We start from the raw sequence: 115,343 nt of genomic DNA on the forward strand, positions 1-115,343 counted from the left end.
TGTTCTCGCAACAAGACGGCAACCGTCAGACAGACTCCCGCCAGAAGGGCAAAAACTCCCGCATACCAGCGACGGCTGAAGCGAATATCGAGCACCGGCCCGAGCAGGAAGGTCCAAAAGCCGGGAGAAAGGGCCGCTGCGCTGATCGCCGCGATGTGCAACTCGGAAACGCCCTGCGCGGAGAGCATCAGCGGCAAGGGCAGAACGATGAAGCCGTTGACCAGTCCGAAGGTTGCGTTGGAAATCCCCATCAGCCAGACGGGAGCACACTGATGTTTTGCGAAACGCGGCATAAACATCAGTGTACGGTAAGTCCGTATTGCTGCTCGAGACGGGAAGGGCTGCCTTCTATTCCCCTCCCTGACTCCGCACCGCAACACGTTTTTCTGTGCGCCCTTCCGGATCAGCCGCGCCGGAGCCAGCTCAGGATCTCGTTTACCTGCTCATAGAGGGCCGAGCGCACGAGGATGCCGAGTTTGCCATTGTACTGGATGCGCTCGACGATCTCGGGCAAATCCATCTGTGCGGCACGCGTCCAGGCAGCGCGGCCAGCCTCGTCTTCCGGCCATAGAACAACGCCGGCAAAGCCCTCGTTCCATTCGCTGGGCACATAGCTTTCCCCGCGCAGGTGGGCGACTTCCAGCCGGGCCCACTCCCGCCACAGATTCATTCCGGAAGCAGTCTCCGTGAGTTGATCCACGAGTCCAGCGCCAACGGTTGCGGCTACACCGTCAAAAACAAACTTTCCATCTGCGGGACGGCGCAGAAAGCGGGCATGAGCGAGGCCACGCACCATGCCAAGCGAGGGTGCAAGACCTGCATTCAGGACCTTCAACTGCTCCCATTCACAGCTACCGCGATCTACCGTGGCCACACACAGGGGTGAGCCGGGACCGCCGGGCTGGCTGTGGCGATGCACCACAGAAAAGACTACGCTGCATTCGTTGATGATCGACTCAACAGTGAAGAGTTCGCCTTCCACAAGTTCTTCCAGCAGATAGTGGCTTTGCCGATCACCGAGCGCCTCCAGTTCCCGCCAGAGCTGGTCCGCATCTTCCACCTGAAGGGTGGCCAAACCGGGCTCATTGCCACGTGGTCGCAGAATCCAGGGCGCAGGAACCCGCTCCATGAAGGCGCGCAGCTCTTCGTAGTTGAGCACGCGCACAAACTGGCCCACCGTAAAGCCGGACTCGCTGGCGCTGATGCACATGGCCAGGCGGTCACGATAGTAGCCGGCCGTGGTCAGCCCCATGCCGGGAATACGCAGATGCTCACGCAGGGCGGCGGCGCAAACGAGACTAGCTTCATCGAGCGCCACAATACGGCTGTAGTGGCGGCTGCGGGCCATCCAGGCAACTGTATTTGTGATCTGGTCCTGGGTCAGCCCGTCGGGCATGGTGGCCAGATTCTCCAGTGCTTCGTGCGGCCAATCGGCCTTCCGCAATTCATCCAGCGTCAGCAGGGTGACGCCAATCTGCGACGCTGCGCATTGACGTAAAAAATCCTTCCCTGCCACAGTTCTGGCCAGGCATAGAAACCGTTCTTCGCCGTTCAACTTTCAACCTCCCACCGGGTGTTCGGGTCCCAGACAACCGCCCCGGTACGCCGCATGCACGGTTGGATTTCACCCCCTGCAGGGGAAACCAATTTGAAGCATGCAAGAAGATAGTTCTACCATAGACCTTTGCGCCGGTCGACGCGATCCCCTGAAGGATTGACGAAAACCTGCCCAGGATCCGCATACGATGCTTTCAGTCACTGCCCTTGTTGCATTGCACGACCAACTGACCGAAGCCGCCCACCAGAGCGACCGCTCCGCCCTGAGCCTGCCCGAAGAGTGGCTGGGACGGGTGGCACGCCAGCACATGGCCAACTTTGATCTGTGGCACATCGAAGACGAGGCGCGCAACCCCTTGGCCAGCGACGCCGATCTGGCCCAGGTGAAGCGGCGCATCGACCGCACCAACCAGTTGCGGAATGATCTGGCTGAACAACTGGACCTAACCCTGCTCGGCTGGCTGGAGCCGCAATCGTTGCCGCGGGCAGGGGTTCCGCTGCACAGCGAGTCGCCGGGACTGATCATCGACCGGCTCTCGATTCTGGCGCTCAAGATTTATCACACCCGCGAAGAGACCCTGCGCCGGGATGCGCCCACGGGACACCAGGAACGCAACCAGGGTCGTCTGGCGATGCTCACCGAACAACGCAGCGACCTGGCCGCCTGCCTGGACGAGCTGTGGAGCCAGACTTTGGCCGGAAATCGTCGATTCAAGCTTTACCGACAGTTTAAGATGTACAATGACCCCACGTTGAATCCGGTTTTATATGCCCAATCTGGTTCGGGAAACCGATCCTGATGTATCCCCCATTGACGTGAGGCCCGTAAATGCGTATATAAATTGCCTGAGAAGCTATCTTTCCAGGCAGTTGTTCCGTATCCGGCAACGGTACGGAAGGAAGGGCCCAAAACCTAGTTCCTCCGGTTAAACACATGAAGCAAGATGCGCGCACGACGGCCGCAGGCCGCAAAAAATCGCCCGCAACGGCCGCTGAAACTCCGGCGGTCAATGCCAATGCAGCAGTCTTCCACGCCTACATGGCGGCAGTTCAGCTGCTGCAGCAGGGCAAATACGACAAGGCCCTGGCGGCCTTTGAAAAGATTTTGTCGCAGGCGCCGCCAGAGATTCTGGAACGCTGCCGCATGTACATGACCACCTGCCAACGCCAAATGGAGCGCCCGCAGCTGGCCTTCACCACGCCGGAAGAGCACTATGACTATGCCGTCTCCCTGCTGAATACCGGCTATTACGAGGAGGCGCGCGAACACTTCGAGACGATCCTTGGCACCTATCCCCAAGCCGACTACGCTTATTACGGGATGGCGATTCTGGATGCATTCACTGGCCAGAACAAGGAATGCATTACGCATCTGAGCCGGGCAATTGAGCTGAATCCGCGCAATCGCCTGCAGGCGCGCGTCGACAACGACTTCCAGAACATCGTGGACGACCCCAGCTTTACCGAGCTGCTTTATCCGGAAGTTCCGCTGGGGCTGAATTGAACAACGCCGAAGCATCCATGACGAGCACCTCCAACGAGCCCGCCGGACAAGCGGGCTCTTGGCTGCGCGTTGTAGCCATGGGTGGCGGCACGGGGCTCTCCACGCTTCTGCGCGGGCTGCGCAGCCATGTGGCAGTCTCCGGCCAGCCAGCCAGCGCAGCAGCCATGATCGCAGATCTCTCCGCCGTGGTCACCGTGACCGACGATGGAGGCTCTTCCGGCCGCCTGCGTGAAGACTTCAATATGCTGCCGCCGGGCGACCTGCGCAACTGCATGGTGGCCCTCAGCGAAGAAGAAGACCTGCTGTCGCGCCTGTTTAGCCACCGCTTCCGGCAAGGGGGCGAGCTGCGCGGGCACACGCTCGGCAATCTCTTTGTGGCCGCGCTTACTGAAATCACCGGCGACTTTGCCCTGGCCATTCAGCTTTCCTCCAAGATTCTGGCCACCCGTGGCCGCATCTATCCCGCCACCACGGCTAGCACCTCGCTGGTGGCACAGATGGACGACGGCTCTCTGGTGCGCGGCGAAACTGACATCAGCGCGAGCAAGCGGCACATCGTAGAACTGATGCTCGATCCGCCCCACCCTGCCCCACTGCCCGAAACGCTTGATGCCATCGAACGCGCCCACCTGATCAGCATCGGTCCCGGCTCACTCTACACCTCGCTGATTACCAACCTGCTGGTGGACGGCATTGCCGAAGCGCTCATCAAGGCCAATGGCCTGCGGGTTTACGTCTGCAACCTGATGACCCAAGCCAACGAAAGCCTGGGCCTGAGCGCAGCCGACCACATTGATCGCATCTATCAGCACACCGGAGCACCGATCTTCGATTGCGCCCTGATCAACACGGCCCCCTTCCGGCCCCAGACGCTGGCTAGCTATGCCGCCGAGGGCGCTGCGCCGATAGAAGCCGACATTGATCGGATTGAGGCTATGGGCGTACGCGTCATCACTGGGAACTTCGCCAGCGAAGAGTCTGTCGTCCGCCACAACTCGGTGTGCGTTACGGAAACACTGCTGGAGCTGGCCAAGATGGAGTTGAGCGTAGGAGCCAGAGTCTAGAAGACTGGGACCAAAACCGGGGAAAACTGGGCAGGGAAAGGCAAAAGCAATCGTTCCCTCAAAAATTCCCTTCTGGAAAGATGTTATTTTTCAGTCACTTGTCCTTGATGTTGCACAACGCTGCAACTCTTCGTACAATGGATGAGGAAGATTGCAGGAAAGGTCTGTCTTTAAGCGATGCCCAAGGAAAAGATCCACCCCACTTACGAAGCCGTTCGCGTTCTGTGCGCCTGCGGTACCAATTTTGAGACCCGTTCGACCAACAAGGGCGACATCCGCGTGGAAATCTGCTCCCGCTGCCACCCGTTCTTCACCGGCAAACAGCGTCTGGTGGATACGGCTGGACGCATCGAGCGCTTCCGCCGCAAGTACGCAAAGAGCGAAGCCGCCAGCTAAGCGCGTCGAAGCACGGATCAAGCGAGTGGGCCTCCGCCTTGGCGGAGGCCTATCTACATCTGGAGGACGTCTTCTTCCCCGTAACTTGAAGATTCTTCTCCCCTTCCCCTCACCGTTCACCTTCGGCTATTCACTTTCATGGGAATCAGAGGCATTACCGTAAAAAAGCACTGGGATAACCCCATTGAGCACGCCATGCCGGCGGAAGCTCGGGTTCCCGCCACGCTCACGATCGGCACAGTCACCGTCTCTCCAGCCACTGTACTGGCCCCCATGGTGGGCGTCACGGACACTGTCTTCCGGCGCTTTATCCGCCACGCCAGCCTGTTTTCAGAGCACAGAGAACAGAGCACAGAGAACAAAGAACAGGACGCTGAGTGCAGTGAGCTGGAGCCTGGGGTCGAAGAGACGATCACCAACGCCGACTCCGGCTGCGGACTGCTGATGACCGAGTTCGCCTCAGCCGATGGCCTGAGCCGCATGCGCGAAACCAAGCGTCGCCGCTACCTGAGCTTCTACGAGGACGAGCACCCGATTGGCGCACAGATCTTTGGCGCAAATCCCGAGACGCTGGCCGAAGCTGCCCGCATCGTCGAGGAGTCAGGCTTTGATCTGGTCGATCTGAATCTGGGCTGCCCAGCCAAGCGAGTCGTCGGCTCCAATGGCGGCTCGGGGCTGCTGCGCGATATGCCGCGCATTCTGGAGATCTTCCGCGCCGTCCGCAAGTCAGTCACGATTCCCTTCACCGTCAAGTTCCGCATGGGCTGGAGCGAGAAGCAGATCGTCTGCATCGACTTGGCCCGCATGGCCGAGGACGAGGGTCTGAACGCCGTGGCGCTGCATGCCCGCACCCGCGAACAGGGCTACTCGGGGCAGGCACAGTGGGAGTGGATTGGCCGCGTCAAACAGGCGGTTAAGATTCCAGTGATCGGCAATGGCGACATCCGCACCCCGGAAGACGCCGCAGCCATGGTGCATGAGACCGGCTGCGACGCCGTCATGATTGGCCGCGCCGCGCCCACCAATCCGTGGATCTTCCGCCAGATTGCCCAGTACACAGCCACTGGCCGCTACGACGAGCCCACCCGGGAAGACCGCTTCCGCATGATCCACGCCTACTTCCGGATGCTGCTCGCCGAGACCGAAGCTACCAAGGATCTGCCGCGCGATGCCCGCCTGGGCGATCCGGTGGGCAAAATGAAGCAGTTTGCCACCTGGTTCACGCACGGTGTTCCGGGCGGATCCAAACTGCGGTCTGCCATCTACCGGGAAAAGAACGGCACGGCAGTTCTGGACGAAGTGGAACGCTTCTTCAGCGCCCCTCCACCCACGGCCACCAGCGAAGAACCGCCTGCCGGCGAGCTCTTTCCGGACGAACCGTGCGGCTGCGACGATCAGGCCTGATCTGGCTGCAAAAAAGCATGTGCCCTACAAAAGCTCGCGGTGTCTGTTGACGTTCACGGCTACGACCGTTTTTCACCCCGGGAGGGGTGAAGCAAAAATAGCCCCGGATGAAACCCGGGGCTTGCTGCCACAGGGAGACGGAGCGCCCCTGAGGGGCGCTGTGAAATCCTGCAAAAAGCAGCTTTGAGCCACAGCATCCCACCGCCCCTCAGGGGTGGATTCCAATACTTGAAATCTGCCTACGTTTTACGGTACTTTTGATTCGACTCAAATCTGCCTCAGTTCTACCCCCTCCCCAGCAAAAATTTTCTCGCCTTCAGGAACGGACGTCCGCAAACTCAGCAGATTCAAGGCTTCGCACTGGGCACAAATAGCGCCATGCCCCATGGCGTTTTTTGTCTGGGAAAACGTGCCTCTCCGAGCGGTTAATTCTCTTCCCTGCAAGCAGGATTTTTACTGCAAGGTGCTCATTTTTCGCACATAATGAATTATCTCCAGGTAATTGCGAAGGGTTGACTTGCACGGCGGGCAGATGAAGCTGAAGGTCATTTTGCAAACGCTGATCCTCAGCGTAGCGCTAGCCTGTCTTTCCACTGCCCTATCCCCGGCGCAGCACTACAGCTTTTCCGATTCCTCCAGCGGCCTGGACAACCTGAACATTAACTGTGCCGCCCGGGACAACGATGGCTTCCTCTGGATCGGGACCGACAACGGCCTCTACCGCTTTGACGGCACTCAATACACACGCCTTGGGGCAGCGCAGGGCATGACAGGCCGCTCGATTCAGGACATCCTCATCGAACCGGACGGAAGCATGCTGGTGGGCACCACCGGGGAGATCTTTTTTCGGAACCAGAACGGGCATTTTGAAGAGGTTGGATTGCCCGCATCTGGCAGCCACTTCATTCTGAGCGTCGGCTCCGTCTTCACCGAGTCGCCAGCCGGGCAGATTCTGGTGGCAGACCGCAACAACGTCTATCAGTTACGGCGAGATTCCGCCAGCGCCTTCCGCGCCGTCCCTTTGCAACTGCAAGGCACGCACATCTGGAGCGTGCTCTACGACAACACTGGCGCGCTCTGGTACGGCTGCGACGAGGACCTCTGCAGGCTCTCCGGTGGGCAGATGCAGCGGGTAGGCTCCCTGCTGCATCTGCCGCACGAACACTGGCTTCATATGCTCTTGGACAGCCATGGGCATCTTTGGCTGCGAGGCAACTCGCATATAGAAGAGATAGATCCGGCACAGAACAAAGCATTTGATCGCAATTTGCCCGGTGGCACGGAATCCTCTCTGAGGGTTTCCTTCACCATGGACCGTCAGGGGCGGATCCTGGCCAGCCGTGGGGCGGATTTCGGTCTTTGGGAGAGCGACCACTGGCGGATGATTACGCCCCACAATGGTCTGCCCGGCATTCAGATCTCCACCCTGATCACTGACCGCGACGGCTCCCTGTGGATCGGTCTGGCCGGCCACGGACTCATGCACTGGGTGGGACAGGGAAACTGGGAGGCCTACACCCGCAGCGAAGGGCTCAACGACGACATCGTCTGGCGCACGCTGCGCGATCATGCTGGAAGGCTGTGGATTGCCACCGTAGGCGGTCTGGACTGGCTCGCTCCCGGTTCTGTGCAGGCCCAAACTTGGTTAAGTCCAGGCCTGAACACGAATCATCCACTGGCTTTGGCGGAGGATCGGCAGGGAAACACCTGGACGGGCACCTCCGAAGGACTGCTGGTAAGGATCAATCCGCAGGGCAAGGCCAGCGGCAACTGGAAGCTCCCTGCCAAGATCTACTCGATTCTGGTTGATCCGCAAGACCGGCTCTGGATCGGTACACTGCAGGGGCTTTATCTGGTTTCACCGGATGCGGACGCTCCCGTTCTAGTGAAAGCTGCCGCCTTCCCCCGCCCCACCATGCGCTTCCGCAGCCTTTGCCTGGGAAACCAGGGAGAGATCTGGGCCGTCTCTGAGGAGGCAATCTACCGCTTGAACGCCCACGGCTGGAGCCGCATCGATCCGGGCCTGGGTGGCGTTGTCCCCCTGCACATTGCCGCCGACCATCATGGCAACCTCTGGGCACTGGGCAGCTTCAACGGCCTTGTGCGCCTGCGCATCAGCGGCAATCGCATCACCGAACTCGAGCACATTCTGCGCCCACAACTGCTTTCCGAGCAGGTTGTCGATCTGTTTGTGGACAGCCGCGACTGGCTCTGGGTGGGGCAGGACGCCGGACTTACCGTCTTCAATGGCCATTCCTGGCGTAGTTTTACCCGCAACGACGGCCTGATCTGGAACGACATTGACAGCTACGGGCTGAACGAAGACTGCGACGGAAGCCTTTGGATTGGCACCTCCGGCGGTCTGGCGCACTTGCTGCATCCGGAGTTCATCAACGCCCCGAGCCCGCACATGCCGTCGATTACCATGGCCAGCTTTGGCGCAACGCTCCTGTACAACGGCGCTACGGTGCGCTGGAGTGATTCCGCGCTCACCCTGCAGCTTGCTACGCTCAACTTTCTTGACGGCAACCACCCGCACATCCGCTATCGCCTGCTTGGCCTGGAAGAAACCTGGGTGGACACGGAAAACGAAAAATTGTATTTCCATCGTCTGCCGCCCGGCCATTACGTCTTCCAGGCTCAAACCATGGATCCTGCCAGAGCAACGGCTTCCTCTACCGTGGAATTCGAATTCTGGATCAAGCCAATATGGTGGCAAAGCTGGCAGCTGAAAGCTGTTCTTCTGCTGGGTGGCATCCTGCTGTCCGTACTGCTCTGGCGCTGGCGCGTCCATGTTCTGGTGTGGCAAAAACACCAGCTGCAAGCCGCAATTCTGAACCGGACCCAGGATCTGGAAGCGGAAAAGACCGAATTGCTGCGTACCCGCGAGCTGCTGCGCCACTATGCCGAGCACGATGACCTGACAGGATTGCTGAATCATCGCGTGATCGAAGACCGCCTGCACGGAGAAATCGAACGCTGCCGCCGCGAACAGACCCCGCTGAGCATCCTGATGCTCGACCTGGACCGCTTCAAGCAGATCAACGACACCTACGGGCATCCGGCCGGGGACGCGGTTCTAAGCGAAATTGGTGCCGTGCTGCTGCGCTCGGTGCGCAGCTACGACTGGGTGGGCCGCTACGGAGGTGAAGAGTTCCTGCTGATTCTTCCCGGTTCAGGTTTTACGGCTGCACGGGCGCGCGCCGAGCAGATCCGGCAGGCAATCCAGTCTGCCGTGGCACAGGACAAGGATCATGTATTGCAGGTAACGGCCAGTATGGGCGTTGCCTCGGGCTTTCCCTGCGACGCGCAAAGCATGATCCGCGCTGCCGACAGCGCCCTCTACCGCGCCAAAAACAACGGCCGGAACTGCGTTGTGGCCGTCGAGGTTCTGGACCACTAGAGCAAAATCAGAGTAGCTGACCCCAGAGATAATCCCCTCAAGGGTCTTTTTCTCAAGAAAAATGCTCCAGCAAAGGCACATTTACTCTGATTTTGTTCAAAAATATCAAAAAAACGGCCCCCGATATACGGGGGCCAAGTTGCCTTGGTTCTCTCGCTGTGCGAGAGCTTGGTGGCGGCCGAACGGCTTGCTGCCGGGCGCGCTGAGTTCCTCGGAGAGAGGGGATAAAGGCCTTGCGGCCGCTCCGCGCTGCACCCGATTACCGCATCCTGGGGAATGCCTGTAACCAGGGCCGCCAAACTTGTCTGTCCTGCTGTAGGCTTACTGGTCTGTCTGCGGCCTTCTTCGAGGCCTGCTTGCAAACCTTCCACAGTGGACCAAAAATCATCTGTCGGCAATGCCGACTGGGGAGCCATACGCTCCAACCAGAATCTTTTGATCTGCGCATTTCTGCGAAGTTACTTTGAATAGAGCAATCGTCGTGCCAATCTTAATTTTTCAGCTCGAAAAACCAACTATTTTCTCTATGTTCTTCAAATAAAATATCTTACGAGAAAAGAGAAAATCTTCGCAGCCTATTTGCTACGCTGCGAAGATCTTCTCACGTGTGTATTTTTTACATGGTCGAGTAATTTTTACCATGGTAAAAATTACATACTGCTTGTCAATCCGTGATTAAATACCAGCAACTACTTGCTTTCACTCTCGATTTTGCTCACCGAAAGTTGCACGCCGCTCACATCTTCATTGACCTGAACCTTGGCCTCGGAGCCCTTGTAGTGCTGTATCTTGGAGGCGTCCAGATAGCCCTGCCCTTTTTCCTTCTCTGCCATGGCGTTGGCCACCCGCAGCAGGTAGAGTCCGTTGGGCACATAGTCAAAGGTGCAGGTGCCGTCGTCGTCCACAAATCCGGAGCGCAACGTCTCCTTGCCCTCACTGTCCATCAGCAGTACCTGTGCTACCCCCACTCCTTTGCCAGTGGCGCTCTCTACTACATGCGCTGTCACCGAGTGCATGCCGTCGACCGGGATGGTCAGATCTTCCGCGACCGTTTGCTCGTTTTCGCCCACGGCGATCGCCTTCAAATCCTTTTTGAAGAAGACATTGCCGCTATAGACGCTCAGCCCGTCGCCCATTGCGGTTGCATTGCCCATGGCCTTGGGGTTGGCAACCCCTAGTGCAATCGCCCCCATCAGGTTCTTGCTCAGATTCTTGAGCATGTTCAACGGCAGCTCGACCCGGACTGCATAGCTCCCCGGTGCCAGCCCGGCAATGCGGTAGTGGCCACTATCGTCGGTCATGTAGCCCATCAGCGTGGAATTGGTTGCCGCAGCGCCCAGCGACATCGCGTTTGGTTCAGCGAACTCGCCACTCTTTGTCTTGTAGAGCAGATGGACTTTGACGGCCACGGCCGGGGAACCATCGTCATAGCTGACGGTGCCCTGCAGGACCGCGCCATGGGTCAGATTCACGTCCACATCGGATTTTTTGCCGGCAACTACGGACACAATAGTCAGATCTTTAGCAAAGCTTTTGATTACATCGGCGCTGACCTCGCTCAAGGAAGCCTTATTCAGCTCATTCAGATCACCCCGGGCCAGCGGTGGCACGGCTCCTTGCTGTACGGCCATCACCACGTAGCTGCCCGCCGGAACCTCATCCATGACAAAACGACCATCCAGCCCGGTCGAGGAAAAACATTTGAGGCCACATCCGCCTTTGCTTAACATGGCTACAAAAGGATTTTTGCTTGTAGGCGTCTTGTCTCCTGCAGAAACGAGCTTGAGCAGCGTAACCTGCGCCAACCGTGCCGGGGTTTTGCTGTCGGTGTAAAAGACCCTTCCGGTCAGCGTTCCCTTGCCTGTCTTGTCTTCATCGGAATCCTGCGCATGAGCAACGGTTGCCGCCAGCATGACCAAAAAGCTCAAAAGAATCGCCCAACGTTTCATTGCAAACCTTTCCTGTATTGATTTCTGAGATATGCAACAGTATGCAGGCTGAAAACAAACTTTCGGTCGAATTCCATGCAAAAAAGTGGGCAGCCACGGATAGAGGCTGCCCATAACAGAGGTTGCGAAGTGCTCAGGCCAGCAGGCGCTGGGCGCGCCAGAGAGCGCCTTCCAGCGAAACTACCGGACTGGTGGCTACCGGCATTGCCGGAGCGGCGGACTTGAGAGCGGCAAAAAAGGGCTCGCGCACCAGAGGCATCGTCTCAATGACGCCGCCGGTCCAGGCCAGCGGAATCTCACCGGCGATGTTGTGCTTGCGTTTGAGCTTATCCCGCACCAGCAGCACGAAGTTGGTCAGATCCTGCGCGGCCTGAGCCAGAACCCCCAGAGCCACGGCATCGCCCGCCTCGGCCAGTTCGTTCACGAGGGGCGCGAGCGCGGCAAAGTCGGGAGACGGTGTGCCGTCGCCAACATTGATGAGCTGATCCATGGTCGGCGTCTGCCACAATGCGCCCACCCGCTCCAAAATGGCGCAGGGCTGCTCACGGTCGTAGGCTTGCAGGGCGCGTCGGACGGCATTGACGCCAATCCAATAGCCAGAGCCCTCATCGCCCAGTCGCGAACTCCATCCACCGGCGCTCTCCCGCTTGCCATCGGCCGTGCGGCCAATGGTGTTGGAACCGGTTCCGGCAATCTGCAGAATTCCCGCGCCTCCCCTGAAGGCCGCATCGAGGGCAATTACCTCATCGCCCACTACCTCGGAGCATTCCACACCAAAATCGTTCAATACGGCCGTAACCCACTCTGTAATGCCGGGCATGGAGACACTGGCCACCCCACAGCAGGCGGCGGAAACACCCTGAATGCCGGCCTGGGCATAGGCTTCCTTCAGAACGGAGCGCAGATTGGCCTCGGCCTCTGCAGCGCCCACGCGCAGCCGCTTGATGGAACCACCCACGGCATGCCCAATGATCTTTTCACCATCCAAGATCGAAGCGCGTGTGCGCGTACCACCCCCGTCAATTCCCAGAATCAGGCTCATCGTGCGCCAACTCCTTCCAGACGTCTTCATTTTCATTGAATCGTGGCGCAGAGTGCTATTTGTCCAGCGATCCAACGGTACGTTAACGTTATCAAAGCCTGGTAATCCTTGTCCTCACTTCATTTCGCCTCCGGGCAGACGTTTAGAGCAAATTCAGAATGAGCGTGCAGTCTGAAAGAGTGTGCAGGATGCCGTTTTCTTGAGGAAAACGACACTTCTCCCCATCAACTCCCTCTACAGCAATTCTGGATTTTCTATACCGTCTACCCGGATCATTCTTGTATTGAATGGGTTGTTTTGCCCAATTCTGCACGCAAACGTGCCTCAGCCCTGAGCCAACAGACTTGCCTCACGCAGCCATACCGCACAGTAAGCCTTGCCTGCCAGCTTTAGAGTGGTTTCACCAGAAAAATGGCCCGGCAGCATGGTGCGTTCAAGCGAATTCGTATCCATCAGCTCGGCCGTATAGCTCTTGTCTTTAGGTAAAACAATCGGCAACTCCGCTGGCTGGTGCTCGTCAAAGTAGTAAAAAAAGACGCTGTCGTTCTTCCGTTTGGCCCAGTAGACCGGGTGGTCTCCGCCATAGTCAAAGCCAATGGGGCCCTTGCCCACGGCAAAAGTCTCTTCCAGCAGTTTGCGCAGAAGCGCAATCCGCTGCGGGCTCTTGCCATGCAGTTTGCCACCATGCGACCACCACAAAATGTCTTCATTGCTGAGGAAGGTTTCGCCATGGCCGCAGTATGTCCCAGAAACGGCCGCCATCCAAAAACGGCGAGTCATGGCATCCGCCGAGATATTGCCCCACTGCGCAGAGATGTTGCCCTCATACTTGCACTCATCAAAGACTACTGGCTTCTGCCAGTCTTCACGCCAGATTGCAGCCAATTCCATGCGCGAATCCTGCACGCTGGCGTGCGTACACCAGGTGCGGGTGTAGTCGTACTGGATGTGGCAATAGTGGATGGAGCGCAGATGATTGAAAGGGTCTTCATGCACCAGAATACGCGCGAAGCGGTCCCAGTCATTGCTGGTTTTATCATGCAGCAGATCAAACTCATTGGCCAGCGACCACCACACATTGCGATAGGCCCCAAAGCGAGCGATCACGTAACGCAGATAGCGATCATCCACCTCCGCCGACATGGATTTGTAGCCCCATTTATCGTAAGGATGAAAGAGGATCAGATCGGCTTCAAGGCTCTGGTTACGCAGGGCGAGAATCAGTTTATCGAGGTGCTGAAAGTACTCGACGTTGAAACGAGAAAAGTCATTCGTCTCACCCGAACGCGGAAACGGATAAACAGGCGGCTCTTTTTTGTTGTGCTGGTACCACTTGGGAAAGATGCACATGCGCAGCTTGTTAAAGGCTGAACTGTGGAGCGTTTCGAGCGTCTGCCACTGTACCTCTTCAGGCTGAAAAGCCCAGGCGTAGCAGGTTGTACCGCATTCCGCATAAGGTGTGCCGTCCGCATAGCCAAAGTGAAACTGGTCGCGCACGCTTACCGGACCATGATTGCCCTGCTCTGCGGCAATGCACTCGAATGTGCCAGATTTTCCGTTCAATTCAGCGGCGCTGCTCTGCGTCTGCCAGTTCCATACGCCTGCTTCCTCCGGCATAAAGCGCACCTTATAGGCGCTTGCGCCATCGTAAAATCCAGCCACACGCACCGTTCGATTTTGCAATCGAAACTCAGCTTCAAGCTGCACCTCAAGGAAGGGATTGCCGCCCTCGGGGCCTTGCAGCGTGAGCTCATACACATCCCAACGGGCAACTTTGTCGGAGGCAGATGCCGTACTACGCACTTCAGCCGCAGAAACAAGCGAAGGCGTGGCAGCAGCAGCAACTGCGCACCCGGAGAGCTTTAACAGGTCGCGACGGTTCACGAAATACCTCTTGCAATGGGAGGATTGAGAAAAACTTTTCAAAGATAGCAGATCCATCTAACTTTCTGCCAGCAGGGCCAAGGAATGTGCGCGGCAACCACGCCGGACGCCTGTGGAAACGCATACAATGATCGTCGGACAGACTCTATTCCTACTACTTATCCCTCCGCCCGGAACCCGACCGGGTGGATTGCCAGGAGTTCTCATGGACCGCCGCGATTTTTTAAAGACGACTGGAACCGCTCTTGCTGCCTCGGCTGTTGTGCCCGCTCTGGCGCAGACGCACAAGGCTCCGCATGCCCGCATTGTGCTGCCCATCAACCGCCGCTGGCGCTATAGCCCCAAGGCCACGCCCGAAGCCCGGGAACGCAGCTTTGACGATAGCCACTTTGCCAGTGTGAACGTGCCGCACACCAACCTGCGACTGCCCTGGCACAGCTTTGACGACCGCGCCTACGAATTCGTCAGCATCTATCGCCGACGCTTTCGCATGCCGCAGCCGGCACGTGGCCGCCGTGTTTTTGTCGATTTTGAAGGTGTAATGCTGGCCTCCACCGTGTACCTGAACGGCGTCAAACTGGGCGAATACCGGGGCGGCTACACGCCCTTCAGCTTTGAGCTGACGCAGCAGATCGATTGGGCAGGCGAGAACGTGCTGGCCGTGGAGGTGGACTCCACCGAGCGGCCCGACATTCCTCCCTTCGGCCATGAGGTGGACTACCTGACCTTCGGCGGCATCTACCGCGAGGTTTCGCTGCGTCTGGTTACGCCTACATACATTGAGAACATCTTTGCCCAGCCGAAGAACGTGCTCAGTGGCCAACCCGGGCTCGACGTGCAGTGCTTTCTGGAGAGCGCCACGAAGACGCTTGAAGCCGACTTTGCGCTGGAGGCTGCGCTTTACGACGGCGAGAAGCAGATCGCCAAAGTTACGCAGAAACTGGCTGCGGGCGCTGTGCCTGAATCCGTCACGCTCAGCTTCGACGCGCTGGACGGGATCACGTTGTGGGAGTTGCAATCGCCCAAGCTCTATCGCGTAGAAGTGGCGCTGACCAAAAACAGTCAGCCCATCGATAATGATGCTCGACGCATCGGTTTTCGCGAAGCCAAGTTCACGCCGCAGGGATTTTCTTTGAACGGCAAGATCGTAAAGCTGCGTGGACTGGATCGCCATCAGACCTTTCCGTGGATGGGGCAGGCGATGCCCGGCCGCGTGCAGCGACAGGACGCCGTGATTCTGCGCAAAAAGCTGAAGTGCAACATCGTGCGCACTTCGCACTATCCGCAGTCGCGCCACTTTCTGGACGCCTGCGACGAACTTGGCCTGTTGGTGCTGGAAGAGATTCCTGGCTGGCAGCACATTGGCGATCTGGCCTGGCAGGACGTGGCCGTGGACAACGTGCGCCGGATGATCCGCCGCGACTGGAATCATCCGTCGATTATTCTGTGGGGCGTGCGCATCAACGAATCGCACGACAATCACGCCTTCTACACGCGCACCAATGCGCTGGCGCACCAGCTTGACCCAACACGACAGACCGGCGGCATTCGCAACAAATACGAAAGCGAGTTGCTGGAAGACGTCTTCACGATGAATGACTTCGGCTTTCCGCTGCGTGCGCCCAATCATCCCTGCTACCTGAACACGGAGTTCATTGGCCACACCTATCCAACCAAGACCTTTGACAACGTGGAGCGGTTGCGCGAACACACACTGCGTCATGCGCGCATTCACAATCAGCTGGCTTCGAATCCGCAATTCGCGGGCGGCATTGGCTGGTGCGCATTCGACTACAACACCCACGCCAACTTCGGCTCGGGCGACCGCATCTGCTATCACGGCGTGATGGACATCTTCCGAGAACCCAAGCTGGCTGCGGGTTTCTATCGCTCGCAGTGCGACCCGGCAGAAGAAGTGGTGATTGCCCCGGCCTTCCACTGGGCACGCGGTGATGAGAATTCCAACATCAGCGATGGCGTTGTCTGCTCGAATTGCGAAACGCTGAAGTACTACATTCATGAAAAGCTGATCGCCGAGGTCGAGCCAGACCACAAGGAGTTTCCTCATCTGAAGTACCCACCCTTCCGCGCCAACCTCGCCAAGGCCATGGAAGACTGGGGCGACTTGAAGATCGAGGGCTACATTGGCGGCAAGCTGTCGGGCACATTCACCGCTTCTGGCAAGGCCATCGACAGCAGATTCGAGCTGGTGGCCGACGACACCGAGTTGATGGGCGATGGCGCTGACACAACCCGCGTAGTGCTGCGCGTCACCGATGAGTACGGCGCGATTCGTCCCTTTGCCAGCGAGGCCATTCAGCTGGATGTAGTCGGGCCTGCGGAGATTCTTGGCGACAACCCCTTCGCGCTGGTGGGCGGACAGGGCGCGGTGTGGATTCGTGCCTTCGAAGTCAGCGGCAAGGTCCGGCTCACGGCCAAACATCCTTACTTGGGCACAAAGTCGATTGATATTGATGTTGCGCTGGCCAAAAATGAGCTGCTATAGACTTCAAGGATTCCATGAAGGATTACGCATGAAAGTTTTGATTGCAAAAAGGTTGAAAGGGACAACCTGGTACGCGGCCCTTTCTGCTTTTTCATTTCTTCTTTTGACCTTGGTTCCTGCGTTTGTGTCGTCGGCAGCCGCGCAGAATGCGGACAGCAGCATTCCTGCGAGCGATGTACGCAATACGCAGATCGTTACAACCAACACGCGGCAGCCGCTGCCCAGTTTTCAGTCGCTGTACGCATGGCAGAAGCGCAGTGCCGCGCTGCGGAACCAGATCCTTGTCTCCACCGGGCTTTCACCGCTTCCGCCCAAGAACGATCTGCATGCGCAGGTCTTCGGCAAGATCGAAGGCCAGGGCTACACGATTGAAAAAGTGCTGCTGGAGACTTTTCCCGGATTCTATCTGGGGGGCAATCTCTACCGGCCCGTAAATGGCCACGCCAAACATCCGGGCATTGTGAGTCCGCACGGGCACTGGAGCTATGGCAGGCTGGAGAATCAGCCGGTCTTCTCCGGGCCATCGCTCGGCATCAGTCTGGCGCGGCAGGGCTACGTAGTTTTTGCCTACGACATGGTGGGCTACACCGACACGCTGCAGATTCCGCATCGCTTTGGCAGCGCAGAGATGCGGCTGTGGGGCCTGGGGCCGCTTGGTTTGCAGTTGTGGAACTCGATCCGCGCCGTAGACTTCGTCACTTCCCTGCCCGATGTGGACGCAAACGACATTGGCGCGACTGGCGCATCGGGCGGCGCTTCGCAAACCTTTCTGCTGGCAGCCGTCGATGAGCGTATTCACTTCAGCGCACCGGTCAACATGATCTCTTCCTTCAAGCAAGGCGGCGATCTGTGCGAGAACCAGGCTGGCTTGCGCATTGGCACCAACAACGTGGAGCTGGCCGCGATCAGCGCTCCGCGTCCTATGCTGATGGTTTCCGACACTAAGGATTGGACGCGCAACACACTGCGCGATGAGTACCCGGCCATCCACTCCATCTATGCGCTCTACGGCAAGCCCGATGCGGTGGAGGCGGTGCAGATCGAAGCTCCGCACAACTTCAACCGTGAGAGCCGCGAGGCGGTTTATCGCTTCTTCGCCAAGCTGCATCCGGGCTTGAGCGACGCGAAAGATCTGGTGGAGCATGACATTTCCATTCCACCGCTGGGCGATTTGATGGCGCTCTACAATCATCCTTTGCCCGCAGATGCAGTGGACCTGAATGGATTCTTCGATACATGGCGGGCGATGAGCACAACACAGAACGCAGCTCTGCACGACGACAAACTTTTACGCGAACGTTTGCGCCAGACGTTGGCGGTGGAGCTTCCCACACATGTGGACGCTGCTCAGGAGGGCAATAACCTCGTGCTCACCCGTGGCAATGGCGACCGGTTGCAGGCGGTCAGGATCAAGGGCAACGGCAAGGGTCCGATCGAGATCGTGCTTGATCCTGAAGGTTCGGCCAGTGCACTCCAGAGCGAGGCCGTAGCAGCCTTGCGCAAGCAGAAGCGCGACGTGCTGGTGCTCGATGTCTTTCAGACTGGTTCGGCCAAGGCTCCACGGGATGGCGAGGATCATCCTGCCGCAACCGAAGATCCTGGAAACGGCGGCGGGCCGATGTTCCTGACCTACAATGTGAGCGATGATCAGGCCCGTGTGCAGGACGTGCTGACGGCCATTGCCTATGCTCAGCAGCTTGGCCGCGCAGTGAAGATTCACTCATCCGGCGATGCGGCTTTGTGGGCACTGTTTGCCGATGCTGCGCTCGATGGCTTTGTAGAGAGGGTTGCTGAAAATGTGCCTGAGCTACGCAACGACGAGGACTACCTAAAGCACTTCAACGTTCCGGAAATCGAGCGGGCGGGTGGCGTGGAAGTGGCACGGCAGCTATCCACAAAAAAACTGCGGGAACAACTTCACGCTCAGCCGCTCCCTTGCGATTGGGGATGTGGAAAGTAGTTCGTGCTTTCCCAGGTCCAAAAATCGGGACCTGGGGCACCCAGAGTCTTGCCTGCGGGATTTCTTTAAAAACTAATCGAACTTGATTTGGTAGACGGCGTTGCCATGCGCTGGCAAGGTCACGGAAATCTCCTTGCCGGGCTTGGTTTCGCTATCGTCCCAGGCATTGAGCGCGGAATGCTTTGCGCCGTCGAGTCCGAGCTGCTTCCAGGTGGTGCGCAGCGTGACAGGCTTGTCATCCAGATTGAAGAAACCGAAATATTCCGTGTAGCCGCGCGCACCGGGCTCGTTGATGCTGGCCCGCCAGACACGGGCATTCTCAAAACCCGCGCCCAGAGTCGTGGAATCGACCGGGCGGCTGTAGGTTGCGTTCTGATCGATGAAGACCAGCGTCTGATTGGTAACGAGCGAACGGGTGAAGTCGTCGAGCTTGGTCAGATTCGCGCCCAGAATCAGCGGCGAGCGGGTGATACACCAGAGGGCAAACTCACTGCGCTGCTCGTCCTGCGTGGTGCGTGCCTGACGGGCCTCGCCCAAGCCGGGATGCGGGCCCAAATAACCGAGCGGTAACATGTCGGCATCAGGCCAGCTATCGGGCCCCACGTAGGTATACCACTTGGCCAGACGGTCGAAGTCCTGCTTGGTGCCAAAGCCAAACTCATCGCCCGGCTTGTCGTGCTTGAGTGAGTTCCACAGATCCCAGTGGTCGTCGGAGATGCGCCACATCTGCGCATATTTCTGCACATCCATGGCCAGCTTGACGTTGGTCGGTCCCGGCGAAAGGCTCAGCACCATGGGGCGGCCACTTTTGCGAATGGCCTCGGCGATCTGACGAATTTCGCTGGGACGATAAGGATGATCGCTGATGCAATCGACCTTCACAAAATCCAGACCCCACTTAGCAAAGAGGCGGAACATGGAGTCGTAATAGGCCTGCCCGGCAGCGTTGTCCGCCACACCCCAGTTGCCCTGATCCCATGGGCAGGGACTGGTCTGGTCAGCGGCATCGACCGCGTGAAAGCTGCTGCCGGCAATGGGCAGATTGGCATCGACCGCCTGGCGGGGAATGCCGCGCACGATATGCACGCCGAACTTCATGCCCTGCCGGTGTACCCAGTCGGCCAGCGGCTTGAAGCCCGCGCTACTTGCGGCGGAAGGAAAGCGCTCCGGGTCAGGAATCAGCAGGCCATTTTTATCCAATACGTAGCGCATCTCGGCAATGCTCTTGCCGGTAGGGTTGGCCATGTACCAGCCCTCGTCAATGACGGCGTACTTGTAGCCAGAGCCCTGCAGACCGTTGAGAACGGCAACATTGGCGCGGAAGTCGGCCTCGTCGATGGTGAGGCCATAGGAATCCCAACTGTTCCATCCCATGGGCGGGGAGGGGGCAAGATTCTGCGCGGAAAGCGTGGAGGCGTAAAGGACCAAGGCGGAAAAAAGGACGAGAAAAATCTTGCAGCGTCGCATGGCTAGACGTATACCACAGCGGAGTTCCCGCCGTGTACCCCCAAAAATCATTTGCCGCTGAAGAACCTCCTCCAGCGGCAAAATGATCTGCATATGAAAATAGGTTTTACGCCGTGAATTTACACCGTGAACTGATCCACGGCTTCCTTGACCCGCTCAACCATGGGCGCAAGAATCTCAATCTTGCTGGTGGTGTGTTGCACCGCAGAAAGGCTCTGCTCGGTCATGGCCGCCACTTGCGAGATGTTCTGCCCAATGTCGTTCATGGCCTCGGTCTGCTGCGAGGATGCCGTGGCAATCTCCGTGACGCGGCGTACGGCATCGCCAATCAGTTCATTAATACCATCGAGCGAGTGCTTTGCCTCAACCACCATGTTCAGGCCATCCTGCACCTGCGTAGAACCATTGCGCATACCATCAATGGCTCGATCGCTATCGCTCTTGATCTTCTGCAGCAGCGAGTCAATGTGCGCCGTGGCCTGGGTGGTACGATCCGCCAACCTGCGAACCTCATTGGCCACCACCGCAAAGCCGCGGCCAGCCTCACCGGCGCGCGCCGCCTCGATGCTGGCGTTGAGCGCAAGCAAGTTGGTCTGGTCGGCAATTTCACGGATTGCGCCAGCAATCGCACCAACCTCCGAAGAGCTTTTACCTAAGGCCTCCACGCTACCGGAAGCCGCCTGAATGGCCGTGGCCAGACGCTGAATCTCTTCAGATGCACGGGCCGAAACCCCGGCCCCTTCCGTGGCCTTCCGGCCGCTGGAGCCCATCAGCGTTTCGGTCTCATGCAGATGCTGGGAAACTTCACGAATGGTCAGGCCAAGCTCGGTAGTGGCAGCCGCGACCGAACTGGTGGAATCATTCTGTGAGTTCGCAGCCTGATTGATCTCCTGGATGGCCTTGAGGATCTCTGCCGTGGAAGAACGCACCTGACCGAGCGCATCATCAATGCAGTGCATGCTGGACTGCATCCAGGCCTGCAGCAAGGCCTGCTTGTGACCGATTTCGCCGATGGCGTCTTCCCGCTGCGCGGTACAAAGCTGCTTAAGGTTACCGCTGCCCAGCACGGTGTCAAGATGCTCACCGAGCTTGCGCAAATAGCCCTTCAGCGCAGGCAGAAAACCAAGCAGCATATAGAGCGCGTGCAACCCGCTCAGGCCTACCAAACCTCCCAGAAGAAAGCGCAGGGCAAGGGGGAAATCTGCGACCCAGGCAAGAACGCCCGCTGCCAGCGTTGCGACGGAAAAAATCCCTGCCAGAGTCATCTGACAATCATAGCGACGCCACAGAACAGAGAGCGGCGAACGCACAGGCAAAGCACGCCCTTGATCGACGCGCAGCGACGAATTACCGCTCTGAATCAGTTTGTAGGCGTTCTCTGCAACTGTAATCTGCACCCGTTCCGGCCGCTGACGATGCGATTGATAGCCAACAATCCGGCCATTTTTACGCAGTGGTGAAACCGTGGCCGCCACCCAGTAGTAGCCACCATCCTTGCGCCGATTCTTAACCAGCCCGCGCCATGGCCGGCCCTCCTTCAACGACTTCCACATGTCAGCAAATGCCTCTTTGGGCATATCAGGATGGCGTACCATATTATGAGGCTTACCCATCAATTCTTCTTCACTATATCCACTGAGCTGAATAAATGAATCATTGACAGAAGTAATGCGCCCTTGCAGGTCGGTCTGTGAATAGATGAGGGTATTTTCTGGAACTACAGTTTCAACGCTTGTTACACGGAGTATGGAAGGCATGGCACACTTTCTCCCGGCCCTATCACGGGTCTCTCTAGGGATCATCGGCGAAGAAATCAAGAAGAACAGCCCCAGTAGCTCTTCTGTAATCCTTCCTTCCGTAACGTCAAGAAATAATTGTCATACACAAAGAAACAGGCGTCATACACCTCAGGTTTGTCCATTTCTGCACCAACCATGTTTGTAACAAAAAAAACATCTACATCCGGTATTCTGTTCTGTCTGGAGCATTTTCGGAATACACGTAGACTTTTTAAGGATGTGCAACGTGCCTTTTCTTAAGGCAATGACGCTTAGTTGCACCTTTCGGTCTACATCTGTCTGAAAAGCCGATAGCCCTCAAGGAGCACATGCACATGATGCACAACAGCCGTTTTGTTTTTCTAGCATCGAGTTTTCTCTGCTGCGTTCTGACGACGGTTCCCGTCCTGGCGCAAAAAGCTGCGACTACCAACAGCGAGACGACAGCTCTGATGGTCAGCGATGTGCATTTTGAGGCATTCCGTGATCCGGCCAAAACAGCCAGCCTTCTGAGCACCCCGGTCACAGGCTGGCAGGCGATTCTGGACTCGCCCGCCTCGCCGGACCGCGATACACGCTGGCAGGAAGTGGAAACCAGCTGTCATACCCGCGGGCAGGATACGGATGAGGCGCTGTTCAACTCCAGCCTGCAGGCGATGGCCAGCCAAGCTGCCCGCAGCGGCTTTGCCACCGTCAGTGGCGATCTACTGGCCCACGCCTTCGATTGCAAGTTCCACGCCGTGCTCCCCAAGGCCAGCGAGACCGACTACCGTACCCTCACTGAAAAGACCATTGAATATGTTCTGCTGCGTCTGCGCCAGAGCTTGCCCGGTGTGCCAACCTACGCCGCGCTCGGCAACAATGACAGCGACTGTGGCGACTATCAACTGGACGAAAAGAGCGCCTTCCTCAAGGATCTGGCACCCACCTTTGTGGCCGATGTTCCGGCGGGAGAACGCACCCAAGCGGTTGCGGATTTTGCCGCGCTCGGTTCCTATCGTGTTTCGCTGCCTGGCAGCGCGAATAGCACACAGATGGCCATCCTTGACGACCTGTTTTTCTCCCGCAAATACGCCGCCTGCAGCGGCAAGCCACATCCCGAGGCGGGCAACCTGATGCTCGCATGGCTCAATCAGCAGATCGACGCTGCACGACAGAACAGTCGTCCGCTGTGGGTGATGGGGCACATTCCCACTGGCATCGATTCCTACTCGACCGTCACCAAGATGCGCAATGTCTGCGCCGGGCAGAAGCCGGAGCTGTTTCTTTCGTCGGACGATCTTGCGGCCAGCATGGCCAATGCCGGCGACGTAATTCGACTGGCCATCTTCTCGCATACGCACATGGACGAGATGCGTCTGCTGGCTCCCTCCAAAGAGAACGTAGCCCGCGGCCCGGTGCCCATGAAACTGGTTCCCTCGATTTCGCCGATCAACGGCAATCACCCTTCGTTTACTCTGGCGCGGATCGATGCGGCCTCGGGCGTACTAAAGGATTATCGTGTGGTGGCCAGCGCAGACGAGAAAGGGAGCTCCTGGGCTGAGAGCTACGACTACGCCAAGACCTATGGCCTAGCGGACTTTTCCGGAATCTCTGCCACTCGCCTGATCAAGACGCTGGAAGAAGATCCGCAGGCGCAGGGTGGGGCCAGCCAAGCCTATTTACAGGCCTACTATCTGCGTGGATCGGCGGATTTGCTCAAACTCTTCTGGCCGCAGTACATCTGCTCACTCGCTCATCCCACGGCCGAAGACTATCGTAGCTGCCTCTGCGCGACAAAGCACTAAATAATGAAGCGTGGAACAGCTGCTCCATTCACAAGCTGATTGACTACGTGCAGTTCTGCGGCATTCAGCCTGCAGCTACCAGCGAAGTGGCAGAGATCAAGAATGGCATTGCGCAGATTTCGGTGCGCGAGCTCAAGCGCCGCATCGACGCAGACGAAGATCCTTACCTCCTTGATGTGCGCGAACCCTTCGAGTACAAGATTGTCAACCTCGGCGGACAGCTGATTCCACAAAACGATGTGCCCAATCGTCTGGCCGAAATTGACCGCAACCGCGAGATCATCGTGCAATGCAAGGTGGGTAGACGCAGCCAGCGCATTGCCGAAATTCTCAAGCAAAGCGGCTACGAACGGGTCATAAATCTGGCCGGAGGCATCATCGTCTGGGCCACGGAAATCGATCCCGCCATGAAGAAATATTAGTTCTCTAACAGTTTGAACGTGTACCAACACTGGCTCTCCCAGGTCCCGATTTTGGGACCTGGGAAAGCACAATCTCAAGATAAGAATTTATATTGCCAGAAAGCTTAAGAAAAGCCCGCATGCTCAAAACTGAAAATTCTCCCTGTGGAAAACTCTTCCTTCTTTTTATTCGATAAACCCGAGATTGCGAAAACTGTTCATAAAGAAGCTAACGCGGAAGCGGGTTGCGCCAATCATCTTTGCCAGCTCCTCTTGGATAAATATTGCAATATATATGTTCCTTGCGTTGATGACGAAGTTCGCTCTCCAAAGAGAGGAATCGAAGGTCCCTCCTCACCCTTTAACACCCTTGATAGCCTTCTTGCCTGAAGCCTTTTTTTTGCTTTAACTGGTGCCAGCATCGGGATCAGTTTTTTTGCAACCGGCGTTCCCAGCCCAGTGCAAGCATCCCAACCGGGCCTTGCCAAGAATGCGCCATTGTTTCCTTGTGTAATGTCATTGAACGCTGCAGCAGCCTTGGCAGCATAGAGCACCGGCTGAATGAATCCGACCTGCGCACCCAGTTGTTGATTGGCAACTGCGATCAGGCCAGCCCACAGCGGAGCAACCGCGCTGGTGCCACCGATCACCGTCGTCTCTCCATCCACCCTGATCGTGTAGCCAGTAGTCGGATCGGCATCACCAGCTACGTCCGGAATACCACGTCCACCATTGCTTGTGCTGGCTGCAGGCACCTTCGCATTTGCCTGCCAACTTGGCAAAGGAAATACATAGCTGATCCCGCCGCCGGTCGCGCCTTCCTTATTGGCGAGTTGATTCCAAACCACCTCAGAAGATATTGTTGCTCCATTTGCTATCAGTTTTGTTCCGCCGCAGGCTAGTACATGTGGGCTTGATGCTGGAAAGTCCACATTCTCTCCTGCACTTCCATCTGTCGATCCGTTGTCCCCTGCAGCTACCGTGATTGTGATTCCCAGCGCTGCCGCAGACTGGCATGCTGCATCCAGCGCAGCCATCGACTGCGCAGTCCAACTCGATTCCGGCCCTCCCCAGCTGATTGAAATTACACTTGGCTTGTTGGTTGTGTCGTGCACTGCTGTGGTAATGGCGTCAATAAAACCCTGATCCGTATTCGGTGTAAAGTAGACAGCGATCTTTGCTCCGGGCGCAACGGCCGCAGCAACCTCAATGTCCAGCATGACCTCTCCATCAGCCCCCGAGGCAGTCGATGGAGTATTCTTCCCATTGTCCACACTTACAGATGTAATGACTGGTGCCGGAATTCCCAACGTATTGAAATAAGCAGTTAGGTCTTTTTGTCTGTATCCGCCCCCCAGTTCGATGATGCCAATCGTTTGGCCTGCACCGCTGGCGTTTGCGGGGAATTGATAGGCTTCGGCCACCTGTACGGGTGTGTAATTGACGGATGCTGCAGCAGACTTTTTCTGCGTCCCGAGAAGCCGGAAGTGCGGCTTGGCCTGCGGTCTGTTGTCCAGCCCGAGCACTGCCACTACTGCGCCTGCAAGCGATTTCGGAAGGTAAATTTCACCCTCGCGCACGCGGTACTCGACCCCATCGATTATCTTCTGCGTAAGCGCCACGCCAAAAGCCTTCTGGATGTCGGACGCCGTGCCCGTTAGTTGCACCGTGCGCCGCACTGACAATGCAGGATCAGGTTCAATCTTCAAATTTAATTCGCGCGCAAATGCCTTTACCAACTTCAGCGAATCAGGATCTGCCGCATGGTGTCGTTTGTACTCCGTACGTGTCACACGAACGGGTCCGTACGCCCGGCCACTGCGCCTGTTAATCTTTAGTTCTTCCTTCCGCTTCAATAGGACGGAGACCGTAACCTTCGACTTCGCCGATGTTGGCTTCACATGGACAGCGCCCCCTGCAGCGTTTTTTTTGCTACCGGGAAGTACGATTCGCTCTTGCTCCGCGAAGCTTTTTTTCCTGTCATGCACAGTGGGTTTGCGGGGGGATTTTGCCATGAAGCACCTCATTTCACGCCCTACTACTCAAATCTTCACCATCTATAAAAGAAAACACCTGATAGGTTTGGATCATAGTATAGTATTCACAAATTGCAAGCAGAAACTCATGAATGGCCAAGGCAACTACGCACGCATCAGAAAAATTATTCCAAGGATGCAACAGTTCAACTATTCACATATTTTCTTTACGCCATGCGTCAACAGTGCGACTAAAATTACCACGATGATGAACCGATAGTGCCAACGATACACTGGCCACAGAAAAGTCTCCCGATTCCGCCATGGAAGACTTTCCCCATCTTCGCTTGCGAGGTGAATTTATGGAGATCGAAATGATTCAACTGACAACGCCCATCGACGACGCTGTATCTTACACGCTCATTACCGAACCTGATCGGAGTCTGACCGCAATCTACAACTTGCTCTCTTCCGCCAAGAAATCCATTGACATAACCATGTATGAACTCTCAGACACCACCGTCACTTCACTGCTTTCAACTGCTGCAGCCAACGACGTGATTGTCCGGATCATCCTCGACCAGAACAACGAAAAAGCCAACAACACAACAGCCTTCAACTACCTTCAGGCGCACGGCATTTCTGTTCATTGGGCTAACCCCGCCTATGCCTGCACGCATCAGAAGACGATTACCATTGATCAGTCCGTTTCAGCTATCATGACCCTCAACCTTACCCCGGAGGACTACGCCACCACCCGCGACTTTGCTGTCATTACCAACAACGCCGCCGACGTTGCAGCTATTGAGGCAACCTTCAATGCCGATTTCACCCACGCCTCCATCACCCCTTCTGTTGGCGACAACCTTGTCTGGAGCCCTACCAATTCACGCACTGCGCTCACCGCGCTCATCAACGAAGCAACAAAATCACTGCTTATCTCTCAAGAAGAATTTTCCGACGTGGGTATTCAGAACGCGATTGAAGCAGCCCTCAAGCGTGGCATATCCGTTACCTTGGTGCAGGAAAATCTTGGGGGCAAGTACTCCTCCGTCCTAAACACACTCAAGAGCCTCGGTGCGCAGATTGCTGTATTCAGTTCTAAAACAGGCTATTACATTCACGCGAAGACAGTGCTTGCCGACTATGGCACGGCGCAGGCTAAGCTCTTCGTGGGTTCGGAAAACTTCTCTACGGATTCGCTCAACAAAAATCGCGAGTTGGGAATCATCTTCTCTGACCAGACCTGCATGTCGGGCGTTCATACTGCGATTACCGCTGACTACAATAACGGGACCAAGTTCTAACTGAGCCCGCATCCTTCCATTTCTGGTGTAAGGAGTGTGCACTTTTGCTCACATATTTCAGACTCACACTCCAAGAACGACCAACAGAATGGATGTATTTTTTTAGAACCAAAGATTGAACCGAATCGGAGCTACAATGATCCTGGAGTGATGAACGCGTCGCCACTTCAGAGGGATTCGCGTCTGTATGCGGACTATTGTTACTACCGACCCTATTGCATTCGTCGCTGCTCGTCCCCCCCTTCCTGATTCAGTTACTGGTGAAAATAGTTTTCTCTCTCATTCTCCAGCGGCTGCTGGCACTCATGAAATCCTTATGGGCCGTGCCGCCACTCGGAACCAGGGCATTAACTGGCTAACGCTTGTGGTCATGATTGCCTTTCATCTGGGTGCGTTAGCAGCCTTCTTCTTCTATACATGGCAGAGGCTTGCAGTCATGTTGGTCCTATATGTGGTTGCGATCAATGTCGGCGTGGGCATGTGCTACCACCGCTTGCTGACACACCGCGGCTACCAGGTTCCCTGGTGGTTGGAATACATCATGACCGTTTGTGCTTCACTGGCGCTTGAAGGCGGCCCGATCTTCTGGGTTTCCACCCATCGTCTGCATCACCAGAAAAGTGATCATGCAGGGGATCCACACACGCCCCGTGAGGGAGGATTTTGGGCCCACACCGGATGGATCTTGTTCGGCAATGCGTTGCATGCACAGACTGCTCTGCTCAACCACTATGCTCCTGATCTGAGCCGTGTCCGTTTTCATGTATGGATCAGTAAATTTCACTGGATTCCACTGACCGCAAGCGGCCTTGTACTCTTTGGCCTGGGATGGCTTACCGGTGGACCACGAAACGCCATTGGAATGCTGCTCTGGGGAGCCTTCCTGCGCGTAACGCTTGGACTTCATGCCACATGGCTAGTCAATTCGGCAACCCATATGTGGGGCCGCAGACGCTTTGATACGCACGACCGTTCGCGCAACAATTGGTGGGTGGCATTGTTCACAGGGGGTGAGGGATGGCACAATAACCATCACGCTAATCCGGTCTCTGCGCGTCACGGATTGGCCTGGTATGAGATCGACGTCAACTACTGGGGCATCTGGTTACTCTCCAAAGTTGGCCTTGCCCGTAAGATCAAAATTGCTAAGATCGCTACCACCCCTTAGACGGGTCAACCCGCTTTAATGCCTCAGTAGATCACGTTGCACCAACTTTTCGTATCCAAATATCGGCGTGTTCATCATGCCTTTCCGGAGTTGCAGCGTAGAAGCCTGGGTCAAGTAATCCACGCCTTGCTTGATAAGTCTCTGCTTGGTTCTTTCCCGCCACATGATACGCTGTACAGCCCATTCCAAGGTGCGTAGTGGAATGGAAAGGTACTACCTATTACGGATTCAACTGCCCCACAGGGACGGCTAAGAAATGTTGTGCTAACTACGACAGAAACTCATAATATAATACATATCAGCCACTTACGCAGTGTTCGTTCTGACACTAAACACGCCGGAATGTTGTAAGGCAAAGCATGGCTTTTGCAAAAAAGCGGGTTCGCACTGATATTATATGCATGCTAGGCATATCCGATTTTCATCTGGGATCGTAACCCCATCGCATCATGCGCATAAACAACACAAGTCGCCGCAAATCTACTCTCACTGCGATGGGAATATTATTTTTGGCCTGCGCCGTATTTGGATGGGGTTTGGAGTACAAGTTGTCTCTGTATTCCCATGCAAACGACCTACTGCGCTCCTGTCCTCAGGCAAAATTGCTTTCCCAAAAGGAGAGGCCGGTTTCCAGTCATGATGAGGCCTGGATCCGCCCAGCGTCTTCGTCACCAGAGTCGTTGGTATTTAGCTCACTTTTGTTGATAACCACTCTGACACTGAGCTTGCGTTTTGCAACAGCGATTTGCATGGGAACCACAAGTTTCCAGGACGACGCGTGCCAACCCCGGCATGCCCAATTAAACTTTTTTTACTTTCGCCCCCCGCCTGCTTCACTCCTCTCCTAAACAGTTCGCACCTTTAAAGGACCTTTTAAAACCCTGTGCTTGAGAGTTTTGTCCTTTATAGAGGGGCGTTGGACTAATTCAGGTTATTTGTACTTCGATAGGGACTCAGATTATGTTTATGCGATCTTCAACGGTCGTCCTTGGAGCAACGTTCCTCGTTGCGCTTTCGTGCCTTGTCTTTACTGGTTGTAAAAAACAGCAGCCCTCCCCCGCAAATCCGGTGACCGCTTCCGTGGCAGAGGTCACACGCGGCGACCTTTCTAACACACTTACAGTCGCCGGCGAATTTCAGCCTTACCAGGAAGTTGAACTCCATGCAAAAGTTTCCGGCTATATTCGTCGCATCCGCGTAGATATTGGCGATCAGGTTAAAAGTGGACAAGTGATCGCCACGTTGGAAGTTCCAGAATTGAACGCACAGGTGGCTGGCACTGAAGCTGAGGTAAGACACAGCAAGTCAGAAATTTCACGAGCACAAAGTGGCGTTGAACTTGCAAAAGCCAGTCATGCGGCACTGCATGCCGCATATACGCGCCTTGCAGAAGCTGCCAGGGTGCGTCCCGGACTGGTTGCCGAACAGGAACTGGATGACTCTCACGCCAAAGACCTGGATGCGGAAGCGAAGGTAAATGCAGCCAGGGCAGCGCTTGAAGCGGCACAAGAGCAACTCGGCGTTTCGAATGCAGACCACCAGCGTGTTGCGGCACTGCAGGGATACTCGGTTGTGACCGCTCCGTTCACCGGCGTCATCACCATGCGTTATGCGGATGTTGGCTCTCTGATACAGGCGGGAACAACCTCAAACACACAATCAATGCCCGTGGTGAAGCTGGCGCAGAGCGATCTTCTGCGTCTGCGTATGCCGGTGCCGGAAGAGGATGTTCCCTACATCACGATCGGCGGCACTGTAGCGATCAAGCTTCAAGCCACCGGAAAAATCATCCCCGGAAAGATCATTCGATTTACTCGTGAACTGACAACGGCCACTCGCACCATGCTCGCCGAAGTCGATGTGCCCAATCCGGATCTTGCACTCAGCACCGGCATGACAGCAGAGACAACGATTGTTCTTCAGCAGCAGAAGAATGTACTTACAGTACCGGCAGGAGCCATCCTCAAAGGCTCCGAGCAGCCGTATGTGTTGATCGTGGATGCGTCCAACAGGGTGCAAAAGGTGCCCGTCACACTCGGAATTCAAGGGCCTGATCGGGTTGAGATTGTTCACGGGCTCAATGAACATCAGACCGTAATCGTATCTGGGCAGGAGAACTATCAGCCCGGTCAAATTGTTCATTCGGTCCTTAGCACTATTTCGATTCCCAAGCAGGAGGATGCGCAATAATGTCCTCCTTCGCAATCAAATATCCGTTTTTTATTTTGATGATGTGTCTGTTTGTGATTGTGGTCGGTGTGACCACGGTCGTGAATATGCCGGTTGATCTTTTTCCAGAGGTCAATATGCCGGTGGTGGTGGTGGCCACGTTTTATGCTGGTATGCCACCTCAGCAGATCGAATCGGACATTACCAACAGCTATGAACGGTTCTTCACACTCGGCAGTGGAATCGACCATATTGAGTCCCGTTCGCTGTCCGGCGTCAGCCTGATCAAGATTTATTTTCAGCCCGGCACTGATGGCAATGCGGCGGTCAGCAATATATCCAATCTGGCGATGGCAAATCTCCGCCGACTACCCCCTGGAACTCTGCCTCCAGTTGTGCTGAAGTTTGATGCGGCCAACCTACCTGTATGCCTGATTACGCTGAAGGGCGAAGGGCTGAATGAAACACAGCTCAAGGATCTGGCGCAGTTTACCGTTCGCAATCAGGTCGCCAATGTTCCCGGCGCATCCGTTCCCCAACCGTATGGCGGGCGATACCGGCAGATCATGGTGTACGTTGATCCGGTAAAACTTGAAGCCCATCAGATGAGCGTGATGGACGTTGTAGATTCGCTGAACAAATCGAATCTGATTCTTCCTGCCGGTGACGTTCGTATTGGCATGAAGGACTACAACATCTATGCCAACAGCCAAGTGCCTATTGTGGACCAGATCAACGATCTGCCGTTGAAAACGGTGGGCAATGCCTCCGTCATGGTGGCAGATATTGGCACGGCAAAAGATGCCGGACAGTTACAAACCAATATCGTTCGTGTGGATGGGCAGCATTCTGTCTACATCCCCATCCTGAAGCAAGGCGGCAATTCAAACACCATCACCATCGTGAATGGTATCCAGAAAGCAATCACACACCTTCTCGACATTCCATCCGCGTTGAAGACAAATGTGGTCTTCGATCAGTCCAAGTTCGTCAAAATTGCGGTAAAAAATGTCATCAACGAAGGAACCATCGGCCTCTGTCTGACCGCGTTGCTGATCCTGCTTTTTCTTGGAAATGTGCGGGCAACCATCGCCGTACTGATCTCCATCCCGGTATCGTGTCTGGCAACATTTCTAGGGCTGAACCTTGGTGGAAGCACGATTAACACCATGGTTCTGGGCGGTTTGGCTTTGGCGCTATCCCGCCTGATTGATAACTCCGTTGTGGTGCTGGAGAATATCTTCCGGCACATGGAAAATGGAGAATCGCCCACTGAAGCCGCAGTGAATGGTGGCAAGGAAGTACAACTTGCGGTTCTGGCAGCCACCTTCAGTACCTGCATCGTCTTTTTTCCGGTGATCCTTCTCGTAGGCATCAGCAAGTATCTTTTCACGGCACTCGCGCTTGCGGTTGTGCTTGCGCTTTTTGCCTCCTATCTGGTCGCCATGACCGTCGTGCCGCTCTTCTGTGCAAAGTTCATCACGCTCAGCCCGGAGCACATCCAACATGGAGCCGCAGCAATCGAAGAAGGCCTTGACTCTTCCATTGCCAGTAAGCGGAAGATTCAGGTATTTAGAGTCATCATCGACAAGTTCAATCGTGGCTTTTACGCGCTGCAAGCGAAATACGAGAAGACGATTGTCGCTTGTCTGGAGCGTCCTGTCCTGGTTGTCAGCGTCTTCAGCATCTTCGTGCTTTGCAGCTTTGCCCTGTATCCGTTTTTGGGCAAGGCATTTTTTCCCCGCACCGATCCCGGTCAGTTCGTAGTGGATGTAAAAGTTCCAGCGGGAACCAGAATCGAAGTTACTGACGATTACATCGCCAAGATGGAACAGGATATTCGCGGCGAGGTTGCGCCAGAAGATCTGAACATGATCGTCTCCAACATCGGCATCACGCCCGATCTTTCCGCAATTTACACCTCCAACTCTGGAATGCACACAGCCTTCATTCAGGTCAGCCTAAAGGAAGATCACAAGACTGGAAGCTATGCTTATATGCAGAAAGTGCGCCAGAAGCTGACTCAAGATTTCCCGGACGTGACAACGTACTTTCAGGCGGGCGGACTGGTTGACTCGGTTGTCAATCAGGGCAAACCGGCTCCGATCGATATTCAGGTTGGAGGCAATAATTTGCAGCAGGCCTATGAGACTGCGCAAACAATCGCGGCCAAGCTGAAGAAACTTGATACCGTCAACGATGTTCTTATTCCGCAGGACCTGGACTATCCGGGACTGGAACTGAAGATCAACCGCGTGCAGGCCGGATTGCTTGGAGTTTCGCCACAATCCGTCGTGGACAATGTCATCACTGCTCTAACTTCTGACGGCATGATTTCTCCGAGCTTTTGGGTAGATCCAAAGACGGGCAACAGTTATATGTTGACCGTTCAATATCCAGAGTCGCAGATCAAAACAATGACCGACTTCAAGCAGATTCCGCTCAGGTCGCCAAATGGCCTTGATACAACCCCGCTGCAATCGGTTGCCGACATCAAGGAAATCAACACACCAACGGAAGTAGACCATTACCAGCTGCGCCGCGTATTTGACATCTACGTCATGCCCAAGAAGGAGGATCTTAGCGAGACAAACAGTCAGGTCCAGTCGATTCTCGCGCAGCTTCAGAAGCCTGCTGGAATCACCATCAACGTGCGCGGATCGGTGCGCGACATGGAAGCATCCTTCACCAGCTTTGGTGTCGGCCTGATGCTGGCAGTGATTCTTGTTTACCTCATTCTGATGGCGCAATTCGCGTCCTTCTCTGATCCATTTGTCATTTTGCTGGCGGTTCCACCCGGTTTGTCGGGTGTGCTGATCTTTCTGCTCCTCACTGGAACCACGTTGAACGTCATGTCCCTGATGGGTGTAGTCATGATGACCGGCATCACGGTCTCGGACAGCATTCTGATTGTGCAATTCGTGGGCACGCTACGGCGTGAAGGAATGGCGCTGAAGCAGGCGCTGACAGAGGCCTGTAAGGTGCGCCTGCGTCCGATTCTGATGACCACACTGGCCACGATCCTTGGGCTCATCCCCATGGCACTGGCACTCGAACCGGGCAGCGAACAATATGCACCTTTGGCGCGGGCGATTCTGGGTGGTCTTACAGTATCTGGCCTCGTCACGGTTTTCCTGGTGCCAGCGGCCTATCTGCTGATTCATCGCAAACAGGATCACGCCGCAACGGTCGAGGAGGTTGAAGGATGATGACGAATCAGAAAATCTGCATCGCGTTGCTTGTAGTTTTATCGACAGCTTTTCAGTTGGCGGCGCAGAGCCCTGCAACGCAACTTCCCGATGAACCGAAGGCGGGCACACGCCTCTTTGCAAGCACAGAATACGCAGAAGTCCCTATGACGCAGGCAGAAGTACCCACGGAGGGGACTCCTACTTTGCTCACGCGTCAACAAGCAGAGAAGATTTCGCTCGCCAATAATCCGCGCGTGCGCATCAGTCAGTTGATTGCCAAAATCCAGCATCAGATTGTGCGGGAACGCCGTGCTGACGAACTGCCAGATGTGACGGGAAACCTAACAGCGATTACGGCAAACGAGGGCAGCAGATTATCCAGTGGAACGCTGACGGCTTCCACGCTGCTTGAACACGCCGGGATGGGGGTTCAGGTCAATCAACAGATCACCGACTTCGGACATACACGGAATCTGGTGGCTTCTGCGCGGTTTCAAGAGAAGGCGCGTGCCGCAGATGCAGAAGCCAGCAGACAGGACATTGTACTGGTAACCGATCAAGTATTCTATGCGGTGATCGAGGCACAAGAAACACGCAAGGTTGCCGAACAGACCGTCGCTGCACGACAGACTCTAGCAGATCAAGTGAGTGCGCTTACAACTTCGAAACTAAGATCGGAGTTGGATTTAAGTTTTGCTCAGGTCAATCTGTCTCAGGCAAAACTGTTGCTGCTGAACGCACAGAACGACCTTGATGCAGCAAAGGCGGCTTTGGATTCCGTGCTGGGATACGACCGGCCAATGAATTTTCAACTCGTTGACGATGAGAGCACTCTGCCACCTCTGCCTGCAGATTTTTCTGCACTGATCACACAGGCAATGCAGGACCGACCCGATCTTCAGTCCTTGAAATATAGTGAACAGGCTGCGCAAAAATTCAGCAAAGCCCAGCATGAGCAATTTCTTCCAACAATCAGCGCAATGGGGGTCGTAGGCGGATCGCCCGTAGGATCGTCACAATACTTCACTACGGACTGGTACGGCGCGGTGGGCGGAAATGTGAGCATCCCGCTCTTCAATGGCTTCCGAATTGCGGCACAAGCTTCGCAAGCAACGTTGCAGGCCAAGGCTGCAGCCGAGCAAACGCGCGCGCTGCGGGAGCAGGTGGTTCGCGATCTCCGAACTGCCTGGTTGAATGCAAATACTGCTTTGCAAAGAGTGACGGTATCTACGGAATTGCTCAAAGAGGCAAACACTGCTCTTGATCTTGCAAAGACAAGATATGACCTTGGACTCAGCTCAATTGTAGAGTTGAGCCAAGCTGAACTGCAGCAAACAGAAGCAGCTATTGGCAACGCCAACGCGCGCTCGCAGTATGATTTTGCAATAGCTGCACTCAACTTCCAAACGGGAGTTCAACCATGATGTTAGAAGAGGATCTAGGGGGCAAATCTGCGCCCAGCGTCTGATCCTCACACATTTTGAAGCAATTCACAGCAAGCCATTCGGAGTCGATTTTATGGAGATGCCGCTCCTCCGGATGGTTTGCTGCCGGCAATTACCCTAAATCAGCGCCAGCCCAATGCGGCTTATTTCAATTGCTATGCTCACATAACGCCTTTTAAATCAAGTTATTTAAAGATCCAGGTCATACACTTCGACCATGCCTTTATTGACTACTGCATAAATAATGCAATAATACTTTCAGAGGTACGGTACCCCTATGCCCAGACTGAAGGCAAGTGCCGAGCTTTTGGAAGACCGTCGCCGTCGTGCTTTAGCGCTGTTGGATGAAGGCTGCTCGCTCAACGAAGTCGGACGACAGATAGGATGTAACGCGAGTTCAGTGATGCGCTGGCGCGATGCTCGACGGCAGCGCGGAGACGATGCTTTGCAGGTCCGTTTTTCTCCTGGACGCCCCCTGAAGTTGGGTGCTACTGAGCGCAAGAAGCTTGTTCGGCTGTTGCTCAAGGGGCCGATGGCTCAGGGTTATCGCACCAATCTGTGGACCACCGCACGCATTGCCGCGTTGATCGAGAGCGAGTTCGGCGTGAGCTACCACCCGGATCACATAGGCCGGTTGATGCACGATCTCGGTTGGACTCCGCAGAAGCCGGAACGACGCGCTCTGGAGCGCAACGAAGAAGAGATCGAGCGTTGGAAACAAAAAGAGTGGCCGCGTATAAAAAAAACGCCACAAGGCTGGGCGCCCACATCGTCTTTGCCGATGAATCGGGCTTCTTGATGATTCCCAACGTGGTCAGAACCTGGGCGCCACAAGGGGAAACACCTATCCACCGCCATCGCCAAGGACAGCGCGACAAGATCTCGGTGATCTCGGGAATTTCCGTCAGCCCTGGACGACATCATCTCGGTCTCTACTATCTTCTTTTTTACGACAACATCGGGCAGGAGGAGGTCTGTCTGTATTTGCGCGAACTGACGCGCCTCCTGCGCGGCCCGATCATTCTGCTCCTCGACAACTCATCGACGCACAAGGGAAAGCCTATCGAGCAATTTCTCGAAAAGCATCCCCGGCTGCGCATCGAGCACTTTCCGTCCTATGCCCCGCAACTGAATCCAGACGAAGGCGTCTGGTCATTGGCCAAGCGGGAACTGGCCAACAGCTGCCCAAAGGATGTGGACGAACTGATGGAAGACATACTTGGCTCCATTGACGGAATTCGGAACTCGCAGGCAAAACTGCGCGGCTGCATCGCCCAATCCGAGTTGTCCATTTCTTTGCGCTGAATCATTGCATTATTTATGCAGGAATCAATAAAGGCTGTTACAGCCTACTTGGATTAAAAAGCATCTTGGGCGGAACGTGAATATAGCCACGGCCCCCTCCAATCGGACATTTGCAGTGCGAGTCACTTTCACTAAATCATAGGAGCAGATAGTCTTCCGAAAGCGACGGAAATCGTACGAGCTGCACCGTTCAATAAAAGCAGAGCATCTTAATCCAAAAAGAGGTTTTCATGTTAAATTGGCCTCACCCCTATTGTTGATTATTTCTCCTTGGGGCCTCTCACTGTAGCTGTCTACTCCAAATTGGAACAAATAATCAGGACTTCCCCTCGTTCCCATTGTTCGTGTTTCTGCTTCCACCAATGGCAAAACACAAACAAGAGGAAGCCGGTTTCCAATCGAGCACGGGCCTTGCCCGCAGAACAGAACAACCACACTCGGAGGTCAGGATAATGAAAATCAGCCTCGTTCTGCAGAGCAGATTGTTTCTCTGCATTGCCCTCACGCAAACAGCTTTTGCTCAGACCCAAACAGCCCCGCCAACCTTTTCACCGGTCGGCGGTTCTTTCAATTCCACACAGCTAGTGACAATCTCCGATAGCACCGCCGGAGCATCCATCTACTACACCACCGATGGAAGTACCCCGACAACAAAATCAAAAAAATACACCGTACCAATCAACGTAACGTCCACAACAGAGACACTTCAAGCCATTGCCATCGCAAACAAATTAACCAGCACCGTTACGTTGGCGGCCTACACCATTTCACCAGACCTTAAATTCGTCAGTGAACTGGTCACTAGCAACAACACCTTCTCCATTCAAATCCCGGATGTCAGCATTGTGACCATCTATTTGTTCAGCGCTGGATATGCAGACGAACACCAAGTGTGTCAGGACAGTGACCGCGAGCATGGCACGTTATTAACAACCACTACTACTGGTAGCACTACAACGACAAGCAACACAATCCCAATTACTAATGACGTGATTAAAAAACCTGTGGGAGTTACTTTAAGCAGCCCGTTAATTGCAGGGACTATGATTTGTCTTTTCGGAGCGCCCTCCGCAGGTAATTTAAACGACAAGTTCTCTAATTTCAAACGGGTTCAATACATTGCGCCCGGCGAAGACTACGGCCGGTTCTCAGTCAACATTACCGGCGGTGTCATGATTTCCAACCAACAACAGAGTTCCAGTTCCTCCACTGCCAGCCAATACTTTGATTTAGGACTTTCGTATACATTGGCACGCCCAAGCTCAGAGGTCAAACCTCATCCCAATTGGCTACAAGTGCATGGTCCTGGTCTCTCAACCCTCATGGACGTTCAACTCACGACCATTCCTGTGGCGGCACAAACCAATACCACGAGTACAACATCTTCGACCAGTACTCCCACACTCAGTCAGTCACTCAATGTGTTGTCTTCGCAGCAAAGCGCTTCTGTTCTGATGGGCGTCGATTTCCCTTTTCGCCTCACTCACTGGTATCACAAAACTAACTGGATCACTGCTGCGCCCTTGGTTTTGGGAGGATTCAACACGCTTTTGAATCCAACAACCGCAGCAGCTTCATCCACAAGCAGCACCGGGGTATCATCCACTACTACAACTACCTTCAGCACCGTCTATAACTCCCGTGCTGCTGGGATTCATTTTGGATGGGATGTTTATCCGAGGAGAACGGATGAAGCTCCAATTGAGTTCTCCTGGATCAACCTCGCACTTGGATGGTACAGTAGCTTGCCGAGTTGGCAATGTACGGCGCTACCTGGCTCAACGCCTCCATCGAACGCCAAGAGCTTCACCACCGCAAGCAACAGCAGCGCCCCAACAACCTCTTGCCTCGTCACCCCTACACCCAGCAGTTCGAGCACAGGACCATACACCGTGTATGCGTCTCGCAAGCTCGTCCCACGCATAGACATTGCAGGCGAGCTAAGCCTACCAAGCTACCCTATTGTTTTTGGTTACGATGCCAATCTTGGGCAGTATTTCAAACATTTTTATGCGGACAGGATTGACTCCCTCAACAAACCGGGGAATCAAGTCCGTTTCTACTTTGGAATTAAGCTCAACATAACCAAGGCTCTAAGTAAACTCGGCGTACCCACCAGCTAACCCTGTTTCTGACGCGGGCCGGATAAATTGATTTCAGCCCGCGCCGGAATTTCTAGCTTCGATTATCCCCTTCCCTGCCTTATTTTCGACTTGCCTAACTCAAGCTGCGCTTGTTCGTTCGCACGATTCTCTCGTTCTCAACACTGCCGTCTTTCGCCCACTGTGAAGTTATATCCTTCGCATTTGAATCCCTGTATGCCATGCAGAATTTATCCCTGTACATCGAAAGCCCAATAACCATCAAAACAGCCACAGCAAGTATGAATGTGTACGTAAGGCTATCAGTGACTTATGTACCGCAGAAAGTCTGCAAAACGCGCTCCTCGGGACGAGCAGGAATCGTATACTTCTCAAGGCCCGGCCTCTCCTCATATGGCCGTGAGACGACATCGAGAAGTTCCTCGAACGGCTGGAAATCCTGCCGCGCTATTGCGGCATTGAGCGTTGCTTCCACAAGATGGTTGCGCGGAATGTAAGCTGGATTCACACTGCACATTGCCATCGCACGTGCTTGCCCATCTTCAGGCTCTTCACTGAGACGCCTGCGCCATCGCACGGCCCAACCGTCATACGCGCCAGGATCTGTAAACAATAGCCTAACTTCCGCGTCGTCTTCCGGCGAGGCCGCTGCACTGCACAGCTTGCGAAAGGTCAACGTGAAATCAGCGCCGTTGGCATGCATGCACTGCAGAAAATCTTCCGCCAGAGCCTCATCCCCCTCGTGCTCCGTACGTAGGCCTAGCTTGCGACGCAGTCCGGCTGAGCGGGCCGCTTGATATTGCGACTCAAAGGCGCTGAGTGCTTCATTTGCCGCAGCCACAGCAGCCTCTTCGCTTCCAACCTCCAGCGCCAGGATGGGCAGCAGCGCCTCAGCCAACCGCGCCAGATTCCATAGTGCCGCACGGGGCTGATTGCCATAGGTATAACGCCCGCCATGGTCAATGGAACTGAATACTGTAGCCGGATCGTACGCCTCCATGAATGCACAGGGACCGTAATCGATAGTTTCCCCAGAGATCGACGTGTTGTCCGTGTTCATTACCCCATGGATAAAACCGAGCAGCATCCAGTGCGCGATTAGCTGCGCCTGTCTCGCGATCACGCCCTCCAGCAGCGCCCGAGATGGTTGCCCGGCCTGCGCGGCATCGGGATAGTGACGAGCAATTGCATAATCGGCCAACGTACGCAAGCCTTCCATATCGCGTCGAGCGGCAAAGTACTCGAAAGTGCCCACGCGTAGATGGCTCGCTGCCACCCGCGTAAGCACGGCTCCCGGCACAACGGTTTCCCGCTGCAACCATTCCCCGGTAGTCACTACGGCCAGCGCCCTAGTAGTAGGCACACCCAACGTCGCCATGGCCTCGCTCACAATGTATTCCCGCAAGACTGGCCCAAGCGCCGCGCGACCATCGCCGCCGCGCGAGAAAGGGGTACGGCCAGAGCCCTTGAGCTGAATGTCGTAGCGCAGGCCGTTACGTCCCAGAACTTCGCCCAGCAGGTTGGTGCGCCCATCACCGAGTTGCGGTACAAAATGGCCAAACTGGTGCCCCGCATAAGCCAGAGCTATAGGTTCGGCTCCCTCGGCCACGCGGTTTCCAGCTAGAATTTCAACGCCCTGAGCGCTCATGAGCGCCTTTGCGTCGACTCCAAGCGCCCGCGCCAAATCAGCATTCACCTTCACCAATCTAGGCACCACAACTGGTGTTGGGTTCAGTCGCGCAAAGAAGTATTCAGGCAACCGTGCATACGTATTGTTAAAGCCAAAGCGAATCTCATGGCCGCTGGAAGCGGGAGTCGTCTGCGACGCATTTTGGGAGATGCCGAGTGAGTCCATCGTCTATTGGATGTGGGCTTGCTCTTTTGGTTGCGTTCTATTTTGCGCACAAGAGTGGCGTTAATGACACGGAATTTTTCCAGCAATCATGCCAAGCCGAATTGGCGCAGCTTATTGATTCCTGCATAAATAATGCAATGATTCAGCGCAAAGAAATGGACAACTCGGATTGGGCGATGCAGCCGCGCAGTTTTGCCTGCGAGTTCCGAATTCCGTCAATGGAGCCAAGTATGTCTTCCATCAGTTCGTCCACATCCTTTGGGCAGCTGTTGGCCAGTTCCCGCTTGGCCAATGACCAGACGCCTTCGTCTGGATTCAGTTGCGGGGCATAGGACGGAAAGTGCTCGATGCGCAGCCGGGGATGCTTTTCGAGAAATTGCTCGATAGGCTTTCCCTTGTGCGTCGATGAGTTGTCGAGGAGCAGAATGATCGGGCCGCGCAGGAGGCGCGTCAGTTCGCGCAAATACAGACAGACCTCCTCCTGCCCGATGTTGTCGTAAAAAAGAAGATAGTAGAGACCGAGATGATGTCGTCCAGGGCTGACGGAAATTCCCGAGATCACCGAGATCTTGTCGCGCTGTCCTTGGCGATGGCGGTGGATAGGTGTTTCCCCTTGTGGCGCCCAGGTTCTGACCACGTTGGGAATCATCAAGAAGCCCGATTCATCGGCAAAGACGATGTGGGCGCCCAGCCTTGTGGCGTTTTTTTTATACGCGGCCACTCTTTTTGTTTCCAACGCTCGATCTCTTCTTCGTTGCGCTCCAGAGCGCGTCGTTCCGGCTTCTGCGGAGTCCAACCGAGATCGTGCATCAACCGGCCTATGTGATCCGGGTGGTAGCTCACGCCGAACTCGCTCTCGATCAACGCGGCAATGCGTGCGGTGGTCCACAGATTGGTGCGATAACCCTGAGCCATCGGCCCCTTGAGCAACAGCCGAACAAGCTTCTTGCGCTCAGTAGCACCCAACTTCAGGGGGCGTCCAGGAGAAAAACGGACCTGCAAAGCATCGTCTCCGCGCTGCCGTCGAGCATCGCGCCAGCGCATCACTGAACTCGCGTTACATCCTATCTGTCGTCCGACTTCGTTGAGCGAGCAGCCTTCATCCAACAGCGCTAAAGCACGACGGCGACGGTCTTCCAAAAGCTCGGCACTTGCCTTCAGTCTGGGCATAGGGGTACCGTACCTCTGAAAGTATTATTGCATTATTTATGCAGTAGTCAATAGGCTTCAAAATGTAAGATGCAAGCTTTAGAGACGGAACGCTACTCTGCGGTGATCGCCGAACATTGCATGTAAAGTTCTTGGTAGATTGCGATGGAGTTTTCAATATACGGAGGCAGAGCAAGTAGAAACTCACAGCATAGTTCGGTCCCATTCCCCTTAGGCTGGTCTGACTTCGCTTTCTGCTCCATCGCCATCGCCAACAAGCGTAGCCTGTTTTCCAATGCCTTTTGCGACTGTCGAACACAATTGGCTGAAGCAGTACCATGCGGCCAGCTGTTGATGCTCAAGAAGAGATCGCCGGAACTCCACATCGCCTGTTCAATTTTTTCGCATGCCTGCGTGTGTTTCGCGCGATCCGAGCTAAATTCGAAGAGAATAAGTTCTGAAAATCCACGTGCCGATTTAACCAGATGTCCCATCTGGTCTTTAAATTCCATAGCCTTCCGCTGTCTCTCCAGGTCTTGCAGATCGGAAACAGAGTCTTGCAGGTAATCGGCTTGCAGCCGGAGAAGGCGTGCAAATGTTTGCTGCATCTTGTCCACGCCTTTTTCAAATCGAAAGACCAGCAGCATGACAATAATCGCCAACAGAATTCCCATCATTCTGTCTCTGGCCGGGCTCATTTGCGTTGGTGCGGAGAAGTCAGTAAGCACGGTCAAATAAAAGGAAAAAGCAATCTGTAAGCCGATGTAACCGAAGTGTGGACTTCGCGAGACCCAGGCCGCAATGAATGTTACCAAGGCTATGGAGAGCAGGAATGGAAGCGCACTATCGGCGTAAGGAAAAACGAAGATAATACATCCCAAGCCGCAGATTACACCTCCCAGTGTCGAACCCAAAAGGCGAAAGATTAGTTTCTGATTCGTGGCTCCGGAAGTGCTGAGTCCAGCAACAAGCACCGTCGTTACCGCGGTGGCGATTCCGGGCCACGCCAGAGCGTTATAGATCACGTTGCAAAGTGTGGCACAGAGGCTGACTTTGAATGCATAGAGCGTGTATTCCGGATTGGAGAAACAGTCAGGCACCAGCCAACGCTGATTTCTCAATCCCAGACGCTCCGCGCTGTCGGACGCGTCCTCCGTGGAATTGCGACCTGCCGCACAGAAAGAGATCAGGGTCCGCAGGGCATTCTCCAATTGCACAAGCTCCCCGGATGGCAATGTATTACTACTATCGAACTGCTGCCGGGCCTGCTTCCACTCCGCTTCCCTCATGAGTTTGATGGCGCGCCCAAAACTGTTCATCTTTTCTCTCGCGGCGATGGAGAGTTCCCCGGGAGGGTGATGAACCGCGTAGGCCGCCATCAGATCCAGCACTCTAGCGAGCACAGGAATCGATGCTGGGACAATCTCCCGGGTAAAATCTGCCTTGTGCCGTTCGTCGATCTCCTGCAACAGCAGTTGCATTTTCCCCTGCCCCATGAAAGCGTAGTTCCTGACCTGTATAGTCTGACGCTGAAGATCTTCGGTATCGCAGTTCGAAGCGTAGAGCAGAAAGATCTTTTCGAGGGCGAGAAAGCGGGCATCGATCTCGCGATGCAGGTCGTAGTATGGGTTGCGACGCGTGAATATATATTCGATTGCAACCTTGCAACCTACGCTGAGAACCCCTCCGGCCACGGGCCACAGCGACATTTCAACCGCCTGATTGACGCGCATGCCTAAATCGAAGTAATAAAACGTTGCAATGGCAAAGATGGCAAAGTCGAGCGGCTGAATGTAGCGGACCGCAGTTGAGCGAACGAAAGCTGCGATAAAAGCGCAGACCGCGATGCCAAAAACCTTGGCGAGTGGACTGTCTCCGGTCACCGAGATCAGACACAGCGCTGAGGCCGCGCCAAAGCACTGCAGACTAATTGCAACCAGACCTCTCTTGAAGGTCAGATAAGGCGTTTCATAGGAAACCAAAAAGATCAGGAATACGCCGTACATCATTCCTGGAATATGCAGTATCAACAGCAGCAACGTGGCGATAGTAGCCGCAAGAGTAGTGCGCAGAGAACCAGCCATGCGCCCATGGGTAGACGCCAGTTCCTGGCTGAACATATCGAGCAACGCACGCGATTCCGCACTAAACGAAGACAAGGGCTATCTCACGATGCTGACGGCTGATTCGCCGACGCGAAAAACATTTTGATCCGGATTTTGTACACGAATGCGGATGGGAAAGCGAGCCGCCAGATGAACCCAGTTGAGAGTGTGCTCAATCTGTGGAAGACCGTTGTTCAATCCAGTATCATCTGGAGAAACACCAAACCCCACACTTTCCACGGTGCCCTCAAAGCGCCGCGTGGGATTGCTCATCAGATAAAGATCCACATGCTTGCCCGGCCAGATGGACTTTAAATAGGATTCCCGATAGTTGGCGATAACATACCAATTGCGGCGGTCAATCAAAGTGAAGATGGGCGCTCCCGGCTTGGCATACTCTCCCTCGGAGATGTTGAGATTCGTCACGTATCCGTCAAAAGGCGCGACGACGGTGCAACGCTCCAGATCCAGCTTTGCCTCATCTACGCGTGCTGCGCGCTCGGGCCGTTGCGCGATCAGACTATCAAGCGTATCGACGGCATGGATGGTCTGATGCAGACGCGCCTCAGATCCGCTCACCGCGATGCGTGACTCCCGCTCCTGAAACTGCGCCTGCCTCTGCCGTGCCAAAGCCTCTTGCAAAGATGCCTGCGCCTCGGCATAGAGGTGATCGGCGATGCGTGCCTTAGTCCGAGCCTCATCAACCTGCTCAGCAGTTACATATTGTTTTTCAAGCAAAGGTTCAATGCGCTTCAGATCGCTGTTAGCCAGGGCCTTCTGGGCTTCAGCCGCAGACTGGGCCGCATGGGCACGCTCCACAGTGGCCTCTGCCGCTTGTACGCCGCTGGCCACGCTCTGCGTCTGCGCTTCCGAGGCCCGCAGACCCGCCCGCGTAACTTCCACGGTGCTTGACTCTGCAGCGATCTTCCTTTGCTCATCTTCGATCTGTTTTTCTAAAAGCTGCTGATCGGCAAGCGCCTGTTGCAGAGCGTACTCGTAGGGACGCGCATCGATAGTGAACAATACCGTGCCTTGCCGCACAAGTGAATTGTCCTGCACTGCAAGAGAGGTAACTCTTCCGCTGACCTCCGGGGCAAATTGAACGTAATTTGCCCGCACACTGGCATCGTCAGTGCGTGGATTGCAGTTCATCTTCCACAGAACGAGCAATGCCAGCAATAGTGCCAGCGCGGCCGTACCGGCGCAGATATAGATGCCCCTAGAAGCGGCGGATAATTGAATTGATTTCAAAGCACGTACCTCTTCTTCAGCGAAAGAGCAAGAGCCACAGCAGGCAGGCAAAAGCGACCATAAGGCTGGGGTAAAAGAGAATTGGAAAAGAAATCTCCTTCTCTACCTTCATGCGGACAAGCAGCCAGTGCGTCAGGCCAGATGCAACAACAGCCAGCGAGACGCAAATCATCCAAGCGGGAAAGAACGATCCTAGAATATCCACTGCGGGAGCTCGTGAACATCCACAGCAGCAGACCAGCGAAGTCACAATGAGCTGCGGATATATCTTCTTGCTCAAAACGGATTCCTTTCATGCGGTATTACGGACGGGATGGGGAAGGCTCTGCCAGAGGCGCTGTTTGCCGCAACAGATTACCAGTTTTGTATTCCAGGTTGATAGCGCTGACGAGTAAGTTGGAGCGAGCCTGCACCTGCGCCAATCTGGCCTGCGCCAATTGCGTTTCTGCAGTGACCACATCCACTAGGTTTTTGACTCCGTACCGATAAGCATCAAAAGATGCCTCGTAGGATGTACTCGCTGAGGCCAGCAGCGTCTCGGCCGCTTCCTGCTGTCGCACTGCCGTACGAAACTGTATATAGGCCATCCAGACTTCGCGGCTAACCGCATCCTGCTTATTGCGCAGTGACTCTTGAGCTTCGCGGCGACGCGAGTCAGCAAGACGCACTTGATTCCTGCGCTGGCCTCCATCGAATAAACTCCATTGCAAATTAAGGTTCACGCTCCAGATCGGCATATTGGCAGCCCCCAAACCTCCAGAGTCCGCCGTCGGCCAGATCGCGCTCTGTGCGCCTGATGCCTGTAGTTGGAGGCTTGGACGGTTTACAGCATGAGCTGATTTCAACTCCGCATCTGCGGCACGGAGTCGTTCAGAAAGATCCTTGAGATCTGGACGGTTTTGCCGGGCCATCTCCACCAACTTTGCTGCCGAAGAAGAGATCTCCACCGGTAGCGGCGCGGACTCTGGAGTTGCAATGGCTATTTCGTCCGAAGGTTCAACGCCAATTGCTTCACGCAGCGAAACGCGGGCTTCGGACTCTCCGCCCACACTTGCTTCTAAATCGTAGGCCGTCTGGGCCACCACAGCCTTGGCATTCAGAACATCGGGCAAGGTAGCTCTTCCATTGGCCAACTGTGCCTCTGCCGCATTCTGAGTAGTCTGAGCGGTTTTCATAATCTGGCGCGCGGCTTCCAGACGTTCCTTTGCCGTAAGCAGATCGTAATAAGCCCTTACTACATGAAAAGCCACATCCTGATTGGTGCGTTGAAATGCCGCGGCGGCAGCAAGTCGAAGAGCCTTGCTAGATTCCACATTGGCGCTACGCTTGCCGAAGTCGAAGATGTCATACTCCAGTTCTAGTCCTTCCTGAGCAATGGGAATCTCGACCATACTGTAGCCGCGGGGAAGAAGCGCCTCAGGAAAAGGGTTGATCAGCCGCTGATCTCCAAAGATGGCGAGTGCGGCCAAATGTGGAGAGTAAGCGCTGCGAGCGATTCCTAGTCGGTCCGCTTCCTGCTTGACCAACTCCCACGCCATGCGGCTCTCTGGATGGTTTTGCTCCGCCAGATCGATCAGCTCTTCCAAACGGAACGGGTGATGAGAATCGATGTTCAACTCTGGGTCAGGAAGGCTTGTGCCCGTTGCGCAAACCGCCGCCGCCTCTATCGAGCCCATCTGCTTTTGACATTGTGCGTGCAGGCGTGGCGCGTGGGCTGTTGCAAAGCCTAGTATGACCGTGATGCATATCTCCGGTAACCTCGCCTGCTGCCACTTTCTACTGCCAACGGATTTTGCATAGAGATTATTCACTTGTATACAGCGTAAACTATTTATACAGCGTATTGCAAAGTGTAAAATAGTTGTATCCGCAACCGCATACCTGCGACTGCTTTCAGTATGATTAAAAAAACTGGCTTCACCGCAGATTCCACGAAGTTCAAAGCTGGCTCCGAGCTCCGAGGAAGAGTTCTGGAGACAGCCGGGCGGCTCTTTGCTGAAGGTGGATATCAGAATGTTTCGATGCGTCGGATCGCCGATGAGGTTGGCTGTTCGCAAATGGCCATGTATCGACACTTTCCCGACAAAAATGCCCTAATGCAGCAACTCTGTGCTGATCTCTATGAACGATTTACGCTCAAGCTCCATAAACGACTCGACCAACTGGAGAACCCCCGAGAGCGTCTGCGTCATGCAATGAGACAGTTCGTATCGCTTTCTGTAAAGAATCCACATCATTACAAACTTGTATTTCTGGACCCGGCGGCCGATGCACAAGGCCGCGAGTTGCGTGCCAAGGTAGCAGAACCCGCACTGGCATACTTTCGCAAGAATCTGTGCGAAGCCCTTCCAGCCAACACGCCAGAAAACGTGGTTGCAGAGCGGCTGCATCAACTAATAGCCTCTCTGCACGGGATGTCCGTACTGCTCATCACCTATCCTCATGTATACCGGATTACGCAAGAGGACGCGCTACGCGAGTTAGAATATGTTTTCGACCTGCTGCTTGCCGCCAGGAATGTGAAATAGACTGCCTGTGCACTGCTGAAAATAAGTGGATCAATTTCGGCGGATAAAAGCACCATTCGTTTTACCTACAAGGGCTATCAACTCCCACTGCGGTAATCACTGAATCGACGCTTCGCGATGGCTTTCGCGCCAATGGCTTGGAGGAATGCCTTCCCAATCCCGAAATGCACGAGCAAAGGAGTTGGCATCTTCATAGCCCAACAGATACGCAGTTTCTCCAAGTTCTAATACAGAGTTGCTAAGGTAATAGCGCGCCAGTTGGCGTCGGGCATCCTCAAGGACGCGCTGATAACTCCATCCAGATTCCTGCAGACGCCGTTGTAGGGTTCGCAAACTCATATGCAGATCCTGAGAAATCTCTTCGATGCCTGGACGTTTACCTGTAAGTCGCTGTTGAATCGCTCCACGAACAAGTTCGATAAAGCTGTTCTCCTCACTGGAAGAATACTGTTTCAATTCCTGCTCAAACTGCGGAGCCAGCATCTCCAGTAGTTCCGAATTGCGCGTGACAAAAGGGATCTGTGCATCGCTGACTCGAAAGACCAGTGCATTCTGTGCGGCACCAAAGGTTACGGGACAACCAAAGTGTCTTTCCAGTTGCTTGATGTGCTTACGGTCTTGAACCAGTTCCACCCGAAGCGGTGAAATGCACGTAGCCGTGCCACAACGAGCAATCGAGAGCAAAGATGCGAAACAATACTCAATGAGGACTGGTGGTTCAGTATCGACGGCCAGAGACCATCGAAATCGAATGACCCATTCCTCTTCGTCGATTTGTTGCAGTACTTCTTCCGGTACGGAGAGCTTCTTATAGCGCGCCATGCAGTCGATACTCGCGCCAAAGGATTCAGCCGAAAGCGCGGCAATTCCGCTGGGGTGAAACTTCGCCGATTGCGTTTCCGTTCCCATCTTGAGGCCAACCGATGGATCCTTGCAGACGCCGCCAACTGCACGCCAAAGGGCAAACAACTCCTGGGTGTTGAGCAGAATCTTGTCTTGATTGAAGAAGTCGCGCGGAAGTCCTGCTGTCCGAAGCAGAGAGGAGACAAAGATTCCTGCGTCTGTCAATTTGGCGTGTAGGTTTTTTGAAACTCTGAAGTGTCTGGACATGGCGAACTTCCTCCTGAAGGTTTCACTATTTCAGATCGAGATGAAATAGATGCTGGATCACTGCTGTCCAAGATAACAGGAAGCGTCTTAGACGAACGTTGATCTGACAGGGCATAGTGCGTCGTTCCCGTGCATTGACGGAACGGGTTGGTCGGTTCCGAGTTATGCGAAGAGCAATCAGCTGTCCAAGATGTACTCCGAAATGGTCCCGTAGTTGTCTGCTTTATCCCTTGTCGAGAGTTTCTGCTGTCCAAGTCAAGCGAAGACCAGCTCCAGTTGTGAAGTGGGTGGCGTTTCCGGTGCCTGGAAAGGATCGTTGATCCACTTCCATAAGTCGCGATAGACGAACAGTTGCTGGCGCAACAGAACCATGAAGTTGGACAAGTGCCACCCGAAGGTCGACTTCATGTGCAGGATCTTGACCAGCAGCATGGCGATCAGCGCCGTCCAGATCTGCGTCTTCAGTGCGTTGGCCGAGGTGCCGACGAAGGTCTTTACCTTGCAAGACTGCTTCAGGGCCTTAAAAAACAACTCGATCTTCCAGCGATTCCTGTAGATCTCAGCAACGGTGGCAGCGGCCAGTTTCATATTGTTGGTCAGGAAGACCAGGGTACGCTGCTGCTCTTCGTCGAAGAACTCGATACGGCGCATCATGGGTGGGTTGTCGTTCTCCGCGGCCTGCTGCGTCATGCAGATGATCTGATCGCTCACCAGTCCCTTGCGCTGGGGAAGATCCAGATCCTCAACTTCGATGATGTCCGCATTCGTCTTCAGGCGGGTGACGAAGTAAACACCCTGCAGGGTCAGCCGCTCGAACCAGTTGTAGTCGGTATAGCCGCGATCGAAGACCAGGATGGTGCCGGGCGGGAACTCCCACTGGCGAGTCACGGTAACTTCATGCTGCTTGCCGTCGGTGATGACCCCGTAGCAGGGCAGCAGGCCGTCGTGATCGAGCATCAGATGCAGCTTCACTGCTCCCTTGGTACGCCGGAACTGCGCCCAATCGAAGACCGAGGCGCACAGTTCGATGGTGGTCGCATCGATCGACAGCAGCTTGTTCTTGAAGCGGAACTTGTGCCGGACGCCTGACTGTTGGGCCTGAGTGCGGGCGACCTCCAACATCTGATAGAAGAGATCCTCGAACAGTGCGCTGGGGCGATGGGCGTTGGCATAAGCCAAGGTCGAGCGCTTAGGAGCGGCAGGCAAGCCCAGGTGACGCAGTTTGCCTTCGCTGGCGGCCAAGCCGTTGGTGATGTCACGCAAGCTGTTGACTGAACCCAACTGACAAAACAACATCGCCACCAACTGGCCCCAACAAGTGAAGCCTTTGGCATTGCGTTCGGCTTCATCCTTGCGAACGGCGGAATCGAAATCGGCGCGTGGGATCAACTTCAAGACTTGGGAGAAAATGCTGCATACTATGGACAAGGCTGCGTCCTCCTCTGACGGTCAAGTTCTAGACAAACCCAACCTATCAGATCGATGCAGCCTTACCTCCATACCAGACTTACTGCTGAAACTCCTGTTTTGGACAACAGTGGTTCCAGATTTCATCCATGATTGTTCCCAGATCACTTTACTGGAACATTGGATTCGCCCTTGACAAATGAGTGTGTCAGGTGGAAGAGCCATTCACCCCCAGATCGTTACCGCCTACGCCTGATAAAGCTGAGTCAGTTTACCAAGGGTAGTTATCTAAACAAAATCTCTGCAATTATTTTTCAGGCAATTCTATCAGGTGTATTTACCGTTTCATAAAATCGATGTAAGTAGTACTCTGAGATGCATGCGAAAGGAAATGTATGAAGAAAATACGCAAAATATTTTTACCTGTCTTTGCACAGATTCTTCTGTGTTCCGCGTACGCACAAAACGCGCCTTGCATCATTTTTAGCGGGCCTCGCTGGATTGCCAGCCATGGATCTGCGCAGCAGGTACCGGAACCGCAAAATGCATTGCCTGCCGATGCGGAGCATGATATTACGCTACGTGAAATCTTTCATCTTTCCGCAGGTGGAAGCGAATTTCGCGTTCGTTTTTCCAATGCTTTTGGCATCACACCTCTTAAAATCGCTGGGGCACACGTCGCACCGGCAGTGAGTACAGCGTCTGCGGAGATTGTCGCGGGAAAAGATCGTGCATTGACCTTTGCAGGGGCGACAGAGGTGACGATTCCTACCGGTGCGGAATATATTTCTGACGCGGTAGACCTTCCCGTCGCGGATCTATCAAATCTGGCTGTATCACTGCATCTGATGCAGTTACCTGGCGTGCAAACAGGACATCCAGGTTCACGTGCGACCTCTTATTACGTGCATGGGGATGCTGTTTCAGCCGCAAATTTTAATGATCCCGCCAAGATAAATCATTGGTATTTTGTATCAGGCGTCGATGTACTAACGAATGGTGGAGCAACGCTGGTGGCACTGGGAGATTCCATTACCGACGGGCACGGATCCACGACAAACGGGAATGATCGCTGGCCAGACCTGCTGTCAGCACGTCTGAATACCGGAGATTCGACGTGCGCGTACGGCGTAGTGAATGCAGGAATTGGTGGCAATCATCTGTTAGTGGATGGTCTGGGACCAAATGCAATGGCACGTCTGGATCGGGATGTTCTGACGCGCGCGGGCGTGCACTGGGCTATAGTCCTGGAAGGCGTAAATGATCTTGGTGGACTAACCATTCAGGCCAAGGCTACACCCGCAGAACATGAAGAAATGGTGCATCATTTGGAAGGGGCATTTCAGCAAATAATTCTTCGCGCGCATGCCGCAGGCCTGCGTATTTATGGCGCGACAATTCTGCCCTACATGGGATCAAATTACTATCATCCTGACGCAATGAATGAAGAAGATCGTCGTGCACTGAATACTTGGATACGCGCACACTATGATGCGGTGGTGGATTTTGATGCAGTCATGCGTGATTCACAGCATCCAGAACGGCTGCTGCCCGCTTACGACAGTGGCGATCATCTACATCCATCACTCGCAGGCTACAAGGCCATGGCTGCAGCAATCCCGAAGGATCTTTTCACTCGTTGATCTGTTTTGTCTGTCGGAAGGTGTTGAGCTAAACTTACGCCTTGCTGCTCATGTGTCCGGGCCAGATTGAGAAATGAATTTATTGGGGCTAATTTTAAAATCAGCCCCAATAAATTGCATCGCATTTTTGACACCACCTCGCCTTTGTTCTTGCGGCAAGAATGTAACACATACATTAACATCTTAGGCTTGATCAGTGCTTATTCGTTGCAATGTGGTGATAACTTTCTGGCGGCCCAAGATAGCTTGATGGTACTGGTTTATGACTCACAACAAGCTTCTCTAGAACCACTGCAGGATCAACCATGCGCACCCGCAATGTGTGATACCCTTCCCCATTCACCTTGAGTCTTGTAGTGACTTTACGCACACCATCACTTACCGCCTGAGACCATGCCCCAACGGAGTTGTCGGCCAGTGCATCCACAATCACCGGAGCGGCATCATCAAATGAAATTGCATACCGGAGTCCATGTCCGGGCAAGATATTCAACGAGGGCGCAAGAACAGCCTGCACCTGCACGTCCCCACCGCTAAAAAGATACATATGATAGTCGAGTTCAGGCGCATTTTCATTGCCCCCCACACTCGAAGCAGTAACCGGTTCAATCGTCATGGCCGAAAGCGTCTCACCAAATCCTGGAAGTTTTACCCAACGCGCCGCAGGTGTGTCCTTGTGCGCAGAGGTATGTTCTGCCTCGATGGAAACAACGCCTTCACTCTCTACAAAACCGTCGAGATTCTGTGGCTGAGGTGATTGCGGACGGACAGCAGTGACTTCCACATTCGCGGGCCATCCGTCTGCAGGTTTGATGCAGATGGTTGCTTTGTGCGTGCCCACGCGAACGCTGCTCCAATCGATGCTTACATGGATCGTTTCATCCTTTTCTACTCTGCCCTTCGTTTTACTTAAAACAATCCACGGTTCGGATGCCATAGCAGTGTAATCAAAAGGCATCAAGCCACTGTTGGAGACGGTAAAGTCGCGAGTCTGCTGGTTGAAGACATCGTACGCGGGCAGGCTAAGTACATGCTCCCAGTAATTACTGGTCAGCGAATCACCGTCAATTGTCACACTCATGTGTGGATTCGCGGCTAGGGTCACCTCGCTGACCGCAGGCATGGTGTTCACTAGAGGATCGTTCCAATATGTGTAGCCTATGTGCACCTGATCCATCATGTGGTTCCATTTACCAGATGCAAGGTGGTTATACTGCGCCGTCAATGCCCCATCTTCCGCAAAGAGGCGTCGCGTTTCTGCCGCATAATCATTGGCGCTTGCGCGTCCCTGCGTTGCATATAACTGATTGCGCCCTGCCGCTATATACATACGGGTAACGGTGCTCATTGCCATGATGGGATGCAATACAAGTTCAAAAAAGGCGTCCCGCTTCTCGGCCGGTAGCTGTGCAGACATTTTCTCAGCACGATCAGAAAGCGCCGCCCACTCTTCTTCTATATGATCTGCTTCATGGTAGTTCACCAGGCTGAAGGTCTTCGGACTCAGCAACTCAGGTTTGCGACGGCCTATATAACGCTCAAAGAGCAAAACCATGTCGGCAATATCTGGGGCATGCTCTGCACCAAACTCACGCGCTGCCCAGGCCTCAGTAAACTTGGTCAGATCGTCTTTGCCCCAACGGTTCGGATCCCATGCATAACTCAAAAAAAACTCAATAGGGAATTCCATCGGCTTAAGATCACCGACATTCACTACCCAGATGCGCGTAGCCCCATACTGATAGGCAAGGTTCATCTGTTCGCGCGTTTTAAGAATGGAATTCGTATTGATCCACTTGTAATTTCGCGGATCACCCACATAATCAAAGTGATAATAAATTCCTGCCCCGCCAACGCGTTTACGTTCCTCTGCAACGGGAACACGGCGCAGGTTACCCCAGTTATCGTCACTCCAAAGCAGAGTTACATCATCAGGCACGCGCATGCCCTTATCGTAATAATCCTGCACCTCCTTATAGAGGCTCCACACTTGCGGATCGCTGGAAAGCGTAGGCGTTTTATGACGATCAATCATGGTGCGTTGATCAGTAATAATTTTTTCGAGCAGTGCTGTATTCTCACCTTCGGACATTGGCATATCGCCATCTCCTCGCATGCCTAGCGTGATGAGGCTTTCATAGTTTTTATTGCGCTCAATGCCCTTCTCCCAAAACTTCTGCAGTTCTTTTGGGTTTTTACTATAATCCCATTCGCCAACCCCATGACGCTTCCATTCTTGTTGGGAGCGAAGCATCGGCTCATGATGCGAGGTTCCCATCACAATGCCGTACTCGTTGGCCATCTGAGGATTCAACGGATCATCTTCGTTAAATGCGCTTGTCCACATCGCTGGCCAAAGGCAATTGCCGCGCAAACGCAAAAGCAGTTCGAAAATTTTGGAGTAGAACAAATGGTTGCGTCCGCCGAATTTTTCATCCGTCCAACCGGTAAGCGCCGGCGCCTCGTCATTTAGAAAGATGCCCCGATATTTTACCGCCGGTTCTCCTACAACAACGCGGGATGGAAAAACAAACAGGCTATCGTGGTGTGTGACGGGTACATCTGCCCACCAGTACCAAGGCGAAACGCCAATCTGCTCGGACAGATCGTACACGCCATAAATCGCGCCGCGCCTATCACTGCCCACAATCACCAAAGCCTGCGCAACTCCTGGCCATGGATGATCGATCACTTCGGTCAGCGTGGATTCCCATTTGCCCGCAATCACCGTCGCGTCAAGTTTGTGCGACTGTACAAGATCATCAATCAGCCGACTCTTCCCCAGTGTGCCAATCAGCACCACGTTGCCCGCCAGATCCTGCTTCTGCTGAACAATCGTAGCAGTCTGGCCGCTAACCATGTTTACATCGGCCTGCAAATCATGGACGGCGCGCTGCACACCTGCGTCATCGTTCGCATCTACATAGAATGTGGCTGCGCCCTTACCTTGCACAAGCGGAAATCCCTGCTCCACCGGAGTAAAACTGACGTAGGATTTCTGCCCCAGGGCATGGGCCGGACGCTGTGCGACGAAAACAGCAAGAAGCATGAACACCATCGCACAGTAGATGCCGACAGAGAAGATAGACCTTTTGCTAACAAAAGAATGAGTCCGCATGATTGCCTGATATCGCTCTTCATGCGTGGGCTGTGCCATACAGGCTCACCACTGGGAGCGGTGGATAGTTTCTACCTATAGAGTAGGCAGTATTTGCTGCACAAACCAGGAACACTTGTTCATGGACAAGGCTGTAAAACCGTGTATGATGAATATTTTATTTCTATCTCTCCCCTACTGAAGATCGAGCTTATCCCACTGCTCCAGCAGTGTAGTGACGTGATAGGCACTCGGTCTTATGCCGATTTCTTTCAGGAACCGACGGTTAATGCTGGCCACGTTCAACTTTAACTCTTACGAAACCGTAATCAGCCCTAGTTGAATTGCCTGGAAAATCACTTCTGTGCGGTCGCTCGCATCGAGTTTTTCGGCAATGTGGTTCAGGTAATTGCGCACCGTAAACTGGCTCAGTTGCAAGGCGTTGGCCACCTCTTTGTTGGTCAGCCCCTTGGCCACGAGTTGCAAAATCTCCTGTTCACGCTCGCTGAGTCCCACGGTGAGGCGATTGCTCTTCAGGCGTTCTGCAATACGGCGCGGAAACGACTGTTTGCCACCGTGAACGATGCGAATAGCTGACAAAATCTGCTCCGCCGGTGCCTGCTTGTGGATGAATCCCTGAGCGCCAGCCTTAATCGCCGAGTAGATTTCCTCGTCATACTCAAAACTCGACAGCACAATGGGACGAGCATAAGGAGCAACCTCGCAGAGCCGCTTGAGCGTGTCAATACCGTTCATGCCTGGCATGCGCAGGTCAACAAGGATGATATCGACCGGCTTTGTTTTGAGCATCTCAAGAGCGGCCATACCACTCTCGGCAGTTCCTACGGTCTCGATGTCCTCCTGCATATCCAACAGAGCTGACAGGCCAAAGCGCACGATGGGGTGGTCATCAATTAGCAGTAGCCGGATCTTACGGTTCTGCATGGAATTTTGCAGTATAGAGGTGTCGCTACTCATCATCATTCTCCGAGATTGGTTCGAGAATTTTTGTCTGGATTATCAGCCCTGTTGCCAGCATATCTCTGTGCGTTGAAAGGACGCAGAAAGAGTACGCGCAACAGCGTCATGACTCCGCCAGTAAATCCAAGCGTTCGGGGCAGCGGCGCAGAAATGGCAATGGTCGTGCCGCCGGTGGCACTGCTTTCGACTTCCATGCACGCGCGAATTTTGGCGGCGCGGCTGCGCATGCCATCCATCCCGAGCCCTTTTTCACGAGACTCGGGGTTGATGCCCTTGCCATCGTCATGGATGCGCAGTACGACCAATTGGCGTGCCAGCTGAAGATGGATAGTTAAAAGCGAACAGCCCGAGTGCTGCAGTGCGTTGGTAACCGCCTCCTGGCCGATACGATAAAGAGCGTCCGTCACGGCCAGGGGCAGTTGAGACAGATGACCTTCGACGTTGGTCTCGATGCGCACGGAGCCATCGCTCAGACGGTTGGCCAACTCACCGAGAGCATTGGCAATGTCAGCTGATTCGCGATACTGCGGACGTAGAGACGAAATGGTGCGACTAGCCTCACGATGACTGAGATGCACCATGTGCAACGCATTCTGTATGTGCTGTCGAACCTGCGCCACACCGCGGTGTTCCATGCTTGCAGCCTGCAACTGATAGGCAATGCCAGTAAAGCTCTGAGCCAGGGTATCGTGCATTTCAAAGGCAAGCTGTTCGCGCTCGCGCAGAATCGACTTCATGTGCCATTCCTGCACGCGATTCAAGAGTAACTGAGCAAGCGCAAAGAGTACCAGAAAACCGGCTAGCAGGCAGAGCACGTGTGTTAGCGACCACCACGGTGGCGCACTTATTGTCTCAACATGAGCGGCAATCACCGTAAATGGGTAGTTACCGTGGGTAAATTGATCGAGCGACGTGGAGTTACCACGTACCTGCAAGCGGCTGCCCAGTTCCAGCTTCGATGGATCAAACTGAAAACTGTAAGATCCGATAACGTTGAAGATCTGCCCTGCATCGCGCAGAACAAGCTGGTAGCCTGATGGATTCTGCTCCACGGAGAGCAGCGTTCCTTCCACGGAAATATAGCGACCGCGATAGACTCCATTGGTTAGCTGCGCGGCGCTCACTGCCCAGGGCGCAATGGGCGTCTCCGACCACAGGACCTTCAAATGCACGTCTTCCATACGGCTGCGGAAGCGCTCACTGATAACGGTTCCGTTCGCTTCGACCTCATCTCCGATCTTGACAGGCGTTGAAGGATCGAGGTTCGGCATGATCAATGCGCTGGAGTCGTCCTGAATGCCGGCCAGCGGCGGCAGCGAAATGATCACCCCCTGAATGGTAGCGTTAGGATGACGCCCGGGCTTCCACAAAAATTCGGAGATCGGTGACACACCCGGCTGCATCACATGCTTCTCCGCTTCCTGTTGCAGGGCGTCACGATAATGCGCGATATCGGACGGATTCACGGGATCAGTAAGCAGATGACTGTACGGATTGGAATTCATTGCCGTTTCAGGTTGCGGCAGATCTTCTTTTGTGGTCGCTTCCACGTGAATATTACTCCACGTGGCTCCGCTCAGATAAGAACGCAATCCGAAGCGGCCAGACGGAAGGCAATTCGCATCGTCGCCTGCATAACTTGCCATCTTGCCATCAGCAAACCCGAGAAACACTCCAAAGTGGCAACCCACTGCCACCACACGCATATGAACCCAATCCTGCAGGTTTTCATTGGCCGGAAGCTGAGCAGTAAACAGCGAATGCCATCCATAATCCGCACGACCAAACTCAATGGAGTTATCCATACTACGCAGGCCTGCAAAATAGCCGTGGTAGGCATCAACCCCCTCCTCTTCACCACTGCTGCGTATTACAATACCGGCCATGCCAAAGGGATTGACAATCTTCAAATCAGCTTCTACCTGATAGTCACTCCATGCACCCAAATTGCTCATCAAGCGCGCGCCACGCTCGTCGCTGTTGTCACGGATCTCGACCTGGTCAGCTGACCAGTTTCCGCCCATTGCGGTCCAGGCATCATGCCGCGAAAAATCAGAGTGTGAGGGGAACTTCGCTTCCTTGTTCCAGTGCGGAGCGCTTAGCCTTGAGACAAGAAGAATCCCTAGCGCCAGCAGAACCACAATAGTGCCTGTCGTGGCGACAGTGCCATAGAGCCAGAGTATTCTGCGGTGCGTGGGCTTCATTGGTGGCTCCAGTCATTTTTACTGAAGGCCCACAGAGACCTGATCTGCGGCGTGTCAATGGTCTGTCTGGTCAGCAGCAACGGAGGAACCTGCGTCAGACCTGGCACGCTCTCTCCGCGCATCTGGTGGAGAAGATTTTTCATCGCCAATTGGCCAAGAAGTGAAGTGTCCTGGGCAATCACCGCATCGATTGCGCCTTCGCGCACAGGTGTAAGCAGATCCTGATCGAATCCCACAATGTGCACCGACGCAGGCAGGTTGCCGGTGATGCGTGCATAGTAGGCTCCGCGAGTGGCTGCAGCAGTCATGGTGACAACCGCGTCTAGATGCGTGCCACTGGCATTGAGTGCCTGCGCAATCTGCTGCTGGTGCGCTACCACCTGATCGCCGAACTTGCGCACAACGATCTGAATCTCAGGTGCTACCTCATGCAGTGCCTGTTCAAAGTCGCCCTCCCGAGTCAGTCCACCTTCGCTGCGGGTGTTAATGCCAATGATGGCCACCTGCCCCTTACCATGCAGCAACTCAGCTATACACGTTGCAGCCATGCGCGCTCCGGCCGCCTCATCGTTACGCACATAACTCAGATAAGGTCCCGGCGTTGGCCCCAGTTCGTCGTCAAAAATCACTACGGGGATCTGCCGCCGTACCGCTTCCAGGATAAGACTGCGCGAAACCAGCGTTTCATCTGGCGCAAAAATAATGCCTGCATCCGAGTTGCTGAATTGCGCCCGAAGATGACCAAGTATCCCCGTGCGATCACTGCCAATATGCGCCGCAAGCAGACTGATCTGCTTCTGCACGTCGCCCTCGTCAGAGGGAGCATTCCAGTAAAGATGAACGCCCTTCCCTACCGCTGCGCTTGCTGCCCCCTGATGCATCGGTTCCCATAAAAGAGTTCCGGTGGTGCGCGGAATTACAGCCACCTGCTGCATCCGCGCACGGCAACCACTTGCAAACAGGACCAGCAACGAAAGCAAGAAAAAGGCAAGGTGCGTTGCACATCTGGAAAGCAAAACACAGGATGGCCGCAGGGAGGTAAGCATACGCAGATCAGCCGCTGCCCGCGTCCAACAGCGTGGATCGTAGCGACAAAGATACAAGGAGCTGCGCATCAATAAAGATACCTGAAAAATTTCTGAAAAGTTCCTATGCTAAACAGTGGCAGACAGAACAAAGCCAGCACTGCCCGCACATCTTACCAAGAAAATAGCACAATTCCCACAGAACTGGCTCTACAAGCCGTGCAACTAAAACGATTTATTCATAGGTACATTTGTCCCATGCCAGAAATAAGCAGCGTTGCGTATGTTCGGCCTGTGCCGGACTTGCGGTTTTGCCTTTGACCTATGCAACGCAGAGCGATTACATGCCTGAACTTCGCCAGAATGCGATAGATCTGCTCTCGTTCTTTCCATGGCGCAGTTTTTTTACAATCTACAGGATCATCCTCTAGCTTTCATGAGCAGGCAAAGTACAAGATTCGGAGAACAAACCGGAAAAAACTTTCGAAATACAGCACAGAAGAGGACCAAGGACAATGAATACGCAAAATCTTGCCGGCAATCAGGCCGGTTTGCCTGCCTACAAGAACTCTGCGCTGCCAGTAGCCGAGCGCGTCCAGGACCTGCTGGGCCGTATGACGCTTGAAGAGAAGGCCGAGCAGATGATGTGTGTCTGGCTCGAAGCCGCGCAAAAACTGGTGGACGAGAACGGCAACTTTGATCGGACCAAGGCAGAGGCAGCCTTTGCACATCGCAACGGACTCGGACAGGTGGGCCGCACCAGCAACTTCGGCAAGGGCCTGAATGCCCGCGAAACTGCCCTCACCAATAACGAGATTCAGAAGTTTTTTGTTGAGCACAGCCGCCTGGGCATTCCTGTTATCGTGCATGAGGAATGCCTGCACGGCATGATGGGGCCGGACGCAATCAGCACACCGCAGCCCATTGCTTTGGCTGCCACCTTCGATCCTGCGTTGGTTGAGGAACACTACCGCATCATCGCGCACGAAACACGTTCCCGCGGTGGCCATCAGGCACTGACGCCGGTGGTGGACGTGGCCCGCGAGCCACGCTGGGGCCGCGTGGAAGAAACCTTCGGCGAAGATCCATTTCTGGTATCGCGTCTTGGCATTGCGGCCGTGAAGGGCTTCCAGGGAGACGCTACATTCAAGGACAAGACGCGTGTTCTGGCCACGCTGAAGCACTTTGTGGCCCACGCCCAACCTGAAGGCGGACAAAATTGCGCTCCTACTGAAGTTTCCATGCGCACCCTGCGCGAAGTCTTTCTTTACACCTTCAAGGAAGTGATTGAGAAGGCCAATGCACGCAGCGTAATGGCCAGTTACAACGAAGTGGATGCAATTCCCTCGCATGCCAACAAGTGGCTGCTGCGCGACGTACTACGCAAGGAGTGGGGATTTGACGGCTTCATTGTTTCCGACTACTACGCCATCTGGGAACTCAGCTATCGACCCGACACGCATGGTCACTTTCTGGCCAAGGATCACAAGGAAGCTGCCCGTCTGGCAGTAAAGGCTGGCGTAAACATTGAGCTGCCGGATCCAGACTGCTATCTGAACCTGGTTGAACTGGTACGCGAGGGCAAGCTGCAGGAGTCGGAGCTGGACGAACTTGTAGTTCCCATGCTGGCGGCCAAGTTCGAGCTTGGACTCTTCGAGGACCCCTATGTGGATCCGGACAATGCCGCGGCCGTGGCCTGCTGCGAGTCGCACAACGCCTTGGCGCTGAAGTCTGCACGCGAGGCCATCACGCTACTCAAGAACGAAGGCAACATCGCACCGCTTGACCGCACAAAGATCAAGAAGCTAGCCGTGATTGGCCCAAATGCCGATCGCGAGATGCTGGGCGGCTACAGCGGCAAGCCCCGCCACTTTATTACTGTGCTCGAAGGCATCAAAAAAAAGGTGGGCAACAGCATTGAAGTAGTATACAGCGAAGGTTGCAAGATTACAAAAACTGCTGGATGGGTCAACGACGAGGTGATTGCCAGCGATCCGGAAGAAGATCTGTGCCAGATTGAAGAAGCCGTCGCTGTGGCCAGGGATGCAGACGTGATTGTACTGGCAATCGGCGCCAACGAGCAGGTTTCACGTGAAGCCTGGGCAACCTTCCACAAGGGCGATACCACGTCGCTCGATCTGCTCGGCAAACAGGAAGAGTTGGTGCGTCGCATGCAGGATCTCGGCAAGCCAGTTATTGTCTTCCTGTTTAACGGCCGCCCGATCTCAATCAACACACTGACGAAAAACGTGCCGGTCATCTTCGACTGCTTCTATCTTGGTCAGGAGTCAGGCCGCGCCATCGCCGATGTGCTCTTTGGCGATGTAAACCCGGGCGGCAAGCTCCCCATCAGCATTCCGCGCTCGGTCGGTCAGCTTCCCGTCTTCTATAACCACAAGCCTTCGGCTCGTCGTGGCTACCTGTTTGACGAAGCCACACCGCTCTATAGCTTCGGTTACGGCCTCAGCTACACCAGCTTTGAGTTCACAAATGCCCGACTCTGCCAGCAGAAGATCGCGCGCGATGGTTCTACACAATTGCTGGTCGATGTGAAAAATACCGGCAAGCGCGAGGGCACGGAAGTTGTACAGATGTACATCCGCGACCTCATCAGTTCGGTCACCCGCCCAGTCCGGGAGCTGAAGGGATTCAAGAAGGTAAGCCTCAAGCCCGGAGAACATACGACCGTAACCATCGACATCACACCCAATCTGCTGAAGTTCTATGACATCGATATGCAGTACGTTGTAGAACCGGGTGAGTTCGAGATTCAGGTAGGTAACTCGTCACGCAGCGAAGACCAGACCAAGCTGATCCTCGAAGTGGTCGAGTAACTCCGTGCCGCCGTCTTCGCTTGAAGGCGGTGGCTTTCTTTCCTCTCCAAGAAAAGCTGCACACCGAATTTTTGAAATTCAATAAATCAGGCATAGAGAGCGAGCCGGATGAGCGATACGAACGAAAGACTTTCGCTGGTTGAAAAAGTTGGTTACGGCATGGGCGATATGGCCGCCAACTTTGTTTTTCAGGCACTACTTGCGCTGCAGTTGAGTTTCTACACCGATACATTCGGTCTCACACCAGCACAGGCTGGAACCATGTTCATGGTCATAGGCCTGGGAATGGCCGTGCTCAACCCGGTGATGGGCGTAATTGCGGACCGCACCAATACGCGCTGGGGACGCTTCCGCCCCTGGCTGTTATGGACAGCACTGCCCTTCGGCGTAATCGGCGTACTCACCTTCTCTACACCGCAGATGAGCCTTGGCGCAAAGATTGTTTATGCGTGGGCTACATATTTTCTACTACGCCTGATCTACACCATGAACAACGTGCCCTACGCCTCACTCACCGGCGTGCTGACGGGCGACCCCAACGAACGGACCAGCATCACCTCCATCCGACTTATTTTTGCCAACTCTGCAGGCTTCATCGTGCAAAGCCTCGCGATTCCGCTGGTCGCATTTTTTGGCCATGGCAATAATGCTCGCGGATATCAGATGACCATGGGCCTGTTCTCCGCGCTCAGCGTGATCATGTTCCTGGTGGCCTTTGCCGTCACCAAGGAACGCATTGAACCACCGCCCGGACAGAAGAATTCCGTGGTGCAAGACCTCGCCGACCTAATGCATAACGGTCCGTGGGTCATTCTATTTTTCGTCACCACGTTCTATTTTTCCGCAATCGTACTGCGTGGCAATCTGATGCTTCCCTACTTCAAATATTGCAGCGGTAACCAGATGCTCTTCAGCTGGTTTAACGGCTTTGGCCTGACAGCGTTGCTGATCGGCGTCTCGTGCTCCACAGCGCTAACCAAGCGAATCGGCAAACGCTCGCTCTTCTTCTGGAGCATGCTGCTGTGCGGAATCTTCTGCTGCGCACTATATTTCGTGCCCCCCACAGCACTCGTTCCCATCTTTGCCATCGAGGTGCTGCGCCAGTTCGCCTATGGATGCTCTGGACCGGTACTGTGGGCGATGATGGCCGATGTGGCCGACTTTAGCGAATGGAAGACTGGGCGCCGCGCCACGGCCACTGTTACTGCTGCCGTGGTATTTGCCCTGTGGGTGGGCATTGCACTGGGTGGAGCGATTGCCGGTTGGCTACTCTCTTACTACGGCTACCTTCCCAACGTTGCATCGCAATCTGCAAACGCGTCGCACGGCATTCGTCTAATCGCCAGCATTTACCCAGGGATTGCATTTTTCGGAACCGCCGTCTGCCTCATTTTTTACGGCATCAACATGAAGCTGAACCTGACAATCTCGCACGATCTGAGCGAACGCCGCAAGATGTTTTAGCGTCCTGAGTTCCTCTAGACTTCCCTCCGAGGGCCGCATCCACTTATTGATGCGGCCCTTTTTCTTGCGCATTCCTTGCCCCATCTTGATAATTACCGAGCGTAGTTGTAAAGACGCACGCGATAAGTATGGAAGTGCGCAGGATCGGTATCGAGTTGACGTCCCTGATTGCTCTGGTCACCATTCAGACGGCTCTTCACCATCCATGTGTCATTCGAGCGCGTAACCTCTTCAATGCTGCTGATGCCAGCGACATGATTATCAGCATCTACATCGCGTGCAATCTTCACCGTCATCCCACTTCCCACCACCAGAAACTCGTCTGGAGCCGATTGCAGAATCAGAATCGCGCCGTCTTTACTGGACAATTCGTTACTGGGCCAAGTGCGCAACAGCGAAGCCTCAAACAGGTAACCGCCCAGAGCAACCGTCTGATGAGCGCGTGGGCTGTTGGCATGCAGCACGATGGCCCGGCTTCTGTTTTCAGTCTGTGCCGTGATTAACAAATCGCTGATGCTGGCCAACTCTCCGTAGGATTCCATCACCTGCGGGTTCATACCATTGCTGCTTTCGGTTGGATGCAGAGCGTCAATGCCAAAAGGGCAAAAACCGAATGCATGCGCCTCACCCAGGGCATAGAGCGCGTTGTAAGCACCCGGTTCCAGTTGCGCTTCAGGAACAAAGATTGGGTTGGACGGAATGCGGTAGCGATTGATCCAGTAGGCGAAGTCCGGCCAATAAATATCCGGCGAGAACATGTCAATGGATGTGGCAATCGCTCGGTAAACCTCAAGGTAATAAGGATGTGGTCCACCGCTCGGATACTCCCCCGGCTGCTCCAGTTCCGCAGGCAACTGCGCATTGGTGTACATGGGCAACGCATATTCGCGCTTGCCTGCAACGGCAACCTCATTGATAAAAGTTGCATAGCGCCAGGCCATGAAGACCTCGCTGGCGGCCTCGCCAAAAACATCTTTCCACGTTTTCCCGTCCGGATTGAAGTGCGCGACCAGTTCAGGAGAGAGCGTCAGACGACGCTCATTGAGCTTCTGCACAAGCGCGTTCGGAACAGCATTCTGAAAGACGCGATTGGCCTCATCGCTGCGGTCGCGACCACGACCGAGAAAACCGACCTCGTTCTCCACCTGCACCAGCACGACGGTCTGCTCACGGGCATCCTTTTCACGCACATGACGTAACAACTGCGCAAAGGCGTGACTGTCGCTTGCCTGTGTATTCGCACCAAAGGTGGAAAGAATTTCAGTCGGCTCACCCTCCGCGCTGATGGCACGAGGAAAACGCTTTGCATCGCTCTTGACCCAGGCCGGAGCATAGTTTGAAAAGGAGTTCTTCCAGCTGCCGAACCACAGCAAGCCGAGGTGCATGTGTTCGGCGCGGGCAACATCGATCCAGTGGTCCAGGATGCTGAAGTCGTACTGCCCTTCAACCGGCTCGACTTGCTCCCACGCCACAGGCATCAGAGCCAGATTTAAGTGCATGCGGGCAAGGTTCGGCAGCACGCTGTCTGCCTGCGCTGCAGTACCTGCAGATGAATTGCCCAACTCGCCGCCCAGAGCAAGAAATGGCTTGCCGTTGACCAGAAGCTGGCTTGCTCCGCCCGTCATCACGATGCGTGGAGGATTGACTTGCGTTGATGCAGGCCCCGAAGCCTGCGCCGTGACAGCAGCAAGAGTCAAGGCAGACAAGGATAGAAGAAGAGTACGTGATGTCATGCGTTGCAAAAGTCATTCTCCCGCGAGTTCCGTTTGAACAGTGTAGTTCTTTAGGATGGAAAGTTTCAGTCGTCTGGAATTCATTTTTGCAAATTCCTCCATTTCATCCTGAAACGCGGAAGCGGAGACCCATGAAGATGGTCTCCGCTTCCGCATGTGCAAGACACCTGTTTTAGAAGGAGAACCGCGCGCTCAGACGCAGCGAGCGATTCACATTCGAGGTAGTGATGATACCAAAGGTGGAGGGCGAGTTGATAGCCGAAGCGGGGTTGGCGAACTGTGGCGTGTTAGTTACGTCAAAGCTTTCCGCCGCCAGGTCCATGCTCAGCTTGTCATGCAGCTGAATGGTGCGCTTTAGGCTGGCATCCAGGTCAAAGTAGCCGGGGCCGCGCACACTGTCACGACCCGAGGTGCCAAAGCGGGCAGTAGTTACGCCTGCAGCGGTGCTCACGTCGGTCCATGCACTAGGGTTCAAGTACTGACGATAGCCGCTGACGTTGTGGTTAAGCACCTTTGTGGCGCCTGCAACGTAGTCCGCAACCTGCGAACTGCCAGCCGCATTCAGCAGGCCAGTGGAAGCCGTAATGTTCATTGGCGTGCCGCTAACGCGGCTCAGAACCGTACTCAACTTCCAACCGCCAGCAACAGCGGCACCAATGCCATGGGTCAGGTACGACTGGCCCTTGCCGAAAGGCAATGGCTCAACTGTCCACCACTGGAAGTTATGGGTGCGGTCATAGCCGGCCAGCGCCCAGTTACGATTCCAGTAAGTGGGATGAGCAAAGATCAGGCCGTTCATCGCACCGTTGTCGGAAGCGTCCTGCGCCTTCGAGAAGGTGTAGATGATGCCGGTCGATCCAAAACGAGTTGCATTGCGGGTCAACTGCGTCTGCAGGCCGTTATAGAGCGATCCCTTGAACGGCTGGTACGAGGTAATGTCGCTATTGCTGGTGTTGGCACCATAAGCAAGGTTCAACAGTCGGCCATTCGTGCTTCCAGCGCCCGGAGCAGATGCATTGATGTTTACATTGGTGATCTGGCGTACTGCGTGGGTGCCAACATAAGTAACGTTGGCCACGAAGTGACCAGGCAGTTCCCGCTGGATGGCCGCGTTGTAGCTATAGATGTAGCCACGACGGAAGTCCTTGGGCATTGTGTTGGTAGAGAGTGTAGTAGCCAGAGGCAATGTACCGCCGCTGATGCTGGGAACCACCGGAGGCGTGGCAATACCAACCGCGCTCGTGGTGCTCTCATCATCCGTTCTCAGCTTCGAGGCCGGCACGTAGCTGTTCGCACCACTCACGTTGGTAACCACGGCAGCCGGATAGGCCTGCACCAGGTAGCGCAACGTGTCAGGATCAGTGGTAATACCAAAGCCGCCACGAAGAACGGTCTTGGGATCGAGGCGATAGGAGACGCCCAGACGCGGAACAATCTGTCCCCATCCATTGCTGGTGTTGGCATGGTACGGCGTGCTGCCCTTACCACCAATCAGCACAGTGCCCACGTTGTGGGTACCATACGAATCGGTAACAGAAGTAGCAATGCTGGGATCGTAACGGACAGTGCCGAAATGATCAGCCCACGGCAGAGGATAGTACTCGTAACGAATGCCGTAGTTGACAGTCAGCTTGCGCGAAAGCTGCCAGGTATCCTGCGCATACAGCGCGTAAGTGGCATAGCGAAGCGCCTCGGTCTGGAAGCTCTGCACGCCCTGCTGGTAGGTGTCAGCCTGACCGGTCAAAAAGTCCGCAAACGAATTGATGTTGTTAGTCGATGCGCCATTGATTGCCGTCGCACCACCAGAGAAGATGAACGAACCTCGCGGGGTTGAATCAAGTCCCGTACCCGGCTGGAAGTGGTTGATCTGTGCATCCAGATACTCGCCACCCGCGCGGAAGGCGTGTGTGCCAAGCGCATAGGAAAAATTGACAGCATACGTGTACTGGTTGTCGTGGAAGGTGAATGGGCTACCCGTATTGCTGTTGCCCAGTGCGGCATAGGTGGTAAAGAACATGGCCGGAATGCCGGCGTACAGGTGCGATCCGTCGTAGTTTGTTCCCGGGATGCCCAAGGTATTCAGGCCGTATGCCCCCAGCGAAAGATCGGGAGCCTCCCCGAGGAGCTTTTGGCGGGTGTAACCAGCGCTGGCATCCATGGTCAAACGATCGGTGAACATGTGGGTCATGCCCAGACCAATGTTCTGAATGGTGCCCGTGGCTGCGCCGGGCTGGCCGCCATCATAGGTACCGCCGCCGGGGTTCGTGCCAAAGACCTGTGGATCGTTAATTGTGTCGGGCGAGATGCTGTAGTGGCCGAAGTAAGTGCTCTTCTGATTCGGCACCCAGGTAATCTTTCCGTCATAGTTGGAACGGGTAAAGACGTTGCTCGAAGTGCCGTAGTAGTTATTGGTCAATGCACCTGTTGCACCGTAGTTCGGAGCAGGCAGGTTGGCCAACAAAATGGAAGCAGCCTTGGAAATACGACTCGTGGGAACCGCATCCTTACTGAACGCTGTTTTGTTCGCACCGGTCGAGTCACCCGTTGCCGGATCATAAATCGGCTCTTGACGAGAATGTGTAAAGGCCATCGTTTTACGCGGCTTTCTGAAAGGCGACGAGTTGGGTTCTTGTGGCGGCCAGCCGTTGCGCTTTCAGCAGCAGGTAGTTGAGATTGCGGTAGCCGCGTCCGCGTCGCAACAGCGCTTTGATGTTGCCGTTGACTGCTTCGACCACCCCCAGGGGAACCTTTGTTCTGCAGTAGTTCAGGATTCCCTCCAGATGGCGAAGCAGCATGTCGGCCAACTTCTCCATGGGCTTGAGCCGCTGCCAGCGCAACTGATCGATCCAGTTCTTCAGGTAGCGCAACATCGCGCCCTCATATCTGTAGCTCCACAGCCGATCCAGACTTTCCTTGAGCAGGTACGCCTTCATCACGCGCCGGTTCAGCGCAAACAGTTCGTTGAGTTGCTGTTTTTGGCGCGCGGTCAGATGCACCCAGCGCGTCAGCAGCAGCCAGCGCTTGCCCTTGACCAGTTCCCGCGCCGGCCCGCCCTTGCGGAAGAACTCCTGGCGGCGCACCTCATCCACAGCCGCTCCGGCGTGCTTCATGATGTGAAATTTGTCATAGATGATGCGGCAGTTGGGCAGCCACTCGGCGATGCTCTGCTTGAACGGTTCCCACATATCGACGCAGGCAGCCTGCACCGCGCCACGTTGAAAGGGGCTCAGTTGCTTGGCGAAGAACTCGTCGAGCGTTTCCTTCTTCCGCTCCGCGCCGAACCACAGAGGCTCGGCGGTCCCGAGGTTGCTCACCACGGTGATGAACTTTTGCTTTTTGCCCACAAAGATCTCGTCCACACCCATCTGCCGCAAGGCCGGCTTGCGCCGCGACTTTGCCCAACGCGCCAGATACCGCTGATCGATGGCCCGCACCGTGCTCGCCGCCAGACCAAACTGCCGCGCTACTCGGCTGGCTGCGGAGCTTTCGCAGGCTTGGCCTACCGCATCCTCGAAACGCTTGCTGAAGGGCGCTTTGCCAGGAAGCAGCGGCACCTTCTCCGCCTTGACGCCGCAGTCCAGGCAACGAACCCGGTACAGCTCGATCACCACCGTGGTCAGATACTCGAAGCACGGCAGATCGCGCACTTCCCGCTCATAGCTGGCTACCATTTCGCCTGTTGGCCTGCCGCAGCCGGAACAGACCAGCAACTTGTTGGCCCGCTTGCGCCGAACCCAAAGCTTCAGCCTTTTGCCAGGCTCGTCAATCTCATGCCGGTAGACCTTGTAGCCCGGCCATCCCAATACCCGCGTCCAATCGTTGTCGCGCATCGGGAGGAGAATAGCCGATTCCACACCTCAAGCAAAACCCGCGAAAATCACGCTGCCTTACAGATTCCTGCGCAGAGCCCATAAATCGTTACACCGGTAGCACTGAAATCACCACCACGCATCGCCATGGTCGGAACAGAAAGTGTACCGCTGATCCCCTTGATCACCGAGACGCGATTGTAATCGAAGAAGAAGAAGAGCTTGTCCTTCTTGATCGGGCCACCGATGGTGCCGCCTGTCTCGTTGTAGATGTTCTTCGGGTTTACATGTGTACGATTGGCCCAGGTAAGCGCATTGAACTGCTTAATCGAGTTATACTCCCACGCACTGCCGTGCAAGCTATTGGTGCCGCTTTTGATGGTGACGTTGATGGCCGAACCACCGGCCGCGCCCTGCTCGGCGTTAAAGCTGCCGGTCACAACGTTGATGCTGTCAATGCCATCGGTAGGAGGCAGATAGGCTACCAGGTAAGGCAGCCACGGATAGGCGTCAACTGCACCGTCAATGCGAGTAGTGTTGGTTTCATCGGTAATGCCGTTCACGTTGACTGCCTGCGAACGCTGCGGGTTCGCGCCTGCCGAGTTCTGCTCGGAGGGGGGCGTGGAACCGGGCACAAGACGATAGAGGCTTTCAAAGTTGCGGCCCGTTGATGAAGTTGTGGGTAGTTCAGTCATCTGTTCTTCCGACAGGTTGTAATTCACGTCGGAAGAATCGGTCTGCAGCTCGGGCGGAGCAGTGGTTACTGTAATCTGCTCGCTGGCGGTGCCTACCTGCAACTGCAAATCGGCACGCACCGTGGCGTTGGCCTGCAGAATCAAGCCCGCCTGACCGGCAGACTGGAAACCGGATGCGGCTACCGTGACTTTATAGGTTCCGGGCAGCAGGTTGGTGAACAGATACTTGCCCACCTCGCTCGTGTCAGCATTGTGTACTACGCTGGTGGCCACTTCCGTGGCAACCACATGCGCATTAGGGATGGCAGCTCCAACAGGATCAGTCACATTGCCGGTAAGCGTGCCGTAGAGCACCTGAGCAAAGGCGCTATTTGCCAGACCTAGCGTCAACAACAACGCCATCGAAAGCGCTATAAGTCCGGAGCGATGCACGATCCGCATTGTGCGAGCCTCTTGACCGGGCTTGCTTTGATTTTGAAAATGCGTCATACGATGTCCTCTCATTCACTTGCCAATTTGGCAATTGCGCGATCAGCAGTCTTCACTACTGCTTGTCTGTCTCCTAGTTCAAGAACGACCGAAGAGAAATCTTCACCGCGAAAAGAACAGTATGCAAATCAGACAACGACTGGCATGGTACAAATGTACTCACACTTAAATCGATTTATCGCAAGATAGAATCGACAGGAACACATATCGCGCAAAACCCGCAGAAACAGCTGCATAGCAAGCCGCCAAAACATACTTGACATTGATCTCTGCTCCCACATGGCCGCAGTATTTCAGGGTACTTGAGTCTATTCCTGCCATCAATCCCCTGCCCCAATCGATACAGCTTTACAACTGGCACAGACTTCATGAGACTGAATTGCCGAACCACTCGCAGCCATAGACTCTCTGGCCTCTGCCATTCTCATGACGAAGCAACCATGGACATTCATCCGCGCAAAGTTGATCATTGGCTAATGCAGGAAGTCGTTCTTTACTTCCGGATTGAATCCCTCAGACCTTCTCTATACACAGCTTGTAGGATCAATGCAGTGGCTCCACGCAGTCGCGCAGCCGTAGCGTCTTCCGTAGTCAGTAATTTCGGAACGGCCATTGGAAACGCATGGTTCGCAACCTTCTCACTCAGGATGCGTCCAAACTTTTCCCATAACACCACAAAGTCACCCGCAAACAAAATGCACTCCGGCTCAAAGGGTAGCACCAGCCGCAGTCCATCGCCGATCTGCCTGTATTGTTCCTCCAAAACCTTCAGTGCGCCAACTTCGCCTTTCTCTGCCCGCGCCAAGATTTCGGTGTATCCCCCCGGTTGCTCTTTTTCGTTACTTCGCTTGCGGAGTTTGGCGTACGAACGCTCCACAGCTCGCTCGGACGCCAACGTCTCCCAGCAACCAAGCTTCCCGCAACCGCATGGAAATCCATTCTGTTTTAGTACGACATGTCCAAACTCACCGGCCATTCCGTGTGCACCCAATAACTCCCGGCCACCCGTCAGAATCCCAACACCAATGCCCTCTGAAACGGTTACAACTAGGGCATCTTGAACGCCACGAAAAACACCAAACCATCGTTCTGAAAGCACGATCGCATCTGCAGCGTTGCGTACCTCGACCGGAAGATTCAGCATGGACAGCAAATGAGCCTTCAGCTCCCAGTGCTTCCAGGGCAAGTTTGGAAAAAATTCCACGATCCCATCTTCCGCCTTCACCCTGCCCGACACACTAACACCTACACCCTGAAATGCCAGACGCGGATGCTGCTGCCTCAACGTTGAGACAACCTTAGCCAGTCTGCGCTCCGCATCCTTGCTCTTGCTCGGGGTTTGAAACGACTCCAGTGAGACGATGCGGCCATGAAAATCTGTAACAGCCACGGATGTACGACCAGGTCTGACGTCCACGGCAATCACTGCCAGAGACTCATTGATCGAGAGCTCGACAGGCTTCCTCCCTGGCACCGAATCCTGTGCACGCGACTGAGCCCCACGGTCATACTCACGAATCCAGCCATTCTTCAACAGCTGTTCCGCAATAATGGAGACCGTACTCTTCTGCAGCCCTGCAATTCGTGCGAGTTCAGCACGCGACACTGCTGAGTTCAGCCGCATTAATTCAAAAACCATACTCCGGTTTGTCTCGTGGGCTGTTTTACTGCTCGACGGCTGCAGACCTCGTGGCTGTACATGACTTAATTCACGCATCATAATGATTATGCTTTACTAGGTCAGTGGTTGGGCGCGCCTACATAATTGGAACGCCACTCCCCATGGGTCGCGCAGCATCTTCAGCAGCGAACCATCCGGCAGCCTCACCTCATCCACAAACTCCGCCCCAGCAGCAACCAGCCGCTCCGCATCCTTTTCAGGATCACTGCTGACAAACGCCAGGTGAAACAAGAGTGGATGCATTGCACGGTAGTCCGGAACCTGGTCCGGCGGGTTGTTGTAGATCTCCAGCGCGGTTGTTTCATCATCTGCCAGAAAGTGCGTCTGTGCAGGCTGCGGGATGTGTTTTACCACCCGCAGCCCAAACTGTTTGCAGTACCACGCAGCCATACTCACCGGGTCTGAAACATTGAAGGCAATATGCTCAATCTTCATCTTTCACCTCTCCCCTAACAAGACTTATAGCCGTCAACATCCTTAAAGTCAACGGTGTACATCGTGCCATCCGTTAGCGTCAGCTTTGCACCCATCACCGAACCAGAAGCCATGACATCAATCAGCTCGACCTTCTTCAGTGGCGACAGCTCTTCTTCCTTCCACGGTGTATCTTCCGTCTTGTGCAACATCACTGAGATCATCAGTTCCATCGCCGGGTTCTGCGCTACACGCTTGCGATACCCGTACAACACTGTGCTCTCATCCGCCTCAGCGTTGAAACCTGCATGCGTCTTACTCTGCAGCGAATCCCATCCGTTATAGGTGATCATCGCAACTTGCCGGCCGGCAATCGCCGCCGTCAGGGCCGTGTGCGTCGCATACTCATGGCGCTTTATCTCTGCGGCCTTACCATCGACATGCGGCAATCCATAGTGCCCCAGCGTCAATTCATGCTCAAAGGCCAATCGGCAACGGTCCACTCGAATCACGCCACCCGGAATCGTGATCTCCGCCAGATCGATGATGTAACCTACCCCATTGTTCGGCGGCTTCCTCATCAATAATTGACGATACAGAACATGATCGCGCTCTCCGTTAAACAAAATGCTCTGCGAGGTGGTGTAGCCCGCGCTCTGGGACGCGGAATTATCCACCGCACGCCCCGTCAAATAAAAATTGATATCTACGCCGCGCAAATCGCGTGGGTCAAGACTTCGGAAGCTGTACTCCTGCGATGTGCCTCCCGTCGGGTTGTGGTCCTCCCATGGAAAGTGTGTGTTGAACACCAGCTTCGAATAGTTGTGATCATCGTCATACACCTTGCCCGAAATGATCTCCGACGTTCCCGTACCGCCATGATTTACCAGCGCCAGCCCAGGCTTCTCCAGAATTGTCCGTACCGAGTCCTTGCCATACGAATTCCAGGCACCATCGTTCTCCTTCGCCGTCCAGAAAGGAGAATCCTCGGGCAGCGCAAGCGCAATGAACGGAAGGAACATGATGAACGGACTTGCCGGACAACTATAGTTCTGGATTGCAAACTCCCGATGTCCATAGAATCCTAAACTCGGAATGTCGTTCTCATAAAACTCTGGCCGCGTTACAAACTGCAGGATTGACCCCGAGCACAAGCGCCGCGCCCAGCCCGGATCAATAGGAGGCTCAGACTTTAGCATGAACGATGTTGGGAATCCTCCTGAGATCCACAACCGATAGCAGATGCTTCGCGCCCACATGTTGATGTACCCATCACGCCCAAAGAACAATGGATACGTCTTGAATAACTCTTCGAAGCTCTTCTCCAGAACCGCTGCAATCTCCGGATAGTACTCGTCTCCGAACGCGCGATTCCAGATTGTGCCATATACCACGAACAAACTGATCGTGTAATAGTTATAGCTCTGCTCCAGATACCACCCATTGCCAGCATGGTAGGATGCAATCCATTGCAGATGGCTCTTCAGTAACGCATCATCAATCGCATAGCCGTTCTTCTTCAAAAACGATAAAGCGCAAATATTGAACAGGCGCCAATTGTTCTGTGTGGTGCGATGATGCGCCCACTTTGAGATCGTCGCTGCAATCTCATCCTGCTGCTGTTTGCTCCAGTGTGGCCACAGAACATCCGGCATCAGTAGCATCGTCTTCGCCCAGCCACCGAATTCGCAGGTGAACTGATACGTTGCGTCCGGCAAATCTTCCGGCAACGGCAGGCTGTTTGCGTGCCCTGGTGTCAGCGCATTGTAAAAGTGGTGGAGGTAGTAGGCGCGCAGATTGATTCCATTGATGCTGATCTCCGGATCGACATGAATCAGCGGAGCCGCCAGATTGAACGTCCTCTCCAGCGCCTCGAACTCATGCGACCTTGTACGCCACTCCGGGTCATTCGGCTGCGGATACGACTTGCCCGGAACCAGCGGAAACACAATCGGCATATCGAACGACTTCACATGCGTGAACGCCCGTTCCAACAGATACCGGGCACAATCGATGTAGTGCTGCCGTGTCATCCCGGTCTGCGGGCTGAGCTCAAAATCAGGGTCCAATACTTCAAATCGATCGGATGCCATCGTTGCTGTTCACCTTTCTATACCGCTAATTTCTGAGTTTGCGTGCCTTGCATTGGGAGGTCTTCCGGTCAACCCGCCTTCCCACAGCAAAACCACTCTGTGCTACCTTGCACACCAATACATTACGCCAGCACCCAAGCAAGAACCATGAGTCTACAGGCCGGTAATCGCATAATAGTTCGACAATCAGACATATGTCACGCCAAATCCTCCAATTCCCTACCGTACATCGATCTGCTGGTCCTTCAATCGGTTTCGGAAAGATACGACATTGGGTACTAGAAATGGCTCTACGATTTTAAGATTTAAGACCCGCAATGCACCAGGATTTCCTGCTAAAGCACGTTGGTATGACTGTCAAACTATCTCCACAAGGTAGTACTCGTCAAGGTCAAGTAGAAGGTAGGACACAAAATCTTCCTGCGGTTTCTGGGCATTTTGACGTTCATTACGTACGTAGGACAGCGGCTACTAGGTAGATCATGGCCGCAAAGCTGGAATTGGCTTTACAACTTCTCATAGCGACACCCCCTGAATTCCTTAGATTTTTGAAAAATTTCTCGATAAGGCGTCACCATTAGGACTTTCCTCGTCGTAGTTGGTCGGAGGCAGTCTCTTAGTTCTGGGCGGAAACACGGCTCCGACTCCCCGTTGCTGCAAATTTCATTGGGAAGATCTCGCCAGGAAGCGCCGGTACACGCTCCCACAACCGCTTCGACGAAGAGATGGCCGTCGACGCCGGTCTGCTCCGGATCGCCGCGTTTGCCTAGACGATAGGGTTGGATCGCCTTCCATTGTGAATCGGTCAACATCTTCTGATTCATGGATTTATACCCACTTTCATCGCAAGTCGAATTGCAATTTATCCGATTGCAAAATGACTCGCCAGGGTGTGGAACAGCGAAAAGCATCTCCGACTACGATGCACCCTCGGTGAAGCTGCTCAGGAAGTACAGCATCGCTCCCGGTATCCAACTGAGGCTAAAGATCGACACACCAATGGCAGCTACACTGTAGGTATTGGACGATTAGAAAAATTCTGCGTCTATCGCATGAAACAGTGGATGCAATTAAAATTATTTTGCGCAGAGAGAAAGACTGAATGCAGGGCCTGTCGTTCGCTTTGCGGCTCTAATCCAATTCTGGATCTGAAGCCTACAGATAATATGTAACAAGAATATTTTCTGCCAATCGGAAGTCCCATCTGCTTGCAGATCCCGAGTACGCAGATTAGTCTAAGGAGACTCTGCACAAGTCCCAATACTGCATTCTGCTTGGATAAAATGATAAGTAGAGGGCAAGGGCGATGCGGCAACGAACACTGGCGTCACAAGCGAGTTTTGAGCAGTATGGTCGCAAGGGCAAGCGGGAGCTTTTTCTGGATCAGATGGAGCAAGTGGTGCCGTGGGCGGAGTTATTGGCGCTGGTTGAGCCTCATTATCCCAAGGCTGGCAACGGCCGCCAACCAGCAGGCTTGTCGATCATGCTCCGCACGTACTTCTTGCAGCAGTGGTTTGGTTTTTCAGACCCCGGAATGGAAGAAGCTTTCTATGATTCGCCCGCGTTGCGGCGCTTCGCCGGAGTTGATCTGGGCCGTGCCTCCGCGCCCGATGAAAGCACCATTCTGCGCTTCCGCCACCTGCTCGAAGAACATGAGTTATGCGGCCAGATACTCGATACGGTGAACCACTTTCTAGCCAGCCGGGGCATTCGCATCGGCACGGGAACCATCGTGGATGCAACGATTATCAACGCTCCGAGTTCGACGAAGAACTCGACCGGCAAGCGCGATCCTCAGATGCACCAGACCAGGAAGGGACAGCAATGGTACTTCGGCGCGAAAGCGCACCTTGGCGTTGATAGCAAGTCGGGCATTGTGCACTCAGTCGGCACCTCTGCGGCCAGCGTGGCGGACAAACATATGCTGCCTGACTTACTGCACGGCGCAGAGAAGAAAGTCTGGGGAGACGCAGGCTATCAAGGACAAACCGAGGCAATTCATGCGGCCGCGCCCGGGGCGCAAGATATGACCAGCCGCCGCACCAAGTTCAAAAATTATGTAGACGAAGAAGCCAAGCGCAAAAATACGACCAAGGCCAGAGTTAGATCGAAGGTGGAGTGGTGTTTCCGCATTCTGAAGCGCGTTTTTGGATTTACCAAGGTGCGCTATCGTGGCTTAAGGAAGAACCACGAGTGGCTTTGCGCGGCCTTTGCCCTGGTTAACCTTTACCAAAATCGCAAACGGCTGGTCGCGCTGGGGGCGTAGTGTCTCTGGATGCCGGAAAACGGCCTCCAGAGACAAAAAACAACCACGTAGAGCCCGCGCCTGGATGCAACTGAACCCGCAATTCTGGCTATAACTGCTTCCGAGCCCATTGCATTGTAATTACACCGCAAAATCGTGGGTTGTGCAGAGGCTCCCTAAAGTTACGCTGAACTTCTAAGTCGGTAAACTGTGGGCAGGGTTATAGAGTTTTCGGAACGTGTGCAAACCGAAGGAATGTTATTGAGTACCTTTTCATCAGGAAAAGGCATTCTGAAAAGCATTCAATAAGGCTGTACTCCCCGAAATCATCCAACGCCCTGCCCGCGCATTCCTTGCCAGAAACATAGGTACAGCCTCTTTAAATCTTGCAGCCTATTATGTCTTCTCTGCATTTACGTCCGGGCAAGGTCGAAACGATCCAGATTCATCACCTTGTTCCAGGCCGCCACGAACTCCTGCACAAAGACCTGCTGCGCATCGCTGCTTGCGTACACCTCGGCAAGAGCCCGAAGCTGAGAGTTTGAACCAAAGACGAGATCGACAACCGTGCCCGTCCACTTGAGTTCGCTTGAGTGCCGATCGCGCCCTTCCAGAACATTTTCAGCCGTTTCTGACCTTTGCCATTGCGTCTTCATGTCCAGCAGATTGACAAAGAAGTCATTGGTCAAGGTTTCCGGGTGCACGGTAAAAACACCCAACGGCGAGTGCGCAAAATTTGCCCCCAGTACGCGTAAACCACCTATCAGAACCGTTAATTCCGGAGCTGTGAGGGAGAGTAACTGCGCTTTGTCGAGCAACAGGTTGGTGGCAGCACCTTCCAGTCCCTTGCGCACGTAATTGCGAAAGCCATCTGCAATGGGTTCCAGCACGGAAAAGGATTCCACATCGGTCTGTTCCTGCGTGGCGTCCATGCGACCCGGTACAAAGAGAACCTTGATGTTGTGCCCGGCCTTGCCGGCTGCAGCTTCCACGGCCGCGCAGCCCCCGAGCACAATCAAGTCAGCCAAGGAAATTTTCTTACCACCAGACTGCGCAGTATTGAATTCCTGCTGAATCACTTCCAGTTGTGAGAGCACCTTTGCCAGTTCCTCTGGCTGGTTAACCTCCCAATCCTTCTGTGGCGCAAGCCGGATACGTGCGCCATTGGCGCCGCCGCGCTTATCACTTCCACGGAAGCTGGCAGCAGACGCCCACGCCGTGCTAACAAGTTGGGATATGGAAAAACCAGACGCGAGCACCTTGGCCTTCAATGCCCCGATCTCCTGCTCGTTGACAAGTGGATGATTGATGGCAGGAATCGGGTCCTGCCAGATCAGTTCTTCCTTTGGCACCAGCGAGCCAAGATAACGCGCACGCGGGCCCATGTCGCGATGCGTCAACTTGAACCACGCCCGAGCAAAGGCATCGGCAAACTGATCCGGGTGCTCCATGAAGCGCCGCGCAATCTTCTCGTAGGCAGGATCGAAACGAAGGGCAAGGTCGGTCGTCAGCATGGACGGCGCGTGACGTTTGGAGGAATCATGCGCATCCGGCACTGTGCCAACGCCTGCGCCATGCTTCGGCGTCCATTGATGTGCGCCTGCCGGACTTTTGGTCAACTCCCACTCATAGCCAAACAGGTTCCAGAAGAAGTTGGCGCTCCACTTGGTTGGCGTTGTTGTCCAGATCACTTCAAGTCCGCTGCCGATGGTGTCGCCGCCCTTGCCGGTGCCATAGCTGTTCTTCCAGCCCAGCCCCTGCTGCTCAACGGGAGCAGCTTCAGGCTCGGGTCCAACGTGTGTGGCCGGGCCGGCGCCGTGCGTTTTGCCAAAGGTATGACCGCCCGCGATCAGGGCAACCGTTTCTTCATCATTCATCGCCATACGGGCAAAGGTTTCGCGGATGTCGCGGGCTGCAGCAAGCGGGTCGGGGGTGCCGTTGGGGCCTTCCGGATTGACGTAGATCAGGCCCATCTGCACGGCGGCCAAAGGATTGGCTAGTTTGCGGTCGCCCTTGTAGCGCTCATCGCCCAGCCATGTGCTCTCCGGACCCCAGTGAATGTCGATGTCCGGCTCCCAAACATCCGCGCGGCCGCCGCCAAAACCAAACGTCTTGAAGCCCATTGATTCCAGTGCCACATTGCCGGCCAGAATCATCAGATCAGCCCAGGAGATTTTGCGACCGTACTTCTGCTTGATTGGCCACAGCAGGCGGCGCGCCTTGTCCAGATTGACGTTATCAGGCCAGCTGTTGAGTGGAGCAAAACGCTGCGTTCCATGGCCCGCGCCACCGCGTCCATCATGAACGCGATAGGTGCCTGCCGAATGCCAGGCCATGCGGATAAAGAGCGGTCCGTAGTGTCCAAAGTCTGCCGGCCACCAGTCCTGAGAGTCCGTCATCAGAGCATGAAGATCCTTGATGACCGCATCCAGATCCAGGTTCTTGAACTCTTCGGCATAGTTGAATTCCACGCCCATGGGGTTGGACAACGAGGAATGCTGATGCAGAATCGCCAGATTTAACTGATCGGGCCACCAGTCATGATTGCTCTTTGACCCTGCCGTTGTATTTGCGAGAATACCGCCCGAAAACGGGCACTTCGATTCGCTGGGCATGGTGCCTCCTGTAAACTGACTCATTTTACGGGGTTCTTGCGTCTCAAAAATTGAGCCGTCAATCGACGGCAGAATCTTAGCACAAGCAAAGGGTTTTAATACCTGTCTGTAGGGCAGTGCTTGTTGAGGTCACTTTTCTGGGTAGTCATTTTAGCGAGTTAAAGCGTTTCGGAATGCTGTAGACCGAAGAATATTCTTACTCACAAGTCGGTAATATGAACGAATAGCATCTATGAAGCTGTTGCGCAAGCTTCATATCCTTCGCAAGCGCAAGTGCGTGGTAATATAAAAAACAGAATCGTAACACTATGGTTCTTGCCTGCGGCAGTCGATCGATTCGGTCGAAGTTTCAAGGCTTTTTGCAATAGAATCCGCTTCGTGCGCGTTTGTGACCACTAGGATGGCCTATCGGGCAGGTTCACACTGCTTCGATGTCTCTCTGTAGGCTGACAGGTCTGCCTCTTTCTCCGTTCCGAGTCCTCGCGCAGTTGCAGAACGAGATGCACGCAAACTGAAACAAATTGGCCTGAAGCAAACAAGGAGATTTCATGAAGCCAGGTAACACGAAAATATTAATGCTCATACTTGTGTTTTTGTTTGGCACTTTATTGACTACTGCATAAATAATGCAATAATACTTTCAGAGGTACGGTACCCCTATGCCCAGACTGAAGGCAAGTGCCGAGCTTTTGGAAGACCGTCGCCGTCGTGCTTTAGCGCTGTTGGATGAAGGCTGCTCGCTCAACGAAGTCGGACGACAGATAGGATGTAACGCGAGTTCAGTGATGCGCTGGCGCGATGCTCGACGGCAGCGCGGAGACGATGCTTTGCAGGTCCGTTTTTCTCCTGGACGCCCCCTGAAGTTGGGTGCTACTGAGCGCAAGAAGCTTGTTCGGCTGTTGCTCAAGGGGCCGATGGCTCAGGGTTATCGCACCAATCTGTGGACCACCGCACGCATTGCCGCGTTGATCGAGAGCGAGTTCGGCGTGAGCTACCACCCGGATCACATAGGCCGGTTGATGCACGATCTCGGTTGGACTCCGCAGAAGCCGGAACGACGCGCTCTGGAGCGCAACGAAGAAGAGATCGAGCGTTGGAAACAAAAAGAGTGGCCGCGTATAAAAAAAACGCCACAAGGCTGGGCGCCCACATCGTCTTTGCCGATGAATCGGGCTTCTTGATGATTCCCAACGTGGTCAGAACCTGGGCGCCACAAGGGGAAACACCTATCCACCGCCATCGCCAAGGACAGCGCGACAAGATCTCGGTGATCTCGGGAATTTCCGTCAGCCCTGGACGACATCATCTCGGTCTCTACTATCTTCTTTTTTACGACAACATCGGGCAGGAGGAGGTCTGTCTGTATTTGCGCGAACTGACGCGCCTCCTGCGCGGCCCGATCATTCTGCTCCTCGACAACTCATCGACGCACAAGGGAAAGCCTATCGAGCAATTTCTCGAAAAGCATCCCCGGCTGCGCATCGAGCACTTTCCGTCCTATGCCCCGCAACTGAATCCAGACGAAGGCGTCTGGTCATTGGCCAAGCGGGAACTGGCCAACAGCTGCCCAAAGGATGTGGACGAACTGATGGAAGACATACTTGGCTCCATTGACGGAATTCGGAACTCGCAGGCAAAACTGCGCGGCTGCATCGCCCAATCCGAGTTGTCCATTTCTTTGCGCTGAATCATTGCATTATTTATGCAGGAATCAATAGGAGATACGTTTGTGCTCTCAGCCCAGACCGTCACAAGCGAGAAGGCTTATTTCACCAAACTGTCTGGAACAGTCGTTGACGCGTCAGGTGCCGTGATTGACGGAGCTAGCGTGCAGGCTCGCAGTGAGAACGGTATGGTGCAAACAACGGTTCATTCGGATAGAAATGGAAACTTCCTGCTCTCCGGGCTTGCTGCGGGAAATTATCGGCTGGTTGTGTCAAATCCTGATTTTGAAACCAAAGAAATTCCCGTACGCATAGGTACGGGTGAGGCAACTGCCCCGTTGCGCATCTCTCTGGCAGTGCGTACCGCGAGCACTACTGTCAATGTGCAGGGCCGGCAGGATGACCTGATAGGTATTGCCAATTCCGCCACCCAGGGGACGGTTGGCGCAACGGAACTTCAGGACCGTCCGATTCTTCGCTCTGGAGAAGTTTTGGAGACGCTTCCCGGCCTCATCATCACGCAGCACGCCGGTGGCGGCAAGGCAAACCAGTATTTTTTGCGCGGCTTCAATCTCGACCACGGCACGGATTTTGCCAACTTCCTTGATGACATGCCGTTGAACCTTCCGTCACACGCGCACGGTGAGGGCTACTCGGACATGAATATCGTCATCCCCGAGTTTGTGCAACGGGTAAATTTCGTGAAGGGTCCCTATGCCGCCAATGTTGGAAATTTCGGTGCGGCAGGATCGGCGCACATGGAATTCTTCAAGACTCTGCCGCAGAACTTTATCAAGATAGAGGGCGGCATGTATGGCTATGGACGTTTGGCGTTCGGTATATCACGCAATCTCGGCTCGGGCACTCTGCTGTATGGCGGAGAGCTGTACCACGATAATGGCCCATGGTCATCGCATGAGGATAATTTTTATAAATACAACGGCATTGCGACCTATAGCCAGGGTGAAGACGCTCACGGATTGAGCATCACGGCCCACGCCTACCGTGGCACATGGCATTCGAGTGATCAGATCCCCGTTAACGCTGTTGCTTTGGTCGGCGAATTCGGTGCTCTGAATCCGACCGACGGCGGTGAGTCTCAGCGTTATAGCCTACAGGGCGAATGGCATCGACAGAACGCAAATTCCCTGACGAAGATCATGGCCTACGGGTTTTATTACGACCTCAATCTGTTCTCTGATTTTACCTATTATCTGGATGATCCCAAGAAGGGCGATCAGTTCGAACAGCAGGACAGGCGCTGGGTAGCAGGTCTGGACGCACATCATACCGTCTTTGGCCAGTGGTATGGCCATAAGTTCGAAAACAGCTTTGGTCTACAGGTACGCAACGATTGGGTACACAATGGTCTTTTCCGCACAGAAAATCGTGTGCGTACGAATAAGAACGATAGCAACGCTTGCAATGAAGAATCTATTGATGAGTGCACTACTAATCCGAATCTGGTTGCGGTCTTGCCCGCGACCACGGATCTGAATCAATTTACTGACACGCTGGTCAGTATGTATACCGAAAACAAGATCCAGTGGACAGCAAAATTCCGCACTGTCCTGGGTCTGCGTGGCGATGACGCAAAATATGTCGTTACTAGCTTGACTCCCAGTTACGTCGCGACCGAATTGCCTTCGTCTACCGCAGTCAACTTTGTGGAGCTCAACTCCGGTTCAGTCACCAAATTTCAGCCTCAGCCGAAATTGAGCCTGATCTTTGGCCCATGGTCCAACACGGAGTTTTATGCTCAAGGTGGATTCAGTTATCACAGCAACGACGCACGTGGCGCTACGCAGAAAGAGGAACCGATTTCTCCGGACAATCCGTTCCCCACGGCGAGCACCCCTATTTCCCCGTTGGTCCAACTCAAAGGCGGGGAGTTCGGTGTGCGTACTTCAGCTGTTTCCCACCTACAGAGCACACTGTCATTCTGGTATTTACGCAGTAACTCGGAGTTACAGCAGGATGGTGACACCGGCGGCACAGTTGCCTCGGAACAGTCGAGCAATCGCTATGGCGTTGAGTGGGCAAACTACTACACACCAACCGAACATCTGACGATTGATATGGACATGGCTGATTCACGCGCCCAATTTACCCAAATCGATCCAGATGATGCGGCGTTCGCCAATCCTACTGCGGCCAATGGACTGTCGTACCCTGAGCAACTCGCGGGTGGAAAGCTGGTGCCTGAAGCGGTGAAGGTGGTCATTTCCTCGGGTGTTACGCTACACGACTACAAGGGCTTTACGGGGACGATGCGCCTACGCTACTTTGGTCCGCGCGATCTGACCTCCGATGGCCTCAATCGCTCCAATTCTACCTTGCTGATCAATGCAGGAGCCGGTTATCAGGTCTACAAGAAATGACGTTTTTCCGCTGATCTTTTGAACGTACTGAATCGCCGCAATGACGACATCACCTACTCCTATGTTTCTCGGATGACACCAACGTCCGCAGCGGAATTTTCGAATGTCTTTCATCCTTCCGAACCGTTTCAGGTACGATTCTGGCTGGAAAGAAGCTTCTAAGATCAACTTGGCGTTCCTTAGTCGCTGCGGCTGGGTTGTTACTTCCTGTCCTGAGGATACTTGTCTCACATAAGAGTTCCCTTTCCGATAAAAAAAGGCTCCCTTCTGCGGGAATGCAGAAAGAGAGCCTTTTGTACCGTAAAACCTATGACCATCCTCAACTCAAGCCTCGTTTGAGGACTCCCGTGCGACTTCAGCACCATACGATTGCTCCGGCAGAGGAGCTCCGGCCAGTGTGGACCAGCAACGATGTACCGAGGAACAGACAACCAGGACAACGCCAACCAAAAACAGCGTCATCAACGAGGCGTCCAGCGTTCCCTGCAGAGCTGTTTCCGGTTTTTGCGCCAGAGGCCAGAATATCTGCGTGATGGAGAGAACCGCCGCGCACACGGTGGTAAAACCAACCACGATCATTGGTATTACCGTGATCCATATGTACTTTGCGCGACCGCTGTTCACCAGAAAGGCTGTACAGACGGCTAGCGCCACGGTGGCCAAAAGTTGGTTGCCCGCGCCAAACAGCGGCCAGATCGTTGAGATTGACCCTGTATAAATCATGTAACCCCAGGAGCCAACCACCAGTACAGTAGAAATAGCCACCCCCGGAATCCAGTTGGGATTACCGAAGGGTTTATAAGCCTTGCCAAGCAGTTCCTGCACTACGTAGCGGGCAACGCGTGTGCCGGCGTCTACCGTGGTCAGAATGAAGAGCGCCTCAAACATAATGGCATAGTGATACCAGTAGCCAACCAGCGTATCCATGCCAGGAAGGCCGCGGAAGATGTGCGCCATGCCAATCGCCAGGGAGACACCGCCGCCGGTTCTGCCTGCCAGATGCTCGCCCACTTCCATCGAAAGCTTGTTGAGGTCAACGGTGTGCAGGCCAAGATTGCTGAAGATCGTCGGCGAGACATTGATGGCGTAGTAATCGCCCGGATTGAGTGAGCATGCCGCCACCAGCGCCACCACGGCAACCAGCGATTCAGCCGCCATCGCGCCATAGCCGATAAAGCGAGCGTCGGTCTGCTTGTCAAGCATCTTGGGTGTGGTGCCCGATGAGATCAGAGCATGAAAGCCGCTGATTGATCCGCAGGCAATGGTGATAAAGAGAAAGGGAAAGAGCTTGCCATGAATGATCGGTCCACCGCCCTGCACGTAATTGGTGAAGGCCGGAAACTGCAACTGCGGATGCACGAAGAAGATGCCCAGAATCAGCAGCGAGATAGTGCCAAGCTTTACATAGGTGGCCAGATAGTCGCGAGGTTCCAGCAGCAGCCAGACCGGTAGCGCTGTAGCCACGGCACCATAAATCATCAGAATTAGCGTGATCTGATGGTTGGAAAAGGTCAGCAGATGGGCATACGAGGACTGTGCCACCACATGCCCCAGAAAAACCGCGACTAACAGCAGCGCAATTCCAAAGATCGACGGTCCTTTCACCTGAATTTTGCCAGCAGATCCCTTGAACATCCAGACTCCCATCACCATGGCGATAGGAATAATCATCGCAATCGTGAAAACGCCCCATGGGCTATTGGAGAGCGAGTTGACAACAACAATTCCCAAGCCACTGACGGTCACCAGAAGAATCGAGAGCACGGCTAGCATGGTCACCACACCAGCTACCGGTCCGATCTCGGTACGCGCAATGTCGACCAGCGATTTACCCTGATGGCGCGCGGAAGCAACCAGAACCGTGAAGTCATGCACGCAACCGCCCAGTACCGCGCCCACCACGATCCACAAAAATCCAGGCACAAATCCGAACTGTGCGGCCAGCGTGGGACCAATCAACGGGCCCGCGCCGGCAATAGCTGCAAAGTGATGTCCAAAGAGCACCCATTTCGGTGAGGCTACGTAATTGCGTCCATCGGCAAGCTTGTGCGCCGGCGTAATCTGCCGGTCGTCGAGGGTCAAAACTTTTGCTGCAATCCAGGCCGAATAATAGCGATATCCCAGGGCATATACACACAACGCCCCAATCAAAAGCGCCAAAGTGTTCACTACAGTTCTCCTCTTTGTGTTCGGCGGAGACGCCTCCGCGGGGTGCATTACCGTATGGCTGAGAATTTAAAAATTACATCAATGGCAGCTGTGGCCTGATTCCGGTCCAGGTGCGTAGAACCCTGCGGACCAAAGGCCGGACGGCTGGCAAAGTCGCCGCGAATCTCAGGCCGGAAAGTGACCCAGGACGCTGGACGATAGGCAAGACCAAGCGTAGTTTCGCCAAACTGGCCAGACGTGCCGGTATGCACACCCTGCGGATCGCCAAACCACTCGCCGCGCAGATTTATGTCCATCTGCCGGTCCAGTCCCAACACAGCCAGCGATGAAACTCCATGGGTGGCCGAAGTCCTGCCCTTGTTGCCCTGATCTTTTGTGGCCCACGAGGAATCGTACTGGAAGGTCTGCTGCAGGCGCTGTGACCACCGTCTGCGCGCTTCGATGTCGAGCACTGTTTGCCAGAAGTCGCTGTGGCCGGTGGCGATCGGTGCCGGTTTCGGGCCCGTAAAGACCGTGCCGAGCAGCGTTGTGCGCGTGCTGTTGCCAGGCCGGTAAGTAATCCGGGAGATGTAGTCCGGAGCGCGACCGCGTAATTCGAAGATTGTGTTGTAGCCAGTGACCGGGCCAGCCAGAATGTCGAGAGTGTGCGTTGGGTGCCATGTGGCCAGAGCCGCTGTCGCCGTTACCTGGAAATTGATCCAGAAATAGGTCTGCGAATAGAGTGGCCGGTACGGAGCCATGAGCGTCTCATAGCCGAGAGGCATATTCTGACGGCCGATTTGCAGATCCCAGGGACGGTTTCCCGGCAAATGCGCAGAAATATACAGCTGCCGGAAGTCGGTTCCCATGTGCTTGCCCTGCGGGCCAAAGCTGTTCATGGGGCGCAGCAGAGCGGCGTCGGAGCCGCCATAAAAATCTGCACGGAATCCCCAGGAGCGGTGCTTCAGGTCAGTTGGGCGCTCAAAAATTATCCATGCGCCGTTGAGCAGAAACTCATTGCCAAAGCGCGTCGGCGAAGGCGCAACGTTTAACAGTCCGTAGTTGCTGCTCACTTCGCTATAGCCGCCATTAACCCAGCCATACGCGCGTACGCGCTCTCCGGCCAGCCAGTGCGTTACCGCATTTTCGCGAAAAAGTGGAGTCAGGTCTTCCGGATTGGTAGATTGTTCCCTCGTGGCATTCGCTTGATGCACAATCGTTGTTGGTGTGCTCTGCGCTACCTCCTGTGCATGCGCCCCAACCACCAGAAGTGTAAGACATGTTGCACGAACACAGCACCCGCGCAGAATACGTTTGCCCCGCGCGATAGCATGGAATACACTCAAGCCGGTTGACTCACCATTTCTTCGAAAATCGATTGATTGCATGGGTTACCCTCTGATCTTTACTCCAGCACGTTTATATAGATGCTGAAAATGGTCAAAAATGCATCCTTTAAGAGCAAAAATACCCACAAATTTTGTTCTATTTTTTCATTACGTAATAAATTTCCAATATTTAGAGCGTAAAGGGTTGAACTACAGCGAGATTTATTTTCCATGCTTGTGCATGATCCTGTCCGGTGTGTGATAAAGCGTTTTGTATGTACCAACCATCACGCATACAACTGTGACACAGGGCACCTGAAAACAGGGCAACAGAAACTGCATCAACTGTGCTAGAGGCAGATCACGCTCCCAACAACGGAGATACAAACCAGGATTGGTAAGGTGAAAAAAGTTAATCCCCCCCCCCCCCGGCAAAGCCGGGGGAACTCCAATTGGATTAGACTGTACTATCTTTCTGAATCAGTTCCCGCCCTCTGAGATTGCGGCGCCAAGCAGCTTATCTAGTTCCGCTTTTGCAGTTGCCTGTTCAACGCGCACGTCAAACAATTGAGATTGTGCCTCCGCTAGCTTTTCTTCCGCGTCTGACAGGGTAGATGTGTTCGCTGTTTTTGCCGAAACTTGATCAGAAATAATGCGGCGCATTTCCGCACGCGCTGCGACGTTGGCTTGCGCCGCATCAAGCGCCGAGATTGAGCGACGCACTTTACGTAGTTGCTTTTCTGCGTCAATGCGCACGCGGTCTTGCGTGATGCTTAGATTCTCCCGGGCCTGTGCCACCTGCGATTGCAACTCGCGTACTTTTCCGGTCCGCTTGCCAAACTCCGAAAGTGTCCAATTCACGCGCAATCCCACAGTGATGGAGTTCTCTGGAAGCAAAGGGACTCCATTTTGATAGACGTGTTCTACATACGCGCTTACATCGGGAATGAAATCGTAGTGTGCAGCCTTCAGGTCGGCATTAGCTTTGTCGAGCGTGCTATGTGCTGAGGCAATTTCAGGGTTATGTGCCAGAGCGATGGTACTCAGGTCTACAGAAGATGTTTTTGCAACAGAGGGCGCGTCAGGCAATTCATCCTCCATTTGCAGCGGATCAGAAAGCTGAATCTCTGTTTCCAGAGGTAACCCAATCAGCTCATTCAGATCGACACGCAGATCGTCCTCCGCATCCTGCAATACGCCAAGCGCATGACGCGCCTCGGCGATCTCCGCCACACCTTGCTGCACATCCGCGTCCAAAGCTGAGCCTGCCTGGACTGCATCGCGCGCCTCGGCTATCTTGTCTTCGCCCGCATGAATGCGCAGTTCGACAGCATGAATACGCTTTTCAAGACCAAGCAGATTATAGTAAATCTTCTTGACATTAAGAGTGACTTCATCCTCCGCATGTTGTGCATCGGCGCGGGCAATCGCGGTATCTGCATGCGCTGCTGAAACACCTGCATGAATCTTGAGCAATTGCGACAAGGGTTGGGCCGCAGTTGTTGTACTCAGAATCAGATCCTGCTTGCCAAGTGAAATTGAGACATCCTTACCGGGAATCGCTCCATCGCTTGGATAAGTTCCAAGCGCACCTTTCGGTATAGTAAGGTTTTCCTTTTCGCCGAGATGCATTGCATCGGTTTGATTGCTGACGACAGGAAAATAATCTGCTCGTGCTTGTGTCAGCTTCGCCTTTGCCTCGTCGATTTTAAGATTTGCAAGATGAACCATCTTGTTCTGGCTATGAGCAAGGCGTATGGCTTCGTCGAGCGTGATGTTGCGGGTCTCTGCCTGAGCCTGTCCGCAGAACGCAACACTGATGATCAATAGAGCAGTAACCATTGATGCAGAGTGAGCCGCACGCTTCTCATATACAGCGACAAAGAGAACAGGAATCACAATCAAAGTGAAGAACATGGAACCAAGCAGACCGAAGGCGATCACACTGGCCATCGGCGACCACAAGCTTGACCCAGAAAGAATCATCGGCGTTACACCAACCGCAGCTGCCATGGTAGTAAGAAAGATGGGACGAAGGCGACGCTCACCTGCTTCAAGCGCGGCCTGCACCAACGGAGTTCCCGCCTTCATGCGTTCGTGAATCGCGTCAATAAGAATGATGGAATTACGCACGACCAATCCTCCCAAGCTGATGATGCCGATGAAGGCCGTAAATCCGAAAGGATTGCGAGTAAGAAAAAGTCCGAGTGCGGCTCCTGGCAACGCCAGTGGAAAGGCAGCCATCACGATCAGCGGATCAACCAACGTGCGGAACTGAAAAAGCAGGGTAAGAAAGATAAGTACCAGACTGATGGCCAGGGCACGATCCATCTCGCCGGAAGTCTCATCCTGATTCTCTTCTTCGCCTCCGTACTCGATGTGATAACCATCGGGAAGTGCAATCTTCGCGATCTGTTTTCTTGCGCTTGCAAGCACCTGACTGGGAAGATAGCCATCGTCGGCAAAGGAGTGGACGGTGATGGTGCGCACTCCGTCGCGATGCACGATGCGGCCTGACTGCCATTCCGGCGACAGTGTTGCAACCGCACTCAATGGCATGCTTACGCCTGTCGTAGGCGACTGCACGTAAGCATCCGTGACGCTCTCATAATTCTGTCGCTCGGCTGAAGAAAGACGAAGCGCGATGTCGATGTTGCGGTCACCTTCCCAATACGTAGAAACCCGCACTCCATCAAATCCCGCACCAAGTTGCTGCGCGATGCTGGTGTGAGTGAAGCCAAGACGGCCAGCAACTTCATCATTCAGGTGCAACTGCGTCTGAAGTTGCGCATCGTGCCAATCGGTATCAATATAGCTTGCACCCGGTGTGTGACGCAGAATCGAATCTACCTGATTAGCAAGAGAACGAAGTATTACATCATCGTCACCCGAGATGCGCACTTCGATGGGAGCATCCATATCGTCGCCTTGCTGCAGCTCCTTCACAAAAACTTTGGTCTCTGGAACCACGAACGGCATTTGCTTGCGAAGTCGTTCCACAATCTTCGGCGTTTCCGCGACACTCGCGGTGTTGACGAGAATCTGCGCATAGTTTTCAGCAGGTGGCTGAGGATTTACGTTGTAGTAGAAGCGTGGCGCGCTGGTTCCAACAAAGCTGGCGCAATTCTTCACCAAAGCTTGGGACTGCACTACCTTTTCGATTTTGCGAACTGCAGCCTCCGTTGCTTCAATCCGTGTGCCTTCGGGAAGCCATACGTCCATCACGAATTGATCGCGCTCTGCCAGAGGAAAGAACTGCTGTTTTACGAGTTGCAAAACGCCAATTCCTACAAAGAAAATAATCACAGCAGAAATCAGCACCATGCGCCTGTTCTGCATGGACCAGGTGATTGCGCGATTGTAGTATCGTTGCATGTATTCAATCGCGGAGGTCTTGTGCTGCGCGTTCTCGACGGAATGATCATGCAGACCCTGACGGATGAAGAAGCGAGCAGTGAGCGGTGTCAAAAGCATGGCCACTACAAAGGAAGTAGCCAGCGCAATTGAAACCGTAATTGGCAGCGCACGAATGAATTCTCCCGTAGATCCAGTAAGAAGCAGTAGAGGTGCAAACGAAGCAATGATCGTGATGGTAGCGGTAAGCACGGGAACCGCCATTTCCGAGGCGCAGCGCCATGCCGCTTCATCGCGCGGCATCTTTCGATCAAGTAATTCGACATAGTTGTCTGCGATCACAATCGCGTCGTCTACCACCATTCCCAACACGACAATCAGCGCGGCGATGGAAACCTGATGCAACTCGATGCCCGCCATATTAAGCAGTGCAAAGGTAATTGAAACTGTAACCGGAATTGCAATTGAAGCGACCAGTGCAACACGCATTGGAAGCAGAAGCATGGTCACTAGAATGACCGCGGCAATGGCGATGCCGAACTCACGAAAGAAGTCGCCCACACGATCAGCCACGACGCGTGGCTGATTGGCGATCAAATCCAGATGGACATCGGGCGGCAGTGTCTTTTGCACACGATCCAGAGCCGTCTGCAAGTCATGTCCAAAGGTAACAATATTCTTTCCGTCGTGCATTTCCACGGCCAATAAAATTGTCTTTTGGCCATTGACGCGTACGTATTCCGATGGGTCTTCATAAACACGATTGATCGTTCCAATATCTTTCAAATAGATAGGAATGCCCGATGGGGAAATATCTACCACAAGATTGCGGAGTTCGTCTTCCGACGAGAAGTGCCCGTCTGCATCCAGTGGAACTTTACTACTTGCAGTTGGAATGAGCCCGGCATACTGCACTGCTCCATGGGCTTCAATCGCCTGCACAACGTGTTGTGGATTGACGCCATACTGCGCCAGCTTTTGTTGCGATTCGGAGAGAACGATCTGCTCTTTTTGATCGCCGATGCGCTCAATCTTAGAAACGTCGGGAAGCGCGCGCAGGGTTGTTTCAATGCGTTGCGCATAATCCTTCAAGTCGCGATAGTCGTAGTTTTCAGAGTGAACGCCGATCAGAACGGCAACCGTATCGCCAAAGTCGGAGTCCACAACCGGCCCCTGCACACCGTCCGGCAACTCATACTTCAGTTGTGCCATGCCGAGCCGAAGTCTCGACCAGAAACCATCGGCATCTTGCACGGACTCGTTCAGTTCAACGTTGAAAATAACCACACCGTTGCGTGTTGTCGAAAAAGTTTTTTCGCGCCGCACTTCAGAGAAACGAAAGAGACGCTCCTCGATTTTGCGCGTTACCTGGTTTTCTACTTCTGCGCTGGTGGCTCCGGGATAGATTGCGGAAACCAATCCGGTGCGAATCGTGATCTTTGGATCTTCGCGTCGTGGCATGGTGAACAGTGCAATCAGGCCAACGGCAAAGAGCATGCCAGCCAGCACCAGCGTGACCTGCGGGTAGCGAAGTGAGGTACGAATCGGATTCATCGTACACCTCCAACAAGAAGCACAGGAGAGCCCTCACGCAAGTTCTGCTGTCCTACGATGATGACTTGATCACTGGGCGCGAGACCGCTGGTGATGACCAACTCGTTGCCCAAGAAATCTCCCAACTCAACACGCCGCGCAAAGGCCATACGGCGGTCAGAATAGTACACGTAGACATTGGCAATGCCGCGAGCATCGCGCACAATTGCCTCCGCTGGAACCGTGAAGACGTGAATTTGCTGCGAGCCGTAGATACGAGCCTGGCTGACCATGCCATCTCGCAATTGATGATCGTGATTGGCGACTGCGATCTTCGCCGTGTAGGTGCGTGACGTCGGATCGGCGGAGATACCAAGCGCCTCCAGCGTTCCTTTGTAACTCTGACCCGCTAGTGAGGGAACGGTGACCAACGCCGCGGCACCAGCGCGGATCTTGCCTACCTCGGCTTCGGGGATTGCCACGCGAATCTTGACCGATTCGAGATCGATTACTGAAAAGGCGGGAGTGCCGGCAGCGACAACGTCGCCTACATTCACATGCTTCATGCCGATAAATCCGGAAATGGGAGCGAGCAATCGGCAATTCGTCAGATGCCGCTTTGCATCTTGCATCTGGGCAACGGCGGACCGGGTCTGCGCTTCAGCCGCAGACTTGTCTTCGTTCCTTGATCCCTTTCGGGCCATTTCGTAAGTCTGTTTTGCTGCTAGATATGCGGCTTCAAACTTGTGAAAATCATTCGCATTTAGGCTCTTGCGATCATAAAGAAACTTCATACGCGTGTATTCATCCTGCGCGTGCTCATAGGCGATCCTGGCCTGCTCCAGTTCTTCTGGGCGCAGTCCAGTTTTGGCCTTTTGCTCGGTAGCGCGAGCAGCATCAGCTTGGCCTGCAGAGGCTTCATATGCATGCTGGTAGTCAGTCGGATCAAGTTCAGCCAAGACCTGCCCTTTCTTTACCTGCTGGCCCTCTTCAACGTAGACCTTCTTGACGCGACCGCTTACTTCGAAAGCTGCCATCGCGGTCATGTTGCCTTCCACCGCCCCACCGGCCAACACCGAAACATTCTGCTGCGCCTGATTCGGCAAGCGCACTTTGACCGGAACCGGTTGGTCGGCCACGACTGCAGGCTTGGAGTCGCAGGAGGACAGAGTCAGCGTAGGCGCTATGCACAATGTGCATAACGCTAACTTAGCGCCAGCGTAGAGCAGGCGTGCTTTGTATGTTTTAAGGGCTGGGTATATGATCGGTCGCATGAAAAATACAGTACCACACTCAAATACCATTGTGTATTTGAAAACGTAATGGTATTGTTTGTTGAGGGTCAGCGGAGAATCGATCAGCGCTGCGAATTCCTCGTAGTTTTATGAGGTATGGAGAATTTATGTCGCGTTTATTCAACTGGTTACGCGGACCGATGGCTCATGCCCATCGTTATGTTCTACTGCTCATTCAGGGTACAAACGTACCCTTGGCGGTATTGTTGTTTACGATCATTGCAGCGTCCCATGGAAGTGCACAGGAGCCGGGACTGCCCGCTGCTTCACAGGCTGGAGGAGCAGTCTCTGAACTCCCGGATGCTCCGCTTGCAACCACGCAAACCCCGGCCCCCTCTTCCATTACGCCGATTGGAAGTCACCCAAATTTACACCCCCTTAGCCCGAACCAGAAATTCATCTTTGCGACGAAGAACGCTTTTGGATTGCCCTCAGCAATTTTTGCGGCAGCCGGAGCAGGAGTGAATCAAGCGCAAGCGCTGTACCCTGAATTTCATCAAGGTGCACCAGGATACGCGCGGTATTATTGGCACTCCTATACGGACCAAGCAGTCGACTCGTATGCTGTCGATTTTCTATTGCCTGCAGCATTACACCAAGATCCACGCTACTACCGGCTCGGTCAAGGCGGAGCCTGGAAGAGAACTGAATATTCTTTCAGCCGCCTGTTCGTCACGCGTTCGGATTCCGGCACTGCGGAATTCAATACCTCGCAAGTTCTAGGCTCAGGGCTGGCCGCCAGCATTTCATCGTTGTACTATCCGCAACGCGACAGGACGGCTTCATTTGTTAACCAGCGATGGGCGAGTAATCTGGCCGGAGATGGTCTGCTGATGGTACTGCAGGAGTTCACGCCTGACTTCAACAGCGCCATCAAGTCGCTCAGGAGCTACATCGTGGGGCACCATAAGCAGGAATAGGGAGTGAGACGCCATATTCCTACTTTGCATGCGGTGTCAGGCATGCACAAGGCACAGAAGTCGCAGTATAATCAAGTGATTGTGCCCATGAAGAAGAGATTGACAAGGCAGGAAAGCAAGACGCTGACGCAGGAGAAGCTCCTCGGCGCAGCTGCGAAGCTCTTTGCTCGCCGAGGCGTTGCAGGTGCTTCGATTGAAGAAATCGCCGAAGAGGCAGGCTTCTCGCGTGGCGCCTTCCATGCAAATTTCAAGAGCAAGGACGACTTGTTCCTGACGCTGGTGGAAAAACATATCCAGGAAACTACGGCAGAAATTCATGAGTTGATTGCCGCCTCGAACTCGGCAGAAGAAACGCTGCAAAACCTGAGAGTTGCTTACTCCTGCTATCGCGGCGCGGATCGGGATGCCTTTCTTCTGCTGACCGAGGCTCAGTTATATGCTATGCGGAATCCACGTTTCGGCAAAAAGCTTTGTGCGTTGTTGGGATCCATCCATGACGAACTTATTGCCTCGATTAAAAAGGCTCAGAAAATGATGAAGAGCAAGGACTCAATCAGCGCGGAGCAATTGGTTCTTATCGGATTTGCCTTCAGTCATGGTATGACGCTGCATAGTCTTATGGATCCGCAGCGATACTCCGATAGCCTTGTGACAGACAGCACACGATTAGTTTTTGACAGGGTATTTCCAAATATGAGATGAGCAATCAGAGCACTGCAGCGGACTAATTTTATATCTGCTTGGATGTCTCGAAATTACGGGTGGTTATTTTAATGGCTGTTTCCTACAGCCAACACAGTAAAATTTGTATTCAAATGGTTATATAGTCCGAAAGCTCAGAACAGATTCGTTCTCTAGCAACCGTCACCCTCCTGGTCTGCTTGCTCAAAAGATGGAGACATGCCCCTTGTCTCATCCATTCCTTCATTTACCGCCTGTAGAGCGTAGCTCTTCAGGCGGTAAATGAAAACATAGCACGTTAAAACTACTACAATCTCTACTTCAGAAATTTCTCTATGACATTTACCTTCACGGCCTGCCATTGCCGAATGCCTGTGGCGAATGTTGAGGCCATCCTCCTGCCAACGATTTATACAGGCCGACAGCGTTGGCAACACTGTTGAGATGGCTTGAGGCATATGCGTCCTCTGCTTCCAGTTCGACACGCTCCGCATCCAATAAATCGAGAAGACCTGTCGCGCCTTCCCGGTATCGGACATTGGCTAACTCCGCAGCCCGTTTACTGTCGAGAGCCGCCTGATGAAGTTCTGCATCCTGTTCACGCGAACGCGCGTACCGCACATAAGCACCATCCACATCTTCAAGCGCCAGCAAAACCGTTTGCTGATACTGTGCAAGTTGCGCATTTCCATCCGCGCGGCTTGCTGCGATGCGCGCTTTCACTCGGCCACGATCCAGGAAGGACCAGTCAATGTTGAGGGCCGCAAGATTTGCAGCGCTGAGGCCATCATATGCCGAGCCGGAATGGTACTCCATCAACCCCAAAAGCCCCGCAAAGTTGATTTGCGGAAACAGGTCGGCAGTATTAACGCCGATCTGCTCGGTTGCTGCATGAAGACGTTCCTCGGATGCTTTGATGTCAGGACGCCTGCGAACAAGATCAGCAGGTGTTCCTGGATCGATGTTCTCGGGCAGATCAGGCAGAGGCGCCTGCACATCCAGTTCGCCGACAAGCGCACCAGGCAGTTGGCCGCACAGCACTGCAAGTCGCTGCTCGTCAAGAGTGACTGCAGAAAGAAGTGCTGGAATGCGAGAGCTTGTGCTCTCATACAATGCGCGGGCTCGGGCTGTATCGAATGCCGTTCCTCGACCTGCGCTATACGTGGCCTCAACGAGCTTGACAGTTTGGCGTTCGTTTTCCACGTTTTGGCGCGCAACACGCAAACGCTCCTGTTGCCCACGCATGTCAATGTAGGTAGACGCCACTTCACCAGCAATGGCAACCTGCAGGGCGGCAAGGTCATTGCCGCTTGCAAGGAGCTGCTGATGCTGACTTTCGACCTTATGGCGAATGCGTCCATAGAAGTCGAGTTCCCAACTGGCATTGATCGTAGAGGTGGAATACCGATAGTTACGTGGAGTTCCAAAAGCCTGATTGGCGGTCAACCTTTGCCGTCCATTGTCTTCACTGAGCGTCACCGTTGGGTATTTGTCGAACTTGCTCAGACGCAGTAGAGCTGTCGCTGCGTCGTAATGCGCAAGAGCCACGCGCAGGTCGTTATTGCTCGACAAGGAGCGCTCAACAAGCCGGGTCAGCTCCGGATCATGAAAGCCTCGCCAGAACTCCGGATCTGCTGCATCGGCCTTTGCATCGCCAGCAGCATTGGTTGCCGGTGCTGTGAATTGCGAGGGCAGGGCTACATCCGGACGATTGTAACGAGGACCAACAGAGCATCCAATGCTCCCCATCACGACGATAGTTGCAAGCAGAACATCAGATATGCGCATGGCTGGCCTTTACCTCTTCAGCAAAGCTCTTCTGGTTGTGACCATGAAGTGTTGCTCCGCTCAATTTGCGCAGCACCACATAGAACACAGGTGTAAGAAAGAGTCCGAACAGGGTGACGCCAAGCATTCCTGAGAAGACCGTAATGCCCGTCACCTTGCGGACCTCACTACCGGCGCCATGGCTGAGCAGTAACGGAACCGACCCTGCAATGAATGCGATCGAGGTCATGATGATAGGGCGGAGACGCAGATGGCAGGCTTCGAGCGCAGCCTCCACCGTTGTCTTGCCTTGCATCTCGAGTTCGCGGGCAAACTCAACAATCAGAATCGCATTCTTGCAGGCGAGCCCCATCAGCACCACTAGACCGACCTGCACAAAGATGTTGTTGTCACCACCTGTAAGCCATACGCCAAAAAGAGCAGCGAAGATGCAAACAGGAACGATGAGGATGACAGCAAGCGGCAAGGTCCAGCTCTCGTAAAGTGCTGCAAGAACCAGAAACACGAGCAGAATTGCCAAGGGAAAAACGATTGCGGCCGAGTGATTCTGCTTTGCTTGCTGGTAGCTCAGATCCGTGTATTCGATCACCATGCCCGGGGGCAAGGTCCTTTTTGCAATTTCATTCAGCTTGTCGATGACCTGCCCTGAGGAAAGCACGCGCGGATCAGCGTCACCGATCAAATCAGCCGCAGGATAGCCGTTATAGCGCATGACCGGATCCGGGCCGAATGTCTGCGTCACCGTTGCAATTGAACCAATGGGAACCATCTCTCCGCTGCTGTTGCGCACGCGAAGGTTCGTAATGTCTTCTGGGCGCTGGCGATATTGAGCATCGGCCTGCACCATCACACGATAGACGCGGCCCAGGGTGTTGAAGTCGTTTACGTAGGCCGAGCCAAGGTAGATTTGCAGCGTGTCGAAAAGTTCCGTAAGCGACACACCCTGCGTCTTGGCTTTCTCTCGGTCCACCTCAACGTCCAGCTGCGGAATATTCGACTGGTACGATGAGACTGGATACGTCATGCCGGGCGTCTGCGACACCGCTGCCTGGAATGCCGTCAAACCTTTCTGCAATGCACCATAACCAAGACCTGAACGATCTTCAATATAGAGCGCGTAGCCCGATCCATTCCCCAGTCCCTGAATCGGCGGCGGCATGAGTGCAAAAGCGATTGCTCCATGAATCTGGGAATATTTCTGGTTGAGTTCCAACAGAATTTGCTGAGCCGTTTTATGACGCCCCTTGAAGTCTTTGAGGATGATGTAGGAAGTTGCCAAGTTCGGCGTGTTGGCGGTCTGCAGCGCGTTGAAGCCCGACATAGCTGGCAACATTTCAACGCCATCCACTTCATGCGCGGTTCGTACCATCTTCCTCAAAACATCGTCCGTACGTGCCAGCGACGCGCCTTCTGGCAGTTTGGCTCCTCCAAACAGATACAGCTCATCCTGTGTTGGAATAAAGCCACCGGGCACCTGATTGAACAGCACGAAGATAGCGCCAATCAAACCGACATAAAGCACAAACACGCTGCCACGGAAACGAAAACTGCGTTCTACCGTTAATTGATATGCTTTGGAACTGCGCTTGAAGAGGCGGTTGAAGGGCCGGAAGAACCAGCCGAGAGAGCGATCAATCGCCCGGGCCAGCCAGTCCTTTGGAGCACCCGGGGCATGTAGAAGCTTTGCAGCAAGCGCCGGAGAAAGTGTGAGTGAGTTGATCGCTGAAATGACCGTCGAAATTGCAATGGTGACGGCGAACTGCTTGTAAAACTGCCCGGTGATTCCGGTAAGAAAAGCCATCGGAACGAAGACGGCGCAAAGCACAAGCGCGATAGCGATGATGGGGCCCGAAACCTCCTTCATGGCCTGCTGTGCAGCCTTCTGCGGAGACATTCCATCCTCGATGAAACGCTCCACATTCTCAACAACAACGATGGCATCGTCAACCACAATGCCGATTGCGAGAACCAACCCAAAGAGTGTGAGCGTATTGATCGAATAGCCAAGAATGTAGAGCCAGGCAAAGGTTCCAACAATGGATACAGGCACCGCAATCAGCGGAATGATCGAGGCTCTCCAGGTCTGCAGAAAGACGATGACCACGATCACCACCAGAATGACAGCTTCGATCAGCGTATGCTGGACTGCTTCGATGGAGTCGCGAATGAATTCCGTTGGGTCCCAGATCACCTTGTAGTCAAGGTCGTCTGGAAAAGCCTTGGACAGCACCTTTAACTCGGCGTAGACCTCCTTGGCAACGCCGAGAGCATTCGCGCCGGGAGTCAGGAAGATGCCGACGATGGCAGTATCCTTGGTGTCGATGTACGTATGCAGCGTGTAGTCACTCGATCCAAGTTCAACCCGAGCCACATCAGAGAGGTGAACCACCTGCCCGTCTGATCCGCATTTCAGCACGATGTTGCTGAATTCTTCTGGCGATGTCAAGCGTCCACGAACATTGATGGGAGTGAGAAAGTCCGGTTTGTTCGGCGAAGGCTCCGCGCCAAGCTGGCCTGCGGACACCTGCACATTCTGTTCGCGGATTGCGCTGATCACATCGTCTGAGGTGATGCCGCGTGAAGCGAGACGATTCGGGTCGAGCCAGATGCGCATCGAGTAATCGCCCGAGCCAAGCAGTTGCACATCGCCGATGCCGTTCAGCCGCGATAACTCGTCTTTCACATGCAGCACGCCGTAGTTTCGCAGATAGAGCGCATCGTGATGCCCTTGCTTCGAGAGCAGCCCCACGTACATCAGAGGCGTGGGCGACTGCTTCTGCGTCGTCACGCCATATTGGCGGACCTCCTCCGGCAAGCGTGAAAGAGCCTCACTCACGCGATTCTGTACGCGCACCGCTGCGGTGTCCGGATCAACACCCGGCCGAAAGGTAATGACGACCTGAAGGCTGCCGTCAGAACCTGCGACCGACTTCATGTACATGATGCCTTCCACGCCATTGATTGCCTCTTCCAGCGGCTCGGCAACTGTTTCGGCAATGGCCTTGGGGTTAGCTCCCGGATAGTTGGTGCGCACCACAACGCTGGGCGGAACAACCTCGGGATATTGCCCTGAAGGAAGAATTGGAATTGCGATCAGTCCAAGACTGAAAATGATAATCGAGAGAACAATCGCGAAAATTGGGCGCTCGATGAAAAATCTTGAGATGTTCATTGAAGACGCTCCTTATTTCGCTTCTGCTGCTGCAATGGTGGTAGTTCCAGCAGCCGAGGATTCCATGCTAACGGTCTTCGGATTGATCGGCGAACCTGGCAAATAGATCAGCTGAAGCCCGCCCACAATCACTCGATCCTGTGAAGACAAACCAGACTTGACGATCCGAAGTCCATCGCTCATGCCACCCAGGGAGATGTCCTTGCGCTGCGCTACATTGCCAGCCCCAACAACGTAGACATACTTCCGGTCCTGATCCGTCAGCACGGCCTTGTCGTCGATGAGCAAAGCATCCGTTGGAGTAGCACTCAGCAATTGCACGCGTGCGAACAGTCCCGGTGTCAACGTATTCTCTGGATTTTCAAGCACGGCGCGGGCACGAATCGTCCCCGTGGCAGGATTTAGCTGGTTATCCACAAAATCAATGTGGCCTGCATGCGGGAAGCCTTGCTCGTTTGCCAGAGCGACATGGACCGGGTTCCCGGAACCTACGCCTGCGCTGTTATGTGAGCTTTGCTGAAAGCGAAGATAGCTCTGCTCGTCGCAGTCAAAATACACATAGACCGGATTGACCGAAACAATGGTGGTCAGCACGGTTTGATCCGCCTGTGCCAGGTTGCCTAAGGTCAGTTGGGTCCGGCTAATGCGTCCATCGATCGGCGAGCGCACCTCCGTGTAGGCAAGATTGAGCTCAGCAGAGGCAAGTGCTGCTTCGGCGGCCTTCACGCGCGCTCCGCTCTGCGTGAGGTCGGAACCGCGATTCTGCAGTTCTTCCTGCGATACGGCCTCCGACTGCCTAAGCCGCTTGGCACGCTCTGCCTGAATCTTTGCAAATTCAGCGGCTGCATCTTCCCGGTCAAGTTGTGCCCTGGCATTCTCTGCCACATCTTTATATGGCCGGGGATCGATAACATAGAGAAGATCTCCTTTGTGCACCATCTGCCCTTCATGGAAGGCGATGCGGTCGATGTACCCCGTGACGCGTGGACGAATATCCACGGAGTTGGTTGCCCATACCCGGCCGTTGAACTCGTCGGCAATGCGAATGTTTTTTGTGATGACCAGTGCGGCATCAACGGAAGCCGCTGCCAACTGTGGCTTTGATTGCTGCACCTTCTTGCAGCCAATTAAGGCAAACCCCATAGAGCACAAAAGAATCAGCCAGATCCACGCTCGCGTGAGCGAGAATCCAGATTTATAAATGACTTCCATCGAAATCCTCCAAGTCTTGTGGCATCGCTCGTGTCGCATCTTACTTGGGGCGAATATTAGAACGATCGTGTCAAAATAGATGTTCGGCACCTTCCCCACGATTCAGCAAGATGCCACTTTTTTTGGAAAATATGTTCCAATAGAAGGGAGGCACAGGCAATGGCACATCGTGGACGGCCGAAAACATTTGATAAGGAAACCGCACTCGATGCGGCCATGTTGTTGTTTTGGAATCGAGGGTTTGAGCAGACTTGTGTCGACGATCTGGCGTCTGCCATGGGAATACAAACCTCAAGTCTCTATGCCACATTCGGCGACAAAGAGGCACTGTTTCTGGAAGCGGTAGAGCATTACCGCACAGGTCGAGGCAGTGTTTTTGATGATGCCATCATCGCGGGCAAGACGGCAAAAGAGGGTTTTGAGAATCTGTTTGCCGTGACAGCCCGGGAACTCACGCGCAAAGATCAGCCCAGCGGTTGCATGTTGTGCCTAGCACTGCCCACATGTTCTCCCAGGTTCGAGCATCTGCAGCAGGAGTTGGATCGGCTTCGGGCGCTTTCCGATACAGTTCTATTGAAAAAGCTGGAAGAAGCTGTACGGAACAAAGAGATTCCAAAATCAACGGATATTCGTCTGCTCGTCTCCTTCTTTAGAACCGCACTTCTCGGAATGTCTCTGCAGGCACGTGCTGGAGCAAGCAAAGAAATTCTACTTGGAATTGGACGATTGACGCTTCAGGCGTGGCCCAGCAAACCATCGGCCAAGGCATGAAACGCTGTCGCGTAGTCATACCTTGGCCGATCAATCAACATGAGACAATCTCTACAGTGCCAAGCCTCCGGAAACTTCAATCCGCTGGCCGTTGACCCAGCGATTCTCATCCGAGAGCAGCGCCGCAATCATGGGGCCGATGTCGTCTGGTACGCCTGCGCGGCCAAGCGCCGTAAAGCCGGCAACCATCTTGTTCACCTCCGGATTATCGCGCACCATGCCTTCACTGAAATCCGTTTCAATAGCCCCGGGAGCCACGGCATTTGCCGTGATCCTGCGCGGTCCGAGTTCCTTGGCCATGTAGCGGGTCAGCACCTCGACGGCTCCTTTGGCTGCTCCATAGGCGGAACTGCCAGGCAATGCAACGCGTGCCAGCCCTGATGAGATGTTTACGATACGTCCTCCATCATTCATTAACGGAAGTAGCTTCTGCGTCAGAAAGAAAACACCCTTGACGTGCACACTGAAGACCGCGTCAAATTGGGCCTCCGTTGTTTCCGTAAGGCTAGCATGGAGTGAGTTCCCGGCATTGTTTACGAGATAGTCGAAGCGCTCAACGCCCCATCCTGCAAGCGTTTTTCGCACTTCGTCAGCAAATGCGTCAAAGCTGCTGATCTCGCCCGTATCCAGACGAAATGCCGCCGCCTTCCGCCCCAAAGATTCAGCCTCATGAACGAGCTTCTCGGCTTCGTCCTGTTTTGCGCGGTAGGTAAAAAGAACGTCCACGCCATGTTTCAAAAGATTAATAGCCGTATTGCGGCCCAGACCTCGGCTTCCGCCGGTGATGATGGCAATTTTGTTGGCCATGCTTTGTACTCCTGTATCTGCTTCAAGGTTAATTAGTAGCGCATGTTTTTTAGATCGGTGATGAGCATCGGTCCTGTAGGCTCCCAGCCTAATCGCGCGCGGGTTTTGGCGCTGGAAGCTGAAAGGTCCCATTCAGCGAATAGCGCGAGCCAGCCGAAATGTGCTGGAGCCTCTTCCGGGGCAATCGAAACCGCAGGCAGATGCATGCCGTGTCCAATCGTCTCGGCAATTTCGCGTGCTGAGACACCTTCTTCGGCCACCGCATGATAGCGCACATTGCCCTCGCCCTTCCCTAGCGCCAGGCAGAACAGATGCGCCGCGTCCAGACGATGAACCGCAGACCAGCGATTGAGTCCGTCTCCTATGTAAGCGACTACACCCTTTTCGCGGGCAACCTGAATTGCATAGCTGACAAGCCCCTGCTTTACCGTGTCATGAACCTGTGGCAACCTCACCACAGCCACACGTACACCCTTTGCCGCAACCGCATCGGCAGCTTCTTCCGATGCACGATGAGCGATTGTCGAACTGAGCGGCGGATCGTCTTCGGTAGCCGCAGCATTCGGATCGGCCTTCGCCACGGCGGTTCCGGCAGTTACGATCAGCAGCTTGCCAGAACCGGCAAGTTCCTCGCCTATCGCATCAATGGCCAGCCTGTCGATCTCACAGTTCTGCTTAAACTTGGAAAAGTCGTGAATAAAGGCGGTGTGGATGACCGCATCTGCTGCAGCCGCTCCGCTGCGCAGGCTTGCTAGGTCTTCCAGATCGCCTCGATGCACCTCGGCTCCGGTTGCGACAACTGACTGTGCGCCGGCCTCGCTGCGCGCCAGCCCAAGCACCTGATGCCCCAAGCCGATCAACTCCTTGACGACAGCCGAGCCAATAAATCCCGTGGCTCCTGTAACAAAAACTCGCATGGATTACTCCTTTGCATAGAGCTTCGATTTTTTTATTGATACGACCCTATTGCGAAAAATAGCTGTATGTTCAGCGTTTTTGATTGACCACTGCATCGAGAGCGACCAGCACTTCTGTAGGGATTTGCAGTGTGGCCGCCTGAAGATTCTCGCGAAGATGCTGAAGGGAAGATGTTCCTGGAATCACCAGGATGTTTGGCGAGCGCTGCAGAAGCCATGCCAATGCGACCTGCATCGGCGTGGCGTTGAGGAGCGAGGCCATATTCGACAAAGCATCGGATTGCAACGGAGAAAATCCGCCCAGAGGAAAGAATGGAACGTATGCGATGCCGTCTTTGGCAAGCTCTTCGAGCAATGCATCGTCGGTACGATGCGCCAGGTTGTAATGATTCTGTATGCAGACGATTGGGACGATGCGTCTCGCTTCCGCAATTTGCGTGGGCGTGACGTTGCTCAGTCCTATATGTCGAATCATCCCCTTTTGCTGTAGTTCGGCCAGAACAGTTAGCGGCGCTTCGATGGAACCTTCCGCCGGCTGACCGACATTCAACATGATGCGCAGATTGACGACATCGAGCACATCCAAACCGAGATTGCGCAGATTGCTGTGCACTGCAGCCGTCAATTCCTCTCGGCTTGAAGCCGGAACCCACGATCCATCTTCGCCGCGTAGGGCGCCAACCTTGGTTACAATGACCAGTCCTTCGCGATAGGGCGAGAGCGCCTTGCGCAGGATCTGGTTGGTGACGTATGGCCCATAAAAATCGGCAGTATCGATATGGTTGACGCCGCTTGCGACAGCTTCCTGCAAGAGCGCAATCGCCCCCTCAACATCGCGAGGAGGCCCCCAAACCAATTTACTGCCCTCTCTGCCGGCAAGCTGCATAGCCCCGTAGCCCATGCGATTTACGTTGAGCGAACTGCTCGGTAGGGTAAAGTTGCCAGCCAAACCCGTTTGTTGCGACATCGTAATTCCTCCCAGAATCGCTGTTTTTGAAGATTTCCATTGGCCGGAATTGACGAAAGAATGCCGATTCCGCTAAAAACGGAGAAAGCCTCCGAATGAATAGATAAACGGAGATACCCTCCGGATTCAAGTTTTTTGTGTGATTATGACGAATCGATCAAAACCCGTCTCTAGAAAGCCGCGCGCGGATGCGCAGCGGAACCGCGAGCGCATTCTGGAAGTGGCCAAAGATGCCTTTACGCATTCCGGCGCAGATGCCAGCCTGGACGAAATCGCCAAACAGGCCGGGGTTGGAGCCGGAACTCTCTATCGCCACTTCCCAACCCGCGACGCACTGATCGAAGCTGTTTACCGGAGCGAGGTTGAGAAGTTGGCTGCGGCAGAGCGCAAATTTGCCGAAAGCATGGAGCCGATTGAGGCTTTGCGTGCATGGATGCTGCTGTTTGTCGATCATCTGGCCGCCAAGCGGATCATCGCACCAGCACTCAACAGCGTTGCCGGAGGTCCGGCAAAGATCTACGAGGGGTCGCACGGTCTGGTTCAAGGAGCCATCGATGCACTGGTCAAGCGCGCCGTTGGAAGCGGCGAACTTCAACCGGATATTGTCCCCTTTGATCTGCTTCGCGCGCTCCTCGGCACTGCTTTTGTCGCTCCCGGGCCGGGTTGGCAACAGAGCGCCAGAAGACTCGTAGACATCCTCATCGCCGGTTCACGAGCCGCTATAGCAAAATCAGGGATGCCATACCCGCAAGCCACAGGTCCAAAGTTACCGTGACCATCAGGAAACGGCAACCTTGCATGATGTTTCTGGGGCTATCTTTCTTGATTTTTCTCTAAGTAGACGGCGTCAGTATTGTGCCAGAAATTGCGATCCCAACGGCTTTCTCAATCTGCATGACGCCCAGTACAAGCTCCATGGCTACGCCAGCAGACATATCTCTTCTGCCACGTCTTCCTGCTGCAAGGACTGCCCGCAACATTCGGCAAATATTCTTCATCTAGGGCATTCTGGATTGCAGCTTGACCTTTCTCCCATCCACAATAAAATTTCCATAGCCCTGATGATGGATGGTCCTGGGATCATTCTGTTCCGGATCGATCCACGCCTTCACCACCTCTAGCACAAAGAGATTGTATGAGCGAACAAGCCGCGTATCGACGACTCGGCATTCAAGATTTGCAAAGCATTCTTCGACCAGCGGTGCGCTCACCTGTTTGGCTGTTAGTGGAGTCAGACTAAACTTCTTGAACTTGTCCACATCTCGCCCTGAGCAGTTCCCTACTTTCACAACCTTGCGTGCTAATCTATGAGATGGAATGGCTATTACACATTCTTTGCTAGAACGCAGCGCTGTGAAGTTGTAATTGGCATTGCTCACAATACAGGCAACCAGTGGAGGCGTGAATTCCACCATCATGTGCCAGGACATTGCCATGAGATTGGCCTGTCCTTTGCGCATGGTAGTCAACAAAACCACAGGTCCAGGCTCAAGCAGTTGATAAACCTTGGATAAAGGAAAGCTCTTCATCGTCAAGCTCCTTCCACTTTTGTCCTATAGCATGGCATGCAGAAGAGCAACCGCATGCTACTTCAAGAACCCGCGCGCACATTCCCTTTCATCGTACGCCTGACTTCGATATATACCTCAGACCTTCATCTTGAAGCTGCCTCCTCCCTCAAAATCGCAAAGAGCCTCCCACAACACAGGCGAAGTGCGCTACCATGCATTTTATACAGGAAAGACATGCTCAGGACTGACGGCTCTTCGAAAAGCACCCCGACGCACACCACGCCCATGAAGCGTCTGAGCGCCACCCGCCGCACAACGATTCTCAAAGCGCTCTCGGATCCGCGCCGATTTCAGCTTTTAGAGCAGATTGCCAAAACCTGCAAACCATTGAGTTGTGCGCAGGCGCGTGCTGTCCTACCCATCGCTCCCGCCACACTCTCCCATCACATCAAGGAACTGGAAGCCGCTGGTCTGATTGAAGTTCACCATGAGGGGAAATATCATTTCCTGAGTTTAAAGCCGGATGCAATCAATAGCCTCATCAGTACACTCGCCCGGCTCAAAGAAAAATAACCTGTGGCATCTTCTCAATTTCACAATCATTCTGAATCCATTCCTATGACTCTCTAATCAATTCGATAGTCGTCGAATTGTCGCACGAATGACTTCGCGACCAAGGAGCGATTCATGAGTCCGATACAGAATGAGAGTCTTCAAGGAAAAGTGGCGCTCGTCACAGGCGCATCCAAAGGCATTGGCGCAGCCATCGCACAGGAACTGGCGGCACGCGGCGCATCTGTCGCCGTCAACTATTCCAGCAGTAAAGCTGGTGCCGACAAAGTTGTTGACTCCCTTCGTGCTGCAGGTGGAAAGGCCATTGCCATCCAGGCAAATGTGGCAGATCCAAGCAGCATCGCACCTATGATCGAGAGTATCGTCAAGCAGCTTGGTCCGATCGATATCTTGGTGAATAATGCCGGCATCTACGAATTTGCCCCGCTTGAAGGAATTACCCCAGAACACTTCCACAAGCAATTCAACATTAATGTTCTTGGCCTGTTGCTTGTGACGCAAGCAGCAGTCGCTCACTTCAATCCGAAAGGCGGAAGCATCATCAACATTGGCTCTGTTGCAGCATCAGGTTTTGCCAATATTGCTGTTTATGGGTAAGCGTCATCTGACGACCGTCTTGTGTGACGCGGGATTCTGACCGACGATGACAGAGTGAGCGAAGTCATCGAAGGTGATAGCAAGCCAGCTGCGTCGAAGCGCATCCACCGTTCGGCAGAGGAGAAGCGCCGCATCGTGGAGGCGACCTTTGCGCCGGGCACGTCGATTGCCCGCGTGGCGCGTGAGCACGGCGTGAACTCCAACCAGGTTTTTCAGTGGCGCTACGAGTATCGCAAGGGCATTCTTGACAGCGGTCCGAAGCCTCGTGCGAAGTTGTTGCCGGTCGTGGTTGAAGAGGCAGCATCAAGCAACATAGAAGTAGCAGCAGTGCCACCTGTGCATGAGAACACTGCGATCCGCATTGAGTTTTCAGGCGGCATTTCTATTCAGATCAGCGCAGAGACAGACATGCATTTGCTGCGCGCGGTCGTGGAGATGCTGCGCTCGTGATCGATCTTCCTCCTGGCACGCACATCTGGATCGCTGCAGGCTTTACCGACATGCGGCGCGGATTTCTCGGCCTCAGCACGATGGTCGAGACTGTGCTCAAGCAGGCTCCATACTCTGGACACGTCTTCGTCTTTCGCGGCAAGCGCGGTGATCTGATCAAGGTTCTCTGGTTCGATGGCGACGGGCTGTGCCTGCTGCAGAAGCGTCTTGAACGTGGACGATTTGTTTGGCCGCAAGCCGCAGAGGGAACGGTGTCGCTCACACGAGCGCAGTTATCGATGTTACTCGAAGGCATTGATTGGCGGCAGCCTGCGCGTACATGGCAACCGCCGATGGCCGGTTAGACAGCGATCTTTTCATCGCTTTCTTCGACGCGTTTATGGCATACTTTTTGCGATGGCAGATGCGCTCAGCCCTGTTGTTGCCGATCTAAATTCGCTTGATCGCGAAGCGCTGATTGCATTGCTCATCGCAGAGCGCGAGAAGCGCATCAGCAGCGACAGCGAGATCGAACATCTCAAGCTGGTCATTGCCAAGTTGCAGCGGATGCTCTTCGGCAAGAAGAGCGAGAAGGTCGCACACGAACTCGAACAGCTTGAGCTCAAGCTCGAAGAACTTGAGACGCGCGAGTCGGAAGTCATCGCTGCACGCCCACAGTCACAACCCACTTCACCTAAAGCGAAGTCCGCACGTCGTCCGCTGCCTGAGCAGCTGCCGCGCGAAGTGCATACACATCTGCCGCCGGAACAAGCGTGCCCGGAGTGTGGCGGAGCGTTGCACAAGCTCGGCGAAGATGTCGCGGAGATTCTTGAGCGCGTGCCTGCAACGTATAAAGTCATCCGTCACGTGCGCGTGAAGATGGCCTGCGCGAAGTGCGATTGCATTGTGCAGGCTCCTGCGCCGTCAAGGCCGATCGAGCGCGGCATTGCTGGTCCTGCATTGCTGGCGCATGTGCTGATCGCGAAGTTCTGCGACCATCTGCCACTTTATCGACAGTCGGAGATCTTCGCTCGTGAAGGCATCGAACTCGATCGTTCGACACTGGCCGACTGGGTCGGCCACGCCAGTCATCTGTTGGCGCCACTCGTCGATGCCACACGCAAGCACGTGCTCGAGGCGGGCAAGATTCATGCAGACGACACACCGATTCCCGTGCTTGCTCCAGGCACAGGTAAAACCAAAACCGCGCGGTTATGGACCTATGTACGCGATGACCGCCCGGCCGCTTCTGATGCGCCTGCTGCCATCTGGTTCGCGTACACGCCCGACCGAAAGGGCGAGCATCCGCGCCAGCATCTGAGCAACTTCAGAGGCACATTGCAGGCAGATGGCTACGCTGGATTTCATCACCTTTATGAAGGCGGCAAGATTCATGAGGCCGCGTGTTGGGCTCATGTTCGGCGCAAGTTTTATGACATTCAGGTGGCAACCAACTCCGTGATGGCCGCTGAAGCAGTCGAGCGCATCGGTGCACTCTATGTCATCGAGAGCGACGTGCGCGGCAAGCCTCCTGACCTTCGCCAGCAAGTGCGCCAGTCACGCAGTCGACCGCTCGCGGACGAACTTCATGATTGGCTCAACAAGATGCTGACACGTTTGTCGCCGAAGTCCGACACGGCCCTGGCGATTCGCTATGCGCTCGCGCGATGGCGTGCGCTTACGCGCTATCTCGACGATGGCACAATCGAGATCGACAACTCCGCGGCCGAAAGAGCCCTGCGCGCGGTCGCGCTTGGTCGTAAGAATTATCTGTTTTGTGGATCGGATGCTGGCGGTCACTCCACCGCTGCGATCTATTCGTTGATCGGCACAGCCAAGCTCAACGGCGTTGAGCCGGAACTCTATCTGCAGCGCGTCCTCGAAAAGATTCCAGATTGGCCTATCTCGCGCATCTCCGAACTTCTGCCCTGGAACTTCTCGGAATCTCTGACCAATCCCGCCTGATCTCATGTGTCCACTTAAAAATACGTGGACACTTGAGATCTCGATTCACAAGATGAGCTCCCGCGCAATACGGCCTGTGGATGACGCTTACGGTTATGGAGCCACAAAGGGTGCTGTAGACTCAATCACCGGATCGCTTGCCAAGGAGCTTGGCGCAAAGAAAATTCGCGTCAATGCCTTAAATCCTGGAATGATTGAAACCGAAGGCGCACAAGCCGCCGGCATTCTTGGAAGCGACTTCCAGAAGCAGGCCGAGGCTGCAACCCCATTGGGGCGCATCGGCCAGCCCATCGACATCGCCACCGCAGCAGCTTTTCTTGCATCCTCCGATGCCGGATGGATCTCTGGTCAAACCATCTACGCCTCTGGTGGCTACATCGGTTGATTCTTACTTTGCAACGATACGCCACACGCTTCGTGAGCCGTCGTCCGTTACGTAAAGGTCTCCGTTAAGACCAACCGCAACGCCAACGGGACGGCCCCAAACCTGACCATCCTGCGTCACAAAACCAGTGAGGAAGTCTTCATAGCTTCCTTCGGCTTTGCCGTTGTGCATCGGGATGCGAATCACTTCGTAGCCAGCGCGCCGGGCACGATTCCAGGAACCGTGCTCGGCAACAAATGCATCCCCAACATATTTCTTGGGAAAGGATCCCCCTGCAGGATAAAAAGTCATCTCTAACGAAGCCATGTGAGGCTGAACAATCACATCGGGAGTAATTACCTTTGTCGCGAGATCAACGTGCCTGCAATCTTTTGCCTGCTCTGCTGTCAACGCAGAAGCCTGCGGATTTGGCCCAGTTCCATTGGCGCACGGCAGCGGAAGACGCGGATCCTTATGGCCGCCCATATAGTACCAGGGCCAGCCATAGAAACCATCTTCCTGCACGGAGGTGACGTAATCAGGAACCAGGTGATTGCCAAGATCATCCCGCTCATTTGTCGAGCACCACAACTTCCCTGTCGCAGGGTTGATCGCCTCTCCAACACAATTGCGTAGTCCATAGGCATAGACCTTGATGAACCTGCCTTCGGGAGTGTACTCGAGAATGTCTGCCCGGTGAAATTCGCGCGGATGCGTATCCACGTCATCGACGTTCGAACCAGAACCGACAGAAACGAACATCCGCCGACTGTCTTTACTGAAGACCACATCGCGAGTCCAATGTCCACCACCTGTAAGCTGCGCATAGCCGGGTATGTCCGGAACGACTGTCTCAGCTGAAGCACGTGCATGTAGATCGCCTTGCTGGTATGGAATGCGTTGAATTGTGGTGGTATTTGCAATATAGATATATTTCGGATTTTTAGTCGGATAGAACGCGATGCCAAAGGGATGATCCATGCCTGTAGCAAATTTTTCTATCTGTGTTGCCTTTCCATCAGACCCAATACCACGCAGTACGAAGACGACACCAGCTCCGGAATCCGCAAGGAAGAGATCGCCATTGGGCGCGGAACGAATCAGACGAGGCATAGTGAACGTCCCATTACCCGTCTGCATCTTTTCTTTGTTATCCGCACGTTGCATGGGAGAAGAATCGCCTCCCGCATACAGCGTTACCGTAAATCCGGCAGGAGCAATCGGCCATGCATTCGCTGGACGCGGCACAAGATGCGCGGTATTGTTTACGGACTCTTCAGGCTTGGGCTCTGGCAGATCAGCCAGTGTAATCCGGTGTCGTGCACCAGGCTGCTGCTGATCCCAGTCTATAAAAGCTGATTGTCCAGTAATTGCCTGCTGCGCCAGTGCATATAGAAAAAGGATCTGTACCACAGCCCTCAAAAAGAAAGTGCGCATAGTCGGTGTTCTCCAGTTTGAAAATGAGAACTTGACAACGTGCGTCAACCTTGCCTACAAGCCTAGCATTCCATCTTCAGTCAGTGAAAGCGCTATAAGAAATATATTTTCTCAGTGACGATACACTTCCTGCTCACGGCAACTCTCATTTGGCAATCCACATGCACTATTCAATTTCAACCCGTACGTGCAGCTACTGCATTCTTACGACCTGCGTCTGCTTCATGTGTCTTTATCTAACGTGCATCCATCAAGTAAGGTGTAATTTAGGCAAATGTTATTCCTCGGTTTTTCTCGTCATATAAGCCATCTATTAGGGAGCCTCTGCACAACCCACGATTTTGCGGTGTAATTACAATGCAATGGGTTCGGAAGCAGTTATAGCCAGAATTGCGGGTTCAGTTGCATCCAGGCGCGGGCTCTACGTGGTTGTTTTTTGTCTCTGGAGGCCGTTTTCCGGCCTCCAGAGACACTACGCCCCCAGCGCGACCAGCCGTTTGCGATTTTGGTAAAGGTTAACCAGGGCAAAGGCCGCGCAAAGCCACTCGTGGTTCTTCCTTAAGCCACGATAGCGCACCTTGGTAAATCCAAAAACGCGCTTCAGAATGCGGAAACACCACTCCACCTTCGATCTAACTCTGGCCTTGGTCGTATTTTTGCGCTTGGCTTCTTCGTCTACATAATTTTTGAACTTGGTGCGGCGGCTGGTCATATCTTGCGCCCCGGGCGCGGCCGCATGAATTGCCTCGGTTTGTCCTTGATAGCCTGCGTCTCCCCAGACTTTCTTCTCTGCGCCGTGCAGTAAGTCAGGCAGCATATGTTTGTCCGCCACGCTGGCCGCAGAGGTGCAGACTGAGTGCACAATGCCCGACTTGCTATCAACGCCAAGGTGCGCTTTCGCGCCGAAGTACCATTGCTGTCCCTTCCTGGTCTGGTGCATCTGAGGATCGCGCTTGCCGGTCGAGTTCTTCGTCGAACTCGGAGCGTTGATAATCGTTGCATCCACGATGGTTCCCGTGCCGATGCGAATGCCCCGGCTGGCTAGAAAGTGGTTCACCGTATCGAGTATCTGGCCGCATAACTCATGTTCTTCGAGCAGGTGGCGGAAGCGCAGAATGGTGCTTTCATCGGGCGCGGAGGCACGGCCCAGATCAACTCCGGCGAAGCGCCGCAACGCGGGCGAATCATAGAAAGCTTCTTCCATTCCGGGGTCTGAAAAACCAAACCACTGCTGCAAGAAGTACGTGCGGAGCATGATCGACAAGCCTGCTGGTTGGCGGCCGTTGCCAGCCTTGGGATAATGAGGCTCAACCAGCGCCAATAACTCCGCCCACGGCACCACTTGCTCCATCTGATCCAGAAAAAGCTCCCGCTTGCCCTTGCGACCATACTGCTCAAAACTCGCTTGTGACGCCAGTGTTTGGTGCCGCATCGCCCTTGCCCTCTACTTATCATTTTATCCAAGCAGAATGCAGTATTGGGACTTGTGCAGAGTCTCCTTAGATGGATAGATTGCTTTCCATCACTCTGGGCAATATTACTGTTTCCCAGACCTGCGATTGCAACTCATCCAACCTGCCAAAGGAGCAACATCAATGCTGGTATCCATCGTTTATGACAGCCATTACGGTCACACCGCCAAGCAGGCAAATGCCGTCGCAAAAGGTGTTCGCCGCGTACCCGGAGTGGAGTGCAAACTCTTCGCCGTTGCAGATGGCCCAATATCCTGGGAAGAGTTCGAACAGAGTGATGCAATCATCTTTGGGTCGCCGACCTATAACGGCAATCTGACTGCTCGCCTCAAGCAATTCTTTGAAGACTCTACTCAGCCCGTGTGGCGCGGCATGAAATGGCGCAACAAGATTGCTGCTGGATTTACCTATTCTGGTGCACTCAACGGCGACAAGATGGGAACACTGATCAGCATGGCTCTGTTTGCAGCACAGAACGGCATGATATGGGTAGGTCTTGACCTGTTCCCAGGCAATAGCGCCAAAGTTGGCGTAGCCAACGAACTCAATCGCCTTGGCAGTTGGCTTGGCGCTATGGGCCAGTCGAACTCGAGCGAGGGAGAGAATCCGGCAGATGTCGAAAGCGATATGAATACTGCGGCTTATCTTGGTGAGCGAGTTGCCAAGTTGGCCAAGCAATTTCAAGCAGGCTTGCAGATTTGATCCGTAAGCATCGTCTGACGACCGTCTGTGCATCGGTCGTTTTCGGGCAGACGGTTGCAGAGTGAACGAAGTTATCGAGAATGCACCCCTGCCCGAAGTGCCGAAGCGGATCCATCGCAGTGCGGACGAGAAGCGACGCATTGTTAAAGTGGCGATGGCACGGCTGCGCAACTTTACGCCCTCGGTGGCGGCGCAGGGGCAATCAGTCTCGGATAGAATGCGCTGATTCTCGACGGGCCTGGCCAGTCTGGAGCCTATCTGCGGGATAGCTCGTTGCTCTATCGGCCTGACTGGGAAGTACCAAGCAGAAAGCCGTCGTCGACTTTCTGCTTGCATGCCCCGAGGTGGATGCTTCACGTCTGGCGCTCACTGCCTACAGCTTTGGCGGCTATCTCGGCACGCGGGCGGTGGTATTTGAGAAGCGCATCTCCGCATATGCAGCAGGGTACATCCTGTCGGACGGGCATCAGGTCTTCACTAAGGCGCTTGGTCTGGGGGACGAATTTCTGAACGGTCCGCAAGACCAGCCGCTCACGGACCATCAGAGCTGGGGAATCTACGAAGTCATGCCACGCTTCTGCTTCCACAGCGGCGTCAAGGATGTGCCTGCATTCCTGGAGCGGATGAAAGCCTTCAACCTGAATGGGCTTGAGGATCAAATCACCTGCCCGGTCTTGAATCTCTCCACAACAAGTGAAGGCTGGACCATGTATGGCCAAAGCAAGTCGTTCTTCAACAAGCTGAAGAACTCAAAGAATCGTTTCGTGTTGAACGGTTCCGAACTCGGCGCCGAGCATCATTACCTGCTCGGCAACGTCAGTCTTCTCGAACAGTTGCAATTCGACTGGATTGATGAGGTCTTTGATCTTTGAATATCGGGATAGCGTCGTCGTGACAGTCAGTTGAACTGCCATGACGACGCTATCGAAGGGCGCTGAAGGCCTATACAGCTAGCTATTTTAGTGACTTGCCATTGCTTTGTTGAAGTTCTCGAAGAAGCTATTGAATGCCTCACCCTTGAAGTCACCCGCAAAACGCAGCGGATAAACATTCTTGACGAGGATTTCCTTGGCTTCTGGTTGCGTCGAGAGAATCTCCATGACCTCAGCGATGAAATCAGCCAATGGCATTGCCCTCGGATCGTTAGCCTGGTGCTCGCCCATCAACTCCGTTTGAACGTAGGGAGGCGCCAGTTCCAGAACCTCGACCGAAGTATCCCGGAGTTGGTAGCGCAGAGAAATTGACCATGAGTGGATCGCGGCCTTGGTTGCACAGTAAGTTGGTGTAAGAGCCAGCGGGGTGAATGCCAAGCCTGAAGATACATTGATAACCGTGGCCTGTGCCTGCTGCTTCAGGTGCGGCAGCAATGCGGCCGTCAGCTGCAGCGGCGCGGTGAAGTTGGTTGCGATGGTGGCGTCGATCACTGAAGGATCGGGGGCGTTGAGCAGATCTTCCGTCTGCATGATGCCTGCCATGTTCAGCAGCACGTTTAGAGAGGGAAACTTCGACGTGATTTCCGCAGCGAAGCTCTTCAGCTTGGCCGGGTCCTGAACGTCGAGAATTTCGAAGGCCATGCCGGGGTTTGCAGCGACAACCGCTTCCAGGACATTCTTGCGGCGTCCCGCGATGATGACCTTGTTGCCGAGTTTGTGGAAGGCTTCGGCGAGACCGCGACCGATGCCAGATCCGCCGCCAGTGATCAGGATGGTGTTGTTTCCCTTGGGATTCATTGCTATTGACTCCTTCTTTGCTTACTATAGGAGAGTGACGCTCTGAAAGGAAGAGCGCACTTCTTGGTTTGATACTCACTAAATGGTTAGAAATGCGAAAAATCGGGTTAAAACTGTGACAAATAATTCTGCGGAGCTGCGTTTTCAATCCGTGGACGGTGCCGTGTCCTCTCCAGAGATCGACAGGCTGGTCGAGGAGATTATCGGCCGCATCGCAGACAAGTGGACAATGCTCCTACTGGAGGCGTTGGCGCAGAACGGTGTTGTTCGCTTCAGTGAGTTGGCAAAACTGGTCAGCGGCATCAGCCAGAAGATGCTGACGCAAACGCTACGCCAGATGGAGGCGGACGGATTCGTCACGCGCACGGTGTATGCTGTTGTTCCACCGCGCGTGGAGTATGCATTGACGCCTTTGGGAGAAAGTCTCGGCGCG

General features: G+C 54.4%; 81 protein-coding genes and 1 pseudogene (2 of these 82 cut by a window edge). 40 read left to right on the top strand and 42 right to left on the bottom strand.

All coding sequences use genetic code 11. From position 1 onward, the window contains the following. Positions 1-293 carry the start of an MFS transporter gene (locus ACOBR2_RS10565; protein WP_420236082.1) on the bottom strand. It extends 1,009 nt beyond the left edge of the window, so only the first 293 of its 1,302 coding nucleotides appear in the window; the start codon lies at positions 291-293; the stop codon falls past the left edge of the window. Between the two features lie 110 nt (positions 294-403). Further along, positions 404-1,555, bottom strand: coding sequence for an ATP-grasp domain-containing protein (locus ACOBR2_RS10570; protein WP_420236083.1), 1,152 nt, complete (start codon positions 1,553-1,555; stop codon positions 404-406). Between the two features lie 190 nt (positions 1,556-1,745). On the opposite strand from ACOBR2_RS10570, the gene ACOBR2_RS10575 reads away from it, so the two are divergent. From ACOBR2_RS10575 to ACOBR2_RS10600, 6 genes are all read left to right on the top strand, one after another. After that, on the top strand, positions 1,746-2,357 hold the full coding sequence (locus tag ACOBR2_RS10575) for a DUF4254 domain-containing protein (protein ID WP_420236084.1): 612 nt from the start codon (positions 1,746-1,748) through the stop codon (positions 2,355-2,357). Between the two features lie 134 nt (positions 2,358-2,491). Beyond that, complete coding sequence (locus ACOBR2_RS10580; RefSeq protein ID WP_420236085.1) at positions 2,492-3,061, top strand: TPR end-of-group domain-containing protein; 570 nt, start codon at positions 2,492-2,494, stop codon at positions 3,059-3,061. Continuing rightward, a complete protein-coding gene (locus tag ACOBR2_RS10585) occupies positions 3,058-4,125 on the top strand; it encodes a gluconeogenesis factor YvcK family protein (RefSeq protein ID WP_420236086.1) in 1,068 nt (355 codons plus the stop codon). Before ACOBR2_RS10580 ends, ACOBR2_RS10585 begins: the two co-directional genes overlap by 4 nt. 177 nt (positions 4,126-4,302) lie before the next feature. Next, a complete protein-coding gene (gene rpmE / locus ACOBR2_RS10590; RefSeq protein ID WP_420236087.1) occupies positions 4,303-4,521 on the top strand; it encodes a 50S ribosomal protein L31 in 219 nt (72 codons plus the stop codon). A gap of 138 nt (positions 4,522-4,659) precedes the next feature. Continuing rightward, positions 4,660-5,925 carry a tRNA dihydrouridine synthase gene (locus ACOBR2_RS10595; protein ID WP_420236088.1) on the top strand — a complete coding sequence of 422 codons (1,266 nt, stop codon included), beginning with the start codon at positions 4,660-4,662 and terminating at the stop codon, positions 5,923-5,925. Between the two features lie 532 nt (positions 5,926-6,457). Beyond that, positions 6,458-9,328 carry a diguanylate cyclase gene (locus ACOBR2_RS10600; protein WP_420236089.1) on the top strand — a complete coding sequence of 957 codons (2,871 nt, stop codon included), beginning with the start codon at positions 6,458-6,460 and terminating at the stop codon, positions 9,326-9,328. Between the two features lie 689 nt (positions 9,329-10,017). Here ACOBR2_RS10600 and ACOBR2_RS10605 read toward each other — a convergent pair. The 3 genes from ACOBR2_RS10605 to ACOBR2_RS10615 all read right to left on the bottom strand — a co-directional run bounded on the left by ACOBR2_RS10605 (position 10,018) and on the right by ACOBR2_RS10615 (position 14,203). Then, positions 10,018-11,277: a hypothetical protein gene (locus ACOBR2_RS10605; RefSeq protein ID WP_420236090.1), complete on the bottom strand. Its 1,260-nt coding sequence runs from the start codon at positions 11,275-11,277 to the stop codon at positions 10,018-10,020. A 133-nt stretch (positions 11,278-11,410) separates the two neighbouring features. Further along, positions 11,411-12,319, bottom strand: coding sequence for an N-acetylglucosamine kinase (locus tag ACOBR2_RS10610; protein WP_420236091.1), 909 nt, complete (start codon positions 12,317-12,319; stop codon positions 11,411-11,413). A gap of 324 nt (positions 12,320-12,643) precedes the next feature. Then, positions 12,644-14,203 carry a DUF5060 domain-containing protein gene (locus ACOBR2_RS10615; protein ID WP_420236092.1) on the bottom strand — a complete coding sequence of 520 codons (1,560 nt, stop codon included), beginning with the start codon at positions 14,201-14,203 and terminating at the stop codon, positions 12,644-12,646. Between the two features lie 205 nt (positions 14,204-14,408). On the opposite strand from ACOBR2_RS10615, the gene ACOBR2_RS10620 reads away from it, so the two are divergent. Both ACOBR2_RS10620 and ACOBR2_RS10625 read left to right on the top strand, forming a co-directional pair. Continuing rightward, on the top strand, positions 14,409-16,709 hold the full coding sequence (locus ACOBR2_RS10620; protein ID WP_420236093.1) for a glycoside hydrolase family 2 TIM barrel-domain containing protein: 2,301 nt from the start codon (positions 14,409-14,411) through the stop codon (positions 16,707-16,709). Positions 16,710-16,812: 103 nt separating this feature from the next. Continuing rightward, complete coding sequence (locus tag ACOBR2_RS10625; protein ID WP_420236094.1) at positions 16,813-18,669, top strand: alpha/beta hydrolase family protein; 1,857 nt, start codon at positions 16,813-16,815, stop codon at positions 18,667-18,669. A 72-nt stretch (positions 18,670-18,741) separates the two neighbouring features. Here ACOBR2_RS10625 and ACOBR2_RS10630 read toward each other — a convergent pair whose 3' ends face one another. Further along, positions 18,742-20,136 carry a glycoside hydrolase family 27 protein gene (locus ACOBR2_RS10630; RefSeq protein WP_420236095.1) on the bottom strand — a complete coding sequence of 465 codons (1,395 nt, stop codon included), beginning with the start codon at positions 20,134-20,136 and terminating at the stop codon, positions 18,742-18,744. A gap of 119 nt (positions 20,137-20,255) precedes the next feature. Continuing rightward, positions 20,256-21,893 carry a methyl-accepting chemotaxis protein gene (locus ACOBR2_RS10635; protein WP_420236096.1) on the bottom strand — a complete coding sequence of 546 codons (1,638 nt, stop codon included), beginning with the start codon at positions 21,891-21,893 and terminating at the stop codon, positions 20,256-20,258. A gap of 356 nt (positions 21,894-22,249) precedes the next feature. On the opposite strand from ACOBR2_RS10635, the gene ACOBR2_RS10640 reads away from it, so the two are divergent. Next, a complete protein-coding gene (locus ACOBR2_RS10640) occupies positions 22,250-23,701 on the top strand; it encodes a hypothetical protein (protein WP_420236097.1) in 1,452 nt (483 codons plus the stop codon). 47 nt (positions 23,702-23,748) lie between these two features. After that, positions 23,749-24,123, top strand: coding sequence for a rhodanese-like domain-containing protein (locus ACOBR2_RS10645; RefSeq protein ID WP_420236098.1), 375 nt, complete (start codon positions 23,749-23,751; stop codon positions 24,121-24,123). Between the two features lie 233 nt (positions 24,124-24,356). On the opposite strand, the gene ACOBR2_RS10650 is transcribed toward ACOBR2_RS10645, so the two are convergent. After that, positions 24,357-26,117: a S53 family peptidase gene (locus ACOBR2_RS10650; protein ID WP_420236099.1), complete on the bottom strand. Its 1,761-nt coding sequence runs from the start codon at positions 26,115-26,117 to the stop codon at positions 24,357-24,359. Positions 26,118-26,452: 335 nt separating this feature from the next. On the opposite strand from ACOBR2_RS10650, the gene ACOBR2_RS10655 reads away from it, so the two are divergent. The 8 genes from ACOBR2_RS10655 (at position 26,453) to ACOBR2_RS10690 (ending at position 38,786) form a co-directional block, all read left to right on the top strand. Continuing rightward, on the top strand, positions 26,453-27,385 hold the full coding sequence (locus ACOBR2_RS10655) for a phospholipase D-like domain-containing protein (protein ID WP_420236100.1): 933 nt from the start codon (positions 26,453-26,455) through the stop codon (positions 27,383-27,385). 316 nt (positions 27,386-27,701) lie between these two features. Then, entirely contained in the window at positions 27,702-28,553 is an 852-nt protein-coding gene (locus ACOBR2_RS10660) for an acyl-CoA desaturase (protein ID WP_420236101.1), read from the top strand. A gap of 966 nt (positions 28,554-29,519) precedes the next feature. Then, positions 29,520-30,743, top strand: coding sequence for an efflux RND transporter periplasmic adaptor subunit (locus ACOBR2_RS10665; RefSeq protein ID WP_420236102.1), 1,224 nt, complete (start codon positions 29,520-29,522; stop codon positions 30,741-30,743). Beyond that, positions 30,743-33,931 (top strand): efflux RND transporter permease subunit, encoded by a 3,189-nt coding sequence (locus ACOBR2_RS10670; RefSeq protein ID WP_420236103.1) that lies wholly within the window; start codon positions 30,743-30,745, stop codon positions 33,929-33,931. The genes ACOBR2_RS10665 and ACOBR2_RS10670 overlap by 1 nt, the downstream gene beginning before the upstream one ends. Next, the gene (locus ACOBR2_RS10675) at positions 33,928-35,337 is read left to right on the top strand and encodes a TolC family protein (RefSeq protein WP_420236104.1); all 1,410 of its coding nucleotides are present in this window, start codon (positions 33,928-33,930) and stop codon (positions 35,335-35,337) included. The genes ACOBR2_RS10670 and ACOBR2_RS10675 overlap by 4 nt, the downstream gene beginning before the upstream one ends. A 298-nt stretch (positions 35,338-35,635) precedes the next feature. After that, the gene (locus tag ACOBR2_RS10680) at positions 35,636-36,157 is read left to right on the top strand and encodes an IS630 family transposase (RefSeq protein WP_420236105.1); all 522 of its coding nucleotides are present in this window, start codon (positions 35,636-35,638) and stop codon (positions 36,155-36,157) included. Continuing rightward, the gene (locus ACOBR2_RS10685) at positions 36,157-36,663 is read left to right on the top strand and encodes an IS630 family transposase (protein WP_420239962.1); all 507 of its coding nucleotides are present in this window, start codon (positions 36,157-36,159) and stop codon (positions 36,661-36,663) included. Before ACOBR2_RS10680 ends, ACOBR2_RS10685 begins: the two co-directional genes overlap by 1 nt. A 362-nt stretch (positions 36,664-37,025) precedes the next feature. Continuing rightward, positions 37,026-38,786, top strand: a complete 1,761-nt coding sequence (locus ACOBR2_RS10690) for a chitobiase/beta-hexosaminidase C-terminal domain-containing protein (RefSeq protein WP_420236106.1) — start codon at positions 37,026-37,028, stop codon at positions 38,784-38,786. Positions 38,787-39,075: 289 nt separating this feature from the next. On the opposite strand, the gene ACOBR2_RS10695 is transcribed toward ACOBR2_RS10690, so the two are convergent. The 6 genes and pseudogenes from ACOBR2_RS10695 to ACOBR2_RS10720 form a co-directional block, all read right to left on the bottom strand. Beyond that, a complete protein-coding gene (locus ACOBR2_RS10695) occupies positions 39,076-40,620 on the bottom strand; it encodes a protein adenylyltransferase SelO (RefSeq protein ID WP_420236107.1) in 1,545 nt (514 codons plus the stop codon). Between the two features lie 142 nt (positions 40,621-40,762). Then, a pseudogene (locus ACOBR2_RS10700) lies at positions 40,763-41,790 on the bottom strand (IS630 family transposase). A gap of 92 nt (positions 41,791-41,882) precedes the next feature. Next, entirely contained in the window at positions 41,883-43,928 is a 2,046-nt protein-coding gene (locus tag ACOBR2_RS10705; protein WP_420236108.1) for an FUSC family protein, read from the bottom strand. A 3-nt stretch (positions 43,929-43,931) separates the two neighbouring features. Then, positions 43,932-45,125, bottom strand: coding sequence for a biotin/lipoyl-binding protein (locus tag ACOBR2_RS10710; RefSeq protein ID WP_420236109.1), 1,194 nt, complete (start codon positions 45,123-45,125; stop codon positions 43,932-43,934). A 16-nt stretch (positions 45,126-45,141) separates the two neighbouring features. Continuing rightward, positions 45,142-45,375, bottom strand: a complete 234-nt coding sequence (locus ACOBR2_RS10715) for a YtcA family lipoprotein (protein ID WP_420236110.1) — start codon at positions 45,373-45,375, stop codon at positions 45,142-45,144. Between the two features lie 52 nt (positions 45,376-45,427). After that, entirely contained in the window at positions 45,428-47,182 is a 1,755-nt protein-coding gene (locus ACOBR2_RS10720) for a TolC family protein (protein WP_420236111.1), read from the bottom strand. Here ACOBR2_RS10720 and ACOBR2_RS10725 point away from each other — a divergent pair. Beyond that, positions 47,147-47,653: a TetR/AcrR family transcriptional regulator gene (locus ACOBR2_RS10725; protein ID WP_420236112.1), complete on the top strand. Its 507-nt coding sequence runs from the start codon at positions 47,147-47,149 to the stop codon at positions 47,651-47,653. The genes ACOBR2_RS10720 and ACOBR2_RS10725 overlap by 36 nt on opposite strands. 96 nt (positions 47,654-47,749) lie before the next feature. Here the strand turns inward: ACOBR2_RS10725 and ACOBR2_RS10730 are convergent, their stop codons facing one another. Further along, positions 47,750-48,763, bottom strand: coding sequence for an AraC family transcriptional regulator ligand-binding domain-containing protein (locus ACOBR2_RS10730; protein WP_420236113.1), 1,014 nt, complete (start codon positions 48,761-48,763; stop codon positions 47,750-47,752). A 255-nt stretch (positions 48,764-49,018) separates the two neighbouring features. Further along, on the bottom strand, positions 49,019-50,191 hold the full coding sequence (locus ACOBR2_RS10735; RefSeq protein WP_420236114.1) for an IS4 family transposase: 1,173 nt from the start codon (positions 50,189-50,191) through the stop codon (positions 49,019-49,021). A gap of 374 nt (positions 50,192-50,565) precedes the next feature. Between ACOBR2_RS10735 and ACOBR2_RS10740 the strand changes: the two genes are divergently transcribed. Beyond that, complete coding sequence (locus ACOBR2_RS10740; RefSeq protein WP_420236115.1) at positions 50,566-51,813, top strand: SGNH/GDSL hydrolase family protein; 1,248 nt, start codon at positions 50,566-50,568, stop codon at positions 51,811-51,813. Positions 51,814-52,006: 193 nt separating this feature from the next. Here the strand turns inward: ACOBR2_RS10740 and ACOBR2_RS10745 are convergent, their stop codons facing one another. The 4 genes from ACOBR2_RS10745 to ACOBR2_RS10760 form a co-directional block, all read right to left on the bottom strand. After that, positions 52,007-54,970, bottom strand: a complete 2,964-nt coding sequence (locus ACOBR2_RS10745) for a glycosyl hydrolase 115 family protein (RefSeq protein ID WP_420236116.1) — start codon at positions 54,968-54,970, stop codon at positions 52,007-52,009. 255 nt (positions 54,971-55,225) lie between these two features. After that, positions 55,226-55,855 (bottom strand): response regulator, encoded by a 630-nt coding sequence (locus ACOBR2_RS10750; RefSeq protein ID WP_420236117.1) that lies wholly within the window; start codon positions 55,853-55,855, stop codon positions 55,226-55,228. Positions 55,856-55,890: 35 nt separating this feature from the next. Next, complete coding sequence (locus ACOBR2_RS10755) at positions 55,891-58,095, bottom strand: ATP-binding protein (RefSeq protein WP_420236118.1); 2,205 nt, start codon at positions 58,093-58,095, stop codon at positions 55,891-55,893. Further along, a complete protein-coding gene (locus ACOBR2_RS10760) occupies positions 58,092-59,021 on the bottom strand; it encodes a substrate-binding domain-containing protein (protein ID WP_420236119.1) in 930 nt (309 codons plus the stop codon). The genes ACOBR2_RS10755 and ACOBR2_RS10760 overlap by 4 nt, the downstream gene beginning before the upstream one ends. A gap of 614 nt (positions 59,022-59,635) precedes the next feature. Between ACOBR2_RS10760 and ACOBR2_RS10765 the strand changes: the two genes are divergently transcribed. Both ACOBR2_RS10765 and ACOBR2_RS10770 read left to right on the top strand, forming a co-directional pair. Next, positions 59,636-61,954 carry a glycoside hydrolase family 3 N-terminal domain-containing protein gene (locus tag ACOBR2_RS10765; RefSeq protein ID WP_420236120.1) on the top strand — a complete coding sequence of 773 codons (2,319 nt, stop codon included), beginning with the start codon at positions 59,636-59,638 and terminating at the stop codon, positions 61,952-61,954. Between the two features lie 108 nt (positions 61,955-62,062). Next, positions 62,063-63,418: a glycoside-pentoside-hexuronide (GPH):cation symporter gene (locus ACOBR2_RS10770; RefSeq protein ID WP_420236121.1), complete on the top strand. Its 1,356-nt coding sequence runs from the start codon at positions 62,063-62,065 to the stop codon at positions 63,416-63,418. Between the two features lie 92 nt (positions 63,419-63,510). Here the strand turns inward: ACOBR2_RS10770 and ACOBR2_RS10775 are convergent, their stop codons facing one another. The 7 genes from ACOBR2_RS10775 to ACOBR2_RS10805 all read right to left on the bottom strand — a co-directional run bounded on the left by ACOBR2_RS10775 (position 63,511) and on the right by ACOBR2_RS10805 (position 74,332). Beyond that, a complete protein-coding gene (locus ACOBR2_RS10775; protein WP_420236122.1) occupies positions 63,511-65,124 on the bottom strand; it encodes a DUF5597 domain-containing protein in 1,614 nt (537 codons plus the stop codon). 199 nt (positions 65,125-65,323) lie between these two features. Beyond that, the gene (locus tag ACOBR2_RS10780; protein WP_420236123.1) at positions 65,324-67,741 is read right to left on the bottom strand and encodes a hypothetical protein; all 2,418 of its coding nucleotides are present in this window, start codon (positions 67,739-67,741) and stop codon (positions 65,324-65,326) included. Between the two features lie 4 nt (positions 67,742-67,745). Further along, positions 67,746-68,981, bottom strand: coding sequence for an ISL3 family transposase (locus ACOBR2_RS10785; protein ID WP_420236124.1), 1,236 nt, complete (start codon positions 68,979-68,981; stop codon positions 67,746-67,748). 47 nt (positions 68,982-69,028) lie between these two features. After that, the gene (locus ACOBR2_RS10790; RefSeq protein WP_420236125.1) at positions 69,029-70,096 is read right to left on the bottom strand and encodes a carboxypeptidase regulatory-like domain-containing protein; all 1,068 of its coding nucleotides are present in this window, start codon (positions 70,094-70,096) and stop codon (positions 69,029-69,031) included. Positions 70,097-70,637: 541 nt separating this feature from the next. After that, positions 70,638-71,783: an ROK family protein gene (locus tag ACOBR2_RS10795; protein WP_420236126.1), complete on the bottom strand. Its 1,146-nt coding sequence runs from the start codon at positions 71,781-71,783 to the stop codon at positions 70,638-70,640. A 96-nt stretch (positions 71,784-71,879) separates the two neighbouring features. Beyond that, the gene (locus tag ACOBR2_RS10800) at positions 71,880-72,260 is read right to left on the bottom strand and encodes a VOC family protein (RefSeq protein WP_420236127.1); all 381 of its coding nucleotides are present in this window, start codon (positions 72,258-72,260) and stop codon (positions 71,880-71,882) included. Between the two features lie 14 nt (positions 72,261-72,274). Next, positions 72,275-74,332, bottom strand: a complete 2,058-nt coding sequence (locus ACOBR2_RS10805) for a DUF2264 domain-containing protein (RefSeq protein ID WP_420236128.1) — start codon at positions 74,330-74,332, stop codon at positions 72,275-72,277. Positions 74,333-75,638: 1,306 nt separating this feature from the next. Between ACOBR2_RS10805 and ACOBR2_RS10810 the strand changes: the two genes are divergently transcribed. Then, positions 75,639-76,598 (top strand): IS5 family transposase, encoded by a 960-nt coding sequence (locus ACOBR2_RS10810; RefSeq protein WP_420236129.1) that lies wholly within the window; start codon positions 75,639-75,641, stop codon positions 76,596-76,598. 392 nt (positions 76,599-76,990) lie between these two features. Here the strand turns inward: ACOBR2_RS10810 and katG are convergent, their stop codons facing one another. Then, on the bottom strand, positions 76,991-79,192 hold the full coding sequence (gene katG, locus ACOBR2_RS10815; protein ID WP_420236130.1) for a catalase/peroxidase HPI: 2,202 nt from the start codon (positions 79,190-79,192) through the stop codon (positions 76,991-76,993). A 659-nt stretch (positions 79,193-79,851) separates the two neighbouring features. On the opposite strand from katG, the gene ACOBR2_RS10820 reads away from it, so the two are divergent. From ACOBR2_RS10820 to ACOBR2_RS10830, 3 genes are read left to right on the top strand one after another with little or no spacing between them, the layout of a single operon-like run. Next, a complete protein-coding gene (locus ACOBR2_RS10820) occupies positions 79,852-80,373 on the top strand; it encodes an IS630 family transposase (protein WP_420236105.1) in 522 nt (173 codons plus the stop codon). Further along, positions 80,373-80,879 (top strand): IS630 family transposase, encoded by a 507-nt coding sequence (locus tag ACOBR2_RS10825; RefSeq protein ID WP_420239962.1) that lies wholly within the window; start codon positions 80,373-80,375, stop codon positions 80,877-80,879. The genes ACOBR2_RS10820 and ACOBR2_RS10825 overlap by 1 nt, the downstream gene beginning before the upstream one ends. A gap of 42 nt (positions 80,880-80,921) precedes the next feature. Then, a complete protein-coding gene (locus ACOBR2_RS10830; protein WP_420236131.1) occupies positions 80,922-83,237 on the top strand; it encodes a TonB-dependent receptor in 2,316 nt (771 codons plus the stop codon). A 324-nt stretch (positions 83,238-83,561) separates the two neighbouring features. Here the strand turns inward: ACOBR2_RS10830 and ACOBR2_RS10835 are convergent, their stop codons facing one another. From ACOBR2_RS10835 to ACOBR2_RS10850, 4 genes are all read right to left on the bottom strand, one after another. Next, positions 83,562-85,406: a carbon starvation protein A gene (locus ACOBR2_RS10835; RefSeq protein ID WP_420236132.1), complete on the bottom strand. Its 1,845-nt coding sequence runs from the start codon at positions 85,404-85,406 to the stop codon at positions 83,562-83,564. A 47-nt stretch (positions 85,407-85,453) separates the two neighbouring features. Next, positions 85,454-86,650: an outer membrane beta-barrel protein gene (locus tag ACOBR2_RS10840; RefSeq protein WP_420236133.1), complete on the bottom strand. Its 1,197-nt coding sequence runs from the start codon at positions 86,648-86,650 to the stop codon at positions 85,454-85,456. Positions 86,651-87,193: 543 nt separating this feature from the next. Then, entirely contained in the window at positions 87,194-91,621 is a 4,428-nt protein-coding gene (locus tag ACOBR2_RS10845; protein ID WP_420236134.1) for an efflux RND transporter permease subunit, read from the bottom strand. Beyond that, the gene (locus ACOBR2_RS10850; protein ID WP_420236135.1) at positions 91,618-92,739 is read right to left on the bottom strand and encodes an efflux RND transporter periplasmic adaptor subunit; all 1,122 of its coding nucleotides are present in this window, start codon (positions 92,737-92,739) and stop codon (positions 91,618-91,620) included. The genes ACOBR2_RS10845 and ACOBR2_RS10850 overlap by 4 nt, the downstream gene beginning before the upstream one ends. Positions 92,740-93,002: 263 nt before the next feature. On the opposite strand from ACOBR2_RS10850, the gene ACOBR2_RS10855 reads away from it, so the two are divergent. Beyond that, positions 93,003-93,815 (top strand): hypothetical protein, encoded by an 813-nt coding sequence (locus ACOBR2_RS10855; protein ID WP_420236136.1) that lies wholly within the window; start codon positions 93,003-93,005, stop codon positions 93,813-93,815. 3 nt (positions 93,816-93,818) lie between these two features. Continuing rightward, positions 93,819-94,517 (top strand): TetR/AcrR family transcriptional regulator, encoded by a 699-nt coding sequence (locus tag ACOBR2_RS10860; protein WP_420236137.1) that lies wholly within the window; start codon positions 93,819-93,821, stop codon positions 94,515-94,517. Between the two features lie 327 nt (positions 94,518-94,844). On the opposite strand, the gene ACOBR2_RS10865 is transcribed toward ACOBR2_RS10860, so the two are convergent. Genes ACOBR2_RS10865 through ACOBR2_RS10875 form a run of 3 tightly spaced genes read right to left on the bottom strand, consistent with a single transcriptional unit; the run spans position 94,845 to position 100,758 of the window. After that, positions 94,845-96,284, bottom strand: a complete 1,440-nt coding sequence (locus ACOBR2_RS10865) for an efflux transporter outer membrane subunit (RefSeq protein ID WP_420236138.1) — start codon at positions 96,282-96,284, stop codon at positions 94,845-94,847. Beyond that, on the bottom strand, positions 96,271-99,456 hold the full coding sequence (locus ACOBR2_RS10870) for an efflux RND transporter permease subunit (protein WP_420236139.1): 3,186 nt from the start codon (positions 99,454-99,456) through the stop codon (positions 96,271-96,273). Before ACOBR2_RS10870 ends, ACOBR2_RS10865 begins: the two co-directional genes overlap by 14 nt. 12 nt (positions 99,457-99,468) lie before the next feature. Next, positions 99,469-100,758: an efflux RND transporter periplasmic adaptor subunit gene (locus ACOBR2_RS10875; protein WP_420236140.1), complete on the bottom strand. Its 1,290-nt coding sequence runs from the start codon at positions 100,756-100,758 to the stop codon at positions 99,469-99,471. A 69-nt stretch (positions 100,759-100,827) separates the two neighbouring features. On the opposite strand from ACOBR2_RS10875, the gene ACOBR2_RS10880 reads away from it, so the two are divergent. Beyond that, on the top strand, positions 100,828-101,439 hold the full coding sequence (locus ACOBR2_RS10880) for a TetR/AcrR family transcriptional regulator (RefSeq protein WP_420236141.1): 612 nt from the start codon (positions 100,828-100,830) through the stop codon (positions 101,437-101,439). Between the two features lie 51 nt (positions 101,440-101,490). Here ACOBR2_RS10880 and ACOBR2_RS10885 read toward each other — a convergent pair whose 3' ends face one another. From ACOBR2_RS10885 to ACOBR2_RS10895, 3 genes are all read right to left on the bottom strand, one after another. After that, positions 101,491-102,246: an SDR family NAD(P)-dependent oxidoreductase gene (locus ACOBR2_RS10885; RefSeq protein ID WP_420236142.1), complete on the bottom strand. Its 756-nt coding sequence runs from the start codon at positions 102,244-102,246 to the stop codon at positions 101,491-101,493. Between the two features lie 32 nt (positions 102,247-102,278). Beyond that, entirely contained in the window at positions 102,279-103,163 is an 885-nt protein-coding gene (locus tag ACOBR2_RS10890; protein WP_420236143.1) for an SDR family oxidoreductase, read from the bottom strand. A 70-nt stretch (positions 103,164-103,233) separates the two neighbouring features. Further along, complete coding sequence (locus tag ACOBR2_RS10895; RefSeq protein ID WP_420236144.1) at positions 103,234-104,130, bottom strand: aldo/keto reductase family oxidoreductase; 897 nt, start codon at positions 104,128-104,130, stop codon at positions 103,234-103,236. Between the two features lie 145 nt (positions 104,131-104,275). Here ACOBR2_RS10895 and ACOBR2_RS10900 point away from each other — a divergent pair, with 145 nt between their 5' ends. After that, the gene (locus tag ACOBR2_RS10900) at positions 104,276-104,905 is read left to right on the top strand and encodes a TetR/AcrR family transcriptional regulator (RefSeq protein ID WP_420236145.1); all 630 of its coding nucleotides are present in this window, start codon (positions 104,276-104,278) and stop codon (positions 104,903-104,905) included. Between the two features lie 223 nt (positions 104,906-105,128). Here ACOBR2_RS10900 and ACOBR2_RS10905 read toward each other — a convergent pair whose 3' ends face one another. Then, positions 105,129-105,659: a flavin reductase family protein gene (locus ACOBR2_RS10905; RefSeq protein ID WP_420236146.1), complete on the bottom strand. Its 531-nt coding sequence runs from the start codon at positions 105,657-105,659 to the stop codon at positions 105,129-105,131. 267 nt (positions 105,660-105,926) lie between these two features. Here ACOBR2_RS10905 and ACOBR2_RS10910 point away from each other — a divergent pair, with 267 nt between their 5' ends. From ACOBR2_RS10910 to ACOBR2_RS10935, 6 genes are all read left to right on the top strand, one after another. Further along, positions 105,927-106,214: an ArsR/SmtB family transcription factor gene (locus ACOBR2_RS10910; protein WP_420236147.1), complete on the top strand. Its 288-nt coding sequence runs from the start codon at positions 105,927-105,929 to the stop codon at positions 106,212-106,214. A gap of 114 nt (positions 106,215-106,328) precedes the next feature. After that, the gene (locus ACOBR2_RS10915; protein WP_420236148.1) at positions 106,329-106,811 is read left to right on the top strand and encodes an SDR family NAD(P)-dependent oxidoreductase; all 483 of its coding nucleotides are present in this window, start codon (positions 106,329-106,331) and stop codon (positions 106,809-106,811) included. A gap of 54 nt (positions 106,812-106,865) precedes the next feature. Next, positions 106,866-107,261: an IS66-like element accessory protein TnpA gene (gene tnpA, locus ACOBR2_RS10920; RefSeq protein ID WP_420236149.1), complete on the top strand. Its 396-nt coding sequence runs from the start codon at positions 106,866-106,868 to the stop codon at positions 107,259-107,261. Next, entirely contained in the window at positions 107,258-107,605 is a 348-nt protein-coding gene (gene tnpB, locus ACOBR2_RS10925; protein ID WP_420236150.1) for an IS66 family insertion sequence element accessory protein TnpB, read from the top strand. The genes tnpA and tnpB overlap by 4 nt, the downstream gene beginning before the upstream one ends. 52 nt (positions 107,606-107,657) lie before the next feature. Then, the gene (tnpC, locus tag ACOBR2_RS10930; RefSeq protein ID WP_420236151.1) at positions 107,658-109,205 is read left to right on the top strand and encodes an IS66 family transposase; all 1,548 of its coding nucleotides are present in this window, start codon (positions 107,658-107,660) and stop codon (positions 109,203-109,205) included. A gap of 52 nt (positions 109,206-109,257) precedes the next feature. Next, on the top strand, positions 109,258-109,590 hold the full coding sequence (locus ACOBR2_RS10935) for an SDR family NAD(P)-dependent oxidoreductase (protein ID WP_420236152.1): 333 nt from the start codon (positions 109,258-109,260) through the stop codon (positions 109,588-109,590). A gap of 3 nt (positions 109,591-109,593) precedes the next feature. Here ACOBR2_RS10935 and ACOBR2_RS10940 read toward each other — a convergent pair whose 3' ends face one another. Next, a complete protein-coding gene (locus ACOBR2_RS10940) occupies positions 109,594-111,006 on the bottom strand; it encodes a PQQ-dependent sugar dehydrogenase (RefSeq protein ID WP_420236153.1) in 1,413 nt (470 codons plus the stop codon). A gap of 472 nt (positions 111,007-111,478) precedes the next feature. Next, complete coding sequence (locus ACOBR2_RS10945; protein WP_420236154.1) at positions 111,479-112,438, bottom strand: IS5 family transposase; 960 nt, start codon at positions 112,436-112,438, stop codon at positions 111,479-111,481. A 163-nt stretch (positions 112,439-112,601) separates the two neighbouring features. Here ACOBR2_RS10945 and ACOBR2_RS10950 point away from each other — a divergent pair, with 163 nt between their 5' ends. From ACOBR2_RS10950 to ACOBR2_RS10960, 3 genes are all read left to right on the top strand, one after another. Continuing rightward, positions 112,602-113,180, top strand: coding sequence for a flavodoxin family protein (locus ACOBR2_RS10950; protein ID WP_420236155.1), 579 nt, complete (start codon positions 112,602-112,604; stop codon positions 113,178-113,180). 61 nt (positions 113,181-113,241) lie between these two features. Beyond that, positions 113,242-113,406 (top strand): hypothetical protein, encoded by a 165-nt coding sequence (locus ACOBR2_RS10955; RefSeq protein WP_420236156.1) that lies wholly within the window; start codon positions 113,242-113,244, stop codon positions 113,404-113,406. A 118-nt stretch (positions 113,407-113,524) separates the two neighbouring features. Beyond that, positions 113,525-114,052 (top strand): hypothetical protein, encoded by a 528-nt coding sequence (locus tag ACOBR2_RS10960; protein WP_420236157.1) that lies wholly within the window; start codon positions 113,525-113,527, stop codon positions 114,050-114,052. Positions 114,053-114,139: 87 nt separating this feature from the next. Here the strand turns inward: ACOBR2_RS10960 and ACOBR2_RS10965 are convergent, their stop codons facing one another. Further along, complete coding sequence (locus ACOBR2_RS10965; RefSeq protein WP_420236158.1) at positions 114,140-114,910, bottom strand: SDR family oxidoreductase; 771 nt, start codon at positions 114,908-114,910, stop codon at positions 114,140-114,142. A gap of 82 nt (positions 114,911-114,992) precedes the next feature. Between ACOBR2_RS10965 and ACOBR2_RS10970 the strand changes: the two genes are divergently transcribed. Next, a protein-coding gene (locus ACOBR2_RS10970) for a winged helix-turn-helix transcriptional regulator (RefSeq protein ID WP_420236159.1) crosses the window boundary here: on the top strand, positions 114,993-115,343 show its 5' portion. It continues 96 nt past the right edge of the window; the window shows 351 of its 447 coding nt (coding positions 1-351); the start codon lies at positions 114,993-114,995; its stop codon lies off the right edge, out of view.

The organism is Telmatobacter bradus, assembly GCF_048629425.1.
In the GTDB taxonomy this organism is placed as follows: Bacteria; Acidobacteriota; Terriglobia; order Terriglobales; family Acidobacteriaceae; genus Telmatobacter; species Telmatobacter bradus.

What these genes read in the sequence shown, in the direction of transcription:
- ACOBR2_RS10755 (WP_420236118.1), bottom strand. Translation starts at nt 58,095, where the DNA reads ATGAAGCCCACGCACCGCAGAATACTCTGGCTCTATGGCACTGTCGCC.
- ACOBR2_RS10725 (WP_420236112.1), top strand. Translation starts at nt 47,147, where the DNA reads ATGCGTCGGATCGCCGATGAGGTTGGCTGTTCGCAAATGGCCATGTAT.
- ACOBR2_RS10650 (WP_420236099.1), bottom strand. Translation starts at nt 26,117, where the DNA reads ATGGCAAAATCCCCCCGCAAACCCACTGTGCATGACAGGAAAAAAAGC.
- ACOBR2_RS10610 (WP_420236091.1), bottom strand. Translation starts at nt 12,319, where the DNA reads ATGAGCCTGATTCTGGGAATTGACGGGGGTGGTACGCGCACACGCGCT.
- ACOBR2_RS10940 (WP_420236153.1), bottom strand. Translation starts at nt 111,006, where the DNA reads ATGCGCACTTTCTTTTTGAGGGCTGTGGTACAGATCCTTTTTCTATAT.
- ACOBR2_RS10805 (WP_420236128.1), bottom strand. Translation starts at nt 74,332, where the DNA reads ATGGCATCCGATCGATTTGAAGTATTGGACCCTGATTTTGAGCTCAGC.
- ACOBR2_RS10640 (WP_420236097.1), top strand. Translation starts at nt 22,250, where the DNA reads ATGATGCACAACAGCCGTTTTGTTTTTCTAGCATCGAGTTTTCTCTGC.
- ACOBR2_RS10740 (WP_420236115.1), top strand. Translation starts at nt 50,566, where the DNA reads ATGAAGAAAATACGCAAAATATTTTTACCTGTCTTTGCACAGATTCTT.
- ACOBR2_RS10765 (WP_420236120.1), top strand. Translation starts at nt 59,636, where the DNA reads ATGAATACGCAAAATCTTGCCGGCAATCAGGCCGGTTTGCCTGCCTAC.
- ACOBR2_RS10825 (WP_420239962.1), top strand. Translation starts at nt 80,373, where the DNA reads ATGATTCCCAACGTGGTCAGAACCTGGGCGCCACAAGGGGAAACACCT.
- ACOBR2_RS10630 (WP_420236095.1), bottom strand. Translation starts at nt 20,136, where the DNA reads ATGCGACGCTGCAAGATTTTTCTCGTCCTTTTTTCCGCCTTGGTCCTT.
- ACOBR2_RS10745 (WP_420236116.1), bottom strand. Translation starts at nt 54,970, where the DNA reads ATGGCACAGCCCACGCATGAAGAGCGATATCAGGCAATCATGCGGACT.
- ACOBR2_RS10685 (WP_420239962.1), top strand. Translation starts at nt 36,157, where the DNA reads ATGATTCCCAACGTGGTCAGAACCTGGGCGCCACAAGGGGAAACACCT.
- ACOBR2_RS10900 (WP_420236145.1), top strand. Translation starts at nt 104,276, where the DNA reads ATGACGAATCGATCAAAACCCGTCTCTAGAAAGCCGCGCGCGGATGCG.
- ACOBR2_RS10880 (WP_420236141.1), top strand. Translation starts at nt 100,828, where the DNA reads ATGGCACATCGTGGACGGCCGAAAACATTTGATAAGGAAACCGCACTC.
- ACOBR2_RS10855 (WP_420236136.1), top strand. Translation starts at nt 93,003, where the DNA reads ATGTCGCGTTTATTCAACTGGTTACGCGGACCGATGGCTCATGCCCAT.
- ACOBR2_RS10945 (WP_420236154.1), bottom strand. Translation starts at nt 112,438, where the DNA reads ATGCGGCACCAAACACTGGCGTCACAAGCGAGTTTTGAGCAGTATGGT.
- ACOBR2_RS10795 (WP_420236126.1), bottom strand. Translation starts at nt 71,783, where the DNA reads ATGGTTTTTGAATTAATGCGGCTGAACTCAGCAGTGTCGCGTGCTGAA.
- ACOBR2_RS10695 (WP_420236107.1), bottom strand. Translation starts at nt 40,620, where the DNA reads ATGGACTCACTCGGCATCTCCCAAAATGCGTCGCAGACGACTCCCGCT.
- ACOBR2_RS10820 (WP_420236105.1), top strand. Translation starts at nt 79,852, where the DNA reads ATGCCCAGACTGAAGGCAAGTGCCGAGCTTTTGGAAGACCGTCGCCGT.
- ACOBR2_RS10910 (WP_420236147.1), top strand. Translation starts at nt 105,927, where the DNA reads ATGAAGCGTCTGAGCGCCACCCGCCGCACAACGATTCTCAAAGCGCTC.
- ACOBR2_RS10770 (WP_420236121.1), top strand. Translation starts at nt 62,063, where the DNA reads ATGAGCGATACGAACGAAAGACTTTCGCTGGTTGAAAAAGTTGGTTAC.
- ACOBR2_RS10690 (WP_420236106.1), top strand. Translation starts at nt 37,026, where the DNA reads ATGGCAAAACACAAACAAGAGGAAGCCGGTTTCCAATCGAGCACGGGC.
- ACOBR2_RS10780 (WP_420236123.1), bottom strand. Translation starts at nt 67,741, where the DNA reads ATGGCCTTTACACATTCTCGTCAAGAGCCGATTTATGATCCGGCAACG.
- ACOBR2_RS10870 (WP_420236139.1), bottom strand. Translation starts at nt 99,456, where the DNA reads ATGAACATCTCAAGATTTTTCATCGAGCGCCCAATTTTCGCGATTGTT.
- ACOBR2_RS10620 (WP_420236093.1), top strand. Translation starts at nt 14,409, where the DNA reads ATGGACCGCCGCGATTTTTTAAAGACGACTGGAACCGCTCTTGCTGCC.
- ACOBR2_RS10670 (WP_420236103.1), top strand. Translation starts at nt 30,743, where the DNA reads ATGTCCTCCTTCGCAATCAAATATCCGTTTTTTATTTTGATGATGTGT.
- katG (WP_420236130.1), bottom strand. Translation starts at nt 79,192, where the DNA reads ATGCCCAGCGAATCGAAGTGCCCGTTTTCGGGCGGTATTCTCGCAAAT.
- ACOBR2_RS10885 (WP_420236142.1), bottom strand. Translation starts at nt 102,246, where the DNA reads ATGGCCAACAAAATTGCCATCATCACCGGCGGAAGCCGAGGTCTGGGC.
- ACOBR2_RS10895 (WP_420236144.1), bottom strand. Translation starts at nt 104,130, where the DNA reads ATGTCGCAACAAACGGGTTTGGCTGGCAACTTTACCCTACCGAGCAGT.
- ACOBR2_RS10845 (WP_420236134.1), bottom strand. Translation starts at nt 91,621, where the DNA reads ATGAATCCGATTCGTACCTCACTTCGCTACCCGCAGGTCACGCTGGTG.
- ACOBR2_RS10785 (WP_420236124.1), bottom strand. Translation starts at nt 68,981, where the DNA reads ATGCGCGACAACGATTGGACGCGGGTATTGGGATGGCCGGGCTACAAG.
- ACOBR2_RS10790 (WP_420236125.1), bottom strand. Translation starts at nt 70,096, where the DNA reads ATGCGGATCGTGCATCGCTCCGGACTTATAGCGCTTTCGATGGCGTTG.
- ACOBR2_RS10660 (WP_420236101.1), top strand. Translation starts at nt 27,702, where the DNA reads ATGGGCCGTGCCGCCACTCGGAACCAGGGCATTAACTGGCTAACGCTT.
- ACOBR2_RS10595 (WP_420236088.1), top strand. Translation starts at nt 4,660, where the DNA reads ATGGGAATCAGAGGCATTACCGTAAAAAAGCACTGGGATAACCCCATT.
- ACOBR2_RS10935 (WP_420236152.1), top strand. Translation starts at nt 109,258, where the DNA reads ATGAGCTCCCGCGCAATACGGCCTGTGGATGACGCTTACGGTTATGGA.
- tnpC (WP_420236151.1), top strand. Translation starts at nt 107,658, where the DNA reads ATGGCAGATGCGCTCAGCCCTGTTGTTGCCGATCTAAATTCGCTTGAT.
- ACOBR2_RS10730 (WP_420236113.1), bottom strand. Translation starts at nt 48,763, where the DNA reads ATGTCCAGACACTTCAGAGTTTCAAAAAACCTACACGCCAAATTGACA.
- ACOBR2_RS10605 (WP_420236090.1), bottom strand. Translation starts at nt 11,277, where the DNA reads ATGAAACGTTGGGCGATTCTTTTGAGCTTTTTGGTCATGCTGGCGGCA.
- ACOBR2_RS10890 (WP_420236143.1), bottom strand. Translation starts at nt 103,163, where the DNA reads ATGCGAGTTTTTGTTACAGGAGCCACGGGATTTATTGGCTCGGCTGTC.
- ACOBR2_RS10600 (WP_420236089.1), top strand. Translation starts at nt 6,458, where the DNA reads ATGAAGCTGAAGGTCATTTTGCAAACGCTGATCCTCAGCGTAGCGCTA.
- ACOBR2_RS10665 (WP_420236102.1), top strand. Translation starts at nt 29,520, where the DNA reads ATGCGATCTTCAACGGTCGTCCTTGGAGCAACGTTCCTCGTTGCGCTT.
- ACOBR2_RS10965 (WP_420236158.1), bottom strand. Translation starts at nt 114,910, where the DNA reads ATGAATCCCAAGGGAAACAACACCATCCTGATCACTGGCGGCGGATCT.
- rpmE (WP_420236087.1), top strand. Translation starts at nt 4,303, where the DNA reads ATGCCCAAGGAAAAGATCCACCCCACTTACGAAGCCGTTCGCGTTCTG.
- ACOBR2_RS10635 (WP_420236096.1), bottom strand. Translation starts at nt 21,893, where the DNA reads ATGCCTTCCATACTCCGTGTAACAAGCGTTGAAACTGTAGTTCCAGAA.
- ACOBR2_RS10800 (WP_420236127.1), bottom strand. Translation starts at nt 72,260, where the DNA reads ATGAAGATTGAGCATATTGCCTTCAATGTTTCAGACCCGGTGAGTATG.
- ACOBR2_RS10950 (WP_420236155.1), top strand. Translation starts at nt 112,602, where the DNA reads ATGCTGGTATCCATCGTTTATGACAGCCATTACGGTCACACCGCCAAG.
- ACOBR2_RS10580 (WP_420236085.1), top strand. Translation starts at nt 2,492, where the DNA reads ATGAAGCAAGATGCGCGCACGACGGCCGCAGGCCGCAAAAAATCGCCC.
- ACOBR2_RS10575 (WP_420236084.1), top strand. Translation starts at nt 1,746, where the DNA reads ATGCTTTCAGTCACTGCCCTTGTTGCATTGCACGACCAACTGACCGAA.
- ACOBR2_RS10810 (WP_420236129.1), top strand. Translation starts at nt 75,639, where the DNA reads ATGCGGCAACGAACACTGGCGTCACAAGCGAGTTTTGAGCAGTATGGT.
- ACOBR2_RS10865 (WP_420236138.1), bottom strand. Translation starts at nt 96,284, where the DNA reads ATGCGCATATCTGATGTTCTGCTTGCAACTATCGTCGTGATGGGGAGC.
- ACOBR2_RS10750 (WP_420236117.1), bottom strand. Translation starts at nt 55,855, where the DNA reads ATGCAGAACCGTAAGATCCGGCTACTGCTAATTGATGACCACCCCATC.
- ACOBR2_RS10915 (WP_420236148.1), top strand. Translation starts at nt 106,329, where the DNA reads ATGAGTCCGATACAGAATGAGAGTCTTCAAGGAAAAGTGGCGCTCGTC.
- ACOBR2_RS10905 (WP_420236146.1), bottom strand. Translation starts at nt 105,659, where the DNA reads ATGAAGAGCTTTCCTTTATCCAAGGTTTATCAACTGCTTGAGCCTGGA.
- ACOBR2_RS10675 (WP_420236104.1), top strand. Translation starts at nt 33,928, where the DNA reads ATGATGACGAATCAGAAAATCTGCATCGCGTTGCTTGTAGTTTTATCG.
- ACOBR2_RS10680 (WP_420236105.1), top strand. Translation starts at nt 35,636, where the DNA reads ATGCCCAGACTGAAGGCAAGTGCCGAGCTTTTGGAAGACCGTCGCCGT.
- ACOBR2_RS10655 (WP_420236100.1), top strand. Translation starts at nt 26,453, where the DNA reads ATGATTCAACTGACAACGCCCATCGACGACGCTGTATCTTACACGCTC.